131 protein-coding genes, 1 tRNA gene and 1 pseudogene (1 of these 133 running past the window's edge) are annotated in these 115,343 nt (G+C 41.1%); 111 read left to right on the forward strand and 22 right to left on the reverse strand.

Features of this window, described 5'->3' with window-relative positions; all coding sequences use genetic code 11:
* The coding region (locus tag AB685_RS00005) for an IS3 family transposase (RefSeq protein ID WP_047968527.1) at positions 1 to 405 on the reverse strand (405 nt) is incomplete at its 3' end.
* A gap of 249 nt (positions 406 to 654) precedes the next feature.
* Between AB685_RS00005 and AB685_RS00010 the strand changes: the two genes are divergently transcribed.
* From AB685_RS00010 to spoVK, 29 genes are all read left to right on the forward strand, one after another.
* Positions 655 to 1,410, forward strand: a complete 756-nt coding sequence (locus AB685_RS00010) for a ClpP family protease (RefSeq protein ID WP_047968528.1) — start codon at positions 655 to 657, stop codon at positions 1,408 to 1,410.
* The gene (locus tag AB685_RS00015; RefSeq protein WP_047968529.1) at positions 1,407 to 1,619 is read left to right on the forward strand and encodes a YlzJ-like family protein; all 213 of its coding nucleotides are present in this window, start codon (positions 1,407 to 1,409) and stop codon (positions 1,617 to 1,619) included. Before AB685_RS00010 ends, AB685_RS00015 begins: the two co-directional genes overlap by 4 nt.
* 110 nt (positions 1,620 to 1,729) lie before the next feature.
* Entirely contained in the window at positions 1,730 to 4,078 is a 2,349-nt protein-coding gene (locus tag AB685_RS00020) for a DNA translocase FtsK (protein WP_047968530.1), read from the forward strand.
* A gap of 240 nt (positions 4,079 to 4,318) precedes the next feature.
* A complete protein-coding gene (locus tag AB685_RS00025; protein WP_047968531.1) occupies positions 4,319 to 5,044 on the forward strand; it encodes a GntR family transcriptional regulator in 726 nt (241 codons plus the stop codon).
* A gap of 275 nt (positions 5,045 to 5,319) precedes the next feature.
* On the forward strand, positions 5,320 to 6,600 hold the full coding sequence (locus AB685_RS00030; protein WP_047968532.1) for a pitrilysin family protein: 1,281 nt from the start codon (positions 5,320 to 5,322) through the stop codon (positions 6,598 to 6,600).
* Positions 6,601 to 6,603: 3 nt separating this feature from the next.
* Positions 6,604 to 7,887: a pitrilysin family protein gene (locus AB685_RS00035; RefSeq protein ID WP_047968533.1), complete on the forward strand. Its 1,284-nt coding sequence runs from the start codon at positions 6,604 to 6,606 to the stop codon at positions 7,885 to 7,887.
* Positions 7,888 to 7,959: 72 nt separating this feature from the next.
* A complete protein-coding gene (locus tag AB685_RS00040; RefSeq protein ID WP_047968534.1) occupies positions 7,960 to 8,676 on the forward strand; it encodes an SDR family oxidoreductase in 717 nt (238 codons plus the stop codon).
* Positions 8,677 to 8,745: 69 nt separating this feature from the next.
* Complete coding sequence (locus AB685_RS00045; RefSeq protein ID WP_047968535.1) at positions 8,746 to 9,003, forward strand: DUF3243 domain-containing protein; 258 nt, start codon at positions 8,746 to 8,748, stop codon at positions 9,001 to 9,003.
* Positions 9,004 to 9,144: 141 nt separating this feature from the next.
* Positions 9,145 to 9,936, forward strand: a complete 792-nt coding sequence (locus tag AB685_RS00050) for a DUF3388 domain-containing protein (RefSeq protein WP_047968536.1) — start codon at positions 9,145 to 9,147, stop codon at positions 9,934 to 9,936.
* A 22-nt stretch (positions 9,937 to 9,958) separates the two neighbouring features.
* Complete coding sequence (locus tag AB685_RS00055; RefSeq protein ID WP_047968537.1) at positions 9,959 to 10,846, forward strand: RodZ domain-containing protein; 888 nt, start codon at positions 9,959 to 9,961, stop codon at positions 10,844 to 10,846.
* Positions 10,847 to 10,953: 107 nt separating this feature from the next.
* Entirely contained in the window at positions 10,954 to 11,535 is a 582-nt protein-coding gene (gene pgsA / locus AB685_RS00060) for a CDP-diacylglycerol--glycerol-3-phosphate 3-phosphatidyltransferase (RefSeq protein ID WP_082153523.1), read from the forward strand.
* Between the two features lie 265 nt (positions 11,536 to 11,800).
* On the forward strand, positions 11,801 to 13,045 hold the full coding sequence (locus AB685_RS00065; protein WP_047968538.1) for a competence/damage-inducible protein A: 1,245 nt from the start codon (positions 11,801 to 11,803) through the stop codon (positions 13,043 to 13,045).
* Positions 13,046 to 13,290: 245 nt separating this feature from the next.
* On the forward strand, positions 13,291 to 14,331 hold the full coding sequence (gene recA, locus AB685_RS00070) for a recombinase RecA (RefSeq protein ID WP_047968539.1): 1,041 nt from the start codon (positions 13,291 to 13,293) through the stop codon (positions 14,329 to 14,331).
* Positions 14,332 to 14,633: 302 nt separating this feature from the next.
* Positions 14,634 to 16,199, forward strand: coding sequence for a ribonuclease Y (gene rny, locus AB685_RS00075; RefSeq protein ID WP_198530431.1), 1,566 nt, complete (start codon positions 14,634 to 14,636; stop codon positions 16,197 to 16,199).
* Between the two features lie 319 nt (positions 16,200 to 16,518).
* Positions 16,519 to 17,313 (forward strand): TIGR00282 family metallophosphoesterase, encoded by a 795-nt coding sequence (locus AB685_RS00080; protein ID WP_047969647.1) that lies wholly within the window; start codon positions 16,519 to 16,521, stop codon positions 17,311 to 17,313.
* A gap of 147 nt (positions 17,314 to 17,460) precedes the next feature.
* The gene (gene spoVS / locus AB685_RS00085; protein WP_010193268.1) at positions 17,461 to 17,721 is read left to right on the forward strand and encodes a stage V sporulation protein SpoVS; all 261 of its coding nucleotides are present in this window, start codon (positions 17,461 to 17,463) and stop codon (positions 17,719 to 17,721) included.
* Between the two features lie 158 nt (positions 17,722 to 17,879).
* A complete protein-coding gene (locus tag AB685_RS00090) occupies positions 17,880 to 18,803 on the forward strand; it encodes a dipeptidase (protein WP_082153440.1) in 924 nt (307 codons plus the stop codon).
* Positions 18,804 to 19,060: 257 nt separating this feature from the next.
* Positions 19,061 to 20,797, forward strand: coding sequence for a 2-oxoacid:acceptor oxidoreductase subunit alpha (locus AB685_RS00095; protein ID WP_128755772.1), 1,737 nt, complete (start codon positions 19,061 to 19,063; stop codon positions 20,795 to 20,797).
* Positions 20,798 to 21,664 carry a 2-oxoacid:ferredoxin oxidoreductase subunit beta gene (locus AB685_RS00100; RefSeq protein ID WP_047968541.1) on the forward strand — a complete coding sequence of 289 codons (867 nt, stop codon included), beginning with the start codon at positions 20,798 to 20,800 and terminating at the stop codon, positions 21,662 to 21,664.
* Between the two features lie 304 nt (positions 21,665 to 21,968).
* Positions 21,969 to 23,009: an L-threonine 3-dehydrogenase gene (gene tdh / locus AB685_RS00105; protein ID WP_198530432.1), complete on the forward strand. Its 1,041-nt coding sequence runs from the start codon at positions 21,969 to 21,971 to the stop codon at positions 23,007 to 23,009.
* 21 nt (positions 23,010 to 23,030) lie between these two features.
* Positions 23,031 to 24,209 (forward strand): glycine C-acetyltransferase, encoded by a 1,179-nt coding sequence (locus tag AB685_RS00110; protein WP_047968542.1) that lies wholly within the window; start codon positions 23,031 to 23,033, stop codon positions 24,207 to 24,209.
* Between the two features lie 187 nt (positions 24,210 to 24,396).
* Positions 24,397 to 25,941, forward strand: a complete 1,545-nt coding sequence (miaB, locus tag AB685_RS00115) for a tRNA (N6-isopentenyl adenosine(37)-C2)-methylthiotransferase MiaB (protein ID WP_047968543.1) — start codon at positions 24,397 to 24,399, stop codon at positions 25,939 to 25,941.
* Positions 25,942 to 25,944: 3 nt separating this feature from the next.
* Complete coding sequence (locus AB685_RS00120; protein WP_047968544.1) at positions 25,945 to 26,379, forward strand: RicAFT regulatory complex protein RicA family protein; 435 nt, start codon at positions 25,945 to 25,947, stop codon at positions 26,377 to 26,379.
* 694 nt (positions 26,380 to 27,073) lie between these two features.
* Positions 27,074 to 27,613, forward strand: a complete 540-nt coding sequence (gene cotE, locus AB685_RS00130) for an outer spore coat protein CotE (RefSeq protein ID WP_047968546.1) — start codon at positions 27,074 to 27,076, stop codon at positions 27,611 to 27,613.
* 592 nt (positions 27,614 to 28,205) lie between these two features.
* A complete protein-coding gene (mutS, locus tag AB685_RS00135) occupies positions 28,206 to 30,818 on the forward strand; it encodes a DNA mismatch repair protein MutS (protein WP_047968547.1) in 2,613 nt (870 codons plus the stop codon).
* Between the two features lie 18 nt (positions 30,819 to 30,836).
* A complete protein-coding gene (gene mutL, locus AB685_RS00140; RefSeq protein WP_047968548.1) occupies positions 30,837 to 32,741 on the forward strand; it encodes a DNA mismatch repair endonuclease MutL in 1,905 nt (634 codons plus the stop codon).
* Positions 32,742 to 32,835: 94 nt separating this feature from the next.
* Complete coding sequence (miaA, locus tag AB685_RS00145) at positions 32,836 to 33,786, forward strand: tRNA (adenosine(37)-N6)-dimethylallyltransferase MiaA (protein WP_047968549.1); 951 nt, start codon at positions 32,836 to 32,838, stop codon at positions 33,784 to 33,786.
* Positions 33,787 to 33,816: 30 nt separating this feature from the next.
* A complete protein-coding gene (hfq, locus tag AB685_RS00150; protein WP_047968550.1) occupies positions 33,817 to 34,044 on the forward strand; it encodes an RNA chaperone Hfq in 228 nt (75 codons plus the stop codon).
* Between the two features lie 303 nt (positions 34,045 to 34,347).
* Positions 34,348 to 35,283 (forward strand): stage V sporulation protein K, encoded by a 936-nt coding sequence (gene spoVK / locus AB685_RS00155; protein ID WP_047968551.1) that lies wholly within the window; start codon positions 34,348 to 34,350, stop codon positions 35,281 to 35,283.
* A 43-nt stretch (positions 35,284 to 35,326) separates the two neighbouring features.
* Here the strand turns inward: spoVK and crtI are convergent, their stop codons facing one another.
* Positions 35,327 to 36,832: a phytoene desaturase family protein gene (crtI, locus tag AB685_RS00160; protein ID WP_047968552.1), complete on the reverse strand. Its 1,506-nt coding sequence runs from the start codon at positions 36,830 to 36,832 to the stop codon at positions 35,327 to 35,329.
* 140 nt (positions 36,833 to 36,972) lie between these two features.
* Here crtI and AB685_RS00165 point away from each other — a divergent pair, with 140 nt between their 5' ends.
* Positions 36,973 to 38,046: a glycosyltransferase gene (locus AB685_RS00165; RefSeq protein WP_157860680.1), complete on the forward strand. Its 1,074-nt coding sequence runs from the start codon at positions 36,973 to 36,975 to the stop codon at positions 38,044 to 38,046.
* Positions 38,047 to 38,060: 14 nt separating this feature from the next.
* Positions 38,061 to 38,591 carry a hypothetical protein gene (locus tag AB685_RS00170; RefSeq protein WP_047968554.1) on the forward strand — a complete coding sequence of 177 codons (531 nt, stop codon included), beginning with the start codon at positions 38,061 to 38,063 and terminating at the stop codon, positions 38,589 to 38,591.
* On the opposite strand, the gene AB685_RS00175 is transcribed toward AB685_RS00170, so the two are convergent.
* Positions 38,588 to 39,196 (reverse strand): trimeric intracellular cation channel family protein, encoded by a 609-nt coding sequence (locus AB685_RS00175; protein ID WP_047968555.1) that lies wholly within the window; start codon positions 39,194 to 39,196, stop codon positions 38,588 to 38,590. The two genes, AB685_RS00170 and AB685_RS00175, sit on opposite strands and share 4 nt — an antisense overlap.
* 193 nt (positions 39,197 to 39,389) lie before the next feature.
* On the opposite strand from AB685_RS00175, the gene hflX reads away from it, so the two are divergent.
* The 8 genes and pseudogenes from hflX (at position 39,390) to AB685_RS00215 (ending at position 46,630) form a co-directional block, all read left to right on the forward strand.
* Positions 39,390 to 40,658, forward strand: a complete 1,269-nt coding sequence (gene hflX / locus AB685_RS00180) for a GTPase HflX (protein ID WP_047968556.1) — start codon at positions 39,390 to 39,392, stop codon at positions 40,656 to 40,658.
* Positions 40,659 to 40,670: 12 nt separating this feature from the next.
* The gene (locus AB685_RS00185) at positions 40,671 to 41,939 is read left to right on the forward strand and encodes a methionine gamma-lyase family protein (protein ID WP_047968557.1); all 1,269 of its coding nucleotides are present in this window, start codon (positions 40,671 to 40,673) and stop codon (positions 41,937 to 41,939) included.
* A gap of 356 nt (positions 41,940 to 42,295) precedes the next feature.
* On the forward strand, positions 42,296 to 42,697 hold the full coding sequence (locus AB685_RS00190; protein WP_047968558.1) for a MerR family transcriptional regulator: 402 nt from the start codon (positions 42,296 to 42,298) through the stop codon (positions 42,695 to 42,697).
* A gap of 69 nt (positions 42,698 to 42,766) precedes the next feature.
* Positions 42,767 to 44,101, forward strand: a complete 1,335-nt coding sequence (gene glnA / locus AB685_RS00195; RefSeq protein ID WP_047968559.1) for a type I glutamate--ammonia ligase — start codon at positions 42,767 to 42,769, stop codon at positions 44,099 to 44,101.
* 153 nt (positions 44,102 to 44,254) lie between these two features.
* Entirely contained in the window at positions 44,255 to 44,656 is a 402-nt protein-coding gene (locus AB685_RS00200) for a hypothetical protein (RefSeq protein WP_047968560.1), read from the forward strand.
* A 21-nt stretch (positions 44,657 to 44,677) separates the two neighbouring features.
* Positions 44,678 to 44,911: a phage holin gene (locus AB685_RS00205; protein WP_047968561.1), complete on the forward strand. Its 234-nt coding sequence runs from the start codon at positions 44,678 to 44,680 to the stop codon at positions 44,909 to 44,911.
* Positions 44,912 to 44,995: 84 nt separating this feature from the next.
* Positions 44,996 to 45,940, forward strand: coding sequence for a nucleoside hydrolase (locus AB685_RS00210; RefSeq protein WP_047968562.1), 945 nt, complete (start codon positions 44,996 to 44,998; stop codon positions 45,938 to 45,940).
* Positions 45,941 to 46,011: 71 nt separating this feature from the next.
* Positions 46,012 to 46,630, forward strand: a pseudogene (locus tag AB685_RS00215) (DUF421 domain-containing protein).
* Between the two features lie 33 nt (positions 46,631 to 46,663).
* On the opposite strand, the gene lexA reads toward AB685_RS00215, so the two are convergent.
* Positions 46,664 to 47,278 carry a transcriptional repressor LexA gene (gene lexA, locus AB685_RS00220; protein ID WP_047969650.1) on the reverse strand — a complete coding sequence of 205 codons (615 nt, stop codon included), beginning with the start codon at positions 47,276 to 47,278 and terminating at the stop codon, positions 46,664 to 46,666.
* Between the two features lie 132 nt (positions 47,279 to 47,410).
* On the opposite strand from lexA, the gene AB685_RS00225 reads away from it, so the two are divergent.
* From AB685_RS00225 to AB685_RS00255, 7 genes are all read left to right on the forward strand, one after another.
* A complete protein-coding gene (locus tag AB685_RS00225) occupies positions 47,411 to 48,085 on the forward strand; it encodes a recombinase family protein (protein WP_047968563.1) in 675 nt (224 codons plus the stop codon).
* Between the two features lie 44 nt (positions 48,086 to 48,129).
* Complete coding sequence (locus AB685_RS00230) at positions 48,130 to 48,360, forward strand: DUF896 domain-containing protein (RefSeq protein WP_047968564.1); 231 nt, start codon at positions 48,130 to 48,132, stop codon at positions 48,358 to 48,360.
* Between the two features lie 90 nt (positions 48,361 to 48,450).
* Positions 48,451 to 50,457 (forward strand): transketolase, encoded by a 2,007-nt coding sequence (gene tkt, locus AB685_RS00235; RefSeq protein ID WP_047968565.1) that lies wholly within the window; start codon positions 48,451 to 48,453, stop codon positions 50,455 to 50,457.
* Positions 50,458 to 50,623: 166 nt separating this feature from the next.
* Positions 50,624 to 51,055: a sporulation inhibitor of replication protein SirA gene (gene sirA / locus AB685_RS00240; RefSeq protein ID WP_047968566.1), complete on the forward strand. Its 432-nt coding sequence runs from the start codon at positions 50,624 to 50,626 to the stop codon at positions 51,053 to 51,055.
* A gap of 92 nt (positions 51,056 to 51,147) precedes the next feature.
* The gene (locus tag AB685_RS00245) at positions 51,148 to 51,366 is read left to right on the forward strand and encodes a YneF family protein (RefSeq protein ID WP_010193468.1); all 219 of its coding nucleotides are present in this window, start codon (positions 51,148 to 51,150) and stop codon (positions 51,364 to 51,366) included.
* A 942-nt stretch (positions 51,367 to 52,308) separates the two neighbouring features.
* Positions 52,309 to 54,057, forward strand: coding sequence for an ABC transporter transmembrane domain-containing protein (locus tag AB685_RS00250; RefSeq protein WP_047968567.1), 1,749 nt, complete (start codon positions 52,309 to 52,311; stop codon positions 54,055 to 54,057).
* Between the two features lie 3 nt (positions 54,058 to 54,060).
* The gene (locus AB685_RS00255) at positions 54,061 to 55,860 is read left to right on the forward strand and encodes an ABC transporter transmembrane domain-containing protein (RefSeq protein ID WP_047968568.1); all 1,800 of its coding nucleotides are present in this window, start codon (positions 54,061 to 54,063) and stop codon (positions 55,858 to 55,860) included.
* Between the two features lie 110 nt (positions 55,861 to 55,970).
* Here the strand turns inward: AB685_RS00255 and AB685_RS00260 are convergent, their stop codons facing one another.
* A complete protein-coding gene (locus AB685_RS00260) occupies positions 55,971 to 56,132 on the reverse strand; it encodes an aspartyl-phosphate phosphatase Spo0E family protein (RefSeq protein ID WP_047968569.1) in 162 nt (53 codons plus the stop codon).
* A gap of 227 nt (positions 56,133 to 56,359) precedes the next feature.
* On the opposite strand from AB685_RS00260, the gene AB685_RS00265 reads away from it, so the two are divergent.
* From AB685_RS00265 to AB685_RS00280, 4 genes are all read left to right on the forward strand, one after another.
* Positions 56,360 to 57,070: a cytochrome c biogenesis protein CcdA gene (locus tag AB685_RS00265; RefSeq protein WP_047968570.1), complete on the forward strand. Its 711-nt coding sequence runs from the start codon at positions 56,360 to 56,362 to the stop codon at positions 57,068 to 57,070.
* A 105-nt stretch (positions 57,071 to 57,175) separates the two neighbouring features.
* A complete protein-coding gene (locus AB685_RS00270) occupies positions 57,176 to 57,535 on the forward strand; it encodes a response regulator (protein WP_047968571.1) in 360 nt (119 codons plus the stop codon).
* A gap of 63 nt (positions 57,536 to 57,598) precedes the next feature.
* Positions 57,599 to 58,018 carry a hypothetical protein gene (locus AB685_RS00275; RefSeq protein ID WP_047968572.1) on the forward strand — a complete coding sequence of 140 codons (420 nt, stop codon included), beginning with the start codon at positions 57,599 to 57,601 and terminating at the stop codon, positions 58,016 to 58,018.
* A 66-nt stretch (positions 58,019 to 58,084) separates the two neighbouring features.
* Entirely contained in the window at positions 58,085 to 58,579 is a 495-nt protein-coding gene (locus tag AB685_RS00280; RefSeq protein ID WP_047968573.1) for a cytochrome c biogenesis protein CcdC, read from the forward strand.
* A 52-nt stretch (positions 58,580 to 58,631) separates the two neighbouring features.
* Here AB685_RS00280 and AB685_RS00285 read toward each other — a convergent pair whose 3' ends face one another.
* Positions 58,632 to 59,057, reverse strand: a complete 426-nt coding sequence (locus AB685_RS00285; protein WP_047968574.1) for a DUF2621 family protein — start codon at positions 59,055 to 59,057, stop codon at positions 58,632 to 58,634.
* A gap of 131 nt (positions 59,058 to 59,188) precedes the next feature.
* Here AB685_RS00285 and AB685_RS00290 point away from each other — a divergent pair, with 131 nt between their 5' ends.
* From AB685_RS00290 to AB685_RS00330, 9 genes are all read left to right on the forward strand, one after another.
* Positions 59,189 to 59,980, forward strand: a complete 792-nt coding sequence (locus tag AB685_RS00290) for an ATP-binding protein (RefSeq protein WP_047968575.1) — start codon at positions 59,189 to 59,191, stop codon at positions 59,978 to 59,980.
* A 149-nt stretch (positions 59,981 to 60,129) separates the two neighbouring features.
* Complete coding sequence (locus AB685_RS00295; RefSeq protein WP_047969651.1) at positions 60,130 to 61,068, forward strand: MoxR family ATPase; 939 nt, start codon at positions 60,130 to 60,132, stop codon at positions 61,066 to 61,068.
* A 2-nt stretch (positions 61,069 to 61,070) separates the two neighbouring features.
* Positions 61,071 to 62,243 carry a DUF58 domain-containing protein gene (locus AB685_RS00300; protein ID WP_047968576.1) on the forward strand — a complete coding sequence of 391 codons (1,173 nt, stop codon included), beginning with the start codon at positions 61,071 to 61,073 and terminating at the stop codon, positions 62,241 to 62,243.
* On the forward strand, positions 62,236 to 63,444 hold the full coding sequence (locus tag AB685_RS00305) for a hypothetical protein (RefSeq protein ID WP_047968577.1): 1,209 nt from the start codon (positions 62,236 to 62,238) through the stop codon (positions 63,442 to 63,444). Before AB685_RS00300 ends, AB685_RS00305 begins: the two co-directional genes overlap by 8 nt.
* Positions 63,445 to 63,754: 310 nt before the next feature.
* Positions 63,755 to 64,597 (forward strand): pyrroline-5-carboxylate reductase, encoded by an 843-nt coding sequence (gene proC, locus AB685_RS00310; protein ID WP_047968578.1) that lies wholly within the window; start codon positions 63,755 to 63,757, stop codon positions 64,595 to 64,597.
* A 34-nt stretch (positions 64,598 to 64,631) separates the two neighbouring features.
* Positions 64,632 to 65,750, forward strand: a complete 1,119-nt coding sequence (proB, locus tag AB685_RS00315; RefSeq protein ID WP_047968579.1) for a glutamate 5-kinase — start codon at positions 64,632 to 64,634, stop codon at positions 65,748 to 65,750.
* 51 nt (positions 65,751 to 65,801) lie between these two features.
* A complete protein-coding gene (locus tag AB685_RS00320; protein ID WP_047968580.1) occupies positions 65,802 to 67,061 on the forward strand; it encodes a glutamate-5-semialdehyde dehydrogenase in 1,260 nt (419 codons plus the stop codon).
* A 119-nt stretch (positions 67,062 to 67,180) separates the two neighbouring features.
* Positions 67,181 to 67,669 carry a hypothetical protein gene (locus AB685_RS00325; RefSeq protein WP_047968581.1) on the forward strand — a complete coding sequence of 163 codons (489 nt, stop codon included), beginning with the start codon at positions 67,181 to 67,183 and terminating at the stop codon, positions 67,667 to 67,669.
* Positions 67,670 to 67,820: 151 nt separating this feature from the next.
* A complete protein-coding gene (locus AB685_RS00330) occupies positions 67,821 to 68,180 on the forward strand; it encodes a hypothetical protein (protein ID WP_047968582.1) in 360 nt (119 codons plus the stop codon).
* 102 nt (positions 68,181 to 68,282) lie between these two features.
* Here the strand turns inward: AB685_RS00330 and AB685_RS00335 are convergent, their stop codons facing one another.
* Together AB685_RS00335 and AB685_RS32305 are read right to left on the reverse strand one after the other, a co-directional pair.
* A complete protein-coding gene (locus tag AB685_RS00335; RefSeq protein WP_047968583.1) occupies positions 68,283 to 69,083 on the reverse strand; it encodes a M14 family metallopeptidase in 801 nt (266 codons plus the stop codon).
* Positions 69,056 to 69,616: a DUF2817 domain-containing protein gene (locus tag AB685_RS32305; protein ID WP_047968584.1), complete on the reverse strand. Its 561-nt coding sequence runs from the start codon at positions 69,614 to 69,616 to the stop codon at positions 69,056 to 69,058. The genes AB685_RS00335 and AB685_RS32305 overlap by 28 nt, the downstream gene beginning before the upstream one ends.
* 350 nt (positions 69,617 to 69,966) lie before the next feature.
* On the opposite strand from AB685_RS32305, the gene AB685_RS00345 reads away from it, so the two are divergent.
* The 6 genes from AB685_RS00345 (at position 69,967) to AB685_RS00370 (ending at position 74,353) form a co-directional block, all read left to right on the forward strand.
* On the forward strand, positions 69,967 to 70,944 hold the full coding sequence (locus AB685_RS00345; RefSeq protein WP_047968585.1) for a tyrosine-type recombinase/integrase: 978 nt from the start codon (positions 69,967 to 69,969) through the stop codon (positions 70,942 to 70,944).
* Positions 70,945 to 70,961: 17 nt separating this feature from the next.
* Positions 70,962 to 71,300 (forward strand): phBC6A51 family helix-turn-helix protein, encoded by a 339-nt coding sequence (locus AB685_RS00350; protein ID WP_047968586.1) that lies wholly within the window; start codon positions 70,962 to 70,964, stop codon positions 71,298 to 71,300.
* A 484-nt stretch (positions 71,301 to 71,784) separates the two neighbouring features.
* On the forward strand, positions 71,785 to 72,294 hold the full coding sequence (locus AB685_RS00355; RefSeq protein WP_047968587.1) for a hypothetical protein: 510 nt from the start codon (positions 71,785 to 71,787) through the stop codon (positions 72,292 to 72,294).
* Positions 72,295 to 72,446: 152 nt separating this feature from the next.
* Entirely contained in the window at positions 72,447 to 72,998 is a 552-nt protein-coding gene (locus AB685_RS00360) for a recombinase family protein (protein WP_047968588.1), read from the forward strand.
* Positions 72,999 to 73,047: 49 nt separating this feature from the next.
* Positions 73,048 to 73,305: a hypothetical protein gene (locus AB685_RS00365; protein ID WP_047968589.1), complete on the forward strand. Its 258-nt coding sequence runs from the start codon at positions 73,048 to 73,050 to the stop codon at positions 73,303 to 73,305.
* 370 nt (positions 73,306 to 73,675) lie between these two features.
* The gene (locus tag AB685_RS00370) at positions 73,676 to 74,353 is read left to right on the forward strand and encodes a hypothetical protein (RefSeq protein ID WP_047968590.1); all 678 of its coding nucleotides are present in this window, start codon (positions 73,676 to 73,678) and stop codon (positions 74,351 to 74,353) included.
* Between the two features lie 427 nt (positions 74,354 to 74,780).
* Here the strand turns inward: AB685_RS00370 and AB685_RS31140 are convergent, their stop codons facing one another.
* Both AB685_RS31140 and AB685_RS00375 read right to left on the reverse strand, forming a co-directional pair.
* Positions 74,781 to 74,942 carry a hypothetical protein gene (locus tag AB685_RS31140; RefSeq protein ID WP_157860682.1) on the reverse strand — a complete coding sequence of 54 codons (162 nt, stop codon included), beginning with the start codon at positions 74,940 to 74,942 and terminating at the stop codon, positions 74,781 to 74,783.
* On the reverse strand, positions 74,929 to 75,540 hold the full coding sequence (locus AB685_RS00375) for a restriction endonuclease (RefSeq protein ID WP_053073678.1): 612 nt from the start codon (positions 75,538 to 75,540) through the stop codon (positions 74,929 to 74,931). Before AB685_RS00375 ends, AB685_RS31140 begins: the two co-directional genes overlap by 14 nt.
* 55 nt (positions 75,541 to 75,595) lie before the next feature.
* Between AB685_RS00375 and AB685_RS00380 the strand changes: the two genes are divergently transcribed.
* From AB685_RS00380 to AB685_RS00395, 4 genes are all read left to right on the forward strand, one after another.
* Positions 75,596 to 75,808, forward strand: coding sequence for a helix-turn-helix transcriptional regulator (locus AB685_RS00380; protein ID WP_241773218.1), 213 nt, complete (start codon positions 75,596 to 75,598; stop codon positions 75,806 to 75,808).
* 238 nt (positions 75,809 to 76,046) lie between these two features.
* Positions 76,047 to 76,367, forward strand: a complete 321-nt coding sequence (locus AB685_RS00385) for a hypothetical protein (protein ID WP_047968592.1) — start codon at positions 76,047 to 76,049, stop codon at positions 76,365 to 76,367.
* A gap of 2 nt (positions 76,368 to 76,369) precedes the next feature.
* Positions 76,370 to 77,560 (forward strand): FtsK/SpoIIIE domain-containing protein, encoded by a 1,191-nt coding sequence (locus AB685_RS00390; RefSeq protein WP_047968593.1) that lies wholly within the window; start codon positions 76,370 to 76,372, stop codon positions 77,558 to 77,560.
* Positions 77,547 to 78,239, forward strand: a complete 693-nt coding sequence (locus AB685_RS00395) for a hypothetical protein (protein ID WP_047968594.1) — start codon at positions 77,547 to 77,549, stop codon at positions 78,237 to 78,239. The genes AB685_RS00390 and AB685_RS00395 overlap by 14 nt, the downstream gene beginning before the upstream one ends.
* A 19-nt stretch (positions 78,240 to 78,258) precedes the next feature.
* Here AB685_RS00395 and AB685_RS00400 read toward each other — a convergent pair whose 3' ends face one another.
* Positions 78,259 to 78,540: a helix-turn-helix transcriptional regulator gene (locus AB685_RS00400; protein ID WP_047968595.1), complete on the reverse strand. Its 282-nt coding sequence runs from the start codon at positions 78,538 to 78,540 to the stop codon at positions 78,259 to 78,261.
* Between the two features lie 138 nt (positions 78,541 to 78,678).
* Here AB685_RS00400 and AB685_RS00405 point away from each other — a divergent pair, with 138 nt between their 5' ends.
* The 17 genes from AB685_RS00405 to AB685_RS00480 all read left to right on the forward strand — a co-directional run bounded on the left by AB685_RS00405 (position 78,679) and on the right by AB685_RS00480 (position 89,430).
* A complete protein-coding gene (locus AB685_RS00405; protein ID WP_047968596.1) occupies positions 78,679 to 78,945 on the forward strand; it encodes a hypothetical protein in 267 nt (88 codons plus the stop codon).
* Between the two features lie 36 nt (positions 78,946 to 78,981).
* Positions 78,982 to 79,275: a hypothetical protein gene (locus tag AB685_RS00410; protein ID WP_047968597.1), complete on the forward strand. Its 294-nt coding sequence runs from the start codon at positions 78,982 to 78,984 to the stop codon at positions 79,273 to 79,275.
* A 103-nt stretch (positions 79,276 to 79,378) separates the two neighbouring features.
* Positions 79,379 to 79,762, forward strand: a complete 384-nt coding sequence (locus AB685_RS00415) for a hypothetical protein (protein ID WP_047968598.1) — start codon at positions 79,379 to 79,381, stop codon at positions 79,760 to 79,762.
* A 262-nt stretch (positions 79,763 to 80,024) separates the two neighbouring features.
* Positions 80,025 to 80,900: a hypothetical protein gene (locus AB685_RS00420; RefSeq protein WP_128755774.1), complete on the forward strand. Its 876-nt coding sequence runs from the start codon at positions 80,025 to 80,027 to the stop codon at positions 80,898 to 80,900.
* A 417-nt stretch (positions 80,901 to 81,317) separates the two neighbouring features.
* Positions 81,318 to 81,542: a helix-turn-helix transcriptional regulator gene (locus AB685_RS00425; protein ID WP_047968600.1), complete on the forward strand. Its 225-nt coding sequence runs from the start codon at positions 81,318 to 81,320 to the stop codon at positions 81,540 to 81,542.
* Between the two features lie 316 nt (positions 81,543 to 81,858).
* Entirely contained in the window at positions 81,859 to 82,713 is an 855-nt protein-coding gene (locus tag AB685_RS00430) for a hypothetical protein (RefSeq protein ID WP_053073679.1), read from the forward strand.
* Between the two features lie 78 nt (positions 82,714 to 82,791).
* Positions 82,792 to 83,052 (forward strand): hypothetical protein, encoded by a 261-nt coding sequence (locus AB685_RS00435; RefSeq protein WP_128755775.1) that lies wholly within the window; start codon positions 82,792 to 82,794, stop codon positions 83,050 to 83,052.
* Positions 83,036 to 83,176 carry a hypothetical protein gene (locus tag AB685_RS31145; RefSeq protein WP_157860683.1) on the forward strand — a complete coding sequence of 47 codons (141 nt, stop codon included), beginning with the start codon at positions 83,036 to 83,038 and terminating at the stop codon, positions 83,174 to 83,176. Before AB685_RS00435 ends, AB685_RS31145 begins: the two co-directional genes overlap by 17 nt.
* Before the next feature lie 95 nt (positions 83,177 to 83,271).
* Positions 83,272 to 83,574, forward strand: coding sequence for a hypothetical protein (locus AB685_RS31600; protein WP_198530433.1), 303 nt, complete (start codon positions 83,272 to 83,274; stop codon positions 83,572 to 83,574).
* A gap of 105 nt (positions 83,575 to 83,679) precedes the next feature.
* The gene (locus AB685_RS00445) at positions 83,680 to 83,865 is read left to right on the forward strand and encodes a hypothetical protein (protein ID WP_047968603.1); all 186 of its coding nucleotides are present in this window, start codon (positions 83,680 to 83,682) and stop codon (positions 83,863 to 83,865) included.
* 79 nt (positions 83,866 to 83,944) lie between these two features.
* The gene (locus AB685_RS00450; RefSeq protein ID WP_047968604.1) at positions 83,945 to 84,676 is read left to right on the forward strand and encodes a hypothetical protein; all 732 of its coding nucleotides are present in this window, start codon (positions 83,945 to 83,947) and stop codon (positions 84,674 to 84,676) included.
* A 155-nt stretch (positions 84,677 to 84,831) separates the two neighbouring features.
* Positions 84,832 to 85,641 (forward strand): hypothetical protein, encoded by an 810-nt coding sequence (locus AB685_RS00455; RefSeq protein WP_047968605.1) that lies wholly within the window; start codon positions 84,832 to 84,834, stop codon positions 85,639 to 85,641.
* A 15-nt stretch (positions 85,642 to 85,656) separates the two neighbouring features.
* On the forward strand, positions 85,657 to 86,385 hold the full coding sequence (locus AB685_RS00460) for a hypothetical protein (RefSeq protein WP_047968606.1): 729 nt from the start codon (positions 85,657 to 85,659) through the stop codon (positions 86,383 to 86,385).
* A 155-nt stretch (positions 86,386 to 86,540) separates the two neighbouring features.
* Positions 86,541 to 86,909 (forward strand): hypothetical protein, encoded by a 369-nt coding sequence (locus AB685_RS00465; RefSeq protein ID WP_047968607.1) that lies wholly within the window; start codon positions 86,541 to 86,543, stop codon positions 86,907 to 86,909.
* A complete protein-coding gene (locus tag AB685_RS00470) occupies positions 86,909 to 87,259 on the forward strand; it encodes an HK97 gp10 family phage protein (RefSeq protein WP_053073680.1) in 351 nt (116 codons plus the stop codon). Before AB685_RS00465 ends, AB685_RS00470 begins: the two co-directional genes overlap by 1 nt.
* Positions 87,260 to 87,265: 6 nt before the next feature.
* Entirely contained in the window at positions 87,266 to 87,532 is a 267-nt protein-coding gene (locus AB685_RS00475) for a hypothetical protein (protein ID WP_047968608.1), read from the forward strand.
* The gene (locus AB685_RS00480; RefSeq protein ID WP_047968609.1) at positions 87,532 to 89,430 is read left to right on the forward strand and encodes a hypothetical protein; all 1,899 of its coding nucleotides are present in this window, start codon (positions 87,532 to 87,534) and stop codon (positions 89,428 to 89,430) included. Before AB685_RS00475 ends, AB685_RS00480 begins: the two co-directional genes overlap by 1 nt.
* 40 nt (positions 89,431 to 89,470) lie before the next feature.
* Here AB685_RS00480 and AB685_RS00485 read toward each other — a convergent pair whose 3' ends face one another.
* From AB685_RS00485 to AB685_RS31150, 3 genes are all read right to left on the reverse strand, one after another.
* The gene (locus tag AB685_RS00485; RefSeq protein WP_047968610.1) at positions 89,471 to 89,665 is read right to left on the reverse strand and encodes a hypothetical protein; all 195 of its coding nucleotides are present in this window, start codon (positions 89,663 to 89,665) and stop codon (positions 89,471 to 89,473) included.
* A gap of 127 nt (positions 89,666 to 89,792) precedes the next feature.
* Positions 89,793 to 90,761 (reverse strand): tyrosine-type recombinase/integrase, encoded by a 969-nt coding sequence (locus tag AB685_RS00490; RefSeq protein WP_047968611.1) that lies wholly within the window; start codon positions 90,759 to 90,761, stop codon positions 89,793 to 89,795.
* A gap of 189 nt (positions 90,762 to 90,950) precedes the next feature.
* Positions 90,951 to 91,047, reverse strand: a tRNA-Sec gene (locus tag AB685_RS31150).
* A 219-nt stretch (positions 91,048 to 91,266) separates the two neighbouring features.
* Here AB685_RS31150 and AB685_RS00495 point away from each other — a divergent pair.
* The 7 genes from AB685_RS00495 to AB685_RS00525 all read left to right on the forward strand — a co-directional run bounded on the left by AB685_RS00495 (position 91,267) and on the right by AB685_RS00525 (position 96,492).
* On the forward strand, positions 91,267 to 92,247 hold the full coding sequence (locus AB685_RS00495; RefSeq protein ID WP_047968612.1) for a phosphotransferase: 981 nt from the start codon (positions 91,267 to 91,269) through the stop codon (positions 92,245 to 92,247).
* A 22-nt stretch (positions 92,248 to 92,269) separates the two neighbouring features.
* Entirely contained in the window at positions 92,270 to 93,031 is a 762-nt protein-coding gene (locus AB685_RS00500) for an AAA family ATPase (protein WP_047969655.1), read from the forward strand.
* A 119-nt stretch (positions 93,032 to 93,150) separates the two neighbouring features.
* Positions 93,151 to 93,669 (forward strand): GyrI-like domain-containing protein, encoded by a 519-nt coding sequence (locus AB685_RS00505; RefSeq protein WP_047968613.1) that lies wholly within the window; start codon positions 93,151 to 93,153, stop codon positions 93,667 to 93,669.
* Between the two features lie 112 nt (positions 93,670 to 93,781).
* Positions 93,782 to 94,162, forward strand: coding sequence for a GntR family transcriptional regulator (locus AB685_RS00510; protein ID WP_047968614.1), 381 nt, complete (start codon positions 93,782 to 93,784; stop codon positions 94,160 to 94,162).
* A 2-nt stretch (positions 94,163 to 94,164) separates the two neighbouring features.
* Positions 94,165 to 95,061, forward strand: coding sequence for an ABC transporter ATP-binding protein (locus AB685_RS00515; protein ID WP_047968615.1), 897 nt, complete (start codon positions 94,165 to 94,167; stop codon positions 95,059 to 95,061).
* Positions 95,062 to 95,134: 73 nt separating this feature from the next.
* Entirely contained in the window at positions 95,135 to 95,800 is a 666-nt protein-coding gene (locus AB685_RS00520) for a hypothetical protein (RefSeq protein WP_157860684.1), read from the forward strand.
* Positions 95,797 to 96,492, forward strand: a complete 696-nt coding sequence (locus tag AB685_RS00525; protein ID WP_047968617.1) for a hypothetical protein — start codon at positions 95,797 to 95,799, stop codon at positions 96,490 to 96,492. The genes AB685_RS00520 and AB685_RS00525 overlap by 4 nt, the downstream gene beginning before the upstream one ends.
* 40 nt (positions 96,493 to 96,532) lie before the next feature.
* On the opposite strand, the gene AB685_RS31605 is transcribed toward AB685_RS00525, so the two are convergent.
* Positions 96,533 to 96,703, reverse strand: a complete 171-nt coding sequence (locus tag AB685_RS31605; RefSeq protein ID WP_198530434.1) for a hypothetical protein — start codon at positions 96,701 to 96,703, stop codon at positions 96,533 to 96,535.
* 220 nt (positions 96,704 to 96,923) lie between these two features.
* Here AB685_RS31605 and AB685_RS00530 point away from each other — a divergent pair, with 220 nt between their 5' ends.
* The 6 genes from AB685_RS00530 to selB all read left to right on the forward strand — a co-directional run bounded on the left by AB685_RS00530 (position 96,924) and on the right by selB (position 102,071).
* A complete protein-coding gene (locus AB685_RS00530) occupies positions 96,924 to 97,784 on the forward strand; it encodes a hypothetical protein (protein ID WP_047968618.1) in 861 nt (286 codons plus the stop codon).
* A 44-nt stretch (positions 97,785 to 97,828) separates the two neighbouring features.
* Positions 97,829 to 98,539 carry a hypothetical protein gene (locus AB685_RS00535; protein ID WP_053073681.1) on the forward strand — a complete coding sequence of 237 codons (711 nt, stop codon included), beginning with the start codon at positions 97,829 to 97,831 and terminating at the stop codon, positions 98,537 to 98,539.
* Between the two features lie 518 nt (positions 98,540 to 99,057).
* Positions 99,058 to 99,237: a hypothetical protein gene (locus AB685_RS31155; protein WP_198530435.1), complete on the forward strand. Its 180-nt coding sequence runs from the start codon at positions 99,058 to 99,060 to the stop codon at positions 99,235 to 99,237.
* A gap of 169 nt (positions 99,238 to 99,406) precedes the next feature.
* Positions 99,407 to 99,901 carry a hypothetical protein gene (locus AB685_RS00540; RefSeq protein ID WP_047968619.1) on the forward strand — a complete coding sequence of 165 codons (495 nt, stop codon included), beginning with the start codon at positions 99,407 to 99,409 and terminating at the stop codon, positions 99,899 to 99,901.
* 3 nt (positions 99,902 to 99,904) lie between these two features.
* Positions 99,905 to 100,198: a spore germination protein gene (locus AB685_RS00545; protein WP_241773219.1), complete on the forward strand. Its 294-nt coding sequence runs from the start codon at positions 99,905 to 99,907 to the stop codon at positions 100,196 to 100,198.
* Positions 100,182 to 102,071, forward strand: a complete 1,890-nt coding sequence (selB, locus tag AB685_RS00550) for a selenocysteine-specific translation elongation factor (protein WP_347230854.1) — start codon at positions 100,182 to 100,184, stop codon at positions 102,069 to 102,071. Before AB685_RS00545 ends, selB begins: the two co-directional genes overlap by 17 nt.
* A 26-nt stretch (positions 102,072 to 102,097) precedes the next feature.
* On the opposite strand, the gene selD is transcribed toward selB, so the two are convergent.
* Positions 102,098 to 103,171: a selenide, water dikinase SelD gene (selD, locus tag AB685_RS00555; protein WP_241773220.1), complete on the reverse strand. Its 1,074-nt coding sequence runs from the start codon at positions 103,169 to 103,171 to the stop codon at positions 102,098 to 102,100.
* 158 nt (positions 103,172 to 103,329) lie between these two features.
* On the opposite strand from selD, the gene AB685_RS29990 reads away from it, so the two are divergent.
* The gene (locus tag AB685_RS29990; protein WP_082153445.1) at positions 103,330 to 103,569 is read left to right on the forward strand and encodes an Rdx family protein; all 240 of its coding nucleotides are present in this window, start codon (positions 103,330 to 103,332) and stop codon (positions 103,567 to 103,569) included.
* 80 nt (positions 103,570 to 103,649) lie between these two features.
* A complete protein-coding gene (selA, locus tag AB685_RS00560) occupies positions 103,650 to 105,056 on the forward strand; it encodes an L-seryl-tRNA(Sec) selenium transferase (RefSeq protein WP_347230855.1) in 1,407 nt (468 codons plus the stop codon).
* Here selA and AB685_RS00565 read toward each other — a convergent pair.
* Entirely contained in the window at positions 105,040 to 105,183 is a 144-nt protein-coding gene (locus AB685_RS00565) for a small acid-soluble spore protein P (RefSeq protein ID WP_010193529.1), read from the reverse strand. The two genes, selA and AB685_RS00565, sit on opposite strands and share 17 nt — an antisense overlap.
* Positions 105,184 to 105,317: 134 nt before the next feature.
* Between AB685_RS00565 and AB685_RS00570 the strand changes: the two genes are divergently transcribed.
* Entirely contained in the window at positions 105,318 to 105,584 is a 267-nt protein-coding gene (locus tag AB685_RS00570; protein WP_047968621.1) for a hypothetical protein, read from the forward strand.
* 230 nt (positions 105,585 to 105,814) lie between these two features.
* Positions 105,815 to 106,093, forward strand: a complete 279-nt coding sequence (locus AB685_RS31610; protein WP_128755777.1) for a hypothetical protein — start codon at positions 105,815 to 105,817, stop codon at positions 106,091 to 106,093.
* On the opposite strand, the gene sspO is transcribed toward AB685_RS31610, so the two are convergent.
* Positions 106,087 to 106,236 carry a small acid-soluble spore protein O gene (sspO, locus tag AB685_RS00580; protein ID WP_047968623.1) on the reverse strand — a complete coding sequence of 50 codons (150 nt, stop codon included), beginning with the start codon at positions 106,234 to 106,236 and terminating at the stop codon, positions 106,087 to 106,089. The genes AB685_RS31610 and sspO overlap by 7 nt on opposite strands.
* A gap of 293 nt (positions 106,237 to 106,529) precedes the next feature.
* On the opposite strand from sspO, the gene acnA reads away from it, so the two are divergent.
* The 3 genes from acnA (at position 106,530) to AB685_RS00595 (ending at position 110,302) form a co-directional block, all read left to right on the forward strand.
* Positions 106,530 to 109,235 carry an aconitate hydratase AcnA gene (gene acnA, locus AB685_RS00585; protein WP_047968624.1) on the forward strand — a complete coding sequence of 902 codons (2,706 nt, stop codon included), beginning with the start codon at positions 106,530 to 106,532 and terminating at the stop codon, positions 109,233 to 109,235.
* 140 nt (positions 109,236 to 109,375) lie between these two features.
* On the forward strand, positions 109,376 to 109,780 hold the full coding sequence (locus tag AB685_RS00590; protein ID WP_047968625.1) for a hypothetical protein: 405 nt from the start codon (positions 109,376 to 109,378) through the stop codon (positions 109,778 to 109,780).
* Between the two features lie 15 nt (positions 109,781 to 109,795).
* Positions 109,796 to 110,302: a TlpA disulfide reductase family protein gene (locus AB685_RS00595; protein WP_047968626.1), complete on the forward strand. Its 507-nt coding sequence runs from the start codon at positions 109,796 to 109,798 to the stop codon at positions 110,300 to 110,302.
* Between the two features lie 36 nt (positions 110,303 to 110,338).
* On the opposite strand, the gene AB685_RS00600 is transcribed toward AB685_RS00595, so the two are convergent.
* Together AB685_RS00600 and AB685_RS00605 are read right to left on the reverse strand one after the other, a co-directional pair.
* Positions 110,339 to 111,034, reverse strand: coding sequence for a DUF1287 domain-containing protein (locus AB685_RS00600; RefSeq protein ID WP_047968627.1), 696 nt, complete (start codon positions 111,032 to 111,034; stop codon positions 110,339 to 110,341).
* 14 nt (positions 111,035 to 111,048) lie between these two features.
* Complete coding sequence (locus AB685_RS00605) at positions 111,049 to 111,507, reverse strand: DinB family protein (RefSeq protein WP_053073682.1); 459 nt, start codon at positions 111,505 to 111,507, stop codon at positions 111,049 to 111,051.
* A gap of 276 nt (positions 111,508 to 111,783) precedes the next feature.
* Between AB685_RS00605 and AB685_RS29995 the strand changes: the two genes are divergently transcribed.
* The 5 genes from AB685_RS29995 (at position 111,784) to AB685_RS00625 (ending at position 113,594) form a co-directional block, all read left to right on the forward strand.
* Positions 111,784 to 111,918: an FbpB family small basic protein gene (locus tag AB685_RS29995; RefSeq protein WP_082153446.1), complete on the forward strand. Its 135-nt coding sequence runs from the start codon at positions 111,784 to 111,786 to the stop codon at positions 111,916 to 111,918.
* 67 nt (positions 111,919 to 111,985) lie between these two features.
* Positions 111,986 to 112,129, forward strand: coding sequence for an acid-soluble spore protein N (locus AB685_RS00610; RefSeq protein ID WP_010193544.1), 144 nt, complete (start codon positions 111,986 to 111,988; stop codon positions 112,127 to 112,129).
* 92 nt (positions 112,130 to 112,221) lie between these two features.
* The gene (gene tlp, locus AB685_RS00615) at positions 112,222 to 112,464 is read left to right on the forward strand and encodes a small acid-soluble spore protein Tlp (protein ID WP_047968628.1); all 243 of its coding nucleotides are present in this window, start codon (positions 112,222 to 112,224) and stop codon (positions 112,462 to 112,464) included.
* A gap of 395 nt (positions 112,465 to 112,859) precedes the next feature.
* Positions 112,860 to 113,285 (forward strand): thioesterase family protein, encoded by a 426-nt coding sequence (locus AB685_RS00620; protein WP_047968629.1) that lies wholly within the window; start codon positions 112,860 to 112,862, stop codon positions 113,283 to 113,285.
* Between the two features lie 3 nt (positions 113,286 to 113,288).
* Complete coding sequence (locus AB685_RS00625; protein ID WP_047968630.1) at positions 113,289 to 113,594, forward strand: hypothetical protein; 306 nt, start codon at positions 113,289 to 113,291, stop codon at positions 113,592 to 113,594.
* 38 nt (positions 113,595 to 113,632) lie between these two features.
* Here AB685_RS00625 and AB685_RS00630 read toward each other — a convergent pair whose 3' ends face one another.
* Positions 113,633 to 113,920 (reverse strand): HesB/YadR/YfhF family protein, encoded by a 288-nt coding sequence (locus tag AB685_RS00630; RefSeq protein WP_047968631.1) that lies wholly within the window; start codon positions 113,918 to 113,920, stop codon positions 113,633 to 113,635.
* Between the two features lie 275 nt (positions 113,921 to 114,195).
* Positions 114,196 to 115,343, reverse strand: partial view of a CapA family protein gene (locus AB685_RS00635; RefSeq protein WP_047968632.1) — the 3' portion only. It continues 40 nt past the right edge of the window; 1,148 of the gene's 1,188 nt are visible here — the last part of the coding sequence; its start codon lies off the right edge, out of view — the gene reads right to left on this strand; its stop codon occupies positions 114,196 to 114,198.

The raw sequence follows: 115,343 nt of genomic DNA on the forward strand, positions 1-115,343 counted from the left end.
GGAAGGGTTGGTAGCTTTGTCGTTATTGGATGTTTTATTTTGTTTGGAAGTCATAGTAGATGGCCTCTTTTCTTTTGGATTAAAGGCGGCATCTCCACATGTCTCCCACTTACGTTTCCACCTACGAACCATACAAGGATCTGGGATGTGGAAAATCGCCGACGCCTCTCGAACAGAATAATTCGATTCCTTTATAAATTGTATTACCCTCAGTTTAAAGGCTGGCGAATAGTTTGTATAGGGAAACACAAACGCTTGATCACCGTGGTGCTTTACTAACATCACCCAATATCGGAGTACAGAATCATCTACTCCAAGTTGTTGAGCTAATTCGCGGTAACTAAATAATTCATCTATATAACGTTTTGCAGCAATGAGTTTATCCTCCTTAGTGAATTTAGGCATTCCAGACCACACCTCCTATTGTTAATGGTGTGTCCAACAAAAGGGGTGCAGTGGAGCTTTGCCCTGCGGGGTCTCAAGATTGTCGCTACTCCCCCGCAGGAGTCTACGCCTTTTGCTCCATTCAACAGCTAGAAACCAACTCATTATCAACAGTCAACTTTATTGTAGAGATGAGCACGAATGAAATATTGACAGGAGTCAATACTAGAAAAGAATACAACATTTTTAGGGATGGAAGGAGATTGTCAAATGCCTGATTTTACATACCAGTCATCAGAACAACCACCGCAGGAACCGAAAAAGCAAGACGCAGGGAATGATTCCTTGGTGAATAAAATACAACAGCTGGGTCAAACGAATGTCGCTCAAATGCCTCCGGATTCAAAGATACATTGTCTTACGATAGTTGGTCAAATTGAGGGACATATCCAATTGCCTCCTCAAAATAAAACGACCAAATATGAACATGTCATTCCTCAGATTGTTGCCATCGAACAAAACCCTAACATAGAGGGGCTGCTTGTCATCCTGAATACTGTCGGTGGGGATGTGGAGGCCGGACTTGCCATTTCGGAGATGTTGGCTTCCTTATCGAAACCTACCGTTTCACTCGTCCTTGGTGGGGGCCACTCTATCGGTGTGCCGATTGCCGTGTCCTGTGACTTTTCTTTCATAGCAGAAACAGCAACGATGACCATTCATCCTGTGCGTCTGACAGGTTTAGTAATCGGGGTCCCTCAAACATTTGAATACTTAGATAAAATGCAAGATCGAGTGATAAATTTTGTAACTAAGAACTCAGGGATACCAGAAGAAAAGTTTAAGGAACTTATGCTCTCGAAGGGGAACCTGACAAGGGATATCGGTACCAACGTTGTTGGTTCCGACGCAGTGGAGTATGGACTGATAGATCAGGTTGGCGGTGTCGGAGAAGCCATCAGGAAGTTAAATGAACTTGTGGAAGCGAACCAGGCTAAAACAGAGGAAAGGAAGATGCTGCAATGATTCTCTATACAACCATGCCGCAGGAATTAATCTACCCTGTGGAAAATGGAGAATATGAAAAGCAACGTGTGATTGATTTTAACGGAGTTTCACTTATGGTCCAGCAAACAGAAATGAGCAATTATCAGATTGTACGAAATCTAAGCACAGATCCTGCACATTACTTGAACAGTCAGTATTCTCCAGGGCAGACGATTAATTTTCTTTAACACCCTTTCAAGAGATTAGGCTTATGATATAATACAAGCAACAGAGGAAAAAGCAGCCAGTTTTTGTTGGCTGCTTTCTTCTTCTCATTATGGTCAGATAGGTGAGAAAAATGTCAAAGCGAAAAAAGAGACAAAGAAAAACCAAAAACCGGGATGAATGGAAACGGACGGTCACCTTTGAAGTAATGGGACTGTTGCTGTTGGCCATTACATGTATATCTATTGCCAAGCTTGGTATGGTAGGGCATGCCTTTGTATTATTGTTTCGCTTTTTTAGTGGAGAATGGTACATGCTGATGCTGCTCGGGCTGTTGATCTTATCTGGATATGTCATCTGGAAACGAGAATTGCCCACATTCTTTTCCAGGCAATTGGTAGGAGTATATGTTATCATGATGTCAGTTTTGCTACTTAGTCATGTTACATTATTCAGGATGCTTTCACGGGGAGGCTCCTTTGCCGATCCTTCTGTGATCGGGAATACGTGGGAACTGTTCTGGCTGGAAGTGAACGGCGAAACAAGTACGACTGACTTGGGCGGTGGAATGATGGGAGCTATATTGTTTGCTCTGTTCCATCTTCTTTTTGATGCAAGGGGTGCGCAGTGGATTGCCATGATCTTCATTGTAATCGGCATCATCTTAGTAACAGGGAAATCCCTGAATGACACTGTAATTAAAGTGGCCGTAGGGTTGTTTACTTTTGCAAAAAAACAGTGGCTTGCCTTCACGGACGACATGAAGGGCTGGAAAGAGGACACTAATAAACGCAAAAAAGAAAAACAGGCGGAAGATAAGAAGCAAAAAGAAGAAAAAAAGAAGAAAGCGGAAGAAGAAGTCATTGTTATGGAAGATACATCCGCAGAAGAGAGCATTTCTCCTCCTATCATTTCCTCTTTTAATGATAGGGAAGATGCTATAGTTCAAGAAGAAAAGAAACCAACAACAGTAAATGCACAGAATGGGGAACCACAGGAAGAAACTAGGGACCTTGTAGCAAGTCCAATGGCATTTACAGAGGTGGAAAATAAGGAATATATTCTTCCTTCTCTTGACCTATTAAACAAGCCTGTCGCCAATCATCAGACGACAGAACATGAAAATATTTACCAGAATGCAAGAAAGCTGGAAAAGACTTTTGCAAGCTTCGGTGTAAAAGCAAAAGTGACAAAAGTGCATCTTGGACCGGCAGTAACAAAATACGAGGTTTATCCTGATGTTGGGGTGAAGGTGAGTAAAATAGTGAATCTCAGTGATGATCTTGCACTTGCACTTGCAGCAAAGGATATCCGTATAGAAGCTCCGATACCCGGCAAGTCCGCAATAGGTATCGAAGTGCCAAATAATGAAGTCGCGATGGTATCTCTTCGTGAAGTGTTGGATACAAAACAAGCTGAAAAACCGGACGCAAAGCTATTGATTGGGCTAGGGCGTGATATTTCAGGGGATTCAGTTGTAGCGGAGCTTAATAAAATGCCGCATCTGCTCGTTGCAGGAGCAACAGGTAGCGGAAAGAGTGTGTGTATCAATGGAATCATTACTAGTATATTGGTACGTGCGAAACCGCATGAAGTCAAAATGATGATGATTGATCCCAAGATGGTGGAATTGAATATGTACAACGGGGTTCCACATCTTTTGGCACCTGTTGTAACCGATCCAAAAAAAGCTTCGCAAGCGTTGAAAAAAGTCGTCAATGAAATGGAACGTCGCTATGAACTGTTTTCTCATACTGGTACTAGAAATATTGAAGGCTATAATGACTACATAAAGAGGCATAACCAGGAAGATGAAGCAAAACAGCCTTCTCTTCCATATATTGTCGTTATTGTCGATGAGCTTGCCGATCTAATGATGGTGGCATCTTCCGACGTGGAGGATTGCATTACAAGACTAGCGCAAATGGCTCGTGCAGCAGGAATCCACTTGATTATTGCAACGCAACGACCATCCGTGGATGTCATTACCGGAGTCATTAAAGCGAATATCCCTTCAAGAATAGCGTTCAGTGTTTCCTCGCAGACGGATTCCAGAACCATCTTGGATATGGGGGGAGCGGAGAAGCTTCTTGGAAGAGGGGACATGCTGTTCCTGCCAGTAGGAGCTTCAAAGCCGGTTCGAGTACAAGGGGCATTCCTTTCCGATGAAGAAGTCGAACGGATTGTCGATTTTGTTATCGATCAGCAAAAGGCACAGTACCAGGAAGAAATGATACCTCAAGATATAAATGAAGAAGTGGAAGAAGTGGACGATGTTCTTTATGATGATGCCGTGCAACTTGTACTTGAAATGCAGACTGCTTCCGTATCCATGCTGCAGCGCCGTTTCAGGATCGGGTACACAAGGGCTGCAAGGTTGATTGATGCTATGGAATTAAGAGGAGTGGTTGGCCCTTATGAAGGAAGCAAACCACGAACAGTATTGGTATCTAGTAGTCATAGTGAAGATGTAGGGTCTTAAATTTCAAAAAAGGGTTTCTGCCGAGAGAAGCGAGTTGTAAGACTCTCGGCAGCGGCCTATTTGTATTTGAGATGCAGATGAATCTGGGATGCATAAGTACAGAGAATTACACCTGTTTTTTTGACAAAAATTCAAAAAACTTTATTTTCTATTTATTTTACCCCCGAAAAGTGTTATATTATTTTGGATTAATAGGAAAACATGAAAAGTGTTTTGTAAACGGTTAATGGGGGATCAGTTATGACGATTCGGTCAGACAGCAGACATTTATATTTACTGGTTGTAGACAAGTTGAAGCAAGACATCGAGAACAAGGTGTATAAAGAAAAAGAGAAACTACCTTCCGAGTTCGAATTGTCTCGACGTTTAGGGGTAAGCAGAGCAACTTTAAGAGAAGCTTTACGTGTTTTAGAAGAAGAAAATATCGTTGTAAGAAGGCACGGAGTAGGAACATTTGTTAATTCAAAGCCGGTTTTCTCCTCGGGAATCGAACAATTGAATTCTGTAACGGAAATGATTTCACAAGCAGGAATGAAACCCGGAACAGTTTTTTTGACCTCGACTATTGAAACGCCTACTGAGGAAGAACTTTTTAAATTCAATAATGACGAAATTAAAGAAGTACTCCATTTCGAGAGGGTACGTACCGCCAACGATTTGCCTGTGGTGTATTGTATCGATAAGATACCGACAACCATTGTAGAGGACTATCAATCCTATAAGAATGAATCATTGTTGAAGCTTCTTGAAAAGGAAGCGGGCAGATATATATCTTATGCTGTCACACATATCGAACCAATCGGATATCACGATAAGATTTCACCGATTCTCGAATGTGAGCCGGAAACTGCACTACTTGTTTTGAAACAGATGCATTACGATCAGAATGATGAGCCGATTCTGTATTCGCTTAATTATTTCAGGGCGGATAAATTCAGCTTCCATGTGTTAAGAAAGCGCCCATAGATTACTTGAACACCACAGCCTCGTTGCTTGTGGTGTTTTTTACATCAGGTTTAAGTTTGCTTTAACAATTAGTATATTACCTATAATTTTATTATGTAAATTAATACCACCTTCCGCAAACCCTCCAACTTGAAAAACTTACTAATTTAACGTTATATTGGGTTTAGGACTATTTTTTGAGCGATAAAGAAAGAATAGTACTGTCAATATTGTTATACGCTTAAATAATATGATGAAATATCGAAGACCTTATGTGAAGTGAAGGAGGAGATATCGTGAAGCTAGTTGATGAAAGAACGTATATCCTGAATGGAATAACGGTTCACACAATACCAACTGAAAAATTCAAGACGAATACATTAGTTCTGAAAGTAAAAGCGCCATTGTCGGAAGAGGATGTTACGGTGAGGGCGTTATTGCCGTATGTGCTCCAAAACTGTACTAAATCACACCCGCAACCATCTCACTTCAGGGCTTACCTGGACGAATTGTATGGAGCAAGCCTTGCAGTCGACCTTAGTAAAAAAGGAGAAGACCATATCATCACATTCCGTCTGGAAATTGCAAACGAAAAATTTCTGAGGGATTCCACCCCACTACTTGAAAAAGGGATAGAGTTGCTTAGTGAAGTGCTCCTGAATCCTGTCATAGAAGAAAATGGCTTTAAGGCATCCACGGTAGATAAGGAAAAACGCGCACTAAAGCAGCGGATACAATCCGTATATGACGATAAAATGCGCTATGCTAGCCAGCGTCTAGTTGAAGAGATGTGTGCTGAGGAGCCTTACCGCCTGCCTGCAAACGGTGAAAAGGATAAAGTGGACAGTATTACAGCACAAACTTTGTTTGAATACTATAAGAATATGTTGAAAACAAATGATATCCATCTCTACCTTGTAGGGGATATAAAGGAAGAAGAAGTAGACGGTTATGTTAAAAAGTATTTTGATATGCCTGAACAAGAAAATAAGGTCACATCCAATATTTCTGAACCAGCTAAGAATCAAAAAAAACCGAACGAAGTGATAGAGAAGCAGGATGTGAAACAAGGTAAGTTAAATATGGGATACAGGACGAATGTGACTTTCAAGGATGATCTCTATTATGCCTTACAGGTCTTTAATGGTATCTTCGGTGGCTTCTCCCATTCTAAATTGTTTATCAATGTGAGGGAAAAGGAAAGCTTGGCCTATTATGCGGCTTCCCGAGTGGAAAGCCATAAAGGTATGCTTCTCGTTATGTCCGGCATCGATTTTTCCAACTTTGAAAAAGCGGTCACCATCATCAACCAACAGATTGAAGCGATGAAGCAAGGGGAATATAGCGAAGCCGAAATCTCTCAGACGAAGGCCGTCATTAAAAACCAGATTCTAGAAACGATTGATACTGCAAGAGGATTAATCGAAGTACTTTATAATAATGAAGTTTCAGAAGTAGATAAACCGGTTGATGCATTTTTGGAAGGTGTCGAGAATGTTAAAAAAGAACAGATTCAGGAAGTGGCAAAACTGGTTGAACTGGATACCATCTATTTTTTGACCGGAAAGGAGGCGTAACAGATGGAAAAGATTGAATTTAACCAACTAGCGGAAACGCTATATCATGAGACATTGGATAATGGTCTAGAGGTGTACTTACTGCCCAAAAATGACTTTCATAAAACGTATGCTACTTTTACAACCAAATACGGTTCTATTGATAATAAGTTTGTGCCTATTGGAGAAGACGATTTCATAACGGTTCCTGATGGTATCGCCCACTTTTTGGAGCATAAACTGTTTGAAAAGGAACATGGCGATGTTTTTCAGGATTTCAGTAAGCAAGGAGCTTCCGCCAATGCCTTCACTTCCTTTACAAGAACCGCCTATCTTTTTTCGAGTACATCCACTGTGGAAAAGAACCTAGAAACATTGATGGACTTTGTGCAGGCTCCATATTTTACGGAAAAAACGGTAGAGAAGGAAAAAGGTATTATCGGACAAGAGATAACCATGTATGAGGATAATGCAGATTGGCGTGCTTATTTTGGATTGATTCAAAGCATGTTCCATCATCATCCGGTGAAAATAGACATTGCCGGTACCATCGAATCAATATCTAATGTAACAAAAGACCTTCTATATACTTGCTATGAGACGTTCTATCACCCTAGCAACATGTTGTTGTTTGTGGTTGGCCCTATGAATACAGAAGAAATGATGGGATTCATTAAGGAAAACCAAGCAAAGAAGACATTCAAAGAGCAGGAAGAGATTCAGCGCCAATTCGATGAAGAACCTGTTAGTGTCAGTGAGAAGAAGAAAGTGCTTAAGATGAACGTCCATACTTCAAAGTGCATGATCGGCATTAAAGAATCCAATCCGACTAGACAGGGCGGGGAGCTTCTGAAGCATGAGCTTACGGTCAATATACTCTTGGATCTGCTATTTGGAAAAAGTTCCGATCATTATCAAAAATTATATGAAGACGGTTTGATAGATGAGACTTTCGCTTATGATTACACAGGTGAGAATGGGTTTGGGTTTGCGATGCTCGGCGGGGATACATCCGAACCGGATAAATTGGCGGAAAGAGTGCAAGATATCTTGCTGCAGTTTGATCCATCTTCTATTAAAGAGGATGAGCTGGAACGGATTAAGAAGAAAAAAATCGGTTCTTTCTTACGTGCCCTCAACTCACCTGAGTTCATTGCTAACCAATTTACCCGGTATGCTTTTAATAACATGGACCTGTTTGAAGTAACGCCTCAGCTTGAAAAAATCACGCTCGAGGACCTTGAAAATGTAGCAACTGAATTTATAAATGAAGATGCTTTTACAATTTGTCAAGTTGTGCCAAAATAAGTACTATACTTAGGAAGTTCGGTTCTTGATTGAACCGGCTTCTTTATTTGAGTGGAAAAAAGGATGAGGTCATTGAGTAAAACAGCGTTAATTATAGGGGCTAGTGGGGATATCGGGAAGGAAATTTCCAGAAAGTTACTAACGGAAGGTTATACTACCTATCTTCATTATAACAGGGATAAACAAACCATATATGAATTGATGGAAGAGTATGGAGCCGAAAAAATAACACCAATTCAAGCCGATCTAACGGGGGAAAATGGTGTCCATTCATTAAAAGAAAGTGTATTTACATCCATCGATACGATTGTTTATAATGCAGGGGTCACTTATTATGGCCTAATGACAGATATAGACGACCAAACAAAGAAAGAAATGGTGCAACTTAACATAACATCATTATATTCAACTGTTCAAACCTTTTTGCCGGAGATGCTGAGAAGGCGGGATGGAAATGTTGTGGTAATATCTTCCATATGGGGAGAAATTGGTGCCTCATGCGAAGTGCTTTATTCCATGACAAAAGGTGCACAGATCTCTTTTGTAAAAGCATTGGCAAAAGAAGTAGCTCTAAATGGCGTGCGGGTAAATGCCATTGCACCTGGCGCAGTCTCTACCAAAATGCTCGAAAATTTCACTCCAGAAGAAATAAAGGAAATGAGTGCGGAAATTCCGATGGGAAGACTTGCTTTACCACATGAGATCGCTGATTCCGTAAGTTTTCTTATATCTGAAAAAGCATCCTACATAACCGGTCAGGTGTTAGCCGTAAATGGGGGCTGGAATTAGCAGACGATGTATAAATAGAAAAGGACCTTCGCATACTAACTCTTGAACATATTGGAAGGAGGAGTTATTATGTCAGTACTTGAAAATTGGGATCAATGGAAAGGCTTCTTGGGGGATCGACTAAATCATGCAGAGCATGAAGGGATGGACAATGGTGCTATCTCTAAGCTTGCTTATGAGATCGGTGACTATCTTGCTAAGGAAGTGGAAGCTAAAAATCCGCAGGAGAGAGTGTTAGCGGATCTTTGGAGAGTGGCTAGTCCTGAAGAGCAACATGCCATTGCCAATATGATGGTTAAATTGGTGCAAAACGACTCATCACATTAAGAGAGGCCTATACCTCTCTTTTTTGTTTGCCTTTTTTTCGTGAGATATCGCAAGGAATTACTTTCTTATTAAAGCAATATTGGATATTATAGAAGTAACATACGTTAGGACGAAGTGTTTCTGAAAGGGTGAAGGGGTTTGATGGAGAAAAAAGAGTGGTATTTAGAATATGAAATACATATCAATAGGCCAGGCCTTTTGGGTGATATTGCATCCCTTTTGGGTATGTTATCCATTAATATTGTCACAATCAACGGTGTGGACGATGCACGAAGGGGAATGTTGCTTCTTAGTGATTCAAATGAGCAAATAGTCCGTCTTGAATCCATCTTAAATACAATGGATAATATAACTGTTACAAAGCTTAGAGAGCCAAAGGTGAGAGATCGTTTGGCAGTAAGGCATGGAAGATATATACAGCGTGATGCGGATGATAAGAAAACCTTCAGATTTGTACGTGACGAATTGGGACTCCTTGTAGATTTTTTAGCAGAGCTTTTCAAACAGGAAGGGCATAAGCTGATTGGTATCAGAGGAATGCCGCGTGTCGGTAAAACTGAGTCCATTGTGGCATCAAGTGTTTGTGCCAATAAAAGATGGCTATTTGTTTCAAGTACGTTACTTAAACAGACCATCCGAAGCCAATTGATTAAAGATGAATACAATGTGGACAACTTATTTATTATAGATGGAATAGTATCAACCAAAAGGGCAAATGAAAAGCATTGGCAGCTCATCCGCGAAATAATGCGTTTATCTGCAGTAAAAGTGGTTGAACATCCTGATATTTTCGTGCAAAATACAGAATATAAGCTTGATGATTTCGATTATATTATTGAAATTAGAAATAATGAAGATGAAGAGATCACATATGATGTCGTTCAACCAAATAATATGTTTGAAGAGAATCCTTTTGGTGGCTTTGATTTCTAAATAATGTTGGAAGGTGTAAGTATTGACAGAATTAGGAAATAGATTAAAACAAGCAAGAGAAGAGAAAGGCTTGTCATTGGAAGATTTACAGGCCGCAACCAAAATACAGAAAAGATACTTGATTGGTATTGAAGAGGGCAATTATGCCATAATGCCTGGCCAATTTTATGCACGTGCTTTTATCAGGCAGTACTCTGAAGCGGTAGGGTTGGAACCAGAACTTATTTTTGAAGAGTATCAAAATGATATACCGGCTAATGACAAAGATGAGATTCCACAATTATCGAGGGTGAAAACTAGAAAGCAGGTTCCTACGAAAAATAACAAGGTATTCAATTTCATACCAAAAGTATTAATGTTCTTGGCTTTGGTAGCTGTTGTTGCTATCCTCTATATCCTTTTCCAGAACTGGGGAGTAGGGAATACCACTGATACTCAAGAAGATAATAAACAAGTAGTGTATGATCCTGCCAATACAGACAGTGATGAAGAAGAGCAAAAGACCGATGAAGAAACGGATAATAAGGAAGATCAGTCCGAAGAAGCAGAAGAGGAGCCGGTAGAAAAATCATCAGCTGGCACAATTACAGAGGTATCTTCAAGCAGTCCTAATGCTACGTTGGAATTGAAGGATACAGATAAGTTTGAGGTGGAACTTTCCGCAAAAGGCGGGAACACCTGGGTTGGAATCAGCAATCCGGAAGGTGTGAATTTCCATAGCAAGCAGCTTGCAGATGGAGAAACAGAGACATTCGATCTTTCCGAAGAAAGCGAAATCCTTTTCAATGTAGGATGGGTACCCGCCACTGAAATTAAAATCAACGGTGAAACATTTGAATACCCTTTTCCGGTAGATGATGTGACAACGCAGAAAATCACTATTAAATTTGTATCAAATGGACAACAATAAAGTCATCAGGATGATGGCTTTTTTTGTACAGACATTTCAGCCTATCATTAGACAAACCTGTATATTTTATGTATAGTGGAAAAGCAATATTGAATGCTGGAGGAATGATTGTGAATTTACCTAACAAAATAACTGTTTCAAGAATCCTGATGATACCTATATTTATGGTACTTATGCTCGTGCCTTTCAATTGGGGGGAGCTTTACCTTGGAGATAAGTCGATTCCTTACGCACATCTTCTGGCAGCACTGATTTTTATCATTGCTTCCATTACTGATTGGGTAGATGGATATTATGCAAGAAAACTAAATCTTGTAACCAACCTTGGAAAGTTTCTAGACCCTCTTGCAGATAAACTGCTTGTTTCGGCAGCACTTATTGCGCTTGTTGAGCTTCAACTGGCTCCCGCGTGGATCGTAATCATCATTATAAGCAGGGAGTTCGCAGTTACCGGATTGCGTTTAGTACTTGCTGGTGAAGGGGAAGTCGTTGCTGCAAATATGCTTGGGAAAATTAAAACATGGGCACAGATTATTGCTGTTTCCGCCTTATTATTACATAACCTACCATTTGCGCTGATTGGTTTTCCGTTTGACATGCTTGCACTTTGGGTAGCAATGATTTTCACTGTTGTTTCCGGGTGGGATTATTTTTATAAAAACAGACAGGCTTTAATGAATTCCAAATAATATCGGTCCTTTTATTAAAGGCTGTTTTCGGAAACTTTGTTGCTTTTTCGTATTTTTATATCAACCGTTATACTCCTTGCTGTCGTGCTCTTTTCCTGGCTGTACAGGAAAAACGTCATGCCTATTTTAGAGTAGATAAGCAGTGAAAAATCCAAAGGCCGATTTTTCTTAGTAAAAAGTCCAATTGCCGACTTTTTACTAGAGAATAACAACAATCTTTGAGAAAAGAGCCTTATTAAAAGAGCTTTGAAAAGGGGAGAGTTCCATGATCAGAAATGCAGAAATTATCGCAGTAGGCTCAGAATTGCTGCTGGGACAAATCTGTAATACGAATGCCCAATTCCTTTCAAAACAGCTTGCTGAGCTTGGGGTGGACGTCTATTACCACACAGTTGTAGGAGATAACCCTTCTAGATTGATGGATGCCATCCATACTGCCAAGCAGAGATCCAATCTTTTAATCTTCACGGGAGGACTTGGACCAACTAAAGATGACCTTACAAAGGAAACCATCGCTAATGTGTTGAATAAGCAGTTGGTTATGGATGATGAAGCGATGTTTAATATTAAGTCTTATTTTCAAAAATCACAGAGAGTGATGAGCGAAAACAACAAAAAGCAGGCGCTCGTTTTGGAGGGATCTTCCATTCTAGCCAACGACCATGGAATGGCACCGGGAATGGCACTTAGCGACGGGACTCATACATACATGCTTTTACCTGGCCCGCCTAAAGAGCTGCAACCGATGTTCTCAGTCTACGGCAGAGAATACCTATTGAAATCACTAGGTGTTAAAGAACAGATTGTTTCCAAGGTCCTCCGCTTTTTCGGAATAGGAGAGTCCCAGCTTGAAACTGATATTGAAGACCTGATAGACAAGCAGACGAATCCGACTATCGCTCCTCTTGCGGGCGATCACGAGGTGACGTTAAGGCTTACGGCTAAGCATCACTCTTTCGAAGAGGCAACCCGCCTGATTGAACAAACGGAAAAGGTAATTCTAGATAGAGTAGGTGACTTTTTCTTCGGATACGATGAAGATACCATCTATTCGGTATTATTTAAGAAAATCCAAGAATCCAAATATACCCTAAGTAGTGCTGAGAGCCTGACAGGAGGATTATTCTCTGAGAAAATGACAAGTTTCACTGGTGCCTCTGAAGTAATAGAAGGTGCAATTGTCAGCTATACGAATCATGTTAAGGAAACGGTACTTGGGGTCCAAAAGGCAACCCTTGAAAACGATGGTGCAGTAAGCGTAAACTCTGCAGAGGAAATGGCAAAAGGTGTGAAAGAACTTCTCAATACTGATATTGGAATCAGTTTTACAGGTGTTGCAGGACCCGGGACGATGGATAATCAACCTGTAGGAACAGTCTTTATCGGGATAGCACTTCCTGACGGGACTACAACCGTACATAAGCTTCATCTCGCAGGTACAAGAGACGGTATTAAGCAACGTTCAGCCAAATACGGCTGCCATTTATTATTGAAAGAACTTTTCAAGTAGTTGAAGGAAACTTCAACTACTGTTTTTTTGAAATCTTAAAAGTAAATTTGTGTTTTCTTTCATTTAAAAACTCAGAAACCAAATTTTGTACTTAAGGAATTATAGGATTTTCACTTCGATTTCACGCATAAAAAACCGAATGGATGTTCGTTTTTTAGTTGCCAAACGAAATGAAAAAGGGTATAGTTAGATTAGTTAATAAGATACTAAACATTTAGTTTGATAGATAAGAAGGAGGAAATTGTGTGAGTGATCGTAAAGCTGCATTAGATATGGCGTTAAAACAGATAGAAAAGCAATTTGGTAAAGGTTCCATCATGAAGTTGGGGGAACAGACAGACCGTAAAATCTCTACTATTCCGAGTGGGTCTTTGGCGTTGGATGTGGCATTAGGCGCAGGTGGATATCCACGAGGAAGAGTTGTAGAAATATATGGACCAGAATCTTCCGGTAAGACAACTGTTGCACTACATGCAATTGCAGAAGTACAACAACAAGGGGGACAGGCTGCATTTATTGATGCAGAGCACGCTTTGGACCCTGTATATGCCCAAAAGCTTGGCGTAAACATTGATGAACTTCTTCTATCTCAACCAGATACTGGAGAGCAAGCGTTGGAAATTGCAGAAGCACTTGTAAGAAGTGGTGCAGTTGATATTATCGTTGTCGACTCTGTAGCGGCGCTAGTACCGAAAGCGGAAATTGAAGGAGAAATGGGTGATTCCCATGTCGGGCTTCAAGCGCGTCTTATGTCCCAAGCTCTTCGTAAACTTTCAGGCGCCATTAATAAATCGAAAACGATTGCCATTTTCATCAACCAGATTCGTGAAAAAGTCGGGGTAATGTTTGGAAACCCTGAAACGACTCCTGGTGGTCGCGCACTGAAGTTCTACTCTTCAGTCCGTTTGGAAGTGCGTCGTGCTGAGCAATTGAAACAAGGACACGACATTGTCGGGAATAAAACAAAAATCAAAGTCGTTAAAAATAAAATCGCTCCTCCTTTCAAAGTAGCTGAAGTTGATATCATGTACGGTGAAGGAATCTCTAGAGAAGGAGAAGTAATTGATATGGGGTCCGATCTGGATATTGTTCAAAAGAGCGGTTCATGGTACTCATATAATGAAGAAAGATTAGGACAAGGTCGCGAAAATGCGAAACAGTTCTTAAAAGAAAACAAGGAGATCCTGAAAGAAATCCATCAGCAAATCCGTGATCATCACGGATTGGATAAAGATATAAACGCTCCTGCGGAAGAAGAAATTGATCAGGAAGAACTTAATTTTTAATATTTCCCACATAGACCCTGTATATCAATACAGGGTCTATGTATGTATAAAGAGCAATTTTTTTATAAAAACATACAAAAAAAAACAGGATTAGTTTACCAAAAAGTATTATCCTTACCAGGACAGGCTTGACAATAATTTTTCGCAGATTTACAATTAGTATGTATAATTTACATTTTGTTAGAATTTTAGAGCTATAAAAAAGCAAAAGCCCTTGAGCTGTATGTTGACACACATTGTTACAATGTACATGCCGACAATGAAATCTAGCAAGAAAAAAGTTCATAGCAAGAGGAGGTGTAATGATGGATTATATGCCAATTATTATCTCCGCTTTGCTTGCCCTAATCGTCGGTGTAGTTGTTGGCTTTTATGTTCGTAAATCCATTGCAGAACAAAAGATTGCTGGCGCAAGAAGTGCCGCGGATCAAATCGTGGAAGATTCCAGACGCGAAGCTGAGTCACTTAAGAAAGAAGCCCTTTTGGAAGCAAAGGACGATATTCACAAACTTCGAACAGAAGCTGAACGTGATATTCGAGATCGTAGAAGCGAACTGCAAAAACAAGAAAATCGTTTAATGCAAAAAGAAGAGAATCTTGATCGAAAAGATGAATCGCTTGATAAACGTGAAGCAGCATTAGAAAGGCGTGAAGATTCTTTAAACGATAGACAACAGCATATTGAAGAATTAGAAAGCAAAGTGGATGATTTAGTGCGCAAACAGCAAGAAGAGTTGGAACGCATTTCTGCATTGACACGAGAAGAAGCGAAAAATATCATTTTGGACCGTGTTGAGAACGAATTGTCCCACGACATTGCTATTATGGTCAAAGAAAGTGAAAACAGGGCTAAAGAAGATGCGGATAAAAAGGCTAAAGAGATTCTCTCATTAGCTGTTCAGCGTTGTGCAGCCGACCATGTGGCTGAGACTACAGTATCCGTCGTTAACTTACCTAATGATGAAATGAAAGGTCGAATCATTGGTCGTGAAGGACGAAATATTCGTACCCTTGAAACACTTACTGGTATTGATTTGATTATTGATGATACACCAGAGGCAGTTATTTTATCAGGATTTGATCCGATCAGACGTGAAACTGCACGCATCGCTTTGGATAAGCTGGTTCAGGATGGTCGTATTCACCCTGCGCGAATTGAGGAAATGGTTGAAAAATCAAGACGTGAAGTGGATGAGTACATTCGTGAAATGGGCGAGCAGACTACATTTGAAGTAGGCGTGCATGGTTTACACCCGGATCTTATCAAGATATTGGGACGTTTGAAATTCCGTACCAGTTACGGACAAAATGTTCTTAAGCACTCCATGGAAGTAGCATTCCTAGCAGGTCTTATGGCTGCTGAGCTTGGTGAAGATGAAACACTTGCTCGCCGTGCGGGTCTTTTACATGATATCGGTAAGGCTGTCGATCATGAGGTAGAGGGAAGTCACGTAGAGATTGGTGTAGAGCTTGCTACTAAATACAAAGAGCATCCTGTTGTAATTAATAGTATCGCATCTCACCATGGTGATACGGAACCGACTTCCATTATCGCGGTCTTGGTTGCTGCAGCTGATGCACTTTCTGCCGCAAGACCGGGAGCTCGTAGTGAAACATTGGAGAACTACATCCGCAGACTCGAAAAACTGGAAGAGATTTCAGAAAGCTATGAAGGTGTAGAAAAATCCTTTGCGATTCAAGCGGGACGTGAAGTGCGTATCATGGTGAAACCTGATTCCATTGACGACTTGGAAGCTCATCGATTGGCACGGGATATCAGAAAACGTATTGAAGAGGAACTGGATTATCCAGGACATATTAAAGTAACGGTGATTCGCGAAACAAGAGCCGTAGAGTATGCAAAATAAAGTGGTGCTTGCACCGCTTTATTTTTTTTGCTATATACCATTTGTATAAAACGAAGCGCGCATAATGAGGTGAAGTTTTCCTTGTAGTTTGGAGTGCAAGGTGTGAGACTCCTGAGGGAGATAGCGGTAGCTTGAGACCCCGCAGCGGAGCGAGGAGGCTCAAGCATCGCCCCTAGGAAAGCGAACACCTGGAACGGAAATCTACAGGAGTTAAATGAAATATCCCCAATTATTTGGATAGTACGTCGTTTATTTGCATCCTCCGCTTACATATGTAAAACTTAAAAAAGAAATTGATTGTTAGAAGGGATTAGTGAACGTGAGAATTTTATTCATTGGAGATGTAGTAGGATCACCAGGAAGAAAAATGGTGAGTGAATATTTACCTAAATTGAAAAGTAAGTATAAACCGGCTGTAACCATCGTAAATGGAGAAAATGCAGCAGGAGGAAAAGGGATAACAGAGAAAATTTATCAGGGCTTCTTAAAAGCTGGTGCCAATCTCGTAACTCTTGGCAACCATACGTGGGATAACAGGGAGATATTCGATTTCATTGAAGGTGCTAAGAATATGATTCGCCCCGCTAATTTTCCTAGTTCAAACCCGGGTAAAGGAATTGCATACCTACCTTTTGAAGGGAAGGAATTGGCGGTCATCAATCTACAAGGCCGTACATTTCTGCCCCCGATTGATTGCCCATTTAATAAAGTGGATGAACTGGTGGAGGAAGCAAAAAAACGAACACCGTTTATCTTTGTTGATTTCCATGCAGAAGCTACTAGTGAGAAACAAGCAATCGGTTGGTACCTAGATGGAAGAGTGACAGGGGTGGTTGGAACTCATACCCATGTCCAAACGAATGATTATCGTATTCTTACTGAGGGTACCGCCTATATTACTGACGTAGGGATGACCGGCCCTTACGATGGTATATTAGGAGTGGAGAAAGAGGCGGTGCTTAAGCGTTTCACAACTGCCCTGCCTGTAAGGTTTGAAGTAACAGAAGGAAGAGCGCAACTGAACGGTGTATTAATTGATGTAGATATGAAGACCGGAAAGGCAAAAAAAATAATACCACTAATGATTAATGATGATCATCCATTTTTTGATTAGAGAAAAGTAGTTAGAATATTAGATAGTCTTTAACAGCATGAGGAATACATTGAGCTTCTCCTGAATATAGTAGGAATGAAATTATTAACAATTCATTCATCTATGGATCTTTCACCATATACTGTAAATGTTAAGGAGGAGCTAGAAATGGAAATATTAAAGGTTTCAGCTAAGTCTAATCCAAATTCGGTAGCAGGGGCTTTAGCAGGGGTTTTAAGAGAGCGTGGAGGTGCAGAGATCCAAGCGATAGGTGCTGGTGCCCTTAATCAGGCTGTAAAGGCGGTGGCCATTGCACGAGGCTTCGTAGCACCAAGTGGAGTGGATCTGATCTGCATTCCGGCTTTTACGGATATCTTGATTGACGGGGAAGAGAGAACGGCAATCAAGCTCATTGTCGAGCCAAGGTAAAAGTGATAATAGTTTCTTACAAACCTGTTTGCTTGTTTTTGCAAACAGGTTTGTTTATGTTTAAATTAGTGCGAACTAGTTTTTTAACGGACTAAATATGCAAAAATAAGCGTATAGGAACTAGCTCGTAAGGTAAGAAAGTAGTGGAGGGACTTTTTTTGAGAATTTTTGATGCGCATTGTGATGTGTTATGGAAAATGTGGGAGAACAGGGGATTATCCTTTAAAGATAGTGAAGAGTTGCATGTAACTTGGGATGGGTTAAAGCAGGCTGATGCGAAAGTACAATGTTTTGCTGTTTATGTGCCGGAGAAAGTAAGAAAAGAATCTGCTTTTAATGTGGCATTGGAAATGATAGATCTTTTTTATGAAAAGATATTGCGCAGGTTTCCTAATATGAAACTGGTAACAACCAAAAAGGAAATTGCTAACTTGAAGCAAGGTCAGATCGGTGCCCTCTTGACATTGGAAGGGTGTGATGCCATCGGGGCTGACATTGAAAAATTACGGACCTTGTATCGGCTTGGTGTCACTTCTGTCGGTTTGACCTGGAATCATGCAAATGCAGTGGCAGATGGAATTTTGGAAGACAGAGGAGCTGGTTTATCTTCTTTCGGTCGGCAAGTAGTCATGATGAACAATGACCATTTTATCTGGACAGATGTTTCCCACCTATCTGTTAAAGGATTTTGGGATGTGATGGAAATAGGTAATTATGTTATTGCTTCCCATTCCAACTGTAAACAGGTGTGTTCAAACCGCCGCAATCTATCAAATGATCAGGTTCAAGCGCTCATCCAAAAGAATGCAGCAATTGGAGTCACTTTTGTACCACAGTTTCTATCAGAAGGCAAAGAGACAAAGATAAGCGATGTTATTAGGCATGTGGAACATTACTGTTCCCTTGGAGCTGTGAAAAATATAGGCTTTGGCTCGGACTTTGACGGAATTGATCATACGGTTCTTGGGTTAGGACGGGTTGAAGACTATTCTAATTTAGTAAATAGTTTATTAAAATATTATTCTGAAACAGAGGTCAAAGGGTTTTTGTTCAATAATTTCTATTCCAGATTTCCCCGATGACAGTGTTAAATCGGGGTTTATCGTAGTCTCTTACTTTACTGCTAAAATATTCAAATTTTTCGAAAGAAATTTATTCAAAGACTTGTATTTTTAAAAAAATAGGTCTACAATGAAAGCGTTTAGTACATATCCTGCGGTTTTTCCGTTTCATTATTTTATATTTAATAGGTAATTTCTAGTTATATGATGGGAATAGTGCTACAATGAAAATCGTACAATATTCTGACAACGAACGTAATTAAAGGGGTGTAAGGCACATGATCAATCAACTTTCATGGAAAGTTGGAGGGCAACAAGGGGAAGGTATCGAAAGTACTGGTGAGATTTTCTCCATCGCATTAAATCGTTTAGGCTATTATTTATATGGCTATCGCCATTTTTCTTCTCGTATTAAAGGTGGACATACGAACAACAAAATTCGTGTGAGCACAACTCAAGTCCGCTCAATTTCTGACGACCTTGATATATTAGTAGCATTCGATCAAGAGACAATTGATGTAAACTATCATGAACTGCGTCAAGGTGGCGTTGTAATTGCGGATGCTAAATTCAAACCTAGTATTCCGGAGGATGGAAAAGCTACTTTATATGCGGTTCCATTTACCGAAATTGCTTCGGAACTAGGCACTTCATTAATGAAAAACATGGTGGCGGTTGGTGCATCAAGTGCCATTCTTGATTTGGACACGGAATCCTTCCGTGAAGTCGTTCAGGAAATATTCGGACGAAAAGGTGAATCCATCGTTGAAAAAAACATGGAGGCAATCCGAGCAGGTGTTCAGTTTGTAAAAGAGCAAGCGGAAAACGTAGAAACGATGCAACTTGAAAAAGCGGATGGCAATAAACGCCTATTTATGATCGGTAATGACGCAATCGCTTTAGGTGCAGTTGCTGCAGGATCTCGCTTTATGCCAGCATACCCTATTACTCCTGCATCCGAAATCATGGAGTACCTAATTAAAAAGCTACCAAAATTCGGTGGTACTGTCATCCAGACGGAAGATGAAATTGCTGCATGTACAATGGCAATCGGTGCCAATTATGCTGGTGTTCGTACATTGACTGCATCTGCAGGACCAGGTCTTTCTCTTATGATGGAAGCAATCGGTCTTTCCGGTATGACGGAAACGCCACTTGTAGTGGTAGATACGCAACGTGGTGGTCCAAGTACAGGCTTGCCGACAAAGATTGAGCAATCTGACCTTATGGCCATGATCTATGGTACACATGGAGAAATTCCGAAAGTAGTTATTGCGCCAAGTACTGTCCAAGAGGCTTTCTACGATACAATAGAAGCTTTTAACATTGCAGAGGAGTATCAATTACCGGTAATTCTCTTGACTGACCTTCAATTGTCTTTAGGAAAGCAATCTGTGGAAACATTGGATTACAATAACATTGAAATTAGACGTGGCAAATTGGATATCAACAAAGAGCTTCCGTCTTCAGATGATAAAGCATATTTCAAACGTTATGAAGTTACGGAAGACGGCGTTTCCCCTCGTGTGATTCCAGGTATGAAGAATGGTATCCACCATGTAACTGGGGTGGAACACGAAGAAACAGGTAAACCTTCCGAGGTTGCAGCAAACCGTCAGGCGCAGATGGACAAGCGTTTAAGAAAATTGAACAACCTAAAATTCAATACTCCTGTACATGTAAATGCAAAGCATGATGAGGCAGACGTATTACTAGTTGGATTTAACTCGACACGTGGAACCATCGAAGAAGCGATGGAAAGATTGGAACTGGATGGCATTAAAGCCAACCATGCACAAATCCGTCTAATCCATCCGTTCCCGACAGACGAAATAGCTCCTCTTGTAAAAGCGGCGAAAAAAGTTATTGTTGTGGAATATAACGCTACAGGACAGCTTGCCAGCATCCTGAAGATGAATGTAGGCGAGCATGAGAAAATCCGTAGCCTCTTGAAGTATGATGGAGATCCATTCCTACCGAAAGAAATCCACACAAAATGCAAGGAGTTGTTATAAATGGCAACGTTCAAAGATTTTCGTAACAATGTAAAACCAAACTGGTGTCCTGGTTGCGGAGACTTCTCCGTACAAGCTGCCATCCAACGTGCTGCCGCAAATGTTGGATTAGAGCCTGAAAACCTTGCAGTTGTCTCCGGTATCGGCTGTTCCGGCCGTATTTCCGGTTATATCAATTCATATGGCTTCCATGGTATTCATGGTCGTTCTCTACCAATTGCACAAGGTGTGAAAATGGCGAATAAGGACCTTACGGTTATCGCTTCAGGTGGGGACGGAGATGGTTTTGCCATCGGCTTGGGACATACCATCCATGCAATTCGTCGTAACATTGATGTTACCTATATTGTAATGGACAATCAGATTTACGGACTGACTAAAGGACAAACGTCACCGCGTAGTGAAGTGGGCTTCAAGACGAAGTCGACACCACAAGGTTCTATCGAGTCCTCTCTTTCCGTAATGGAGATGGCTTTGACAGCAGGTGCTACGTTTGTTGCACAAAGCTTCTCTACAGACCTGAAGGATCTTGTTTCCTTAATTGAACAAGGGATCAAACATAAAGGATTCTCTTTGATCAACGTGTTCAGTCCGTGTGTTACATACAACAAAGTGAACACATACGACTGGTTCAAAGAAAACCTGACTAAATTGGCTGATATCGAAGGATATGACGCTCATAATAAAGTGTCTGCCATGCAGACATTAATGGAACACAATGGACTTGTAACAGGATTGATCTACCAGAACAAAAATCAGCAATCCTATCAGGACCTGGTGCATAACTACAGTAAAGAGCCACTTGCAAAAGCTGACCTTCACTTAGATGAAGCACAGTTTAACGAACTGATAAAAGAATTCATGTAATAATCTTGAAGCCCTGGCAACATTGCCGGGGCTTTCTTTTTTAGTCTCTATAAAAGAGGAGGTTGATTGGGAATAAAGACTTTTCAGCTATTGAATGGAGCACAGGGCGGAAATCAACAAGAGTATCTTTTATCCATAAATGTAAACGCTTACGAAGAAACGTAAAAAAATCTCTACTTTTTCATCTGACATAATCAGTTGTCCGTCACCAGTGGACAATACAGTTTACACAAATCCTTATAGATGATACACTCTTACTAGTATTTATGATTATCAGTTTTATATATTTAAGGGAGTGTTCTCTGTGAATGGAAAAATGAAGGCGATTGTGAAGCATCATCGCGGGTATGGTGCAGAGCTTCAGATGATAGATATTCCAAAAATTAAAGAAGATGAAGTATTGATAAAAGTGAAAGCTACATCCATCTGTGGTACAGATGTGCATATTTATACTTGGGATGAATGGTCCCAGAGCCGTGTGAACCCTCCATATGCATTCGGTCATGAATTTGCCGGTGAAATTGTGGAAGTGGGAAATAAAGTAACCAATGTACAGATGGGAGACCAAGTTTCTGCTGAAACACATATAGTCTGTTACAAATGCCCACAATGTTTGAAGGGTGACTACCACATTTGTAAAGATACTAAAATTATTGGGGTAGATACACAAGGTTGTTTTGCAGAATATGTCGCTCTTCCTGCGGTCAATGTATGGAAAAATCCTAAAGAGATGCCATATGATGTCGCTTCTGTCCAGGAACCGATGGGAAATGCGGTTCACACCGTTCTTGCCGGTGATGTTACAGGAAAATCGGTTGCAGTTATCGGTTGTGGACCAATCGGAATTATGGCAGTCGGAGTTGCCAAAGCAGCAGGTGCTTCTCAAGTTATTGCCATTGATCTGAACGAATATCGCTTAGACCTTGCAACTAAAATGGGTGCGACTACAGTAATCAATGCAAAAGAGGCAAACCCAGTAGATGAAGTTATGAGGTTGACGGAAGGTCATGGTGTGGAGGTAGTATGTGAAATGTCCGGTCATCCGGTTGCGATGAACCAAGGCTTTAAAATGATTACAAATGGTGGCAGAGTCTCCATCCTAAGCTTGCCTGTCCGTCCGGTGGAATTGGATATCACTAATGATATCGTGTTCAAAGGAGTAACTGTGCAAGGAATTACCGGTAGAAAGATGTATTCTACATGGCAGCAGGTATCAAGCCTTCTTAAATCTGGCCAAGTGGATGTAAAACCGATGATTACACATCACTTCCCGCTTGAAGATTTCGAAAAAGGCTTTGATTTAATGATTTCTGGTCAATGTGGTAAAGTTGTTTTACAACCATAAAAATAAACAGGAGGGGTTATAATGAAAGGTTTTGAATACCTACAAGAAGAATTAGATCAAATGAAAGAACAAGGTACGTTCCGTAAGCTGATACCTCTTGAGTCCGATCAGGGTTCCAAAGTTGTCATCAATGGAAAAGAAGTGATTCAGCTATCTTCCAACAACTATCTGGGATTAACAACCCATCCACGCCTGGTTAAAGCGGCATTGGAAGCTGTTGAAAAATACGGAGCTGGAACCGGTTCGGTTCGTACAATTGCCGGAACCTTCACTATGCATGAACAGCTGGAAGAAAAATTGGCGAAATTCAAGCATACTGAAGCTTCCCTTGTTTTCCAATCCGGTTTTACAACGAACCAAGGTGTGCTTTCTGCCATTCTTTCTCCAGAAGATGTTGTGATTTCTGATGCATTGAACCACGCATCCATTATTGATGGGATTCGTCTTACTAAGTCTGCCCGTAAAGTGTACAAGCATGTTGACATGGAAGACTTGGAACGTGCATTGAAGGAATCCGGTGAATACCGCAAACGTCTTATCGTGACTGACGGTGTATTCTCTATGGATGGAAACATCGCACCTCTTGATAAAATTGTAGAGCTTGCCGAAAAGTACGATGCACTGGTAATGGTGGATGATGCGCATGCTTCAGGCGTACTTGGTGAAAATGGACGCGGAACGGTGAATCATTTCGGTTTGGATGGACGTGTACACATACAGGTTGGAACTTTAAGTAAAGCAATAGGAGTGCTTGGCGGATATGTGGCAAGCACACGGTCTTTAATTGATTATTTGATTCATAAAGGTCGTCCGTTCTTATTCAGTACATCACATCCACCAGCAGTTACAGCTGCGTGTGATGAAGCGATACAAGTATTGTTGGAAGAACCGGAACTGATTGAAAAGCTATGGGACAATGCAAAGTTCTTTAAGGATGGATTAGTGAAACTTGGCTTTGACACTGGTGAAAGCCAAACACCTGTCACTCCGGTTATCGTTGGAGACGAAGCGCTATCTCATCAATTCTCCGATAAGCTATTGGAATATGGAGTGTTTGCACAAGGTATTGCATTCCCGACAGTTGCCAAAGGACTGGCTCGTGTCCGGACAATTGTTACAGCCCAACACTCAAAAGAAGAGCTTCAAGAAGCATTGGATATTTTCGAAAAAGCTGGTAAAGAGCTAGGGATTATCTCCTAATAGAGCGAACAAACAAGAGAGACACATAAGTGAGTGTCTCTCTTGTTGTGTAAAAGGCATTAAATATTCAATTATGTAGATTTATGTAAACTTCTCCATATTTATTGTTTAAGAAGCTATAAAATTATATACTATGTTAATGTGTAGAGTTTTATGCGCTCTACTTTTCTGGAAAGGAGTCAACACAATGAATGAGAAACAAAAAGTGGAAGCAGAACAAGTAGTGGCAGGAAATTCATCGGACAAAAAATCCGAGAAGGATTTCAGCAAATACTTTGAGTCTGTTTATGTCCCACCTTCCTTGAAGGACGCAAAGAAACGCGGAAAAGAAGAAGTTGCCTATCAGGACTTTTCCATTTCTGATGAGTTTCAAGGTCTTGGGGACGGCAAGAAATTTTATATTCGTACGTATGGCTGTCAGATGAATGAACATGACACGGAAGTAATGGCTGGGATATTCCTTGCTCTAGGCTATGAACCGACATATACAGTGGACGACGCCGATGTTATCCTATTAAATACCTGTGCAATCCGTGAAAATGCGGAGAATAAAGTGTTTGGTGAACTCGGCCATTTGAAAACGTTGAAAAAATCAAGACCTGGCCTACTGATAGGCGTATGTGGCTGTATGTCACAAGAAGAATCAGTGGTAAATAAGATTCTAAAAACTTATCAACAAGTTGACATGATTTTCGGTACCCATAACATTCATCGTCTTCCTAACATTTTGAAGGACGCATATATGTCCAAAGAAATGGTAATCGAAGTTTGGTCCAAAGAGGGGGATGTCATTGAGAATCTTCCAAAAAACCGTAAAGGTGAAATCAAGGCTTGGGTGAACATCATGTACGGCTGTGATAAGTTCTGTACGTATTGCATCGTCCCTTACACTCGTGGTAAAGAGCGGAGCAGACGTCCGGAGGATATTATTCAGGAAGTACGTCACTTGGCAGCCCAAGGGTATAAAGAGGTTACATTGCTTGGACAGAACGTAAACGCATATGGAAAAGATTTTGAAGATATGAAGTATGGTCTTGGGGATCTGATGGATGAAATCAGCAAAATCGATATACCACGTATCCGCTTTACGACAAGTCACCCCAGAGACTTTGACGATCGTTTGGTTGAAGTATTGGCAAAAGGCGGCAACCTTCTTGATCATATCCATCTTCCAGTCCAATCGGGGAGTTCCGAAGTGCTGAAATTGATGGCACGCAAATATGACAGAGAGCGTTATCTTGAGCTTGTCGGAAAAATAAAAACGGCAATGCCGAACGCTTCCCTTACAACCGATATCATTGTCGGTTTCCCTAACGAAACGGAGGAACAGTTTGAAGAAACAATGTCCCTCTACCGTGAAGTGGAATTTGATACGGCTTATACTTTCATCTATTCACCCCGTGAGGGAACACCTGCTGCCAAAATGGTGGATAATGTCCCGATGGAAGTGAAGAAAGATCGTCTCCAACGCCTTAATGCCCTGGTAAATGAAATTTCCGCAAAGAAATTAAAAGAATATGAGGGTCAGGTAGTAGAAGTGTTGGTAGAAGGTGAGAGCAAGAAAAACCCGGATGTTCTAGCCGGATATACAGAAAAAAGTAAACTAGTCAATTTCAGAGCCCCTAAATCTGTTATCGGGAAAATTGTTAAAGTAAAAGTTGTTAAGACAAAAACCTGGACATTGGATGGAGAACTGGCGGAAGAAGTTGCAGAAGAAGCACTGGAGGTATAAAAAATGGCGAAATATACAAGAGCGGACATAGTTGAAAGAGCAAAAGAATTGGCGCAAATGATTGCAGACACAGAAGAAGTGGAGTATTTCCAGCGTGCAGAAGAACAAATTAATGAAAACCAAAAAATCAAAGAAATGATTGCGAGTGTTAAAAGTTTACAGAAACAAGCTGTAAACTTCCAGCACTATGGGAAGACAGAAGCATTAAAGAAAACAGAAGCTAAGTTGGATGCACTTTTGGCTGAATTGGATGAAATTCCAATTGTACAGGAGTTCAAAACTTCCCAAACAAATGTGAATGACCTTCTTCAATTGGTTTCTTCCTACATCTCTAAAACAGTAACAGATGAAATCATCGTTGCAACAGGCGGGGACGTTCTTCGTGGAGAAACAGGATCCTATGTAAAAAACACCACCTATGGTGGAAGTTGCTCATAATATTTGATAGAAACAGCATGGATGATAAATCCATGCTGTTTTTTTAAAAGATAAGAAAGCATATAATTCTGTTGATTTCCGTTTCAGGCGCTTCGCTTTCCAGTGGGCGGTCCGGGAGCCTCCTCAGGCCTCTCCTGCGGGGTCTCCCCTGTCCCTTCCTCCCACAGGGAGTCTGCGCGCCTTCCACTGCAATCAACAAGGTGGTTTCATTCATCGAAAGGATAACTAAAAACTATCTTAGTTTCTAGCTGTGAATTGGAGCAAATAGCGTAGACTCCTTGAAAATGCGAGCATTTTCTGCGTGCGATGTATCGCTGCCGTAGCCTTCCTTGTCCTACGGGGGAGTAGCGACAATCTTGAGACCCCGCAACGGAGTGAGGAGGCTCAAGGTCGCCCTTAGGATAAGCGGAGCTATTTGCGGAAAGGAACAGCGGCGGTTAACCAAACAACTAATGATTTTTAGCTTAAAAAAGGACCAGGCGGTTTTTGCCTGGTTTTTTTGCAATAGCCCGTTACAGCTCGAACTTGATTTTTTCAAAAAATAGGCACATATCTAGAAAAGCTTGCATACAATGAACTATACGTTAATGTGTAAGAAATCATCTTGTACTGTTTTAGATTCAAGGAAATCACAATTGTCATTTAAACCGCATAGGATGAAATGAAGATTGTAATGAGGAGGGTGTATGCTCGCATGTCTGAATACAGAGAAATTATTACAAGAGCAGTAACCGGCAAGGGTAGAAAATTCACGCAGTCCAAACATACGATAAGTCCCTCGCATCGTCCTACGAGCATTTTAGGATGCTGGGTCATTAACCATACGTATGATGCGAACAAAGTGGATGGAACGGTAGAAGTAAAAGGCCGCTATGATCTAAACGTTTGGTTCTCTTACAGCGAAAATACGAAAACCGAAGTGGTAACAGAAACGGTTTCCTACAAAGATGTTGTTAAACTTAAGTATAAAGATGACAACAGCATCGGGGATGATCACGAAGTAATTGCTCGCGTCCTGCAACAGCCTAATTGCTTGGAAGCCAGTATAGATGATACTGGGGCAAAAATTAATGTCCAGGTAGAAAGAGAGTTCCTGACTGAAGTTATCGGTGAAACTAAAATTACGGTCGAAGTTCATCCAGACACATTAGCGGACGATGCTGATTGGGATGTAGATGAGGATGAATTTGAAGATCTCAACCCTGACTTTATCGTCGACGGATACGAGGAATAAGAAAAAACTGGGAAGCATAGTGCTTCCTGGTTTTTTTGTGAGATTAGAATAAAAAGCGGTTGATTTCCGTTACCTGGTGCTTCGCTTTCCAGTGGGCGGTCCGGTAGCCTCCTCGGCAAGCCTGCGGGGCACTGAACACTGAAAAAATGAAAACGAATTGTTTTTAATGGTTTCTAGCTTTGGATTGGAGCAAATAGCGTAGATTCCTTGAAAATGCGAGCATTTTCTGCGTGCGATGTATCGCTGCCGTAGCCTTCCTTGTCCTGCAGGGGCGTAGCGATAATCTTGAGACCCCGCAGGGCACAGCCCGAGGAGGCTCAGGGTCGCCCTCTGGATAAGCGAAGCTATTTGCGGAAATCAACAGCGGTGTATATCCAAGAACTAAAATTCAGTACTTTTTCAGTGGCCTCGGAAGCCTGCTGGGTCTCCCTTGTCCCTTCGGCCAACAGGAGTCTGCACGCCTTCCACTTCAATCAACTGATATCTACATTCAGCAAGGGTATGACTTCTATTTCCTAATAACCACCACTCACCCCAATACGGTAAAATATGATATAATAAAGCAGCAAAAAACAATAGTTGGGGGATTATGATGGCTTCTTATACGCCGATGATACAGCAATATTTACGAGTGAAGGCAGACTATCAAGATGCCTTTTTATTTTTTCGCCTTGGCGACTTTTACGAAATGTTTTTTGAGGATGCAACAAATGCATCCCAAGTACTTGAAATTACCTTAACAAGCCGGGACGGTGGTGGAAAAGAAAGAATCCCAATGTGTGGTGTTCCCTACCATTCGGCTCCTAATTATATAGATCAACTGATTGAAAAAGGATATAAAGTAGCTATTTGTGAACAAGTGGAGGACCCTAAACATACAAAAGGGGTCGTAAAAAGAGAAGTGGTTCAGTTAGTTACACCAGGAACAGTGATGGAAACAAAAGGCCTTTCTGATAAACAGAATAACTTCTTGACTTCTGTTACCCATTTTGAAGACGATACCTTTGGTCTTGCGTACGCAGACCTTTCCACAGGTGAATTACATACGACCATCCTAACCGGACCTATCCAGCAGCTTGTAAATGAAGTGTATTCCATTGGAGCGAAGGAAATGGTTGTTTCAGAGCAGTTTCCACTAGACCTTGTCCAAATGATTAATGAAAGAATGGTTGTTACATGTTCCCATGAGGAAGCAATTGATATCCCGGCTGAATTCTCGGAAATCGTAGATAAATTGGAACAAGAAAAGCTGCTGATTACAGTAGGCAGACTGCTCCATTATCTAAAGAGAACACAGAAACGCAGTCTGGACCATCTCCAACCAGCAAGATTTTTCGAATTGGATCAATCTATGAAAATAGATCTCTTTTCCAAACGAAACTTGGAGTTGACGGAAACCATCCGTTCCAAAGGCAAGAAAGGTTCTTTGCTGTGGCTGTTGGATCAGACTGTAACGGCAATGGGAGGTCGTTTGTTAAAGCAATGGGTAGACAGGCCGCTAATCAATACAGCAAAAATCGAGCAACGCCATACTATGGTAGAAATCCTGATGCAGGAGTATTTTACAAGACAAGAAATACGAGATTTGTTGAAAGAAGTCTATGACTTGGAAAGACTTGCCGGGAGAGTAGCATTTGGTAATGTAAATGCACGAGATCTTGTGCAATTACGCAAATCCCTCTCACAGATCCCTCATCTGAAAACGCTGGTGGAGAAGTTGCCGATAGAAAATAGATCCATCTTGGATAACATGGATGAATGTGAGGAGCTGACAACGCTTCTCCACGACAGTCTAATCGAACAGCCTTCCTTATCGGTCAAAGAGGGGAATATGATGAAGGACGGCTTCCATGAAGAACTTGATAAATACAGGGATGCAAGAAGGAACGGGAAGACCTGGATAGCTGAATTGGAGAAAAGAGAACGGGACCTGACAGGGATACGTTCATTGAAAATTGGCTATAATCGTATATTTGGTTATTATATTGAAATAACAAAAGCGAACATAGCTTCACTTCCGGAGGGCAGGTATGAGAGAAAGCAGACACTTGCCAATGCGGAACGTTATATTACGGAAGAACTCAAGGAAAAAGAAACGTTAATCCTAGAAGCGGAAGAAAAGATCATTACACTCGAATATGAGCTCTTCCTCAAGCTGCGAGAAGAAGTGAAAGCCTTTATTCCTAGACTACAGAAACTGGCAAAAGCGGTCAGTGAAATCGATGTCCTGCAATGTTTTGCCACCATAAGTGAGGAACGGTACTACACAAGACCTGTCTTTAATGATGAAAGAAAAGTCTATATTACGGAAGGTCGTCATCCTGTAGTAGAGAAAGTGATGGATGCCAATGAATACGTTCCGAATGACACTTGGATGGATAAGGAGAATGAAATGCTGCTTATCACAGGTCCGAACATGTCTGGTAAAAGCACCTACATGCGCCAGGTGGCCTTGACGGCAATACTTGCGCAGATTGGCTGTTTTGTTCCTGCGAAAGAAGCGTCCTTACCAATTTTTGATCAGATTTTTACGAGAATCGGGGCGGCAGATGACCTGATTTCCGGACAAAGTACTTTCATGGTTGAAATGCTAGAAGCCAGAAACGCTATTGTCTATGCCACACAGAACAGTCTGATTCTTTTTGATGAAATAGGCAGGGGTACATCGACTTATGATGGAATGGCTCTCGCTCAAGCACTAATCGAGTATATTCATGAGAAAATCGGTGCGAAGACATTGTTTTCCACCCACTACCATGAGTTGACCTCCTTGGACCAGGATCTCGATAAGCTGAAAAATATCCATGTAAGTGTCGTGGAGCAAAACGGGAAAGTGGTATTTCTTCACAAAATGAAGGAAGGGCCTGCAGATAAAAGTTATGGAATTCATGTAGCAGAGTTGGCAGAACTACCGAAAGAGTTAATTCAAAGAGCCCAAACCATTCTAGAAAAGCTGGAAAGTCAGCCTAAAAATGAACGCACGGAAGTTGCTGCAACAAAAGAGACCAGTTCTGTGAAGGAAGATCCACTAACACAGCTTTCTTTCTTTGAAGTAAAGGAAGACAAAAAGCAGCTGGAAAAGCTGTCAAAGAGTGAAAAGATTGCAATGGACAAGCTCAGAAAGATGGAGTTGCTTGATACGACTCCGTTAGAAGCGTTAAATAAGCTTTATGAAATTCAAAAGCTCTTAAAAGGAAAATTATAAAAGGAAGGAGGAAATAGAATGGGAAAGATTGTCCAGCTCGATGAGAGTTTAGCGAATAAAATTGCGGCAGGGGAAGTGGTGGAACGACCGGCGTCCGTTGTGAAAGAGCTTGTGGAAAATGCCATTGATGCGAATTCCACCATCATTGAGATTGAGCTTGAGGAAGCGGGTCTTTCAAAAATCCGGGTGCTGGACAATGGAGACGGAATAGAACATGACGATTGCCTGAAGGCGTTCCAACGTCATGCTACAAGTAAAATAAAAAATGAAAATGACTTGTTTCGTATCAGAACTCTTGGATTCAGAGGAGAGGCGCTACCGAGTATCGCTTCTGTCTCCCTTTTTGACATCAGGACGGGAACAGGGGAAGGTCCAGGTACACATCTGAGTTTCAAAGGCGGAGTGCTGGAAACGCAGGAGCTGGCAAGCAGCCGAAAAGGAACGGATATCGTTGTTCAGCACTTATTTTTTAACACTCCTGCACGATTAAAATATATGAAAACAATCCACACGGAACTTGGAAACATATCTGATATGGTTAATCGCCTTGCTTTGGCGAATCCTTCTATTTCCTTCCGCCTTAGCCATAATGGAAAAAGAATGCTCGCTACAAATGGAAGCGGTGATAGCTTGCATGTGCTCGCGGCGATATATGGAATGAATATCGCCAAGAAAATGGTTCCCATCCACTTTACATCTTTGGATTTTGAAGTAAAAGGATATATTACATTGCCGGAAGTGACGCGTGCTTCCAAAAGCTATATTTCCACAATTATTAACGGGCGGTATGTTAAGAACTATACAATAGTGAGAGCGATTCAAGAGGGATATCACACACTTTTGCCGATTGGTAGATATCCGATTGTCTACGTGGAAGTGATCATGGACCCTCTTCTTGTAGATGTCAATGTACATCCTGCCAAATTAGAAGTAAGGCTTAGTAAGGAAGATGAACTTTATAAGCTGATTGCTGATGGTGTTAAAGGAGAATTTCAGCATAAACAGCTGATTCCGTCGAATGTACCAAGAAAGCAGACAAGCTATACAGTGGAATCAAAGCCCACTCAACAAACCTTTACATTAGAACATGGCTTTCCAGACGAACGACAAATTTTAGAAAAAAATGATGTGTCTAATCTATTCGACCAGAAAGATTCAGATGAGAGTTCTTCGATATTGCATGAACCTTCAAAAGAGTTGAATCAATATCCAAAAGAAGAGACAGTCGGTCACCCACATCAAAAAGATAAGTTCGAAGAAACGGTCCCTATAAATGCTCCAATTGAGGAAGATGAACACTTCCTAGATACAGAAGTGCCAAGTGAAAAGGATAAGAAATTCCGTATCCCTACCCTTTATCCGATTGGTCAGATGCATGGCACCTATATTATTGCACAGAACGAGAATGGTTTGTATCTTATTGACCAGCACGCCGCCCAAGAGCGCATTAATTACGAGTATTTCTATCAAAAGCTTGGTAGAGAGGAAAGAAATCTCCAGGAACTCCTTGTTCCTTTGACCATCGAATGTTCGTTGGAGGAATATCTGTTTCTCGAAGAAAACGCTGAAATTTTTGAGGAAGTAGGCATCATGCTGGAGCCTTTTGGTCATCAAACATTCATCGTGAAAGCCCATCCGGTCTGGTTTCCAAAAGGGGAAGAGAGAGAAACGATAGATGAAGTGATAAATTTTGTAATAGAAAAAAGAAGAATTAACCTCTCTGACTTAAGAGAAGAGGCGGCTATCATGATGAGTTGTAAGGCAGCCATTAAGGCTAATCATCATCTTAGACAAGATGAGATTTCCGCTCTATTAAACACGCTGAGAGAGGCTGAAAATCCATTTACATGCCCGCATGGAAGACCGATTCTGATACATTTTTCTTCCTATGAGCTGGAAAAAATGTTTAAACGAGTCATGTAGAAATAAGAAATTTTTTATTAAAAAGATTGAGCTCGAATGGAAATGGGTATAATGATATCTTGTGATAAAGATTAATTGAGAGAGTGAGTGAGCGGTGGGAGAGAAGCAGAAAGTTATCGTGATCATCGGACCGACAGCAGTCGGTAAGACCAAAACGAGTGTGGAATTGGCTAAGGCATTAAACGGAGAAATTATCAGTGGTGATTCCATGCAGATATACAAGGGAATGGACATTGGTACTGCTAAGGTGAAACAGGGGGAAATGCAAGGGATTCCTCACTACTTGATAGATATCAAGGAACCAACCGATGCCTATTCAGTAGTTGAATTCCAACAAGATGTCCGAAGGCGGATCGATAAGATTGCCTCAAGGGGTTACATTCCCATTATTGTTGGAGGAACGGGCCTTTACGTCCAATCCGTTTTGTTTGACTATCAATTTTCTGATAGTGGAAAAGACGAAAAAGTACGCAGAGGTCTGGAGAAGAGAAGTGGAGAGATAGGTTTTGAAAAGCTTCATGCCGAGCTCTCAGAAATCGACCCGAAAAGTGCAGCGAACATCCACCCCAATAATGTGAGAAGGGTCATTCGCGCGTTGGAAATCTTCCATACCACAGGGAAGACCATGTCGGAGTATCAAGAAACACAGCAGCCTGAGCCTTTATATGATGTTGCACTTATTGGACTTACGATGGAACGGGAAGTGTTGTATGATCGGATTAATCTCAGAGTAGACATGATGGTGGAGGAAGGTTTGTTCGAAGAAGTGCAAAGCCTTTATGATAAGGGCGTACGTGATTGTCAGTCCATCCAAGCTATCGGTTATAAGGAATTGTATGCATTCATTGATGGGAAAGTATCGAAAGAACAGGCAATTGATGACTTGAAGCAGAATTCCAGAAGATATGCTAAACGGCAACTCACTTGGTTTCGCAACAAAATGGATGTTAAGTGGTTTGATATGACGGATGGTGATTATGAGCAAAAGTTATCACAAATTTTTACGTTTATTGCAGGAAAGCTTCAACTTGAAGCGAATAAGTAAGGAAGATAGAGATAAGAGGAGGACGAAAAGATGAAGCAAACGATTAATATCCAAGATCAGGTTCTTAACCAATTAAGAAAAGATGGAACAAGTGTAACGGTTTTCTTGTTGAATGGGTTTCAACTTCGCGGATTGATTAAAGGGTTTGATAATTTCACTGTGCTCCTGGAAACAGAAGGGAAACAGCAGTTGATTTATAAACACGCCATTTCTACCTTTTCTCCATCAAAGAATGTACAAATTGAGACGGAAGCATAAAACCAGCGAAATGCTGGTTTTTTATTTTTGTATAAAAATAAACATATAGCTATCTATTCATCATATATTTAATAAATAAATGGAGAAATTCTCTCCATTTGTTTTTATTGGAGAAATAATAGCAAGCAACTGATTTATGAATTATTTCTCGGGAAAGCGCATAATATGACAAGTTTGTCAATAGTTTGTTGAAAATATATGAAGTTTGTAGAAGGATATCGAATCAAAGGTTTAATATTGATTAGTTCTGTCTGAACAACATGGGATATGTCGGATTTTGGTACGGAAATGAGGTGGACGCTCTTGGATCAACCCATGACAAATCATAATGGGAAAATAAACATTGTTTTAAATGGGCAAAAAAAGCCGTTAAGAGTCACCCACGTTCATACGCTGGAGGAACCCCTTCCCCCCACCAACCATGCGATTTTACAAGAAATAGAGCGGGAATTAGGGGAGTTGGTCGGACTTCAGGAAATGAAAAAAGTGGTCAAGGAAATCTATGCATGGATTTATGTGAATAAGAAACGGGAAGAAGCGGGTTTAAAGACAGAAAGGCAAGTGCTTCATATGATGTTTAAAGGAAATCCAGGGACCGGGAAGACGACTGTTGCAAGGTTGATTGGAAAGTTGTTTTGCGATATGAATGTACTTACCAAAGGTCATCTTATCGAGGCGGAAAGAGCAGATCTTGTCGGAGAGTATATCGGTCATACAGCCCAGAAAACCAGAGATCTTGTGAAAAAGGCCTTGGGAGGCATCCTGTTTGTGGATGAAGCCTATTCTTTGGCTAGGGGAGGAGAAAAGGATTTCGGCAAAGAGGCCATTGATACGCTTGTGAAACATATGGAAGACAAACAACATGATTTTATTTTAATTCTTGCTGGCTATCAGCGTGAGATGGAAGATTTTTTACGAACGAACCCTGGTCTTATTTCCCGATTTCCGATTATTGTTGATTTTCCCGACTATACGGTAGAAGAATTGATGGAGATATGTCAGCGAATGCTTAGAGACCGCGAATACCTATTAAGTAAAGAAGCGGAGTGGAAAATGCGTGAACATCTTAATCAGATGAAAAATGTATTACTGCCTTCCGCTTTCAGCAATGGTAGGTATATCAGAAATGTTCTGGAAAAATCCATCAGGACTCAAGCGATGCGTCTCTTAATGCATGACAATTTTGATAAAAATGAATTGATGAAAATCGAAGCAAGGGATCTCCTCCTCAAATGGTAGCAAAAGCAAAAAACAGCAGCCGTCCGGCTGCTGTTTCAGTGTGTTATCCAATACTCTTATTAATCTGTTCCAAATCTTCGTTAATGACATCTGCCGTAAGCTGGCCGGACAGGGTGACCATCGGAACCCCTCCTCCAGGATGAGTGGAACCTCCGGTAAAATATAAATTGTCCAGAAGTTTACTTCTGCAGGGTATTTTAAAACCGCCATTCTTTTTGCGGTCTGTCACCACTCCATAAATCGACCCGCCGTTTGCCCCGTATAGATCTTTCAAGTCGTTAGGTGTAAAGCAATATTCAAACTCTATGGATGAGGATAACCCTTCAAGTCCCATTCTTTCCAACTTGGATAGGACGCTTTCTCGATATATGTCCTTATACTCATCCCATGTCTCCCCTTCCTTCAGTGGAGGAACGTGAGTTAGAACAAATAAGTTCTCTTTTCCTTGTGGGGCTTGGGTTGTATCAGTTTTTGATGATACTCCAATATAAATAGTAGGATCATGTGCTGGTTTTCCTTCGTTGAAAATAGTATGAAACTCCACTTCAGGTTCTTTTGAGAAAAAGAAGTTATGATGAGTCAATTCATTATATTTCCTGTTCACGCCAAGTAGGAGAACAAGGCCGGAAACTGTCGGTGTGAACTTCATAAGATCTTCCGCAGCTCGTTCCGCCATCGCTATATCTTTCAACAATGTTTTATAGGTAGGTATTGCTTCAAGGTTGGACACGATTAGATCAGCACGGAATTCGTCTCCATTCTCCAGAAGGACACCTGTCGCTTTTCTTCCGTCAGTTAGGATTTTTCGCACAGATGCATTAAGGCTATACTCCACCCCCATCTCATCCAAAAGGGCACGCATCGCTTCCGCAATTTTATACATTCCGCCCTTCACATAATAAATTCCGAGTCCAAGCTGAACATGCGTTAATTGTGATAATACCGCAGGCGCGTGGTAGGGAGAAGAGCCAATATACATAATTATGAAATTGAATAACTGCTGAAGGTGTTTATCTTCAAAGTATTTTTTTGTTATCTGATCCATGGATTTCATAGGGTCCATCCCGATAAGCTCCTTCAGATTATGTAAGGCACGAAGTTCTGCTAATCCAGAAAGGCTTTTCTTGTAAAAGCTTTTTAAACTGTATTCATACATTTTGCTGCAGTAGTTCAAGTACTCGAAAAAGCCGTTTGCATCTCTGTTGGAATGTTCCCTGATCTGTTCCAACATTCTAGGAAGGTCACTGGTAACGTCAATTTTTGTGCCGTCCTCAAAGAAAGTTCTCCATTGCGGTTCTACTCTTTCAATTGTAATGTAATCATGCAAATTTCGGTTTGCGCTCGTAAAAAGTTGCTCTAGCACCCAAGGCATGGTCAAGATGGATGGGCCGGTATCAAAAGTGAATCCTTTGCCTGAACGGATGTTCAATTTTCCACCAAGGCGTTCGCCTTTTTCAATCACTTTTACCTCATACCCGTCAGCAGAGAGTCGGATAGCGGCGGATAAGCCGCCGAGTCCGCCACCGATTACTATTACTTTCTTTTTCATTCTTTTTTCCTCCTTATGAAAACAAGCAAGTTTGACTAGAATGTCTAATATGTATGCTGTGTAATTTGTCTTTTCAACTTTCCATTTTGCCCTTATTTCCTATTTTCATAACCAGACTGATATAAATGGAGGAGTTTGTGATGATAGTATTGGTTGTTTTAATGACATTAGTGCTTGGGAGGTTGTTATTTTTTCATATCCCAACCTTCCCAATACATAAAGGGCGGATGGAATTGCTTAAGAAGGTTTCCGTTATCATACCTGCTAGAAATGAAGAAGGAAATCTCCCTGCGTTGTTAAAATCACTACAGGCATATCGAGGAAAGGTGAAAGAGATAATAGTGGTGGATGACCATTCAACGGATGATACTGTGCGGGTGGCGAGGTCCCTTGGTGCTAGTGTGATTAAATTGGAAGCGCTTCCAGTGGGGTGGTTCGGTAAGTCGTTTGGTTGCTGGAATGGTGCTCTGAAGGCGACTGGAAATATTCTGTTGTTTTTGGATGCGGACACGATTGTAATGGAAAATGGTCTTGAAAACATGCTGGCTGCATACAGGGGAAAAGGGGAGGTGATTTCAGTTCAGCCCTATCACAGGATGAAGGAAAAATACGAAAGTTTATCTTCCTTCTTTCATCTAGTCATTATGGGATCACTTGGATCTTTTCATATTTTGCAAAAGTGGACGTCGGTAAAAGGTGCATTCGGCCAGTGCCTTCTTATTCATCGGCAGGATTATTTTAAGTACGGTGGACATGAGGCAATCCAAGGGGAGTTAATGGAAAATATGGCGTTTGGTTTTATCGTTCAGAACCATGGTGGGAAGGTTCGCTGTTTCACCGGATTTGGAGCGATTCAGATGAGAATGTATCCGGAGGGTTTCCCATCTTTATGGAGAGGCTGGAGTAAAAGTTTTGCTACAGGGGCCGCGAAAACCAGTAGAGTGTATATTATTCTGGTTTCCTTTTGGATAGGCGGATTAATTACATTTCTTACAAATTTTCAACATGTACAGATAGAGGTTTGGGTTGCTGTCTATCTTTTGATTGCCTTGCATATTAAAAGAACGCTGGGGATAGCTGGATCTTTCAGTTGGGGTTCAGCATTCTTATTTCCTGTACACCTACTCTTTTTCATTGTGCTTTTTGGATACTCCTGCTTTCAGACATTTTTTAAAAGAAACATTTCATGGAAAGGAAGGAAAATCGATTTATAGGAGAGTGCAAGTGAATGTGGATAGAACTACAACCCATTCCAGGAACAATAGTGAATATCTTAGCATGGGGAATCATTCAGCTGGGGGCAGCCTATCTAGCACTCAAAATCCCCAGAGGATGGCTTTCTAAAGAAAGTCGTTGGTTTTCTGAGAAAAGAGGGGAAAAAAGTTTTTACATCTTTCTAGGGATAAAAAAATGGAAGGACCGTCTACCGGAGGCCGGAGCGTTATTTAGAGGGGGTTTTTCAAAAAAAAGAATAGAGAGTAAGAGCAAAGAATATCTCAAGCTTTTTGTAGTCGAGACGAGAAGAGGGGAACTGACACACGTTCTGGCAATGCTTCCTGGAGTTTTTTTCTTTATTTGGAACCCTCCACATGTAGGTTTGATTATGGTGTTCTATGGAATTGCGGCAAATCTCCCATTCGCTTTGCTGCAAAGGTATAACAGGCATCGACTTTTAAAAGTATTAAGCAAACAAAAACAGGAGGCTGTGTCACCTCCTGCAGACAAAACGATCTCTTCTGTAAAAATAAATGGTATTTAAGCTTGACCTTGCAAATTTCTGTTTGGCAATTTCCATTTATAGGTGTAGGATAAAACGCGTAATGAAACAATACCGACAAACAAAATGTAGAGCTGGATTGGAGAACTGGCAATCCCGAATCCAATGATAAGACCTGCGAGGATCGCCCATGCAGCATATATTTCCGCTCTCAGTACAAGTGGTTTTCTACCTGCAAGTAAGTCGCGTATAATACCTCCACCGCTTCCGGTGAGGACTGCCGCAACGACTACCGCGCTGATCGGATGGCTCATGCTGGTAGCATAAAGTGCTCCTTGGATAGCAAATGCTGCAAGACCGATTGCGTCAAAAAAGTTCCCCCATTTTCTCCAGTGTTTCAAAAGATTATTTGGGAAAAGAAAAACCGCAGTCATGGCCACAAGGGCTACTTGGAAGAGCATGCCTTGTTCCCATAGTGCGGAAATTGGAACTCCTATTAACAGATTGCGCACAGCACCTCCGCCGAAGGCTGTTACAATTCCTAATATATATACACCTAGTATGTCGTATTCTTCTTCCATGGCAACGATTGCTCCGCTTATGGCAAAAGCGATAGTGCCGATGATGCTGAAAACTTCCCAAGTCATGCTATCACTCCGTTATATAGTAAAGATTCAATAGTTGTAAGATCAAACGGTAAAGCCTTTCTGATTTTATATAGAAAACAGTAGGAATGCAATAGTTTTAAAGGAATTAATAGAGAAAAAGCGTATATTTTGATATGATTATAGAAACTTGTACAACTGAATTTAATTTTATATAGAAAAAGGGGTAACGCATTTGAATGAAACGCAAAAGAAAGAGAAAGAACGTGTTATTCTTGTAGGCTGTCAGCTGCCTAAAGTTGATGACGAAACATTCTACTATTCCATGGATGAACTGGCGTCACTGACGAAAACAGCCAATGGGGAAGTGCTTGTCACGCTTACGCAAAAGAGAGAAAGAGTTCATCCTGCTACATATATAGGAAAAGGAAAAATAGAAGAACTGGTGCAATTGGAAGAAGAGTTGGAGCCGGAAATTATCATATTTAATGGAGAATTGGCCCCAAGTCAGAATAGGAATCTATCCAAAGTGCTGAATGCCAGAATTATTGATCGCACTCAGCTTATTTTGGATATTTTTGCCCAGCGTGCGAAATCGAAGGAAGGTAAACTTCAGGTGGAGTTGGCGCAGCTTCAATACCTTCTGCCTCGACTTGGCGGGAAAGGTGTGGAACTTTCGCGACTCGGAGGAGGGATTGGAACAAGAGGCCCCGGGGAAACGAAATTGGAGTCGGACCGTAGACATATCAATAGAAGAATTGTGGATATTAAAACACAACTATCCTCCATTGTCAGTCACCGAGAACGATATCGTGAGCGAAGAAAGCGGAACCAGGCATTTCAGCTCTCGTTGGTCGGATATACAAATGCAGGAAAATCAACTATTTTCAACCGCTTGACAGAAGCTGAGGCTTTTGAGGAAAACCTCTTGTTCGCAACGCTCGACCCGACAACAAGAAAAGTCATGCTCCCGTCTGGCTTTCACGCACTTCTGACAGATACGGTTGGATTTATTCAAGACTTGCCGACCTCACTAGTTGCGGCATTCCGTTCGACGCTGGAGGAAGTGACAGAAGCTGATTTGATTTTACATGTAGTGGACAGCTCAAGTCCTGACCACGTCAATCATGAAAAGACAGTTGATAAACTATTGAAAGAGCTCGGGGTAGAGGGAGTTCCGGTATTGACCATCTATAATAAAAAGGATCAGACGACCGAAGGATTTACACCGGCTTATAATGAAGAGATGCTGCATATCAGTGCTTTAAATAAGGCAGACATTAACCAATTGACAGGAAAAATAGAGTCTCTGATCAAGAAACAGATGGAACCGTACCATATAGTCATTCCATCTTCTGAAGGAAAAATGATCGCACAGTTAAAGCAGGAAACAGTTTTGACTAAGATAGATTTCACAGAAAGAGAAGAAAACTATGTGGTAAAAGGATATTATTTTGATAACTCAAAATTGGCATCCGTTATCCAGCAAAGAATGCAGAAATAGAGGAGATTATAAATGTTTCAATTATTACAGCATGGGGAAGCTATTGAACCGATTGTGCGTAAAATAGAAGACAAGCTACAAGAAAGCTTTCACCAAGTGGATGCAAATGTGGAAACGAATCAATTCCGCGTATTAAAAAGCTTTCAAGAGAATCGTGTCAGTGATTCACACTTTATTCCGTCAACCGGGTACGGTTACGATGACAATGGCCGGGACACTTTAGAGAAGATATATGCCGAAGTTTTCGGAGGTGAAGCAGGGCTAGTGCGCCCCCAGATCATTTCTGGGACGCACGCCATTTCCATTGCTTTGTTCGGGGTGTTAAGACCTGGAGACGAACTGCTTTATATCACAGGCAAGCCTTATGATACTCTTGAAGAGATTGTTGGGATCCGGGGTAGTGGAGTAGGCTCTTTAAAAGAGTATAATATCGGCTATCAGACAATCGATTTGAAGAATAACCGCGGAATAGATTGGGAGGCTGTCAGTAACGCCATTACCTCTTCCACAAAAATGATCGGGATACAGCGTTCGAAGGGCTATGCCAACCGTCCTTCCTTTACAATTGAAGAAATTAAGGAAATGATTCGCTTTGTGAAAGAAATAAAGCCTGATGTTGTTGTATTTGTAGATAACTGTTACGGGGAATTTGTAGAACTGAACGAACCATGTCATGTAGGCGCGGACTTGATAGCGGGGTCTCTAATCAAAAACCCTGGTGGAGGGCTAGCGAAGACCGGAGGATATATTGTTGGGAAGAAAGAGTTAGTGGAAGCCTGTTCCTATCGGATGACCTCACCTGGAATCGGTGCGGAAGCCGGTGCTTCCCTGTACAGCCTGCAGGAGATGTATCAAGGATACTTTCTTGCTCCCCATGTGGTTGGCCAGGCGTTGAAAGGTGCTATGTTCACTGCTGCACTACTGGAGGAGCTTGGCATGAATACTACTCCAAGCTGGGATTCATACAGGACAGATCTAATCCAGTCCGTACAATTCGATGATCAAGACAAGATGATCGCCTTCTGCCAGGCGATTCAATATGCTTCCCCTGTCAATTCCCACGTCACCCCATACGCCAACTATATGCCGGGATATGAAGATGATGTAATCATGGCTGCGGGAACCTTTATCCAAGGTGCAAGCATTGAATTGACTGCTGATGGTCCGATAAGAGCGCCTTACGTAGCATATGTACAAGGTGGATTAACATATTCCCACGTCAAGATAGCAGTATGTAGTGCAATTGATCATCTTTTAAGTAAAGGTTTGCTTGAGATTTAAAATCTAAAGAGTAGGTTTCTTCTGCTCTCACATGTAAAAAGATAAGAGTCTGCAAATAGGCAGGCTCTTTTTTGTAGGCTCTTTTCTCAAAGATTGTTGCTACAGCCTTTTTGTATTCCGATAGAAAAACTAGTAGAAAATATGTTTTCTATGTTGGAATAAGGGTTATAGATAAAAGGGGACAGGTTCAATCAATATACATATTCTGTTTTATAGGGCTATTCCTTTCACTTTCCGAACTTATTCGTTAATTTTTAAAATTTGATGTTAGAAAACCTAACATATTCTTGACAGATTATCTAACATCGCATAAAATAAGGTTAACTTCATAGGAAATGATGAAAGGAGGATTTGTAGTGAGTGACAATATCAGACGTTCGATGCCATTATTTCCAATAGGGATTGTCATGCAACTAACGGAATTGTCAGCTCGACAAATCCGGTATTATGAAGAAAATGAGCTTGTGTTTCCGGCACGATCAGAAGGCAATCGCCGACTATTTTCATTCAATGATGTAGATACCTTATTGGAGATAAAAAACCTCATTGAACAGAAAGTCAATATAGCTGGTATTAAAAAGCTGATGGCAGTTAAACATCAACAGGACGCCCCTTTACAGGAAGTGGCAAAAGAGGCTGCCAAACCAGAACTGTCAGATGATCAGCTACGCAAACTGTTGCGTGCGGAAATGATACAGGCGGGAAGATATAATCGAACTAGTCTTCGTCAAGGAGACATGTCCCGATTCTTCCATTAATTATTTTGAGTTTTTTTGTAAGTTTTTATTAAAACTAATATAGTGAAAATTTAGAGGAGGAACTGATTTATGGCTAAGTACACACATGAGGATATTAAACGTATCGTGCAAGAGGAAAATGTGAAATACATCCGTCTTCAATTTACGGATATTTTGGGAACAATCAAAAATGTGGAGATTCCTGTAAGTCAATTGGAAAAAGCGCTTGATAACAAAATGATGTTTGACGGATCTTCCATTGAAGGTTTTGTACGTATTGAAGAATCAGATATGAACTTATATCCGGACCTGGATACATTTGTAGTTTTCCCTTGGACGTCTGAAAAAGGCAAAGTTGCCCGCTTCATTTGCGACATTTACAATCCGGATGGAACTCCATTTGATGGAGATCCGCGCGCTAATTTAAAACGTATGTTAAAAGAGATGGAAGACCTAGGATTCTCTGATTTCAATGTTGGACCTGAGCCAGAGTTCTTCCTTTTCAAATTAGATGCAAAAGGCGAGCCTACATTAGAACTTAACGATAAAGGTGGATATTTCGACCTTGCTCCAACGGATCTTGGTGAAAACTGCCGTCGTGATATCGTTCTTGAGCTGGAAGAAATGGGCTTTGAAATTGAAGCTTCCCACCATGAAGTAGCTCCAGGACAACATGAAATTGATTTCAAATATGCGAATGCAATCACAGCTTGTGATGACATTCAAACATTCAAACTTGTTGTAAAAACAATCGCTCGTAAGCACGGATTACACGCAACATTCATGCCAAAACCATTGTTCGGAGTTAATGGGTCCGGTATGCACTGTAACCTTTCCTTATTCCAAAATGGCGAAAACGCGTTCTACGATGCAAATGGCGACTTGGAATTGAGTGACAATGCAAGACACTTCATCGCAGGTATCATCAAGCACGCTACAGCGTTCACAGCAGTAACAAACCCTACTGTAAACTCTTATAAGCGCCTTGTACCTGGATACGAAGCACCTTGTTATGTTGCTTGGTCCGCTCGTAACCGTAGCCCATTGATCCGTATCCCTGCTTCTCGTGGAATCTCCACTCGTGTAGAGGTCCGTAGTGTAGACCCTGCAGCTAACCCATACCTTGCAATGGCTGTATTACTGCAAGCTGGACTTGACGGAATCAAGAACAAATTGGAAGCACCAAAGCCAATTGACCGCAACATCTATGTGATGAACAAAGAAGAACGCGTAGCTGCTGGTATCGCAGATCTTCCAGCTACACTTTATGCTGCACTTGAAGAATTAAAATCCAATGAAGTAATCCAAGCTGCTCTAGGTGAGCATTTACTTGAGCACTTCATCGAAGCAAAAGAAATCGAGTGGGATATGTTCCGCACCCAGGTTCACCCATGGGAGAGAGATCAGTATTTGACTCAATACTAATTAATAATTCAAAAACCCTTTGGTACATTCAGTGCCAAGGGGTTTTTTGCTGTTAAAAATTATGAACCTTTCCTCCTTAATGGTTCCTGTACTGTCATAATATCCTCTTTAAACAAATAAGCTTTAGTAGTAAGTGTACAAGGGAGTGGCTATATGGCAAGAGTTAATCATCCTACTGTAACGGCTGAAATGATTGAACGGTATTATGAATGCAATAAACAGAAAAGAGAATTGGAAAAGCAAATGGAGGAACTGAAGGAGCGGTTTCATCTTTATTTTGATAAAAGTTTTGGTGAAGATGAAAAAGCGGAGGTGGTCATGGGAGGATACAAGCTTCAAAGGCAGGTCAGGAAATCGGAAAAATACTCCGATGAGACAGTCCAAAAGCTTGAAGCACTAAGTATGAACGATCTGATAAAGACAGTCAAGAAGCCTGATGATTCAAAAATCAAAGCTGCCATTCAACTGAATCTTATTAAAGAAGAGGACCTGGAGGGTTGTTTGGTTACCAATTCATCATTGGCGATATCGGTGAAGCCGCTAACGCCAAAATAAATGAAGAAGGGGGACTTTGAGATGGCAGAACCAAAACAGATCAGGCCTGTTTCAAAAGGTGCTTGGTTTCGTATTGTGTTTCTTGGATTTGCTCTTGTAAACCAGCTGCTTGTTGTCTATGGGAAATCCCCGCTACCTTTTACGGAAGCGCAGTTGGAGCAATTATTCAGTATAGCTTGGACTACCTTTGCAGCAATAATTGCATGGTGGAAGGACAATGACTGGACAGAGAAAGCTAGAAGTAGAGTGAAATAGAGTTTATGCGGGACCGAGGTGGCAAGCCTTGGTTTTTTCTCATTTGTTCTGATACCCTATATCCTTATCAGGAGTGGTGAAAAAATGAAAATATTGCTTTTTGCAGATCCTGGAATAGATGATTCCTTAGCAATAATATACTCTTTGCTAAATGAAGAAATCGAGTTGATGGGAATTGTAACAGGGTATGGGAATGTTTCCGTATTTGATGCTACCAGAAATGCCGCTTTCTTACTTGCTCTTGCAGGGAGGACGGATATCCCTGTTATGAGAGGGGCATCTCAACCATTGAGTGGCATTCATACAATTTTTTATCCTGAAATACATGGACCTCAAGGGTTGGGACCAATTATTCCACCGGAAGATTTTCAAGCCGATGTTAGTCCGTTTGAAGTGTTGTTCGAGATTATTGAAAAAAATATAGAAGACATTGTGATTGTGGATGTTGGAAGGCAAACCACTCTTGCATTCGCGTATAATCTCCGACCTGAACTTATGGAACAGGTTAATGAGGTTTATCTTATGGGAGGGGCGTTTATGGTTCCCGGAAACGTAACAGATGTTGCAGAAGCTAACTTTTGGGGAGATCCAATAGCTACAAACGTTATATTGAACAAAGCAAAGAAAGTGTATATAACTCCACTTAATGTAACGAACAGAGCGGTAGTGACAAGGGATATTGCCACATTCATATTTAATCGTACGAACAGTCCCTACAAAAATTTAATTCCCGCTGTAACCAATTATTATGCTACATTCTACGACCAGGTGATGCCTGGAATAGATGGTTCACCAGTGCATGATGTATTCACGCTTTATTATCTTTTAAATAAGGATAAAACCTATACAATCAAGAGAGATGTTAGGGTTGCAATTGTTGACGGAAACAGAGGGCAAAGTATAGCAGATTTTAGGATAGTCTATAAAGAGCCAGAATTTGAGCATTATATAGCGATGGATTTTGATTACAACGACTTCATTAAAGACTTTATAAGGGTTAATTTGAGAGACGCAGGTCAAGAATCTTAATTTGTTTACTGAATATATTGCAATAAAATGACAAATATAAGGATATAGCAAGTTGATGGGGTGAAACTGCAATGGATTTAAATTGGATTTGGAAAGCTATTTTAATTACTATCATTGGTACGCTCTTATTAAGAATTGCAGGAAGAAAGTCTATTTCTCAGATGACTTTAGCCCAAGTGGTAATTATGATCGGTATCGGTTCCTTGTTAATTCAACCTTTAGCAGGGCAGAGCATTTGGGTAACATTTGGAGTGGGAATCACACTTGTAGTAACACTTGTATTAATGGAGTTCTTACAACTAAAATCAGACTGAGAAGCTTATTACAGGTAAGGCGAAAATTTTAATAGAAAATGGAAAATTAAATGTAAAAACATTAAAAAAGTTAAGGTTTACGATTGATCAATTAGAGATGAAACTTAGACAAAATAGTATTTCAAGTATAAGTGATGTGAAATGGGCTACGCTTGAACCGAACGGACAGTTAGGTTTTGAATTACTAGAACAAGCAAAGCCTGTTACAAAGAAGGAATGGAATCTCCTCTATCAGGAAATTCAGCTCTTAAAGATAATGATTGATCCTTCAAGTAAACCAAGCCGCATAAACAAGGAGGAAGAGGGGAATTTATTTACGGAAGTGAAAAATGGGAAACATAAATTAAAAGAACCTCCTGGTGAATTACTGGATTAAATTAAAAATAAAAAAGCCGATGGTCGGCTTTTTTTAATGGATATTACGATAAACACCAATAACTTTTCCGAGAATGCTCACATTACGAACAATGATTGGTTCTAATGTGGAGTTTTCCGGCTGTAATCGGATATAATCCTTTTCTTTAAAGAAACGTTTAACGGTAGCTTCATCCTCTTCTGTCATAGCAACGACAATATCGCCGTTGTTTGCGGACTGCTGCTGCCGTACGATAACATAGTCACCATCAAGGATGCCGGCTTCAATCATACTGTCTCCCATAACCTCAAGCATGAAAACCTGTTCGTCCGGGGCAACATAGCGATCAGGAAGAGGAAAGTAGTCCTCTACGTTTTCGATCGCTGTAATCGGCTGACCTGCAGTTACTTTACCAATGATCGGTACATTGACTGCGGAGATCTTAGGTACAAGTTCATCTTCCATAATTTCAATCGCTCTCGGCTTAGTCGGATCTCGTCGGATAAGCCCTTTGCTTTCCAATCGAGCAAGATGACCGTGTACAGTAGAACTGGAAGCAAGTCCGACAGCTTCGCCGATTTCACGGACGGAAGGTGGATATCCTTTTGCTTGGACTTCTTTTTTTATGTAATCCAATATGTCTTGCTGTCTTTTTGATAGTTTCATAATCCGCACCTCTATCATTTATATTGGTACAAGTATAGCATGTTACAGTCAAAAATACAAACATAAGTTCGAATAATTGACAGGAATATATGTTCGTCCGATAATGATAGTTCAATAGAAGCGGGGGGATCAAAAGTGAAGGGAATTATTTATTGCCGTGTAAGCACAAAGAAAGATACACAGGAAACATCTTTATCTCGTCAAAGGGAAGAACTTGTTTCGTTAGCATTAAACCAAGGTATTGAAGTGATAGAGGTAGTAGAGGAACAGGCAAGTGGGTATGACTTGGATCGTGAAGGTGTTTTTCAAATAATCGAGCTGATTTCTACTCAAAAAATCGATGTCGTTCTGATCCAAGACGAAACAAGACTTGGTAGAGGAAATGCAAAAATAGCCTTTTTGCATTGGTTAAGAAAGCATGATATCAAAATTTACTGTATTACTGATAACGGCGAACTGACTTTATCCGATTCTGATTCCATGGTTATGGATATTGTGGCAATTGTAGAGGAATACCAAAGAAAATTACATAATTTGAAAATAAAAAGAGGCATGCAGCGAGCGGTAAAAAGAGGATATGATCCAACAAAGAACCTCTCGAACATCCATATGAGCCCTGGTCGAGAGAAAATCGAAATTCCAATAGAAGAAATTGTAAGGCTTCGAAAGAACAAGCTTACTTTCCATGAAATCGCTGCCACATTGAGAGGGCTTGGTTATGATGTGTCCAAGGCAACCGTAAATCGGCGGTATCGGGAGTATATTGAAGAGACTGACACCGGTTTGCTTGTAAAAAAAGAACCGCTCTAGTAAGATAAAGGCATATCTTCACAAGGATGAAAGAAGGGTTTACTATGCTATCAAAAGAAAAAATCGCAAGAATTAATGTACTCTCCAAGAAGGCGAAAAGTGAAGGGCTTACCAAGGATGAGGCTGCTGAACAACAGATGCTTCGTCAGGAGTATATCAAGACTTTCCGTGCTTCCATGGATAATACTCTACAAGGGGTAACGGTAATGGATCCTGAAGGAAATGATGTTACTCCGGAAAAATTAAAGCAAACAAAAAAGAATTTAAAGCATTAAACGCTTTTTTTCAGAACATTGGAACATACTATCTATGATAAAATAGAATTTTTCCAAGAAAAAATAAGTTAAAGAGAAAGGATGGAAAAGATGACACAACAAATAGATCAACTTTCCATTAACACAATACGTACACTAGCAATCGATGCAATTGAAAAAGCAAATTCCGGACATCCTGGAATGCCTATGGGAGCCGCTCCAATGGGGTATTCATTATGGACAAGATTTATGAACCACAATCCGAAGAACCCGAACTGGTTCAATAGAGACCGTTTCGTACTCTCTGCAGGTCACGGTTCCATGTTGCTTTATAGTCTTTTACATCTAGGTGGATACGATGTATCTATGGATGACTTGAAGGAATTCCGTCAGTGGGGAAGCAAAACTCCTGGACATCCTGAATTCGGACATACACCAGGTGTAGACGCAACAACAGGCCCACTTGGACAAGGTATTGCCATGGGTGTTGGTATGGCGATGGCAGAGCGTCACTTGGCTGCTACATATAACAAAGAAGGTATGGAATTGGTAAATCACTTTACATACAGCATTTGCGGAGATGGAGATTTGATGGAGGGTGTATCTGGAGAGTCAGCTTCCCTAGCATCCCACTTGAAATTGGGCCGTTTCATCGTCCTTTACGATTCCAATGACATTTCACTTGATGGCGATTTGGATCGTTCATTCTCTGAAAGCATTGAATTGCGTTTTAAAGGTTACGGCTGGCAATATATCCGTGTTGAAGATGGAAACAACCTTGAGGAGATTGAATCAGCAGTGCAAGAAGCGAAAAGTGATCTTTCTCGCCCAACTATGATTGAAGTGAAAACCACAATCGGTTACGGCTCACCTAACCGTTCAGGTAAATCAGATGTTCATGGTGCCCCACTTGGATCCGATGAATTGAAACTGACGAAAGAAGCATATAAATGGACATTTGAGAACGACTTCCATGTTCCGGAAGAAGTGTACACGCATTTCCGTGAAACCGTTGCGGAAAAAGGTGCCAAGGCTGAATCCGAATGGAATGAGCTTTTCGATGCATACAAATCGAAATATCCTGAGCTTGGGAAACAATTGGAAGCAGCGATCAAAGGTGAACTTCCAGAAGGATGGGATTCCGAGATTCCTGTATATGAAGAAGGTAAAAGCTTGGCATCCCGTGCATCCTCCGGAGAAGTTCTTAATGCCATTGCGAAACAGGTTCCATACCTCTTTGGTGGATCTGCTGACTTGGCTGGTTCCAATAAAACAAATATTAAAAACGAAGCGGACTTCACTGCAGAAGATTACAGTGGACGCAATATCTGGTTCGGTGTTCGTGAATTTGCAATGGGTGCAGCATTAAATGGAATGGCACTTCATGGTGGACTTAAAGTGTACGGTGGTACATTCTTCGTATTCTCCGATTACTTGCGTCCGGCAATCCGCTTAGCTGCACTTCAACAGCTACCGGTAACATTCGTGTTTACACATGATTCCATTGCTGTAGGAGAAGATGGACCTACGCATGAACCAATTGAACAGCTACCTTCATTACGTGCAATGCCTAACCTATCTGTCATTCGTCCAGCTGATGGAAACGAAACAGCTGCTGCATGGAAAGTTGCGCTGGAATCAGAGAAAACTCCGACTGCTCTAGTGTTAACCCGTCAAAACTTGCCTACTATTAAAGGTACAGATGAGACTGCACTTGATGGCGTTCGTAAGGGAGCATATGTCATTTCCAAAGCTGGAAAAGATACTCCGGATGCACTTATCCTTGCAACTGGATCTGAGGTTGGTCTGGCTGTAGATGCACAACAAGCATTACAGCAAGACGGCATTCACGTATCAGTTGTCAGCATGCCAGCATGGGATCGTTTTGAACAGCAATCCCAAGAGTACAAAAACTCTGTTTTACCTAAAGACGTGAAAAAACGTTTAGGTATTGAAATGGCTACTCCACTTGGTTGGGAGCGCTATACTGGGGATGAAGGAGATATCCTAGCCATCAACGGTTTCGGAGCTTCTGCACCTGGAGAGCGTATTATGAAAGAATACGGTTTTACAACAGAAAACGTAGTGGCACGAGTTAAGGCGCTACTTGATAAATAATTGTTAAATACGAAATGGAGCAATGTCGAATTTACGGCATTGCTCATTTTTTTATGGTTTCGACAACATTCGCTAAAAATAGTCCCTTGCCAACTACACTATCAGACAAAACTTTCCTCAAACATTCTCTATAATACTAGTAAAGAGGATGATAGGAGGGTTTCGTATGCGTCAATATATGATTTATTTGATAGAGGAAGAAGTGGCAAAGCATTATTCAGGTAATGAGTTAAAGCTATTCCAACTTTTTCAGCAATACGAGCAAGAGGAACCACTTCATGCAATAATTAAGCAGCAAGTGGACTATGTCACAATTCCCATCCCAACCTTCCCACTCCAACAATCACTAGAATCTATATTGAAAAATAAACAAGGCTACAAACGTGTTGCCTATCAGCATAGAATAGAGAGGGAAGATTCAACTGCCAAACTATCTATTTTTGAAAAATATCTAAAACTTACTTCTACAGGCTCCTTTGAAGCAGAAGCAATATTCTTTGAAATCATCCGAAAGCAGGCACCATATTTTCTGGCAATTGATGCCGATAGTAAAAGGTATGGCTGGCTCCAGCCGATCAAACAAAGAAAATTTGTTTAATGGATAGAGAAAAATAGCGGAAAATGTTGTATAATAGGTTCTAGTTTAGTACACTACATTGGTAGACCTAGTTTTGAGGAGGAAATTTTTTAATGGAAACATGGATTTGGATTCTTATTGTAGTTCTAGCATTGATTGCTGGGGTTGCACTAGGATTTTTCATCGCTCGTAAGTACATGATGACTTACCTAAAGAAAAATCCACCAATTAATGAGCAAATGCTTCGCGTGATGATGATGCAAATGGGAATGAAACCATCCCAAAAGAAAATTAATCAGATGATGTCTGCGATGAATAAGCAAATGAAATAAATGAGAAAGCACTCCAGTGTATGGGTGCTTTTTCTTTTTGTTTGGGGAGATTTATTATGAGTGTGAATACTAATGAAACTCGTATAGACAGCTAGATTTGGAATCTGTGTGTCCATTGGGGGTGTATGAAGCGCAGAATGAGCAATAGAGTAGAAAAACGCGTGTCATCTGTAGCGTATGAAGCCCGAAACCGAAGGCGGTAAGAGAATCCGGTAGTCATAGGGGACGTATGAAGCCCGAAACTGAAGGCGGTAAGTGAATCTGGTAGTCATAGGGGACGTATGAAGCCCGAAACTGAAGGCGGTAAGTGAATCCGGTAGTCATAGGGGACGTATGAAGCCCGAAACCGAAGGTGGTAAGTGAATCTGGTAGTCATAGACGTCGTATGAAGCCCGAAACTGAAGTCAGAAAGAGAATCCGGTAGTCATAGGGGACGTATGAAGCCCGAAACCGAAGTCAGAAAGAGAATCCGGTAGTCATAGAAGTCGTATGAAGCCCGAAACTGAAGGCGGTAAGAGAATCTGGTAGTCATAGGGGACGTATGAAGCCCGAAACCGAAGTCAGAAAGAGAATCCGGTAGTCATAGAAGTCGTATGAAGCCCGAAACCGAAGTCAGTAAGAGAATCCGGTAGTCATAGACGTCGTATGAAGCCCGAAACAGAAGTCAGAAAGAGAATCCGGTAGTCATAGAAGTCGTATGAAGCCCGAAACAGAAGTCAGTAAGAGAATCCGGTAGTCATAGACGTCGTATGACCTCCGAAATTGAAGTCGTCAAGAAAATCCGGCGTTCATAAAACCAGCTTAACCAACAAAAAGAAGTCCACAATAAACCTTGGCATCATAACAAAAAATAATTCTCCATAAAAAACTATCTTCCTAAAAATTTGAATATTTGCTAAACTGTTATAGTTGATCATAGTTATATAAATCGGGGGAAAGACCATGAGTATTTTTAAGGATCTGTGGTGGTTTTTTAAACAGGAGCGCAAGTCATACATTCCGGGAGTGCTCCTACTTGCAATAGTTGCATTTCTTGAACTTATTCCACCAAGAATAGTGGGAATGACAGTCGATTATATTGTGGACGGCACACTCACAAGAGAGACCATCCTGAAACTGATGCTAGTATTACTGGGTACTGCCATTATCGTCTACATTCTTCGGTATCTCTGGAGAATCATGATTTTTGGCCCGGCAGTTAGACTGGCCAGATTACTGCGCAATAATTTATTTGAACACTTTACTAAGATGTCGGCAAGTTTCTATCAGCGCAGACGAGTCGGGGACTTGATGGCTCATTCCACAAATGACCTTCAAGCGATCCAGCAGACTGCCGGTGCCGGGGTACTCACACTTGTCGATTCCTTAATGACCGGTGGATTCGTATTGATTGCCATGGCAGCCACCATCAGTTGGAAGCTGACGCTGATATGTCTGCTCCCACTACCTTTTATGGCATTGGCGACGAACTACTACGGAACTCTTTTACACAAAACATTTCATAAAGCACAAGCTGCATTTTCATCGTTGAATGATAAGGTGCAAGAGAGCGTGAATGGGATTAAAGTGGTTAAAACATTCGGGCAAGAAAAAGAGGAAATTGAAGAGTTTGAAAAACAGGCAGAAGATGTAGTGAAAAAGAATGTTATCGTAGCAAAAATAGATTCCCTTTTCGATCCTACTATTGGGTTGATCATCGGGATTTCCTTTTTCCTTGCCATCGCTTTTGGTTCCAGATATGTCATGATGGGTGAAATGACAATTGGGGAATTGATTGCATTTACTACCTATTTGGGTCTGTTAATCTGGCCTATGCTTGCATTTGGCTGGCTATTCAACATCGTGGAACGTGGAAGGGCCTCCTATGATCGTGTCTCGACACTTATGAGAGAAGAAGTCGACATTAAGAATGCTACTGACTCCATTGAAGTAGTACCTACAGGAGACATTCAATACAATGTGCAAACCTTTACATATCCTAACGAAAAAGAAGCCCTATTACGAGACATTCAATTCCAGTTGAAACAAGGTCAAACTCTTGGGATTGTGGGAAAGACTGGTAGCGGAAAAACAACGTTGTTGAAAATGCTGATCAGGGAATATGATGGCATCCAAGGTGATATTTTTATCGGTTCCTATCCAATTACAAAGTATTCATTGGAATCGCTGAGAAAAGCTATTGGCTATGTACCTCAGGACCACTTCCTGTTCTCGGCAACCATTGCCGATAATATTGCTTTTGCATTACCGGAAGCGTCGTATGAGGAAATAATTCACGCAGCGAAATTGGCAAACATCCATGATGATATCATCGAGTTCACAGAGGGCTACCAGACGATGGTGGGGGAACGCGGTGTTTCCTTATCAGGTGGACAAAAGCAGCGTCTATCCATAGCCAGAGCGTTGCTTATGAATCCCGAAGTATTAATACTCGATGATTCCCTATCTGCAGTTGATGCCAAAACGGAGGAGAGCATCCTTCATGCCCTTAAAGAAAATCGCCAGGGCAAGACAACGATTATTACCTCCCACCGTTTAAGTGCCATCCAGCATGCACAGGCAATCCTTGTATTGGAAAATGGGAAAATTGTTCAGAAAGGTACACATGGGCAGTTGATGGAAGAAGAGGGATGGTACAGGGAAATGTATCATCGTCAAGCATTAGAGTCCCTAGTGGAGCATGGGGGTTAGAAAATGAACAATAAGACAATAACGGCAAAAGAGCAAAGGAAGGTTCTAAAGCGGCTATTAGGATATGCCAAACCACATACAAAACAATTCATCTTTGCATTCAGTTTACTAGTACTTGCAACCATAGGTGAAATAGTAGGTCCCTTGATTATAAAGGTGTTTATCGATGATTATTTAACACCTCAAGTAATGGAAACAGGCCCGATAGTAACACTAGCTTCTTTATATATCGGGATACTGATTGTAAAAGTGGTCATTACTTATTTTCAGCTATTGAAATTCCAGAAAATCTCGTTAAAGATAATTCAAGAGCTCCGGATCGATATTTTTGCAAAGGTACAGCGACTCGGATTGAAGTTTTTTGATAAAACACCTGGGGGGAGTATTGTTTCTAGGGTAACCAACGATACTGAAGCAATCAAAGATATGTTTGTGAGTGTCATATCGACGTTTGTTCAAAATGGTGTATTTTTGATAGGAATATTCATTGCAATGTTTTTCTTGAATGTACAACTGGCCATCTTCTGTTTGCTGATTATACCAATCATATTTGCAATCATGGCTACGTACCGTCATTTCAGTTCGAGGTTTTATGCGGATATGAGAGAAAGGCTCAGCCAGCTGAATGCCAAGCTGAATGAATCATTGCAAGGAATGTCCATCATTCAGGTATTTCGGCAAGAGAAGCGGCTGCGGAAGGAATTCGCAGAGATCAATGAGGCGCATTATCAGGCTGGTGTGAAAAATATCAAGCTTGACGGGCTTCTGCTACGTCCGGCAATCGATTTTGTTTATGTTTTGTCCTTGATTTTAGTGTTGAGTTATTTTGGTATATCGTCCATAGGGAATGTGATTGAAATTGGAGTTCTCTACGCATTTGTCAACTACCTTGGGAGATTCTTTGAACCGGTGAATCAAATGATGATGAGACTTTCTATGTACCAGCAAGCAATAGTTTCCGCGTCCAGAGTATTCCATCTACTGGATGAAAAAGAGCTTGCACCCACAGCAGTAAAGTCGCTAAGTCAACCAGCCATTACTTCAGGAGAAATTGAATTTAAGAATGTGACTTTTTCTTATGACGGGAAGCGTGATGTATTAAAGGATATTTCTTTTACAGCGAAACCTGGGGAAACGGTAGCGTTAGTCGGTCACACCGGCAGTGGAAAGAGCTCCATCATCAATTTATTAATGAGGTTCTATCAGATAGAAAAAGGAGAAGTCCTTATTGATGGTTTTCCACTGAAGTATTTTGAAGATCAGGAGCTTCGTAAAAAGATGGGGCTCGTTCTTCAAGATCCGTTCCTTTTCTATGGAACAATCAGTCATAACATCCGGTTGCATAATCCTTCGATTTCAGATGCGGAGATTAAAGCAGCGGCAGAATTCGTCCAGGCGGATTCGTTTATTAAAAAGCTTCCAGAACAATATGAACAGCTCGTAGTGGAAAGAGGAGCAACCTTCTCAAGTGGTCAAAGACAACTTGTCGCATTTGCAAGGACCATCGCAACCAAGCCCAAGATTCTTGTATTGGATGAGGCGACTGCAAACATAGATACAGAAACGGAAGAAGCAATCCAGACTGCCCTTGAGAAAATGAGGAAGGGTCGAACAACTATTGCAATTGCTCATCGACTTTCCACCATACAGGATGCAGATCAGATCCTCGTTCTGCATCAAGGAGAAATTGTAGAGAGGGGAACACATCAGGAGTTACTGAATCAAGAGGGGTTATATTATAAGATGTATCTTCTTCAAAACGGAAATCCGGATAAGGTGGAGGATGCGCTCATTCATCCCTGATGGATTGTACACGGCCTATTTAGAGGCTGTGTATTTTTTTTGCACAAAAAACAAACCCCTCCTCACTTTGAGAAGGGGTGCAGTAAAAAAGTTCACTTAATTACTATGTATTATTTAGGGACGATGATATGGTTATACTTGTTTAGAAGAGTGTCCAGTTCCTGACTAAGCTTTAATGTTTTAGAAGAGGACATTCCGTATTTTGCGACGATGTCGATCAGTTCAGATCGTTTTTTCTCAATTAAATTCAGTAGTTCTTGTTTAGTAGCCAAAGTTGAGTATCCTTCCTTCTTCCAATTCGTAACATCATTATACTAGAATTTAGGAGGCAATACAAAGAAAAAGTGCAAGTTAATAGGACTTTAATAATTGTTAAACTAGTGAAAAATTACTAGGCAATAATGTCACGGTTTCGTCATACAATATTAAAAAGCTTGTATATGTTTTCAAGTTTTTTCTGTTACTATATAAATTATAATTGTATAGGAGTAGTGATACTATGTCTGCAGATGTTACTCTGTTTTTGGCGTTTGGAGCGGGATTCTTATCTTTCATCTCCCCATGTACGCTACCAATCTATCCTGCCTTTCTTTCCTATATTACCGGTGTATCGGTAGGGGAACTGAAAGAAGAGAAGGGTATGTTTCGTAGTAGAAGTATTTTACATACAGTATTTTTCTTAGTGGGCTTTTCCATCATCTTTATATGGCTGGGATACAGTGCATCATTTTTAGGTCAATTCTTTGTCCAATATAACGATTTGATACGCCAGATCGGTGCTATTCTGATTATCTTTTTCGGACTTGTCATTCTGGGAGTTTTTAAACCTAAATTCCTGATGACAGATAAAAAGCTTACGTTCAAGAATAGACCAACTGGGTACATCGGTACCGTGTTGATCGGAATGGCTTTTGCGGCAGGGTGGACACCTTGTACCGGTCCGATTCTTGTGTCTGTAATGGCCCTGGCTGCGGCAAATCCTGGATCAGGTGTGCTTTACATGACAGCTTATGTACTTGGATTTGCGATACCATTCTTTATCCTTTCCTTCTTCATTGGAAAATTGTCCTGGATTAAGCGCAATCACATACTAATCATGAAAATCGGAGGATATACCATGATTTTCATGGGAGTTTTATTATTCTTTGATTGGTTGACGAAAATAATTGTGTGGTTGACTGCAATCACTGGAGGATTTAAAGGATTTTAAATTGTTTGATATTTTAGTTGATTCTTATGTCTGAAAAGAGTAAAGTTAAAATTGGGAATAAAGGTAAAATAAAACTTTTTTATGGGACATAAGGAGGACTTTGCGGTGGCTAAAGTTTTAGTAGTGGATGATGCAAAGTTTATGAGACTTACAATTGGGAACATTTTAACTAAATCTAACCACACTGTTATAGGTGAAGCAGAGAATGGAAAAGATGCAGTTTCACTTTATCGGGATCATCAACCTGATCTCGTTACCATGGATATCACGATGCCAGAAATGAACGGTATTGAAGCTGTTCGTGAAATAGTGAAAGATTTTCCGAAGGCCAAAATAATCATGTGCTCTGCCATGGGGCAGCAACGCTTGATTGTGGAAGCCATAGAAGCAGGTGCAAAAGATTTCATCGTAAAGCCTTTTGATGAAAGCAGGGTTTTGGAAGCAGTTAAAAGAGTAATAGGATAACTAACAGATGAACTATCTTCTACTTTAAGGTAGAGGGTAGTTTATTTTTATAGGGGGAGCTAAATGCAATTTATAGCGAGAGTCATTGAAGGATTTCTAATAACCTATTTTATTTTTGTCAGTTTTGCATTGCAGGTAGATAATTTTGTAAGTATCTTTTATAGTGAGGACTTTGAAAAGGTGGTGAAAATGGACCAGTTATGGGGTGCCGCCCAATCGGTTCTTATAATCACGATCCTACTATATTTCTTCATTAAAAGTGGCAAGGAATTTTCTTCTTACAAGAAGGGGATGCTTCTTTTATATATACTCAGTTTTGCTCTAACAGCACTTTTTTCCTTCCTATTTCTCATTGGGAACCTTATTATACAAAGAGTGGATTTTGTGGATGGAGTTTGGATGTTTGATACATTGTATTTCGTAGCAGTCCTCTTTTTGCTGTTTGTGTCTATCAGACGTTATAGAGAATTTCAAAAAGCGTAGATATGACTTTTAATATTTCTCTTTTTCGGTATAATAGTAAGAGGTTAAAAGTTGTGAAAACAGAGGATGATTAACTTGAGTACAGCACTATCTACGATTTTTGCAGTATGTATGGCATTACTGGTCTTGTTTATCAGAATGAAAGCTGCGAAAAAACCTTCATCAGTAAAAAAAATTGTATTGCCTCCCATCTTCATGAGTACAGGTGCACTAATGTTTCTATTTCCTGAATTCCGTGTATCTTCGTTGCAAGTATTGGAAGCTTTGACAGTTGGAGCTATATTTTCTATTTTCTTGATTAAAACCTCCAAATTTGAAATGAAGGATAATGACATATACTTAAAACGTTCGAAGGCGTTTGTCTTTATTTTACTTGGGTTATTAGCTATAAGGATTGTTTTAAAACTTGTGCTTAGTACACAGATTGATATCGGTGAGCTGACGGGAATGTTCTGGTTGCTTGCTTTCGGCATGATTGTTCCATGGCGAATCGCGATGTATATTAAATACAAGAAGATAGAGAGTGGTTCCATTCCACCAACGATAAAAACCTCGGTTTAATTACAAACCGAGGTTTTATGCTTTAGTTATTTCTGATGCTGTTGTTTTCCGTTTAAAATAGGTGTTGATATGGGGTGCGATCGATATTTAGGTGTTCCAGTTTTTTTATAAGAAACTTATGATCTCGTTTCGGCGTGGCAAGGATATAGCCGCGAATGACATGTTCTCTCGTAATTTCGTTCGCTTTTTCCTTGTATGCTATTTCGCCGATCTTGCCTGCTATCTTCTGTCTAGCAATGTCACGGAACAGTTCCGGTACAGGTGAAACAAGCTCCTCTAACAGAAGTTTCAAATCATCCGGCCAAAGATGATGGGTTTCTTTCAAGTAGAAATCCTGCCAGTCCAATTCCGATTTTCCATCTTCTTTTGGAAGTCTTTTTAGAAATTTACGAAACATAAAGAATCCACCGATGGCCAGTAAACCGACCATTGTGACAACCCAAAATAAAATTAACCATAAAAACCATCCGGTTAACATGTTCTTTTCCCTCCGAACTCGTTAACATTCTTGTATTATTATAACCGAAACTATTATAATTGCACTAGTAAATGAAAAATTCAACCGAATTCATATAGAAAAATGACAAAGTTTTGACGGAGGTGGCGACGATGAAAAAGATTGGTGCCGTAATTGGCAGCATGGGGAAAACCGAGGTGCTGTCCCAGAAAGTATGCCCTAAATGTAATAGAGAAGTAAAACGGGTACGTATGCAGATAATTGGCGGTGAAAACAAAGGGCAGTGGCAGGAGTATGAAAACGAATGTGACTGCCGACTGGCTGCTGAAACCATGCAGGCGGAAAAACGTAGAAAGCACAAATATTTTGAACAGTTCTGCATTATTCCAAGGGAACTGGAAGATGCCACACTGGAAAATTTCAAGGTGGAATATTCAAGCCAAGGAGAGGCGTTGGCAAGCACCATCGATTTTTTCGACCAGTTTACAGGAAGAGAAAACCTTTATTACTTTGGACGCACCGGTAGAGGGAAGACACATTTGGCGGTCGGGTTGTATAGGTACTTCAAAGACAATAACATTACCGCCATGTTCTTTGATGTCCCAAAACTGATGGATACGATTGTTGCGTCTTGGGACAACGACTCAAGGTATTCTGAAAGCAAGTTCATGAAAGCTATTGCCGAGGTGGATGTGCTTATCCTAGATGATCTTGGAGTGGAGAGGGTGAGTGAATGGGTGGATCAGACAATCTATACCATATTGAATCAGAGACAGGGGAAGAGCATTGTTTTCACCTCCAATATTCATCCTGGAGACCTAACGAAGCGTTACGGGGAACGGATTGCAGATAGAATAAAAAATAAGATGAGTCAGAATCAGTTGATTTCAATAGTAACACCTGAAAGCTTTCGTACAAAAGATTTGACAATGTATAAAGACTAGAAAAACACCCCTAAAATGAAATTTCATTTTAGGGGTGTTTTTTTATGTAGAGGACTTAAAACGACAAAAAATTTAAGAATTGTCTATTTTTGCTAGTGATATAATGGTAAAATAATTCTAAATAGAAAGAAAATAATAGGGGGTTCTTGATATTGAAACAAGTACAACAATTAAAAAATGTAATGTCTAATGTAATTATAGGGAAAGACGAGGTAGTGGAGTTGTTATTCATCTCCTTACTGAATAAAGGGCACGTACTATTGGAGAGTGTTCCGGGTACAGGTAAAACTATGCTGGCAAAAAGTTTTGCAAAGACGATGGATGCTGGTTTCAAACGGATCCAGTTCACTCCAGATGTACTTCCAAGTGATGTTACGGGTATCCAGTTTTTTAACCCGAAGGAACAAAACTTTGAATTGAGACCAGGGCCGATCATGACAAATATCCTTTTAGCTGATGAGATCAACCGAGCGACGCCTAGAACGCAATCGAGTTTGCTTGAAGTGATGGAGGAACGCCAGGTTACGATAGACGGGGAAACATTACCGATTCCTGGTCCATTCATGGTATTGGCTACCCAGAACCCAATTGAATCCCAGCAAGGAACTTTCCCGTTGCCGGAAGCACAGATGGATCGATTCTTCATTCAGATTGACCTAGGCTATCCAACAATGGAAGAAGAGAAAGAAATCATGAACAAATACCGATTGGACGAGCCGATCAAACAGATGAATTCCTTCTTTTCAAAAGAGGAAATTCTGGAACTGCAGGAGCAGGTCAAGCAAGTGAAGGTGTCGTCCGTTGTCGAGGACTACATAATTGAAATTGTACATATGACCAGAAATCATGAAGAAATAGAGCTTGGGGTCAGCCCGCGTGGGACATTGGCATTGATGCGGGCGGCACAAGGGGCAGCTTTCGTTAATGGAAGAGAGTATGTAACACCCGAGGACGTTAAGAAGATGGCACCTTATGTACTCAGTCACCGATTAGTACTTACAATGGAAGGGTCTCTTAAGAAGACCAACAAACAAATTGTCAAAGATGTGCTGGCACGGGTTGTTGTGCCTGTGGAGGCGACAATTTAGGAATGACTAGGTGGAACCAACAAGTAGATAATCTGACCCATCATATTTACTTTCGTGCATGTGCATTTGTGATTATTGCTATCGGTTTTTTCACAGGGCACCCTATTCTATTTTTTATGGGGAGTTTGTATCTAATATATTTTGTCGTTTCCTATTATTATTTGGATAAAGTCGGTAAGGAGCTTCGGATTACAATAGTGGACGGGCAAGTGAAATTGTTCCCTGGCGAAACAGGTGTCATAAAATTGAAGGTAGAACAACCTTCATGGTTACCGATTTTTTCAGGGCGAATCCAGCTTGTTGCCGATAACAATATCGAGTTTCAGAATGGAGACAGAAGAACAAGGATCAGTCAGCTTCATTTACCTTTTTCTTTAATGAGCAGGAGCGAAACAGTATTGGAAATACCTTTTACTGCAAAAGAAAGAGGAGTAGCAAAATTGCATCATATTGAAGTCCAAATCTCCCATTTCATTGATTTTGGCAAGGTGTATCTACAGAAAAACGATTTAACGAAGTTTGAAGCACTTGTTTACTCTGAGCAATTGCCTGTGACAGGACTGAAGAGAATCAAGCCAAAGAATCAAGGCTCTTATCCAACTCGTTCTTCCCTTTTTGAGGATGCAAGTACCATTATTGGGACTAGGGATTATGCAGATGGAGATGCCTTCAATAGAATACATTGGAAAGCGTCAGCAAGGGTAACCAATCTGCAGACAAAGGTCCACGAGAAGACCTCCCAATTCTCATGGCTGATTGTTTTTGATATTCGATCTGGAAATATGGAAGAGAGAATAAAAGGGATTACTTATCTATTGCATCATGCTACAAAATTCAATATTCCTTTTTCATTATTGGTGAATATCAAGAGGGTTGGAACACCAAGTTATTTCGAACTTCCTTATGGGGAAGGGAAACGGCATCTTCAATCCGCGTTGACCATATTTGCAAGGCTACAGGGGAATAGTGTGTCAATTGGCATGCCGACATTTGAAAGAATAGCCTATCAACATGCTTTAAATTCCCCTTATGTTATTCTTTGTGGGGAAGAAGAACGTTTGAAAGGTTGGAAAATGCCTCCTTCCGCCAATGTCCACCTGCTTGATGTAATTGATTCTCTGTGTACATTAAGGGTATGGCGAACTGTAGCAAGAAAGGAGGCAGTAAATGGGTAACCTGTGGAGAAACAGTATTCATCTATTGCTTGAGTTGAATATTCTATATTTCTTTATCTTGCTTATGTACTTGGATTCAGGAAATCTTCCTTCAATTGTAGGGATACTACTACCCTATGGATTCGCAATTGCCATTTTTGGTTATTTATACGATAAACTGCCTAATAGTTATGTTGCAATAATGCTTGTTGCACCTGTACTCGCAGTTTTTCCCTATTTATCATCATATAGTCTAGGGCTTTCCATCATCATCGGATTTTTTATCAGCTTCCGGGCATTTATGTACTTTATAGAGGAAAGAGCTTTTTCCTCTTTCGCTTTGTTAATCATATCGTTCATATGGATGCCTTTTGTTTATGGTGCAGGCATATTGGTCGACTATCCTCACGGAATGATACTGATGACCTTCTTTGGCGGACAACTGGCCCTGGTTATTCTATTATATAGCGGGACGGCTATATTGAATTTAAACGGCAACAGATACATGCAGAAAAGGGTAGTAGGGGCAACTGCTATTACTTTTGTTTCGATAATTGCTGCTTCTGCAATTTTTGCAACTTTGGGGAAATTCATTGTTACAACAGGACTATCATTATTCGGGCAAGGTATAAGTGTCATTTTCGATTTATTGGCAAGACCATTATTTTTCCTGATGGGATTACATGATTGGTCAATAAATAGTCAAGGTTCCCTAGATGAAGGAACGGTTGAAATGGGAGAGGAAAATGAAGAGGAAACGGCAGAGTTATTAGCACCTTCGGAAAGCCTGCTGGATAATCCTATTGCAATAGCATTAGGCGTGATCCTCTTCTTAACCATTCTCTACTTCCTATTAAAAAGGAAGAAAGTTACCAAAAAACAGCGTGAACTTCCATCTGAACAGCAGTTTACTTCCACTATGACCAAAATGGGTGGAGGGTTCTTCAGTGGCAGTAGAAAACAAAAACCACCGGAAGATGAAGTCAGAAGGCTGATGTTTGATCTGGAGCAGCTAGCTATCAAGAAAAAAAGGGGACGGCTCCCTAATGAAACACTAGAAGAGTGGCTCCAACGGGAAACCACGTTTAATGAGAGCTTCATGGAACTGTATGCAAAAGTGAGGTATGGGGAAATGAAGCTAACAGACAAAGAAGTGGAGAACTGCAGAGTAATGGCGGAAGAAATCCGCAAAGTGATGAAGCAGTGGAAAAAAGCGAGCTAATAGCGAGAGATTAATCAGTGTATCGATTTTTTGTCGGTGCACTGATTTTTTTTGCCCTTTATTCCTCTCTGCGGTAAGGTTTATGACCGTTTCCCATAATTATCCACCATCAAATTCCGCCGTATTCCTCCATATTCAGCGATTATTCCTCTTCTACCGGAATTAAACGGAGGTCGATATTATTGGTAGCGTTTACACTCACTATCTGGCCGTCATGCGGACTAATTGCCCGAACACCCTTGATATACATTCCCTACATGTTACGATTATAAACGTTGTTAAAAACGAACGGACAGACGGGAGCGATTAGATGCTTAGAGAAAAAGTGATTGGATTTATCGGAGCAGGATCGATGGCAGAAGCAATGATTTCAGGTATTGTAGCAAGTGAAATCATACCTGCCTATAATGTAGTAGTAAGCAACAGATCAAATATCGACAGATTAATTGAACTTGAAAACAAATACGGTGTTCGTGGCGTCATGAAGCAGGATCTGATGATGGAAGAATTGGATATCATCGTTTTGGCCATGAAACCGAAAGATATAGAAATTGCATTAGCTTCATTAAAAGATCAACTGAACCCATCACAATTATTGCTATCCGTATTAGCAGGCGTATCCACAAGCTATATGGAAGAAGGATTGAATCCGGGTCAACCTGTTATTCGCGTGATGCCTAACACGTCAAGCATGATCGGCGAGTCCGCTACAGCCATTTCTGCTGGCAAGCATGTTTCAATGGATGACATTGTAGATACTAAAGTGATTTTAGAGACAATCGGTAAAGTGTATTCCATTGAAGAAGAGCAAATGGACGTTTTCACTGGAGTAGCAGGAAGCGGTCCCGCATATTTCTACTATTTGATGGAGCATATGGAGAAAACTGCGAAGGATGCAGGGTTGGATGAAGATGTTACCCGGGATGTAGTCGCCCAGACGATCCTTGGAGCAGCAAAAATGATGCAGACAAATAATGAAGAACCCGCCTCTCTTCGTAAAAAAGTGACATCACCAAACGGCACCACTGCAGCAGGATTGGAAGCATTAAGTGACAATGGTGGCGGAAAAGCCATTTCAGCTGCCATAAAAGGTGCAGCAGAACGTTCAAAAGAGATTAGTGCAGAAAAAGAAAGAGAATTGGTTTTACAGTAAGTACTATAACTATGTTTATAACAGGAGTGATTGAATGACACCCGAAAATAATACAAAACGGGTAGTAATAAAAATTGGAAGCAGCTCATTGACTAGTTCACATGGTGAAATCAGCAGACGAAAGCTGGAGAGACTTGTGGATGAAGTGGCAAAGCTAAAAGATCAGGGCTATGAAGTTTTATTAGTTTCATCTGGTGCAGTAGCAGCCGGCTACCGTAAGCTCGGTTGCTTGAACAGACCGACAAGTTTACCAGAAAAACAAGCGGCCGCGTCCATCGGGCAGGGGTTGTTGATGGAGGCTTATAACGAACTGTTTTTATCTAACGGTTACGTTGCCTCTCAGATTCTTATCACAAGAGAAGACTTTTCGGATGAAAATCGCTACAATAACGCGCGCAACACCGCGAATGTTCTTTTAGAGCGTGGTATTGTACCGATCGTCAATGAAAATGACACCGTCACGGTCAACCGATTGAAATTCGGAGACAATGATACCCTTTCTGCCAAGGTTGCAGGACTTGTGGATGCAGATATGCTAATGATTTTATCAGATATTGAAGGATTATATGATGCAGACCCGCGTAAGAATCCAGATGCCACACTATTACGCAAGGTGGAAGAGATTACCCCTGAAATCGAAGCAGCAGCGGGAGACCCAGGAAGCTCTGTCGGTACAGGCGGAATGAAATCGAAAATTGATGCTGTGAAGATTGCTATGGCATCAGGAATCCCTGCCTTTTTAGGAAAAGCTGGTGTACCGGATATTCTTCTTCAAGCAGTGGAGAAAGAAGCGACAGGTACGTATTTTGAATCGAAAGACAATGCCATAAACTTGAATCATAAGAAACAGTGGATTGCCTTCAACTCAGGTCCTGAAGGGGAAGTAATCCTTGCTGAAGGTGCAGATGTCACGATGCTTGGGAAAAAGAGATTGTTACCATCAAGTATCAGCAAAGTGAAAGGATACTTCCAGGAAGGCTCAGTAGTAAGAATCCTTGATTTTGAAGGTAACAGACTCGGACTTGGGGTTGTAAACTATTCCTCAGAACAATTGAGAGAATACGACCAAACTCAAGATAAATATACAGAAGAAGTCGTGAAAAATGACGATATGGTCTGTCATTTAGAATCGTCCATCCCTGTTGGAATATAAAATATCCACTAACAAAAACAACGTTTCCAAATAAAAACTAGGAGGAATTTGATGTCTTTATTAGTAGAGACAAATGTAGAAACACAAGCAAAGGAAGCAAAAAAAGCTTCAAAGGTAGTCAGCCTACTGTCAACAGAAGAGAAGAACAGTATTCTTAAGCATATCGCCAACACACTTGAAAGCAACGTGTCACACATTCTCGAAGCGAACAACAAGGACTTGGAGCAAGGCCGCGAAAAAGGCTATTCAGAAGCGTATATGGACCGTTTAGCCTTATCCGAAGACCGCATTGCTGATTTTGCAAATGGGTTGAGAGAGGTTGCACAGCTCGAGGATCCAATTGGTGATATCCTTTCTGATTGGACATTGGATAACGGCTTACAGGTAGAAAAGGTACGAGTGTCACTTGGAGTTATCGGTATGATCTACGAAGCACGCCCGAACGTGACAGTCGATGCGACTGGACTTGCGTTGAAATCAGGTAACGCGATTGTGTTAAAAGGCGGTTCATCTGCCATCAATTCGAATCAGGCAATAGTGGATGTAATTCATAAAGCGTTGAAAACCACATCCATCCCGGCAGAAGCGGTGCAATTCATTGCTAGCACTGACCGTAAAGCAACACAAGAGCTGTTTACGATGAAGGAACATATTGATGTATTGATTCCTCGTGGAGGGGCATCTCTGATCAACGCAGTTGTAGAAAATGCTACAGTACCTGTATTAGAGACTGGTGTAGGAAATTGCCACCTATACGTTGATAAAGATGCAGATGTTCAAAAAGCGCTGTCCATCGTCGTCAATGCAAAAACTGATCGTCCGGCTGTATGTAATGCAGCAGAAACGTTAATCGTGCATGAAACTTGGTTCCATGCCAACAAAGAAGCTTTAATTAACATGTTCAACGAAAATGACATTACTGTTCATGGAGATGATACGGTCGTTAAAGCCATCCCTGGAGCTGTAAAAGCAGGTCATGAAGATTGGACAAACGAATATTTGAGCCTCGATATTGCAGTGAAAGTGGTTGCCGACATCGACGAGGCAATCGACCATATTGATGAGTTTGGAACGAAACATTCCGAAGCGATCATAACAGAAAACAAAGAAGCTGCCAGCAAGTTCATGAAACTTGTTGATGCAGCAGCCGTCTATCATAATGCTTCTACCCGCTTTACAGATGGTGGAGCACTAGGATTCGGTGCAGAAATCGGAATCTCCACTCAAAAACTTCATGCTCGTGGTCCAATGGGATTACCAGCATTAACAACCGTTAAATTCCAGATGACTGGTGACGGTCAGATTAGATAATTATGTTATGAACCTTGCCTAATTTGGCAGGGCTCTTTTTTATAAACATATTTAGTAAAAAGAGGATTTTTTTGTCGAAAGTGGAATACATATTGTAGAGAGAAAAAAGGGGAGATATTATGCAAAATCAAATAGGTGCAGTACTGAAAGTAGTAGGTGGAATAGTAATAGTCCTAGGATTCTTTTTAGGCATTATCGGTGGAACACAAACACAAAGTTTTTTATTTTTTGTTACTACTTTTCTTGGTTCACTTGTTACAGGGATGGTATTAATTGGGCTGTCTGAGATCATTCGAATCTTAGAAGGGATTAACGAAAACATACCAAAACGTCGAAGAAAAGTTGCAAGGAGTTCAAACGAGACACTCTTGGATGCACCTCCACAGCCGATGAGCAAGAAGGAAGAAGATGATATTAAGGATTTCCTTCAAAAGCATGATGTTGAAATAGAAAAGATTATACCAACACCAAAAGAAGATTTCTTTATTGTAAAAACCTCTGCAAGGCACATTCTACTTGAAATGGGCGGCTTTACACCAAAGATAATAAATGAGGGAGAATGGCCAGAGGATTTGGTAGGTTGGTTTGAGCACTATAATCATAATTAAGTGAAGAAACACCGTAGTATTCTCAGGTTAGAATACTACGGTGTTCTTTTATTTTTTATGAAATTTGATAGATTTGACTATTATACTTACCCTATCAATTTGGAATTACTAGAATAATATATAGTAATTGCATGGAAAAGGGGGTGAAAGAATGGCAGAAAAAACATTTAACAACCGAAGTGCAGCTAGCTTGCAAATAGTTCTCCTGGTCCGTCGAGGAAGCAATCCTGCTAATTTTGCAGGAGAAGTAGTATTCACACTACCTCCAGGACAGTCAAGAACCATTTTCTACGGAAGTGAAGAAAATCCGTTCTTGAATGGTATTGTGATGTCGACTAATTTCAATGGAGATATTTACAGTAAAACTCAAATCGTAACAGTAAGAGGAACTCAGTTTGATAATCTATTGAACTTTAATAGCATTATCGACATTATTCCGATTTCCACGGATTATGTAATGTTTGGTCGTAATCCTGAGATGGTAATGCAGGATACAAAGCTTACCTCCTAAAAGTAGGATGCTAAATACCCAACAAAAGAAGCAGCCATTTATAACGGCTGCTTCTTTCCAGTTATTATATAGTTATAAAAAATATCAATTGGGTGGAATTTTCTAATCGATCATTTTTTGGTATTCTAATACTCCCTTTAAAGCCTGAAGGAAATCTTCTTCAGCTTTATCCCGCCATTTTTGCTCGGGATGGTAGAACATTTCACGATAGCGGGATTCCAGGATATTATTTGCTGTATTGTTATTACTACCATGCTGTACCAGCTGATTTTCCATGACAGTCCGCTTGACCGAATCAATGGATGCTAATAATCCATCCCCCATTGTCCCGAACTCGAAAGTGGTGGAATACAGATTTTTTGAAGGAGCTACTTCATCCTTAAGCTGCACAAAGTATTCAGGAACATCTCCATTGGTTACATAGAACTCATCAGAATCGGGAGTAAAGACAAGGGGATAATTAAAGGCTTCTTCAGCTTGAGCTTTCGTCATCGTTTCCTTTCCTGAACTGAAAATACTCATTTGATAACGTGGACCATATCCGGTATGCAGGTCAACATGAAGAATGTTTGAGTAGTCTGTTAACAGTATATCCTCAAATAAGCCCTTTAAAAATTTTGTGGATGGCTCATCTTCCATTCCGCCGAAATAGACGCCTTTAGGCTGCGTATATTGACCGCTTAATAATGCCTTCTCAATTTTTGTACTCCCATCAGTCAATACCGTTGTTGCAATTTCCCCGTAGAAACCAAGATCTCTCCAAGTTATCGTGCCGATCTCCTTATCTGGTTGAAGAAATCCTTTCAAGTCCTCATAGTCCGTGTTCATTTCCTTATCAAAAGTTTCCCAATCATAGATGAAATTGCGGTTTAGATCTACATTGTTTTCATTGTATCTACGCATTCCTTCATGCCTACAGGGTTTACAGCGTGGACGAGTATTATCCCGGTGTTTTCTTTATTAATTTCAGGGATAAACTTTTCAAGAAAAATATCGAGCATTGCGGACCCGACGTATCCTTCAACGCCATGCACGCCTGTTGTCAGGATTAACAGATTTTTCTGTTCGGTGTTTGCATCCGCCCACCAAAGGTCAATAGTTGCATCACCATCCACTGAAAATGTATCACTTCCTACTGTGTTCCAGTTCTTAGTCAGTTTCTCTTCATAGTTCAAAAAGCGTGCTTTTGATTCTTCATATGTATTGATAAAATGACCGGAGCTTGCAGGTGGTTTTTCCAAGTTTGCTAGAATAAGAAGGGGAACAATAAATTGAAGAAAAAGAAAGATGATTAAAATAGCAATGCCAAACTTAATCCATTTACTTTTCAGCATATACAAGGCAGCAGCCTCCGAAATTTCAGATTGGATGAATAAATAAGTATTTTCGTAGGTGTTTGTTTTGTAAGTGAGGAATTGTTTGATGGAAGAATACATATGGCGGGACTACGTGGGAATCGAACCCACCTGAGACGGCACGCGCCTCACAAACGGTTTTGAAGTTAGTACCCGTCAAATCAAGCGCCAAATCAGCGTCAAATCAACGGTCAGTACATATTTCGCCTCGGTCCCGTAACGGTCTTAAACCGGTCGCTACGGTTATATTATAGTCGAAGGTGTTCGTTAATACAACTCGTTTTTTCTTGCTTGGCGGAGTTGTTAACGCAACTTACAACGAATTAACTTGCGAAATTTTAATAGATAATTATTGCGAAATAATAGACGAGTATATTACGAGAATCACGATGGTTATACTACCAAGTAATAATAAACCAGGAGTGAAAACAATGGATCAAAAGAGAAGACGGGTAGTAAAGCGGAGATTCTTAAATAATAAAGCTGATGATAATTCGAGGATTACGGTTCCAGCTGCGTTGCAAAAGATTAAGCTTATCTATTATTCGGAAGGCTATCGCGACAGGACTGTAGATGATTATGAGATGTATTGGACTGAGTTTTTTTCTATAATTGATAAGCCTTTTATTGATGATGTTACTTCTGACGATGTTCGTAATTATATTTCTTATTTAAAGAGAGAAAAGCATCTTTCCCACGTAACAATAAATATTCGTTTGACGGCGATGAAGGCTATGTTTAATCGGTTATTTCTTGAAGGGGTTATAAAAGGTGAAAACCCCGTTCTATATATAAAGCGTCTTAAAACGGACGAAAAAGTAATAATGGGCCTTAAAGATAATCAAATACGTAGATTGTTTGGTGCGATAAACAAAGAATCTTTCTCCGGTCGAAGAGATTATATAGCGATGTTGCTAATGCTAAAATGTGGCCTTAGGGTAAATGAAATAGATTCTTTAGAAGTTGAGGATATTGATTTTGAAAGTGAAGTAATTAGACTGCCTGGAATTAAGAATAAAAACCGCAAGACAAGAATAGTTCCGCTTTCAATGAAAGTATTAAGTGAATTAAAGATGTTAACTGAAAAGAATAGACAAGACTTTGGGGATGATTGCAAATACGTTTTTGTTACTAATATAGGGAATCCGTTATTACCTGACTATCTTCGTAAAAACATGTATAAATACGCAAGCAAAGCCGGCCTAGTGGGTGAGTGCAAAGTATCTCCTCACAAATTACGCCATACTTTTGCGATCAACTTCTTAAAGAACGGCGGTGATATTCGCGCCTTGCAATTAATCATGGGACACGCTGATTTATCTACAACGCAAGTCTACTTAAAGTACGATGAAGAAGAGATAAAAGAGCGTTTTAATCAAGTAGAAGAGAACGACGATTTGGACGTATAATGGGGAGGAGATAGCACATGGCTAAACCGAAAAAGAAGCGAAGCAAGCAACCGTCACAAGTACCGCAACTGGATGAACGCCATCACCTTGCGATTAAATTACTTGTAGGATTACGCGACAATAGAGGTCGTCGAATCCGAATGACTCGCGGTCAAATAGCAGATAAGTGTGGAATCAGTCGAATGCAGTTATATCGGTGGGAGCAACGGAAGGACTTTCAGCGCGAAAAGGAAAAATACCGTGAGCAATTGTTTCGCCGTATCTTTCCGCGAAGAGATTCCCTCGCACTCCAGGCGCTTAGTGGTGACGTAGATGCCGCGCTTACAATATTCAGAGCTGCGGATATGATCGTGTAAAGAACGTACAACGTCGTTTATTTGCGGAGATGCTTACGCAGGCATGCAATAGAGGTGCGCAAAGGGTAGTTACAAAACCTTACATTTGGCGACATTTTACCAGCCGCGCCCCTCTGATGCGCGCCATCCGGAAACTTTTTAGCCCCGCCGTTTTATAAGCGATTTAATTGCGGTGTTGAATCAGAATCGTAACCGGCATAACTGGCGCATTATATAGTAGGAACGCGGGTAAAGTGGCACGAATAGTTACGATTTAGGGACAACGCGGTACAACGTAGAAGGCGATTTTATCAGCCGGCGCGCTCAGGACGGAAGGCCCTCCGGAAACTCGACCCGTCGCTAAACGTAAACAATTGAGGTAGTAAAGTCGCAGTAATGACCGCCATACCTTTTTCGCAGAACATGGGAAAATGTTGTAATTATTACAAAGTAGTTGAAAAATATGGTATATATAAATAGTAATAATGGAGAGGAGGAGTTATGAATGGAGAGAGAACAATTAATAGAAAAAATAAAAAATTTAGGAATGAATCCTGATAACCTAACAAGTGAAAACATTAATAAATTAATTGAAATGCAGATCAAAGGTGAATTTGGTAAAGATGTTTTAAAAGAATTTATAAAAGAAAACAACACAACGTATAAAACTTTTGTTGATGGAATAGTTAACTTAACTAAAATACATGAGTCTGCAAGTGATACATACTCACAAACGCTAAAATGGCTTGTCGAAGATTTAAGGAAAGAATCGGAAAAAGCAATTACTTCTGAGGAAAAGGATAGAGTTGATAAAAGAATAGATGAAATTCTTAATCGATTACAAAAAGAATCCGCGGATAATAAAGAACACGGACTTAAGTTTGGAAAAATTGTGGCTGGAGTTGCCGTTGTAGGTTTGGGTACTGGCATTTTTGTTTTTACAAAGAATCCAGAATTACTAAAAAAAGGTACACAGTTAATTGCCCAGGAGGCTGTTAAACAAGTATTAAAATAATTAGATTAATCTTCCTCGAAACGCCGATTAAATTCGGCTTTTTATATTCTTTTAGTGCCATAACTTAAAAGTTTTGACACCGCTTTACCCTTCCGCTATAATCAAGGCATCAAAACGTGTCATAACTTAGTGTCATAAAAGGGGCGGTAATTATGAAGTACGGTTACGCAAGGGTGTCAACGTTAGGTCAGGATTTGCAGGCGCAACAAGGAACGTTATTGCGAGAGGGTTGTGAGGAAATATTCGCGGAAAAGTTCACCGGTACGAAAGCCGACAGACCGCAATTCCAGGCGTTGCTTAATACGCTAAAAGCTGGCGACACATTAGTCGTTACTAAGCTAGATCGCTTTGCCCGCTCAACTGCGGAAGCCCTCGCAATAGTAAAGGAACTGTTCGAGCGTGGCGTCAAGGTGCACGTATTGAATATGGGACTAATCGAGAACACACCAACTGGCCGACTTATATTTACGGTTATGAGTGGATTTGCGGAGTTTGAGCGGGACCTGATCGTGGAACGAACGCAAGAAGGCAAGGCAATCGCAAGGCAGCGCGATGACTACCGCGAAGGCAGACCTAAGAAGTTCTCTAAGAAGCAAGTAGAACATGCGTTGGGACTACTCGATGAGCATTCGTATAAGCAGGTCGAAGAGATGACCGGCATTAGTAAGTCAACATTAATTAGAGCAAAGCGCAAAAGGAGATAACATCTCCGTGTAGAATATATATATATAAATATAAGAGAGGAGTGGAAACATGCTTTATACATATACACCCGAAAGTGTTGGAGGTGCCATAATTTATGATTTACCGTCTGGTCAATACGATACAGCGGATATTAAGTTTGAAGAAGGAAAGCTAGTTGCTATATATGAACGAGTGAAAGATGGCGCCATAACTATAAAAGTTTATGAAAATGCCAAAACAACACAGGTTATTAGTAGTGTAGAATTGGATTTTAAGAAGCATAAAACTGATAATTATTTTTTCCCAATCGAAAAAGAAAAAGAATAACTATTAATAATTGAGTCGGCGCAGTAGTGGCCGGCTCTTTTATATGGGCGGGGGTTAGGTCCGCCAATTAGCCGTCACCTGGCATCCGAATCTTTCTTACAAAATTTTAAAACTCGGGGTCTACGTTTAGGGGGGGCGGTAGTCTGGCAGAATTCCCCTCGCCTAGCGCACCTAAAATTCGCGCATCATTTTTTATCTTTGACTTTACGCATTGTAAATCGGATGTCAGAGCGTCTACTGACATTGCTGTCCTCAGTTCTTATTGCATTACCGAATACGTTCACCTAATCAATCGAAATCTATTTACACATCTAGGAATATACGCTAAGGTAGTATGGGAATTAAAGTACATATTTGAGGGGAATCAATTATGAAGAGATTACTAGTATTACTTTTAACGATGGCTCTTTTAACTGCCTGCGGAAACGACTCAGCAACGAATGAACTAAACAAGAACACCGACAAGGCGGAAGCTAAGACAGAAGATAACTCGACGCCAGTGAGTAACGATGAAGAGGAAGAAGCACCGGAAGTACCGAATTATTATGTAGCGTATAGTGGCGACTTAAACATTGCTAATGCGAAGCGTTACGAGTATTGGGCGGTAGTAGAGGACGTCATGATTAGCGAAGAAGAAGTTAAGGCGATTGCTCATGACGTAGTGGAAAACGCAAAAGAAGAACAGAAGTTTAATGCGATTGTTGTGTGGCTCGTTGACGATGAACGCCAAGTAAACAACGGTTATACAATCGGAAAAATAGAATACGCGCCGGAAGGTGATTGGGCTAAGGCAATGGACGTAAAAACAGGCGATTATAAAACTTTTGAATATGCGTATAACATAGGTTCGCCTATAAGCGGTAAATTGCCGAAAGACATGGGCGAAGATTACCCAACCGCGGAGGAGTTCGATATTTATTACGCGTGGAATGATAACGTATTTCAAGAAGGCCTTGAGGGTGACTCGGCTGTGCAAGCAACTGCGGATCAGTTCGGAATCAGTTTCGAGGATGCAGATTCGATAATACAGAAGGTTGCGTTTAGATAAATTTTATAGTAAATTAAAATAAAAAAGGAGCTGTTTACGCTCCTAGTTTGCGAGAGTAATTCCATTTGGTTGGTCGCCGGGGGAATTACTTTTTTGTTTGATGAAAATTAAATAAACTAATTGTTAGTCCGAAAAATCCGATGAAAATAGTTGTAAGTAAAACGCCAAAATCAATTAATAAAGAAAAAATTTCTATCGTCATGAGCGTTCCTCCTTTCAAAAAAAATAGTAATACTTGGGATAAATAAAATATACCACAACATCTAGTAAAACCGCAACCGAAACTACTATATATAGTATATAATTATTTTTCGACAATCAATATATAGTAGTTTCAGAGTTGTATTTCTTCTATGTTCTATTGTATAGAGATTGTCTAAATTAGCCAACAACATGAAAAAACCTCAAAAAATTTTTTGAGGTTTTTCTATAAGTATATATTTTGTTCCATGTCGTCCAGCTGCCGCACTACCCACGCAATATCCTTTACTGCATCCTCGCGAGTATATACTTCATCCTCCGCAAGCATAGTGGCGGTACTCAGTAGGCGCCGCTTTAATTCTACTATCCGTAGCTTATCCGTTAACATCTACGGTCACCCCTCGCCTTGCATTACAAGCATATAACATGCTCGCTAGCTCACTTCGATCAACTAGTTTAACGCCATTAGCCTTCGCCAAGTTTTCCGCTTGTTTAGTAAAATACTGATTAGTCACCACCATTGCGTATGTAGCCCCGTAATAACCTTTTGCGCCGACAACTTCTTGAACCGCTTTAACGCCAATCTTTTTTCCTTCGCCATAACACTTCGCTTGTACTACCGTTTTCTTTCCTTTTTTGCGCAGTATTAAATCAGCACCATATTCGCCACTAGCTTGCGTTACTTCGGCCCGATAACCGTACCGCTCAAATACTGGCGCAAGGTAATGCTCGAATTCGTGGCCGGAGAGCGAGTCGGTTTCCTCTACGCCGGAAAATATATATTGGCGTGCCTTCCAATAACGAAAAGCAGGTTTCGCGAAAAGTTTAATAACGAGAAGCATGATGCCGAGGTTTAATAACGCCAGGAAAACATACTTAATCGAGTCGGCTTTCGCAAGCGCGTTCAGGACAACTATTATTATAAAGAAATACATAATACGTTCTGGCGCGTACTTTTTGCTGCGCCTCTTTTTACGTCGGGACATACGATCACCTTTTCCTTAAAGGATTTTATAAGAAAATATCGAATTATTCTATGAGGTGGTTCCGTTGCCAATAGAAAATAATTTGCGAGATATAAGATACGATCTTAAGAAAAGCCAGGTAGATTTCGCCCAACATCTAGGGATAGGCATATATCAGTATAACCGTTATGAAAAACAAAAAGTCCAGCCTTCACTCGAAATAGCACTAAAAATCAGTGAAAAAGTGGGGTTGTCGGTCAATGAGATATTTAAGTTGACTCCGGAATAATGCGGAGTCTTTTTTTTATTGCCTGTCTGCGCAATTATTTTATGCGGACACGCAATAATTATGCCGAGTTTACATAGGCTTTTAACATGAAATCAAAACAGTTGCAGTTGTATTTTAACCACGATAATTTTTGTGCAGTAAATAAGTAGTAAAACAGATTGCGAGTTGCACTTTTCCAAGCTTCAAGTAGTCATCTTATGCGTTTATCAAAACTTGTTAAAGAGGAGTGTGGGAGAGAATGTGGAGGAATGAAAAAGTTGAGGTGCTGGATTTCCGTAATTTTATGAAATGTCAGAATAAAAAGAAGGGCCAGCCACTGCGCATCGGATCCGTCAAGCTACTATCTATCAGCCCCGTCGCAATGCTCGACCCTATCGCGCTATGTGCGGCTATCGGCATCCTGTCGTTTGTTATGCTCGAAAAGTATTTATCCGGAAGCAACCTCGACCACCTGGCGGAAGTAATAAACGACATTCTACGTTTTGCCTGCCCGACAGCATTCTTTATCGCGCTAGTTTACTTCCTCGTTTCTAATCCGTTTATGGCGTGGGGGTGGTAGGTATGCGGAAATGGTTCGCAAGGCAACGGGCCAAAGGCGAGCTGCTGAACGTATTTAAAATTGCCGACATCGGCAACTATTACAAGTCAGGCGATAGGGAACGCTTTCGAGCGCCGAAAATACATGACATTGCATTCAATTACGACGATAAAACTTTGCGCTATATCTTTACGTTGCCGAACGGAGTCGACCCGAAGTTAGTCCGCAAAAAAGAGTACGTATTCCGGCAAGTTTTCGGCAAGAACATTCGGCTGACCGGCGACTTAAAGAAATACACGCTTACCATTTTCGCGGGAGAACTGCCGGATAAAATTACGTACAACTACTCGGACATATTGTCGGTTGTTGAACGCGATAAAATAATCGTGCCAATCGTAGCCGGGCGCAGTCGTGAAGGAGAACTTGTCGTATATGATGCCACCAACGCGCCGAATTTGCTTATATTTGGCGAACCTGGATCTGGTAAGAGTTCAACCCTTCACTCGATTACAACGACGCTCATACAGCGCTATTCAGCCGAGGAGATGCACTTCTATATGGCGGACTTTAAAATGTCGGAGCTGAACGTTTACGAGCAAGTACCGCACGTTAAAAGCATCAGCTATCTTGCTCGCGACTTGGCGCCAGCACTCGAGCACCTTAAACGCGAGCTAGAACGCCGTGGGGAGTTATTAAAGGCGCATAAAGTCCGCCATGTAAACAAACTGCTGGCTGCGGTTAAGCGCGATTGTCCGTATGTGATGTTGATAATCGACGAGTTCGTTATGATTCGCGATAAGGAGATCATGGCGCAATTGCTGCAGATAGCCTCGCTAGGACGCGCGTATGGGATTTATGCCATTTTGTCGATGCAGAGGCCGAGTCATTCGATACTAAGCACGGATGTACGTGGCATGCTATCCGTCCGCATGGGATTTCGCACGGTCGACCTACGCAATGCCTTAATGGGAGAAACGCCAGGCGCCGAGAAAATAGGCAAGGATCAGCCGGGCAAGTTTATTTTGAATCGCGATGAACTGACGGAGCTGCGAGCGCCCTACCTGGACGAAGAGGCGGTCGAGAGAATCCTCGCAAAGTATAAGACAGACGACTGGCGGAATCATTCATATACGCAGATGTCTACGCTTTTGGAAAGTGGGGACACCGATGTTCCGACAATCGAACAGGAGGTGTTTGACGATGTCCTTGACTAAGCGTGATAAGGCGATTTTAAGCGATCTCAACCGTTTTCGCGTAATGGACCGCGATAGCATAGCCGAGCTACACTTTGCCGGCTTGAAAAACCCACGCTTTGCTGCCAACAACGTTCTGCTGCGCCTAGTACGCGAGGGCCACATTAAGCGCTCGACCGCGTTCGTGCCCTACGTTTATTTCGGCGGCGACGTAAACATGAAGCAGAACAGCGCCAAGATCGGGCATTTCCTTGCGATACTGGACGTCTATAAAGAAATGATGCGGAGTGGCGGTTGCGCAATGTTCCTAACTGAACCAAAGTACGGGCGTAAGGGAACGGTCGAGCCAGATATTTTCTGTATCTTCCGCAAAAAGCCAATGTTTATCGAAGTACAGCGCACCATCTACTCGGAGAAGAAAATGGCGGAGAAGTTGGCACGTTATGAGGCGTTGTACAATTCCGGCATTATCGCGCAAGAACCGTGGCAGCCCGCCAATAAGACCGTAACGCCACACGTTCTCATAATAACGGAGCAGAGATACGCGATAGAGCCGAGGTATCCGTTTAAAGTATTTCAAACGCCATCATTTGCGGAGTTCGTGCGGTCGCTTGCCGTGAGTGATCCTGCGCCAGTAAAGCCGGCTAGTGCGCCAAAGATGCGGTCTAGCAACGGCACGTTAACATTAAACGTGAAATAAAAAAAAGCGCTCGAGTGCGTTACTCGGCGCTTTTCTTCGTTCTTGCATCGTATATAAAAATATCTTCGACCGTAAATCTTCTACTCAGACCTTTTTCGAATCCTGCGCGATTAAGAGTATCTATAATAGCCGCGAGCGTTTGGAAATTAACTTGCTTCGCCTCGCCCGCATAAATCTCATTTACCGTGCCAGGGCGGACTTTAGATTCCACAGATAGCGCGTTTCTAGTCATCTCCAACTCCGCGAGAGTTTCTTCTAATGTAGGACTAAAGCCCATACTTTTCATATTTTCCCATGCCATAAACAAGCACCTCCATATAGGTAATTATAAATCATAAAAATATTTACGTAAATAGCTTGACGCAATTAGTTAAAAGGTTTATATTTAAGACAAGCAAGATATTACGCAATTAGTAAAACGTAATAAGGAGGTGACGAGTTGCTATTTAAGAAAGTACAAGCGACTTACGTCGGCGATGAAGAATTTGGTTATTTTTCCGTCGAACAACCCGGCTTATTAATCGCAAAGGACGTATTTATGTACGCCGACGGAAACGATTTAAAAGTCGAACGCTTTAAGCCGTTAGGTAGTCTTATCTTGATTGGCGAAGGAATGTCTGAGTTACTGGACGCGCAACAAATATTCGAATGTTTTTCTGCATTAAAAAAGGACGACTACTGCTGCAACAGTCGGCGCCCTAAGTAAGCATTATACTACTAACACTTTGGAGGTAATTATAACATGTTAAACGTAAATAAGAAAGTTGTAGCTGTCGTATTAGAAGTCGAACCTAACGCCCCGGAATATTTCAAGGCGACGAAAATCGCTAACTCGGATTTTTATGCGGTTGAAATGGACGGGCTTATCATCGTATCAACGCTAATGCCATCAAATAAGTATCGCGGTTACTTTCAACAGTTGAGTGAATTGTTCGCTCTAAAAGATAACGTAGAGGTGCGTGAGCAACTAGCAAGACCGGACCTTACTGCGTCTGAACTAATGTCTCTATTAGACCGTTACCAAGAGGCGCTTTGATGTACTACGATCATACATGGGCGGTATTACTTGTCATGGCATGCGCGGTGCTTTTGTACTGCGCCGTCCTATGGCGGTCATTGGATGCGGATGGTGAGGCGGAATGAATAGAGAATTCTTGACAGACGGATATTATCGTACGCTAGTCGAGACATACCGCGAGGTAATTAATACTTACGAAAAGCTTAACGCCATTCTTTCCGCACTTGATAAGGAGATATCTCGGCTCTATCACCAACTAGAGCTATGCCCTGTTGAAGAATTAGACTCTATTCTATTTACGAGCCAACTAAAAGACGTACTGGCAAAACGTCGCGCAATCAAAGATGAAAAGGCTCGGATAAGTCCGTTTTATCAGCTCGCGCAAGAAGCTGTCGACGAAATAGAAAAACGTCACCGAAGAACGATTAGTCGGACGTTAAAGAATCAAATAAAATCACCTTATACTGCGTGGGATGTAGCGGAAGAACTCGGCGTTTTAATTTAAGCATTAGGCAGTCGGTGCGTCGGAGGCAAGGGCGCATTGGCTCGTCGATTAACAGTGGCGCGGAATTGCGTGGAGCATTGCGAGGCGGCAACCTCGACATGTTGCATGCAGTGACGTAACAAGATCGCTGGCATAAATATTTTTCTTGAAGGGGAGTGGGAAAAGAAGGATAATGAATTTAACCATACCTACGTTAATTTCGGATTCATTGTCTATGCCTAGGGCCGTGACGCCCGAAAAAATAGCGGAAGGGATTGGTTACATGAAAGCAGAGGAAAGTATAAAGAAGCAACACACCCAGCGCACGAATGTTCTTGAACGCGGTGAAAGGTGGCGACTGCGGTTGGAGAAAAACAAACCAACATCTTCAGTTATGAGTCGCTACCATTACGACAGATTGACGGAGATTCTATTCGTGCTTTTCGATGATGATTTCTGTTACAGGGTCGAGGAATTCCACGAAAAGGTCAAGGAGTATCGGACTCGGTACTGGAAGGACTTCCACATGCTAGTCGAAAATGTATTCAACGAGGAATTCGAATATACTCGGTTACCGGGTGCTGACCTGTATCTGAAACACCGCGATATTCCGTTTAGAGTCAGTCGATTCCGTGAATGCCAAGTGTGTGGAAGCGTGTTCTATTGCAATAGCAACGGCAAGACTAACGTTTGCTCGAGCAAATGCGAAAGCGTTAGAGATAACGCAGCCACAAGGAACCGTAGAAAAGGCACGGACGCATACGTCTACGACGGACAGTTTGTGAGTTTAAAGCCGTCTACCCGCGCAAAGTACGAAGAGGAAATGTTTTTGTACTATAATCCGGTGGCGAACGACGATAACCCGCAAGAACAAGGGTTTTTCGAGTTCGTGATGTCACAACAATCTGCGAAACAGATGGAAGGTTACGGAGATCCGCAAGATATTGTTTGCGGTACGTCACCCACTCACAAACCACATAACGGAAGTCACAAGAGCCGAATGCCGATGCTAAGAATGAAAGATACTGGTGGGCGCAATGTCTATACCGTCAACATCAAGTCGGGTAATCGTGAAAATGAAACGGTGATTCCAGCATTTGAAGGAAATTTACTCGAAATTAAAAAAGAATTGCCAAAAACTCCACGAAACTACCTCTAGTAAACACGACATCTATTCATATTAGTAAGGATGAAAATCGAACGTACCTGCAGAACGTTTGATTATTGGACGCAGCTCAACCGGAAGCTGGGTCTTTTTTTTATTGGAACGAACTTCATTGCGCGGAAATTGTCGAAAAGTATTTCGCAGTAAATACCCACTTTTTGCGTGTTTGTACGGCCTATATAGTGACAAGCGAACATTGATTGCATTTTGTATCAGGGATACTGAGGGATTATTGGGAATTAACGATAAATAGCCATCTTTTGTTCCTTTAGCTACCTATATAAGTGAGGAATACGATATTTTACCGCGTTGACTGGACATACGTATTAGGAGGCATTTAATCACTCGCAATCATGCGGGTATTTTTTATTTTGCAGTATGTAACAAATTGAACACGGAGGAGGAAACGGGATGAAACCGGAGCTATTCGCAGTAATTAGGAAATTAAACGGACTATCGCAACAAGCTATGGCGGACCGTCTGGACGTTAGTCGTTCGCTTATTGCAAAGATCGAGTTAGGAGAGCGTGGCGTATCTGCGGACTTATACGGAAAGATTACGCAACAATTTCAGTTATCGCTGGAGTTAAGGCGCCAGGTAGAGCGGTTAGTAGAAACGTTTAAGACCACAGGCTAACGCCTGGCATATCGGGGAAGTCCGCCCCTCATGCTATCTATTATGTTTTTTGCGCTAATCCTTTAAAAAGAAAAGAAGGGTAGCGGCCGCCGGAACGGTTTTTGTGTAGGCGGGCGCAAGGGTTTGTCTTTATTACTTATATAAAGATAAAGAAGAAATTTCTTTAAAAACGGCAAAAAAACGGTTGGAAGCGTTGGGGAGCAAAGGATACAGCGTTTTTGATGAATGGAAAAAAAGGTTACCTATCTAGCCGAAAAGTGGAAAAAAAGGTTACCTATTTTGGTAATTAAATGGAAAATGAGTGGAGGAGCTAGTTATGAAAGACTTAAGGCAACAAATGAGAGTAGTAAGGACGTCCGCACCAATCGGAAGTTTAACGCCAATCGGAAACAACGGATATGCACAGGACGAAGCTGGCCGAACATTCCGGTATAAGTCACAGGAGCAACTCGAGGCCATCGAATTTGAGCGCATAAAAAAGAGGGATCGCCGTCATTTTACATTTACGCATATGCGTAATATCCGTGAGATAACGGACAATCTGCCGAATAAAATTTGCGGTTATGTGCTTTCGCTGCAACCGTATATCAAATGGGAGTCGAACGTATTAGTAAATGCGGACGGTAATCCGTTAGACGAAAAGCAATTCGCCAAAGCGCTAAAGGTCACGCCGAAAACGGTAAAGACGGTTATCGCGCAATTAATCCAAGAAGATATTGTCGAGCAGGACGACCGCGGTAATTACGTAATGAACAACCGTTACCATTTTCGAAAAAAATTAAAAGGGGATGAAGAGTCGATGGTGGTAAAAACATTTTTCTCAACGCTTAAAGCCGTTAAATTGAAACCGGCTGAACTTGGGGCTTTATACAAACTTCTTCCTTACGTTCATTACGAAACGAATATGATATGCGCAAATCCGTTTGAGGAATATCCGCAAGACATTCGTTTCTTGTCAGGTAAGCACATCGCCGAAATGCTCGGAATGCATGAAAAGAAAGCAATAGAAGTGTTGCGCGAATTAAAGAAAGCTGGTGCCATTGCTGAGACTACTAAATTTGTAAAGGATGCGCGCGTTAAATACATTACGTTAAATCCTTTCATCTTTTATCGCAAAGCCGGTCAGCCGGACGCTTCACTTATTGCGATGTTTGCTTCTAAAGAATACTAACAAACCCTTACGGACATTGCCGGAGGGTTTTTATTATGCCCTGATGATGCCAAGAGCGGAGGGGCGAGTGAATAAGAGGTGTTAATAATGAACGAAGAGATTGAGGCTCTAATCGGTTACATTGACGAATATGTAAACGAAACAACGAACTGGATAACGTATCGAGCGATGGACGACGCAACTAAAGAGAGATACCGCAAAAAACTAGTCCTAAACGTAGTATTCGCGTTCGCACCTCGGAGGAATTACGACATATCTATGGCAACAATCAGCGAGTGGGTTGACGTGATGTTAAAGGTCGGCGCGGAGGTAGATAAAGGAGATGAAAACGGTCTATGAAACTACTGCATATCAGATTCATCGGCTTGAGCACAAGTCAGGCTATGAGTTGATTGCGGAAATATTCGAGGAAGAGGGACGCAGGGTTGCGGCCTTATTTGTCGTCGAGGAGGAAATGTCATGAACCAAAGGAAGCGGAAATCATTACGCGGTAGACTGGCACGCTTGGCAAGGAATAACTGCGCCAACTACAAAGCAAATCCCCACATTGAATGCGAAATGACGATGTGCAAGTTATGCGTCGTGCAAATTGAAACGGATTCGATGATCGGTAATGTCTGCCCGTACTTTATGCGGAGTGTGTTGCCGGCTGATCCGGAACTTGAGAGCGATTATCTTGAACACTTTCCGAAAGGTTATCGCAGTAAAGCGGTTAGGTGTGAGAAATGTAAAACGGCAATCTCGCCGACAAATAACCGTCAAAAATACTGCACAGGATGCGCGGAGGTAGCCGAGGCGGAAAACCGCAAGATTAGAAACAGGAAATACCTTGAAAGGACGAGGAGCAGAAAGACGATTTAGACGTCTGGAAACCGCGTCATATAAGGCTTTTAAAATGCAAAAACCGAGGGGGTGCAGTGTTTATACACAAATCCCAATATTACACTTTTTAGAGGAGGAATTTACATGTCAGGAACGCCGGCTTTTAGCTACGAAATTATTCGCAATGGAAAACAACCGCAAAAGGTGGAGGTACTTCACAAAGGGGAACTTAAAACATTCTTATTTGGCACGGACGTAAGCAAGCGCCGAATAGTCGAAATGCTGCCCCGCCTGATATTGGACTTCCGAATTAAAGGGAGGGCGGTTTAATTGGGACGCAAGAGAAATTGCGGTCTAAGAAGCGATTGCAAGAATACGATAACAGAAAATTTGAAGGAGTGTATTTGATATGAAACAAGTTGAAGTTTATATGATACAAAATGGAAATCACGGAGGAGCAAACCATACGGCGGGCTATATCTACCCGGTCGACGAGCACGTTGCAGCGGAATTTGAGAAAGAAGGCATCGCGAAAAAGGTAAATTACAAGTCACTGAGCGCGCATGAAAGTAAGGTCGAGGCGCTTACGGATGAATACTCGGAAAAAGCTTCGGCAATTGACGCAGATTACCGTCTGACTCCGGAAGCCAAAGCCGAGGACAAACGCGCGCTTAAAGAAGAATATGCGCAGAAGATTGCCGACGTAAACGAAAAGTACCGCCAAGACATCGCCGCGCTAAAGAACGGCGCACTGGCAAGGGCAACGGAAGTCGGAAGCAGCGCGGAAAAGGTAGATTACGAAGCAATTAAGCGGAAGGTTGGCGTGATGAAAAGCGAGGTCGACATGGCGTACTCGTTTACTGGCGCGGTTGAATACTTGCAAATGCACGCAAAAGCTATGGATCAGGCGACGGCTACCGAGTTGCTGGCTTCATTTACGGAAATTAAAGCGATGCTACATGCGAAAGCTAACGGAATTAGTGAGTCGATCGCAAAGACATCTATTAGAAATACGTACGACGACATTAAGAAGGCGGCAACGTACGAGGCGCAAGCAGGCGCAAACGTTGAATACCGCATGCTTGATGCGATTGAAAAGTATAAGGGGACGTTAGGCTATCGTTTTAATAGATTGAAATAATCTGCGAGCCTTTTCGCTGTTGGAAAGCAGCAATAAATAAGAAACACGAGTAATATTTTAGTAAATACTTTTATGTATAGTCAATCGTCTTGTTTATTTGTTTTATAAATGGTTAAATATTGAATAAGGAAACTACTTTTAAGGTGGTGGTTGAAATGGATTTTAAGAAGTGGATGACCAATAATAAATGGATAGTATTGTTACTCCTTTATGGAGCTGCGTTAATAATACAGGTGATAAATAATGGTGCAAGTGTATTCGGAAGTGTGGTTGGTATCGGATTAATTATTGCGATCATTTCAACCTTTTTAGATAACTCTAGAAAAGCTAAACAGACATTGAGAGCATGTAAGCACTTTTTCGGATATGGAATGTTTAAGTGGGAAGCAATTGGAGTATTTACTGTTAGGAAAGAACAAGTACCCACTCTATTCTCGAAAGAGAGAGTATTTAAAGAAATTGCCGAAAAGTCGCTTAAAAACTCTAACATCACTTTAACTCATGATTCAGTTCAAACATCATTTGATAGGTTATCTAATTTAAAGGTATTTATTGAAAAATATGTAATGTATTTGGATATTTCTTTAACAGATGCTGAAATTTATGATGATGATGGTAAAGATTTGGTTTATATTACAATTAGGACCGTTGCAAGCCTTCGATATAGAGATAATAATAAAGCAATAAATGGCATATTACTTGATTTTTATTATTTCTTCGAAAAAGAGTTCATTCCTTCCGAGGAAAAATATACAGTGATTGTTGAACCAGAGAATATGCCAAAGGACTACTTGGTAAAGCAGTTTTTAATTGAACACAAACCAAATGAAGTAGAATCATTTAATATCTTATCAAAATCAACTTCAACAGTTGAAAAAATAAGTCATAGAAATATAACATTAACCACAGATAGAAGAGAAATACTTAGTGGTGCACTGAAGAAGTTGGTTTTGAAAATTGCTTAAGGGGGAAGTTGAAATTTGGCTCAGTCAGTAAAAATGTACAAAATTGAGAGGTATCCTGAAACCTTTCCTATATCAAGCGCGGAAGTAAATACAGGTGAGGGGACCTCAACTTTTGTAACTACAGTGAACATATTGGGTAAGGGAGAGTACACTGATGTAGATTTAGACAAGGTACAAATTAAACACCAACTCGGTGATAAGTTTGACGGAAAAGGGATGCTTGAGGACGGAAGCATTTATGATATTGTCGCTATCTCAACAGAAGAGAAATTTCCGTGTTTTGTGAAAGACAAGGAGTTTATTTATACCTCTGGTACCAGAAGAATTATTTCTGAACAAGCTCTAAGAAGGTTAAGAAGCCATCCGGATATGGATGTTTCTAAAAGACTTGAAGCAAAATCAGTTAAGATTGATTTAGTTAAATTTAAAGAACACTTACAAACTTCTAGAGAGGGTGCAATTAAGGGAGGGTGGTTTCGTGGTATGAAAATAGAAAATGTTGAGGTCGCGTATTTAGGGGGCGGTAGTGTCACTGAAAGCGAGGACTGGGAAAAATATGAAACAAGCGGTGGAAGCATTTCTGCCCTTAGGATTGACATACCAGGATTAACTGAAGATTCGGAAGCAATCAAAACCCTTCTAACTAGAGATGGTAACTTAGTAATATACAGGCATTTCGATGAGTACGAAATGCTCGGTATCGCAGTCCCAATATTTGAAGCAGTCGAGAACTTCCTTTTATAACGGCTTGCCAATCAATAATGTACACTTTTAATTTAAACATCGCTTCTAGCGGTGTTTTTTTTTTTTTGATTGGCCTTTTCCAGATGGTCACACATAAGAGTCATCCGATTAATTTCGGGTGGCTCTTTCTTTTTAAAGAAAAGGAGGAGTTAGTCATGCTAACGCAAAGTGACATCGAATTCATGAAGGCTAATCGCGCCGAAATGCTCTTTAAACGGACAGTAAAAGTAGCTTTAGTGCGTGTGCAAGGAGGAGGCACCGATCCATATACCGGCGAGCCCTTACCGGGACAATCGGCCGAAACGGTGGTCGACGCAGTTTGGAAGGAAGTCGACGTAAAGGAAATCGAGCAGGGCATCTTGCTGGAAAAAGGCGACGTGAAAGTGTCGTTTACAAGCGAAATCGACTTGGTGGGCGTTGACCACGTTCTATATCAAGGAGTGTCTTACGAAATCATTTCTACTACCGCAAAAGGAATCGGCGAAGTCAATCGTCGCGAGTGCATTGCGAGGCGAACGACCTAATGAACGTCAAAGTGACCGGCCTTGACCAAGTAATAAAGAAACTCGGCACCCAAGCTGCGGCCGACCTCGCAAAAGACCTGGACGGCATAACGGAAAAGAGCACGTTGAAAATGGCGAACGAGGCGGCTATCAACGCACCAAGACGCGACGGACATCTTAAAAACTCGATTGTGTCGTCGGTCAAACAGCGCGGGCTTGCAACGTGGAGTTACGGGTCTGATCGCGAGTATGCCATGCGACAAGAGTACGAGCATCCGACGCAAAAAGGATTCTTCCGAAAGTCCATATGGAACGGGCGAGCGATATTCCGTAAAGACATCGTCGAACGCATTCGGAAGTTAGGGAGGTGATAGGAAATGAAAGCAAGCGGAATACTGCGGAATCTCCACGCCGAGCTGGGCGTACAGGACAACCGCAAGGAAGTGACCGGCATTATTAATCGTTACATGCGATTGCTGGACAAAGAACAGCGGAAAGCGGTCGGACAAGACAGACAAATGATTGCGGATATACTGCGATTTATCGACCACTCAAAGGCGGCTATTATGCGCCAAGAGGACGCGGATAACGAGTATCTGCGAGGTATGCACGACAAGATTACGAGAACAGGAGGTGAGGAATAATGGAAACGGTAAAAATAGATATTAGCGCCATAGACAATTTTTCGAACATCTTCAAAGACTTGGAGAGTAAAACAAGCGGAATCGGCGGTAAATTAGAGAGTCTAAGTGGCGGCATGAAAGACGTCGGAGGCAAAATGAGTAAATGGGTTACCGGACCGATGGCCGCAGCTGGCGCCGGTCTATTCGGACTGGCTACCGCGACAGGTAATCACGCAGATAGACTATTAGACTTGCGCGACATAACCGGAATGAGTACGGACACGTTGCAAGAGTGGGGTCATGTTGCGAATATCGCCGGAGTTGACGCAGAAAGTGTTGCTCACGCAACCGAAGGACTTATACGCCGTTTACCGCAGTTAGAGGCGGAGGGCGGAAAAGCGACGGAAGGGCTAAGTAAGCTCGGCCTAAGTTTTAGCGACCTGGAAAAGATGACTCCGGACGACATGATTGACACGCTAGTTTCGAGTCTTGCCGGCATGGATGATCCGCTAGAACGAAACGCGATTGGCTCGCAGTTATTCGGAGGCGCGTGGAAAGATATGGCGCCGATACTCGGGATGGGTGTTGACCAAATAGATGCGTTGAAAGCCGAAGCCCACGATCTCGGCGGAGTTTTAGACGAGGATGCACTTAACGCTGCCAATGAGTTCCGGCAAAGTATGGTACGACTGCAAACGCAAGCAATGGCGCTGGCGAGGGACATCGGGGCAAAGGTTGCGCCAATATTTACGGACGTCCTAGTGCCCGCATTCCAGGAGCACGTCGCGCCGGCGCTTGCTAAAGTGGGCGAGTTCATCCTTAACCTTATCGAGTGGTTTAAAGGCTTATCGCCGGAAGGTCAGAAAACGACGTTGATGATTCTCGGAATAGTTGCGGCTATCGGTCCGATGCTTGTCATTGGGGGGCACTTAATCACGGTTGTTATGAATATCGCAAAAGTGGTCGGTGTACTCGGTAAGGCGCTATTGTTCTTGACGACGAATCCTATCGGGCTGACTATATTAGCAATCGCGGCACTTGTAGCTGCGGGCATATGGCTTTATAACAACTGGGATACGGTAAAAGCTAAAGCCGAGGAAATTTGGGGCGCGCTAAAGGCCTTTATGGCCGTAATTTTCGCGAAAATAGAGGAAGTCGTAAAGAAAGCCGCGACCTTTGTGTCCAAGATAATCGACGAAAAGTTCGGCGCAGCAGGCGAGTTTATCAAGAAATACCTTAATCTCGCGTGGGAAAACGTGAAGGTGATTTTCGAGTATATCAAAAGCACGATAGGGAATGCGACGGACTTTCTAAAGGCGCTAGTAAAGGGCGACTTTGAGGGGATGAAGGACGCTATCTCGAATCAGCTTGAGGACGCGAAAAAGGCAATTGAGAAGATATGGGGCAACATCCAGAAATTCTTCGAGGACATCGACCTTAAACAAGTCGGTAAAGACATCATCCAGGGCCTCATTAACGGTATCGGCGCAATGGCGACAAAGGCGGCCGAGAAGGCGCTCGAGGTTGCAAGCGCGGTAAAGAAAACAATTACCGGATTCTTCGGCGTTAAATCTCCGGCGCGAGTCATGATCGACATTGGGGGCGACATCGGCGAGGGGTTAAACATCGGTATTGGTAACGCGACTAAATCGCTAGTCAAGACCACAAAGTCCTTTTCCGACGCAACAATGGGCGGATTCCAGTTCAATGAGCCGGCAATAGCGGGCAGCATGTCGTCTGCTAGAGGCGGCGCAAATAGCGGTGTCGTAAATAATAACAACAGTACGCAGAATATTACGGTGAACCTTGAGTACCGCGGTGATGCGGATGAAGGAAATCTGTATAAAATGGTAGACTTCATTGAACGCGAACTTGCCACTCGTATTCAATTCAAAGATCGAGTGCATGGAGTTAGGTAGTAATTAAATATAGGCGGCTTGCTTCGTCGGGCTGCCTATTTTATTTTACCGCGATGTAATAACGCCCGCCTTTTGCGATAACGTCCTTTTGAAAAATCAACGTACTCAAATCGTAGTCGATTGTTGTTTTACCCGTAGAAAGATTTTGCTCTAAAATCTCTTCTTTAGAGACTCCTTTTCTACCGCCACTTGCGATAAAATGAAGTAACGCTACATTAAATATCATTGGCCCCATGCTCAACAACTCCTTCTAAATGAAAAAATTTGTTTATAATATTCATTCTACATATTTCGACTATTACCTTTTTATTCCTTGCAAAAAAAACCGCCATCGTTTTGAAGGCGGCAAAAATCTATTGAATTTATTTGAAAACGTGGTTCAACGGTGAGAAAGCATTATGTTGCGTTTGCACATTAATATTTGTCATTTGTATATAACGCCTCACCATGTTCATATGTGTATGACCTAGTATCTTCTGTAGACTGAATGGATCTCCGCCATTTAGAATATAGAACAGAGCGCCAGTGTGGCGGAAAGTATGCGGACTAACGCGCTTATTCGTAATTCCCGCAACTACACCAACTATAGCGATGTTCTCTCGTATTCTATTGGCGCTAATCCTCTCACCTTCATAAGTAAGGAATAAGTAGTCGCTTTCAAATATATCCGTTTCGAGCATATACTCGCTTAATAGCTTAATTGTAGGGTGTGACATAGGTACGTGACGGCCTTTACGCGTTTTCGTGTCAGCGCCTTCCAGGTAAATCGTGCCGCCAGTAAGGTCAACATTCTCACGTTTAATCTCGCATAATTCAGCACAACGCACCATCGTGTCTAACAAAATGTAAACAATGACTTTCGTTCTGAATCCGGTATAGGAAGAGTCATCAATCGCACCGATCATGCGCTTTACTTCCTCCGCGGTAAATGCCTCAACGTTATCAATTGGCGCCTTGACCGTCTTAAATCGCTTGTGTATAGGCTCGCTAATCCAGCCTTTATCCTCGTAGCAATATCGCACAAATGCCCGCATTGTTCTAACGCGGATATTAACAGTATGCGGCGAGTAGTCGAGTTCGGTAAGCATATACTCAATCCAGCCGACAAATAACTCCGTTGTCATTTCATGGGGCGTTAAGTCGCCGCCAGTATATCGCATAAAATAATCGAGGTTCGTGTCGTATTCCGCGAGGGTTCTTGGCGCCAAACCCTCCGCCTTCTTGATAAACATAAATTGCTCGAACATTGCCGTCATTGTCCGCATTTCCGTGCTGCCATGCGTTGTCTTTAAATCGCGGGCATACTTGCGGACTTTCATCATCCGTTGCATAAAAAAACCACCTTCCGTAAATTTACGTAGGCGGACCGGTTTTATCGTCAGACTATAACGGTTTTGCGAGTCAGTCCGTGACAGTCTACCGTTTGACCGACACGAAAACTGTACCGGAAAAGGGCGAACAAATCACCGAGCAAATCAGCGTCAAATCACCGTAAAGCCTTGCGCGAGTAAGAATACATATGGCGGGACTGCGTGGGAATCGAACCCACCTGAGACGGCACGCGCCTCACAAACGGTTTTGAAGACCGAGACAAGCACCAGCATTGCAATCAGCCCCATACGTTGGATAGTACCATTTTACTTATTGAAAGGAAAGAATGCAATAGCAAATGTAACTTAAAAAGGGTGGAAACGTCTGTTCGCTCGTGATACGATAGTAAATAGAAAAATAGAAAAATATGCTAAAAAATCGAAGCCCACAGATGAAATTTCTTGGCTATCGTTATGTCGCGAGTAAGTGATTTAAGCAAATAAATAAGTCGGGTGATTAAAAAATATGATAAAGTCACAAGAAGCTATATTGGAAGATATTCTGCAATCACTTTCTTCACGTTTACCTGGTGAAATAAAAAATATCTCACCTATAACTCGAGGGTACCTAAATTTAAAATGGAAAGTATCAACAACAGCTGGTACTTTTCTGATCAAGCAATTCAACAAAGATAGGTTAAGAAAGTATGACCGTCAAGATCTGTTATTTGCTCTAAGACAACAGAAAAGATTGTATAAGAAAGGTTTCCCTTGCCCAAACATTTATTTAGATAAAGATAATCGTTTATTGGAATCTTCCAATGGAGAGATTTTTATGGTCATGGAGTTTTGTCCTGGAAAAATAAAACTACCTGGTTGTTTAACTCGCGGAGAAATGAACCACTTGGGGAAATGCACCGGGAGAATGCATGCCATCCTAAATGACAGAATAGTAGGAACGAAAGAAAGAGCCGAATTTATTCCTCCCCCAGTAAAACACCGGATGAGTCATTGGATGAGGGTCAAGGAGGAAACAGAAGCCAAAGGTAAGATGGGGCATATCCCATTAATTGATAAACAACTTTCTTTAACGGAGAGGATCGACCTGGATACCCTTGGAATGAAAGATACCGGTTGGGCCCACAGAGATCTGTTTCTGGATAATATCCTGTTCCATAAAGGTGGAATTTCAGCCATTTTGGACTTCGATCGACTTAGATATGACTATCCTAAGCTAGATGTAGCGAGGGCGGTACTGTCTGGATCTTTATACAATAATATCCTTGATGTAGAGTTGGTATCTAGTTTTATGGAAGGTTACAGGGAACACAGAATATGTAGTGATACTGTGTTGATAGAAGGACTTAGACTACTATGGTATATGGAGAGTACTTGGTGGATTGATGCAGATATGGATCAGCACGTCGGACCACCTATTAGATTTTTAGAAGAAATGAAATGGTTGCAAGAGCATTATTTTGACCTAGAAGACATCTTAAATGGATGAGGATAAAAAGGGGGGAGCTGACTTGAAATTAGTCAGAGATACGCAATTTATTAGAGGAGTCCAATTAAAACGAGACCACATACCTTCCTTTGAATATTTCCCTTTCCACCTGCCGGTTATAAAAAATTTAGAAACCCTTACATTGCACCCAAACGTTACCTACATCATCGGTGAAAATGGGATGGGAAAATCTACACTGCTTGAAGGGATTGCGATTGCACTTGGATTTAACCCTGAAGGTGGGACGTTAAATTTCAATTTCACAAGCTATGACTCCCATTCGGAGTTGGATAACTATCTACGTGTCATCAAAGGGGCGGAGAGACCAACAGACAGTTTCTTCTTCAGGGCAGAAACCTTCTATAATGTTGCTACAAACATTGAGGAGATGGACCGGGAAGCAGGCGGTGGGAGAAGAATTATCGATTCTTTTGGAGGAAAGTCACTTCATCAACAGTCTCACGGAGAATCTTTTTTTGCGGCCTTTGTGGAGCGCTTTCAAGGTAAGGGATTATACATACTGGACGAACCGGAAGCAGCTTTGTCACCACTCAGGCAAATGTCCATGCTTGCCAGGATAAACGAACTGGTACAGGATGGATCGCAATTCATCATTTCCACTCACTCACCAATAGTCATGGCTTATCCCGATGCAAAAATCCTTGAATTGACCGAAGAAGGAATGTGCGAAACCTCCTTCGAAGAGACGCCTCACTACACCATTATGAAACAATTCTTTGATGATAGGGATAGGATGTTGCATCATTTGTTTCGTTCTAATTGAATGTCCGAAGGGGGAAGCCCAATGATTGAGATAGGAATTGACTTGGCAGGTCCAAGCAATCATAACGCAGCTTTTCCATTGCATCCGTATTGTTCTTTAAAAAAGGGGGCTTATTCAAAATGAAAACAGTAGTGGGAGAATTAGTTAACCTTCCTGCCTATCGGGCTGTAGGTTTAAAGTGGGAAGGTCCATATTCGGAAGTACCTACATTAAAAGAAGTGATCCAACATATGAGTACCAGAGTAATAGAATTGCCACATACAAAGGATCTTGACATGCAACTTGGGTTATCCTATCACCTCAGACCTGATGGATTTGTCCATTTCTCGGTTTATGAGGTAGAGGAAGAGCAGGAAGTGCCTGAGGGAATGCTGGAGATAATTGTTCCGGCAATGCTCTATTTAAAAGTGGACCACCCCAAAGGCAAAGATATTGGCGCCACCTATACGGAAATCTACAAGTGGTTTAAAAATAATGAGTATCAACCGCTAAGAGAAACTGGCGTTGAATATTATGACGACCTTCCGATAAAACATGAAAGGTATCCAAGGGGGCGGGACTTGAATGACCCACATTTTGAAATTCTTATTCCGGTTGTAAAAGCAACTCCAAAAGTCAATGAAAAACGATGCCAATAAATGGTGTCGTTTTTTTGTGTATAAAATTTCCTGATACGCCGTTGCATTATTTTGGTAAATATAATATACTGCATTACAACACTAATGCACTAGTTTGGATGGAGGTGGAACATTGATTTTAAACACGGATGGTACAAAACCGATTTATGTGCAAATTGCCGAATGGCTGGAAACTGAGATTCTTAACGGGAATTTTCTCCAGGATCAGAAAGTGTATTCACAATACCAGCTTGCAGAAATTTTCAATATCAATCCTGCAACAGCAGCAAAAGGACTTACCTTGTTGGTGGAGGACCACGTTTTATATAAAAAGAGGGGGCTCGGCATGTTTGTAACAGAAGATGCAAAAGATATCATCCTGACGAAGAGACGGGAACATACATTAAAAAGGTTGGTTTCAGAGTTGGTTTCAGAGGCCGAGCAATTAAATGTTGGAATGGATGAATTACTGGAGATGGTCCGACAAGAAAGTAGACAAAGCAAGGGGGAATAACGATGAAAGTAGTGGAATGTCGGGATTTGGTTAAGGTTTATGGTCGCTCAAAGGCTCTTAATGACCTGAGTTTCAATATTAATGAAAATAAAATAACGGGCTTGATTGGTCGGAATGGTGCGGGTAAAACGACCCTGCTGAAAATAATGGCTGGTTTTCAGAAGCAGACATCTGGAGAGTTGAAAGTCTTTAATGAACAACCATATAATAGCTTGCTCGCTTCAGCCAACAGCATTCTCGTAGATGATCAGATGGCATTTCCGATCGCGTTAAATCTGGGAGAGGTATTAGATGCATCAGCAGCATTTTATCCGGATTGGGATGCAGAGCTTGCTAGAAGACTATTCGATTATTTTTCGTTTCGTAATAATCACCGTCATAGCGAATTATCGAAAGGGATGAAGAGCACGTTTAATATGATTGTCGGTTTGGCATCGCGTTGTGCACTGACTATGTTTGATGAACCCACTACTGGAATGGACGCTTCGGTACGCAAGGATTTCTACCGTGTCCTCCTGAAGGATTACATCGCGAAACCGAGAACCATCATTATCTCTAGCCATCACCTTGAAGAGATGGAAGACCTTTTGGAAGATATCCTTTTGCTTAAGGATGGGGAAAAACTGCTGCACATGCCTGTTTCTGATATTAAGGAATATGCGATTGGGGTACAAGGGAAGACAAGTGTTCTTACTGAATGGCTGGAGGATAAAGAGGTATTCTACCGAAAACCGATTGGTACGGAAGTGACCTATGCCGTTATTGAAAATAGATTCACAGAAAAAATCAAACAAGATGCAAGAAAGTTAGGGTTCAATCTTTCTTCCGTTTCCTCCAACGATGTATGCATCTATCTAACTAGTAAAGGAAGTGGTGGGATTGATGCAGTCTTTGAATAAGGTCACATTAGAACAAGTCGTCAAAAAGCAATTCCTTTATAAGTTGAGTGCTTATTCGGGAGTATATATATCATTGATAATTTTACAGATGATTGCCGTCCTGTTTTCCATGAATGGAGTAGGTATGTCAGGCGGAGGGTCCAATCAAGTAAGCTACAATCTTCATTATTATTCTGCTAATCTAGTTTTCGTTTTTACAATGTTGTGGGTTTTTATTGTATCAATCATCATTACATCTAAATCATACAGAGATGAGGATTTTTCGTTTATATCCAATCGGTTGAGTAGTGATTTATCGAATATACTCTTTGTTGTTGTAGCAAGTGTGCTTGGGACTGTTACTGCTTTTTTATCCACGTACACGATAAAAGTTATTGTGTTTTACTTGCCTAAGTTCGATACCTTCTACTATTCACCCGTTTCCATAAATATGGGCAGTTTCTTATTTATGGGCATCCTGACTGCCTTTTTCTACATTTTCATGTGCGGAGCGGCAGGGTATTTTGTAGGCACTTTGGTCAGGGTTTCAAGCCTTTTTAAAGTGCTGGTTCCAGTAATAATAATTGGGTATCTGTTTTTCGGAGGCTTCATCAGTGAGGTTAGTGGCCTTTTAACCATCGTCGAATTCTTCTATATTGAGTCTTCTTTCATGACGTTTGTTACTAAAGTGATTTTGACGACAACCGTACTCTTCGGTAGTGCCATTGCCATTTTCAGTAGAATGGAGGTTCGTCAATGAGCAGCTTTGGATTGATTATTAATTTGTTAGTCTTTTTCATCATTCTTATAGGCATCCTATTTGTTCTCACCAAGGGAGTAAAAGGGGTGAAATTTTCAACATCGATTAAAAAAAACCTCTGGATACTAGGGGGGTACATCATACTTTTACTATGTTTTGCAATTATGTACTTTCTGAGTTCACAAAACAGATTGTTGGAGATTCAGGACTACCCGCATGATGAAAGCGGATATATCTTGTATGAGCGTCTCTTGAACAAAGAATATATTGAAGAACAATATCTCGCAAGCAAGGAATCCATTTCTATAAATGAAAAGGAGCTAATGCTTAGCGGCGAAGGTAATATTGATCATACGATTATGTTGGAGAAAACGGATGAATTGAAGGATGAAATAGAGATATTCATCTATAAGGGGTTGTTTGAAATCAATCAGTTTGACTTTTCCGATGACCTGCCACTTCCGTCCACTTCGTTTTCTGAAAATACATTGGAAATAGATGCTGCTCCTTTTTTTGAAAAACACATGGCCTATCTGACCCCTGAATTCCCTTTCGCGCAATTCAGTGGAGAAAAATGGTCCATGCAAGGTTCCAGCAGCTCCTCCAGAGATTCCATCATCTATATTAAGGTTCCTGAAAATGTGGAAGTTTCTTGGAATGAGGACGTCATGTATGTAACAGAAGTAAAATAGGATGATATCAAAAACAAGCATGAAGAATATTCATGCTTGTTTACCTGTTTTTATCATCTGTTTTCTTTTTTGCGATATAAAATGCCAGTATGACCAGTGGTATTGCGAAAAAGATAGGAATATTAATATGGCTTTGTGTGACAATGGCGAGCAATAGAAGTACCCCAATACCAACAATGATGTATAAACATCCTCTTCCGAAAGTCTCCATTTGTGGTTTGACCCCCTTATTTCATTTTTTTGGGAATTGTTTATATTTAATCTAACATATGAAAGTAAAAAGCAGAGACAACACCTAAAATTTTTTTTGTAAATTACTATTCGAAAATTTAAACATTTTAATACTATACTCTACATCAACCGACAAAAAAAGTTGGGTTTAGAGGAATGTTTTAGTAGGTATGCGTTACAACTGGAAAGGAGGTGAAGCGATGAATGTGCGTAACAGTTTGATTTTTTCACTTACCTTTCTGTTTTTGCTGCTTTTTCCTACAATAGGATTAGCTGAAAAAGGGGCAACTCAAGGTGGGGGGAACGAGAAAGCTGCTGAAAAAAATGTGGTGGTTCCAAAAATGGATCTGAACAAAGATGTTCATACCGGTAGCCGTAAAGCAGAGAATACTCGCAACGAGAATGCGAGTCCAACTTACAACAGGAATGAATCTCAACAGCCAGAGAAGGGAAAGAAACCGGAGATACATGTACCACAAAAAGAAAGGCAGCATGACACACGGCCTGAATCCTCAAAGAAGTTACCTGCCCAGGCAAATGAGAAAGCGAAGGAAGCTCGGTTAGCGAAAGCTGAGAAAAGACAGGTGTCAAATCCAACCCAGCCTATACATAAAATGTCAGAATCTAAGAAGCCTTCTGAAGTTGTTGAAAAAAATGTAGGTCTTGAGCCTGAAAATAAGGTTCAAATGGAGCAACTAAAGGACAGCTCGGCAAATAGATTAGATGATAGTTCAGAAAAGTCGTTGAAGTCTAGTGGAGTCGATACTGCTACCGTAGAGGATAATGGCTATATACCGTTAGAGGATCTCCCTGAGCATTTTCCTGAATCAGAGTCTCCGGACTTATTTATATCCCAGACCAAGCCTTCAGGAAGTAACGCGAAAGGACATTCTTATGATCAGAAAGTGTCATCGAAATCTATTTTTGACCTTATAGCATGCTCCTTAGAGGAAATACGAGTGAATTTCCTGCAACCTTATGTGATGAGGCAACATATTTATCGGGACCAATGGGTTAACGCACCACCAGCACCACCACCGGAAAATGCTCTTTTTTTCTAATAATATATTAAACTATATGATATGAAAAAGGGAGCGAATTTAATATGAAAATCAACTTTATTAACGGTAAAACAGTCGTGAAAACTTTAGTTTTAGCAGGTGTACTTTCTTTAGGATTCGGAGTTGGAATGGGTGAAGCTGCAGGAAAAGAGAACAAGCCAAATGCAGCACAGAAGGTTGAAGTTCAAGCGAAATCTGAAAAAGCAGAGAAAGTGAATCCTTCTGTTGAAAACAAAGCAAAGTCAAAAGCGAGTGAAAACGCTAGCGATCAGGCGAAAGCTAATGCATCTGCTAACTCTGCTGTACATTTTTCCAATGTAGAAAAAGTAGAAGAGCCTAAAGAAGCAGAGCCGGTTATCGAAGAAGTTCAGGAAGAACCTGTAACGGAAGAAGCGGTTGAAGAGGAGAAAATGGAGCAAAAGGCAAGCAAGGGTCGTTCCATGGCAAGTGAAAAAGCCAATGAACAAGCGAAACTGAATGCTGCCCCTAATGCTTCTGTACATGGTAATGCCGAAGAAGTAGAGGAAGAGGAAACTACGGAAGAAGCGACAGAAGAAATAACTGAAGAAACTACAGAAGAAGCTACCGAGGAAACAACAGAAACTGAAAAAGTAAATCCATCTTTTGAGAATAAACAAAATTCTAACGGCAGCAAGAAGGCAAATGAAAAAGCGAAAGAGCATGCTGCGCTTCAATCTGCAGTACGAATCGTTGTAGAAGACGAAGCAATTGAAGAAGATGATGAATTAGAATAATTAATTAGACTCCTGTGGGTTTTTGAGAACCCTAGGAGTCTTTTTTTAAGAATAAGTATATAATTCTGTTGAATTCTGTTTCAGGCGCTTCGCTTTCCTGCGGGCGGTCCGCAAGCTCCTGACTCCGTTGCGGGGTCTTCCCTGTCCCTTCCTCCCGCGGGAGTCTGCGCGCCTTCCACTCCAATCAACAAGGTGGTTTCATTCACCGAAAGGATAACTAAAAACTATCTTAGTTTCTAGCTGTGGATTGGAGCAAATAGCGTAGACTCCTACGGGGGAGTAGCGACAATCTTGAGACCCCGCAACGGAGTGAGGAGGCTCAAGGTCGCCCTTAGGATAAGCGGAGCTATTTGCGGAAAGGAACAGCGGGGTTAACCAAACAACTAATGATTTTTAGCTTGAAAAGGACCAGGCGGTTTTTCCTGGTTTTTTTATAATAGTTTAGTTTGTTATAATAAACAGCATATTTATTAAATTTCTGTCACATTCCTCAAAAATGTGCATATACTTTCCATTGTGTGATAAAAGTTTGGAAAGGAAGTGTACTAATGAAGGAATTTATTTTAAAAGAGAGAATTGAATTTGCTGAATACAAATCTGAAAGCCTTGTATCAGATTTCAAAGTAATCGAAGTAAATGTTTCTGATGCAACAGAATCTTTACCAGCACTTGTGAACCCAGTGAAACTTAATTTCTAATGTTTCACAAAAGCCGACAATCTTGCAGCCCTACATAATGTAGTAGCAAGAAGGGAGAAGCGTTCCTCTATGGGGACGCTTCTTTTGTTTTTATGGCAATGAAACATTTCATGTTTTTCGAAATGCTTGGTATAATTATGAGTAAAGACAGGATTATTGGAGGAACAATTTGGATTTATATTGTACAAAACATAAAAAGGTGCTAGTTGAGCGCTATCACAGGACATCCCAAAAAATCGAATCGTATTGTGTGCATTGTGAAATAGAGGAAAAGTATCACACCCAAATCCAAAATAGTAGCCAGGTACGGAGAAAAATTGTAAAGAAGCTGAGTGGTAAGCTATGGATGTTACTGATGATTGGTATGCTGATTATATTATTTTTACCCTTACATACATTTTTAAAGTTTCTGCTTTGCTTTATCCTACTATTAATAACGTTAAAGCTGATTTTTGATCCGTTTCTTTCTCAGCCCCCAGCCGATCGTAAACCTGACTGGGATGATATTCGTGCTAAGGCGTTGAATCAAAGTAGTATCCAGGCCAATGAAGTGGCAAATGTCAAAAGGCAATGGAAAAAAGGTTTTTTGCAAGAACATAGACATAAAGGCTGGACTGAAGAAGACTGGCAGCAATACTTGGATCAGTACTATAAAAAGGAGTAATCTATGGGGCGACCACCTATACAAGCACAAACATGCTATCATACGCTATCAGAAAAAGGAGTGGCGGAAATGGCTTGTTATATTAATAAAGTGGTAATCGAGAATGTAAATGGTGGAGTGGTAAACTTCGGAAACATCTTTAGAGCTAGTCCGATAGCAGAAGAAACAGGTATTACAGGGTCCGGTTCAGGTAACATTGGACAATGCATCAAAACTTTTACAAAAATAAGTGTAGTCAATGTATGTGGGAAAAAGAAAGTTCAAATAAATGACGAAATAGGTGAGGGGTTTGACTAAGCACTTTACAATTGGAATGGCAGGACATATCGATCACGGAAAGACCACTCTGACAAAAGCGCTGACCGGAGTGGATACGGATAGGTTAAAAGAAGAGAAAGAGAGACAGATATCCATTGAACTTGGGTATGCCCCTTTAAAGATGGATGATGCCTCCCTTGTGTCCATTATTGATGTTCCGGGACATGAGCGGTTTATTCGCCAAATGATCGCCGGCGTATCTGGAATCGATCTGGTGATTTTGGTTGTAGCTGCTGATGAAGGAGTAATGCCTCAGACGAAAGAGCATCTAGAGATATTGAAGTTTTTGCAGATCCAAAAGGGAATCATCGCTATTACCAAAACAGATAGGGTGGAAGAGGAACTATTGGAGCTGGTGGAAGAAGAAATAATGGACGAGCTCGAGGGAACCATTTTCAAGAATGCACCAGTCTTTTTCATTGACAGTATAAAAAAAGACGGAATAGCTAAGTTGAAGCAAGGCATTTCAAATGAGTTGAAGAACCTGCAAATAAAGCACGAAACCAGTAGTTTCCGTCTGCCTATCGACCAAGTTTTCACCCTTAAAGGTCAAGGGACCGTGGTCAGAGGGACAATAATGGAAGGCGTTATTCAAAACGATGAAGAGCTTGAAATTCTTCCCTCCGGAGTATTGGTAAAAGCAAGGCAGCTACAGGTCCATAATGCAAAAGTCCAAAAGGCAAAAGCTGGTCAGCGGGTGGCAGTGAATCTTCCCAATGTCAGTACAACAGATATTAAACGTGGTGATGTACTGGTTCATTCACATACATACGAAACAACCGATACGATTGATGTAACCCTGCAGTTCATACAAAAACTACAACATCCCATCAAGCAAAGAAGCTTATTGAAGGTTCATATAGGTACAGCAGAAGTATTAGGAAGAATTGTATTCTTTGACCGTAATGAATATGAAGGGAATTCCTCCGAGGAAGTGCTATGCCAGGTCCGGTTGGAAGAGGAGGTTACCGCAAAACGAGGGGACAAGTTTATCATCAGAAGGCCAACCCCAGTGGAAACGGTTGGTGGAGGATGGGTTATCCAGGCGAAAGGCTCCAAATATAAATTCGGAAACGAAACAATACATAGGCTTAAAAAAGTAAAAGAAGGAAGTCCGGAAGAAAGGGTCAAACAGACTTTGTCCAAGCATGGTCTGTTAGAAATCAAAAACATACAGGCAGAAACAGGATTAACGAGTAAAGAAACGGAATTACTAATTGAAAATAGAGAAATTATTAAAGTTACTGATAAGCTATATGCTGCTTCTGACATAGTATTTGATCTTGTTGAACAATTAACTACTTACATAAAGAAATTCCATCAGACACACCCTTTGAAAGCTGGTGTATCAAAGGCAGAAATACTATCGAGCCAGACAAAATCTGTTTACAATGAACTTGTGGTATATGCCCTTCAACACCTTCAAGAAAAAGAGAAAATCAAGCGTAAAGAAAGCTTATTGTATAGCGTGGAGTTTACGCCTCATTTTCCCCAAGCTTGGAAAAAAAGAATGGAACAGGTTGTGTCAGGATTAGAGGGTGATGGTCTTACACCAAAGTCTTTTATGGAGTATGGACGGGAGGCAGGGCTTCCTGAAAAAAAACTTCTAGAACTGCGCTATTATTTGATCAATGAGAATAAAGCGTATGAATTGGATGAAAAGCACCTGATCAGTGTCAAGAATGTGGAGGATTCCCTAGGGAAACTAAAAAAGAAATTTCCACAGGAATTGGAGCTGGGTCAGGTAAAGGACGAGCTTGGAATGTCACGCAAATATTTAATACCGTTTATGGAACTATTAGATTCTTTAGGCATCACTCAAAGGTTGAATACGAAACGCTATTGGATTTGAACAAAAACGGAGCCGCTACCATTAATTCAGCTGGCTCCGTTTTTATTTACATAAATCCATTTCCCCTTTTTTTCTGTCACAGATCCGATGATAGCAGCTTGCACATTCTTCTCTTGCAGCTTGGAAATGTAGTGATGGGCTTCTGAATGAGACATGCTAATCAGTAAACCACCTGATGTGATGGCATCACACAATACCATCTGCTCTTGCATCGACACGGAATCATTGTATTCGATATCATTTTCCAACCATTGATGATTGGATTTTGAACCACCCGGTATGATTCCCTCTTCCGCCAGCTCGTATGTTCCAGGTAGAACGGGAACATCCTTCAGGTCTATATATAAGCTGACATCACTTCCACGAGCGATTTCACTAGCATGGCCAAGTAGTCCAAAGCCGGTAACATCGGTCACGGCGCTTGGGGAGAAAGGCTGCAAGGCTTCTGCTGCATCTCTGTTCAGGGCAGACATGGTCTCAGTCACGAGTGATATCTGTTCGACTGTAGCTTTTTCCCGTTTGATAGCAGTAGTGAGAATTCCCACTCCAATTGGTTTTGTTAAAACCAGTGCATCTCCCGGACGTGCACCGATATTTCTCCACACCTTATCCGGATGGACAAAGCCGGTTACGGATAAACCGAATTTCGGTTCTTGGTCATCGATGGAGTGTCCTCCAACAATGACAGCATCTGCTTCTTTTACTTTATCTATAGCTCCTGAAAGAATGGATTGGAGAATGTGCGGTCCCAATTTTTTAATTGGATACCCGACAATATTCAGGGCTGTTTTCGGCGTCCCTCCCATGGCGTAAACATCGCTTAGTGCATTTGCGGCGGCGATCTGGCCAAACATATATGGATCGTCAACAACCGGTGTAAAGTAATCGAGCGTTTGAATCATGGCTATGTCATCTGTTATTTTATACACTCCAGCATCATCTGAAGTGCTGTAGCCGACTAAAAGATTGGAATCTGGTTTATTTGGTGGTAGATCACGCAAAACTTGCGCGAGGTCACTTGGACCAAGTTTGCATCCTCAGCCAGCTTTTGTCGATAATGATGTTAGACGAATCTTTTCATGTTCACTCATTTGGTCCACCCCCTGTTTTCTTATAAGTATATTCCTCCTGATCAGCGTTTTCCAGTGTGAAAGATTCGGATTTTTGCGAAAAGATAAAAGTTGTACTATTATAGAAGTAATGACCGGGAGGAAAATCTTGGTCACCGTAGTGAACAACTTGCATAGGAGGAATAATCATGAGCAATTTCAAGGTATCTATCGAATTTTGCATGCAGTGAAACTACGCGCCAAAAGCCGCGAGTTTCGCGGAATCACTTTTCAGCCATTTCCGAACTGATATCTCGTCCATGGAGCTGATTCCAAGCTCTGGAGGAAAATTTGAAGTGACGGTAAATGGAGAAACGATCTATTCAAAAAAAGAAACAGGTGTTTTTCCGAAAGCGGAAGACATCATTGCACAATTGGAAGGCAAGTGAGAGAGGAGGGGAAACCCTTCTCTTTTGCTTTTTAAATAAGCTATAATAGAGCCATGATCGCAAGGGAAAAGGTGAAAAAAATGAATGATATTAATGAACTACTACGTGGTATTCCCCCTATCCATGAATTGCAAAAACAACATAAATTTCTTCAATTAAGCAAGAGATATGACATGGAACATTCCATGCTGACTGGATTAATAAGGGAAGCTTTAAACACCGTAAGAAAAGAAATTTTAATGGGTAAAATGGATGGTACTGGTATTCATTCTAGAATCTGGTTTGAAACGGAAGAGGTTTTGAAGAGTAAAAGTAAACCCAGCCTTCTATCTGTTATCAATGCCACAGGTACTATATTACATACAAATCTTGGGCGGTCGAGGCTCAGTAGGGAGGCGATTGACCGAGTAGTGGAAGTCGCCTCCAACTATTCCAATCTGGAATTTGATATTGTTTCAGGCAAGCGTGGCTCCAGGCACGATATAGTAGAGGGCTTAATTAAAGAGGTGACAGGTGCCGAAGCCGCGATGGTGGTGAACAACAACGCAGCTGCAGTATTTCTTATCCTGAATACGTTTGGAAAAGGGAAAGAAGTCATTGTTTCAAGAGGCCAGCTAGTGGAGATCGGAGGCTCTTTTCGTATAAGTTCGATCATGGAAGAGAGCGGTGCTAAGCTTGTGGAGGTCGGTACCACCAATAAAACACATATGAGAGATTACCACGAAGCTTTGTCGGATGAGACGTCCATGGTGCTCAAGGTACATACAAGCAATTTTAAAACAATAGGCTTTACCCAATCTGTTTCAACGCAACAGCTTGTCGGCTTAAAAGAAGGAAGAGAAGACCTAATCGTCTATGAGGATTTGGGAAGCGGTGTTCTTTACGATTTCACGGAAGTGGGGATTGGCGATGAGCCGGTTGTACAGAAAGTGTTAAAGACGGGTGTGGATATCGTGTCGTTTAGCGGTGATAAACTGTTGGGTGGTCCACAGGCCGGTATCATTGCAGGGAAAAAGGAATTTATCGATAAATTGAAAAAGCACCAGCTTGCCAGGGTGCTGAGAGTCGATAAAATGAGCTTTGCTGCGCTTGAGGCGACGCTACAAGCCTATGCGGTGAACAAAGCAAAAGATATCCCGACTGTAAGGGACATGCTACTATCTGTAGAAGAAATAAAAGAAAAAGCACTCAAATTCCTCGATTCGATTAGGGATCTGGAGATATTTGAGTGGGAGATCATGGAAGTGGATTCCATGGTAGGTGGTGGGACTATGCCGGATGTTACACTACCATCTAATGCGATCAAGGTACACTCGGGTAATCTGTCCGCACAGACACTTGCAGATGAGTTAAGAAAAGGAACCCCCAGTGTGGTAGTCCGTCTCCAGGATCAGCATGCTATTCTGGATTTCAGGACGATTACACAAGGGGAGATCCCAAAGGTTATCGAAGCATTTCGTAATGTAGAGCTTACATATCGTGACTAGAATTATGCTTTTGACGAGTATGCTGACGGTTTTTCACTTTATGTGATCCGCTTAAAGGGGCTGGTTGCCCTGACTGATTATCTTTAGGTTGGTTTCTGACCATATCCTTGTGGCTGTTTTTGTTCATTGTGTATCTCCTCCTTTACCTTTAGTTTTTGAAAAAAGAACAGGTTTATGCTTGGCAGTCTTAGGTATATTTTTCTTTAAATCGGGCAGTATAGGTAGAGCTATTATTTACTTTGATTTGAAGGAGCGAACTATATGCCATATCATAAAGACAAACAGCAGGCTTTTCAGGCGGCACAACAAGGAACAGAACAGGCAAGAGATGTGTACGAAGCGATTGTGAGAAATGACCCGAATTACGGTCACGATTTCAAACGATTGGAAAACGAAGTGAACGAAGCGATGGAGCAAATTAATAATGCCCTTGAAGTTGCATCTGAAACACAGCGTCCACAGTTGATGCAGTTCCAACAGGACTTGCAACGGCTAATGCAGCAAGGCGAAGGAAATACGCTGGAATAAGGATTGTCGTAGTTTGGCCAGTCTTGAACCGGTAATTTAGGTTTGGGAGTGGCTATGTATTTTTGTGGGATTGTATGATGAGGGATGATGTTGTTCGGAATCGGCTTTACTGGTTTATGGAAGGAACCGAGGGGGAAATGCTGTTTTTTAAGAAAAATCCCCTCATTTTTTTGAAGGGAAAAGTGTTTCGGACACTTTTGTTCTTTCTTCGGTCAAGAAACATTGGAATTTTGAGACTTTCGGACAAAGTATTGGATGGTTCGGACAACTTTTACTGGGTGTTCGGACATTTAAATTTAGGGTTCGGACAACTTTGCAAAAACTTCGGACAAGTTAACGAAATCTTCGGTCAAGAATCCAAAAACTTCGGACATTTGCCGAAACAAGCAATCCCAGCAACCATCCAGCATCAATTCCACCTGGTCAACCTCTGCCAGATAGCAAAACAGCTAGTATATAAAAATCAACCCCTACAAACTGGAGTTGATTTATCGTTAAGTAACTATTGATTTTTCTTGCGCTTCTTATTATTCTGCTTCTGTGCTTCTGTCAAAGGCTCATTGGCGAACTCTTCATTGTACCCCGCGCCGCTTCCTTGTGCTTTTGCAATGTTCATGCCCTCGATGACATGATTCGATTTTCTTTTTGTCATTATGTTCCCCTCCATTTTTAGCTTATCCGGAGGTTTCAACAACATGTATTTGTGGAATATTATGAAAGATAAGTGTAACTTATGTGATATGATAACTTTATTGATATTTACTTATGAGAAATGTTGTATTAAGATAATATTGTAAGGACTATTCGGTGAGAGAAACAACTCGAAATTGTCTCAAAGAAAAACAATCGCAAACGCTTTCCTTTTCAAGAAAGCTTGTTTTTCAATGCCTATTAATTGTTCATAGCGAGGTCCTATTAAACTATGAGTAGCAGGGGGTAATACATATGACGAAGCAAGATGTTTTTAATGCCCGCACGTCTTTTGATGTGAATGGCAAAACGTATCATTACTATTCTTTGCAAGCGCTTGAAAAAGCGAACATTGGTAACGTATCACGATTACCATACTCCATTAAAGTATTATTGGAATCAGTACTACGTCAAGTAGACGGGCGTGTTATCACAAAAGAGCACGTTGAAAACTTAGTAAAATGGGGAACAGACGAGCAGAAGGACGTGGATGTTCCTTTCAAGCCTTCCCGTGTTATTCTTCAAGACTTCACAGGAGTTCCGGCGGTAGTTGACCTTGCTTCTTTACGTAAAGCAATGGCTGACGTTGGTGGAGATCCTCAGAAAATTAATCCTGAGATTCCAGTTGACCTTGTTATCGACCACTCTGTACAGGTTGATAAAGCTGGTACTGCTGACTCCTTAGACTACAATATGAAGCTTGAGTTCGAACGTAATGCAGAGCGTTACAAATTCCTAAGCTGGGCGAAGAAATCCTTTGACAATTATCGTGCGGTTCCGCCGGCAACGGGTATCGTTCACCAAGTAAACTTGGAGTATTTAGCGAACGTAGTTCACGCTGTGGAAGAGAATGGCGAGTACCTTGCATTCCCTGATACACTTGTTGGAACAGACTCCCACACAACGATGATTAATGGTATCGGTGTTCTTGGATGGGGTGTAGGTGGTATCGAAGCGGAAGCAGGAATGCTTGGTCAACCTTCATACTTCCCGGTTCCTGAGGTAGTTGGAGTTAAATTGACAGGCGCTTTACCAAACGGAACAACGGCTACGGACTTGGCGTTAAAAGTAACACAAGTATTACGTAAGCATGGTGTTGTTGGTAAATTTGTCGAGTTCTTCGGACCGGGTGTATCTGAGTTGCCACTTGCTGACCGTGCAACCATTGCCAACATGGCACCTGAGTATGGAGCAACCTGTGGATTCTTCCCGGTTGATGAAGAGTCTCTTGATTACATGCGTCTAACTGGACGTAGTGAAGAGCAAATCAAATTGGTAGAAGCATACTCCAAAGCAAACGGATTGTTCTTCAGCCCTGATGCTGATCCAATCTACACGGATGAAGTGGAAATCGACCTAGGTGAAATCGAACCAAACCTTTCCGGACCTAAACGTCCACAGGACCTTGTGCCACTTTCCATGATGCAGGAAACATTCCGCAATGCGTTAGTTGCACCACAAGGAAACCAAGGCTATGGCCTGACTCCTACTGATATCAGTAAAGAAGTGGAAGTGAAATTGGCTTCCGGTGAAAAAACAACAATGAAAACAGGATCTATTGCGATTGCATCCATTACTTCCTGTACGAACACATCCAACCCATACGTATTGATTGCTGCTGGGTTAGTTGCGAAAAAAGCGGTGGATCTTGGCTTGGAAGTACCAAGCTTCGTGAAAACATCTTTAGCTCCTGGTTCCAAGGTTGTTACAGGATACCTTCACGACTCCGGACTTCAACCATACCTTGATCAATTAGGCTTTAACATCGTAGGTTACGGTTGTGCGACTTGTATCGGTAACTCTGGTCCATTAACAGACGAAATCGAAGAAGCGGTAGCGGAAAACGATTTGCTTGTTACTTCAGTACTTTCTGGTAACCGTAACTTTGAAGGACGTATCCACCCACTTGTAAAAGGTAACTACCTTGCATCTCCACCACTTGTTGTGGCATATGCACTTGCTGGTAATGTGGACGTTGATCTTCAAAACGACGTAATCGGAAAAGACAAAGACGGCAATGATGTATTCTTTAAAGATATCTGGCCTTCCATGACAGAAGTAAAAGAAGTAGTTAAATCAACTGTAACTCCAGAGCTATTCCGCAGAGAATATGAGCATGTATTCGATGACAACAAGCGCTGGAATGAAATTCAGACTTCTGATGAAGCATTGTATTCATGGGATAATGATTCCACATACATTCAAAACCCACCATTCTTTGAAGGGTTGACTGCTGAAGCTGGAACGGTAGAGCCACTTTCTGCTCTACGTGTAGTCGGTAAGTTTGCAGACTCTGTAACAACTGACCACATCTCCCCAGCTGGTTCAATCGGAAAAGATACGCCTGCAGGTAAATACCTACAAGCGAACGGTGTAACACCTCGTGAGTTTAACTCTTATGGTTCACGTCGTGGTAACCATGAAGTGATGATGCGCGGTACTTTTGCAAACATCCGTATCCGTAACCAGATCGCTCCAGGTACAGAAGGCGGATGGACGACTTACTGGCCAACTGGCGATGTAATGTCTATCTATGATGCTTGCATGAAGTACAAAGAAGAAGGCACTGGACTTATGGTTATTGCCGGTAAAGACTACGGGATGGGAAGTTCCCGTGACTGGGCTGCAAAAGGAACAAACCTACTAGGAATCAAAACTGTTATTGCGGAAAGCTTCGAAAGAATTCACCGTAGTAACCTGGTTCTGATGGGAGTACTACCTTTACAGTTCAAAGAAGGAGATAGTGCGGAAGTACTTGGCTTGACTGGTAAAGAAACTTTCCAAGTTGATGTTGACGAAACCGTAAAACCACGTGACTTTGTAAAAGTTACTGCTACAGACGAAGAAGGCAACAAGAAAGAATTTGAAGCACTTGTTCGTTTTGATAGCGAAGTGGAAATCGACTACTACCGTCATGGTGGAATCCTGCGTATGGTATTACGCAACAAGCTAAAAGCATAATTGAATGCATGAAAAGCTGGTCTCAATATGAGGCCAGCTTTTTCAATAGTTAAAAAATGTTATAAAATAGACAAAGGAAATAAACCAATCTACATACATATATGATTAAATGGAGTTATTACTAAGTTGAGGAGAATGAAATGGATGCCATCCAGTTAGGTCCACTGCTTATAAAGAAGTCATATCTTGTTCTTCTTTTTTCGTGTTTGCTTGCATATCTTTATATTGCCATGTACCTTAGGAACAAGCCTGATATTTTAAAAACGGTGGAGAATCATCTGACATCCGGTATGTTATGGTGGATAGTCGTATTTAAATTTAGTATTATTATTTTCAGACCGTCCATTATTTGGACAAATCCGTACGGACTACTTTTTTTTACGGGTGGAACAAAGGGAGTTTATCTTGCAACCATAGTTACTATTCTTTTTTTATATTGGAAACTAAATCAATCGAATATACATATTAAAACTTCAACAATTATCATTGTTCCAAGTGTTCTTATTGTCATTACTTGCTATTATGGGATATTAGCGATTTTATAAAGGTGGGAAAAGAAGATGAAAAAAATAATTGCCATAGTATTTCTTGTAGCTTTAAGCGGCTACGCTATATTCCAGGTGTTCGGGGGAAAAGATCCAGATGTTGGTACGCAACCTGGAGATAAGGCAAGGGACTTTGAACTGAACACCTTAGATGGAAGCACCGCACAGCTGTCTGACTTCGAAGGTAAGAAAGTAATTGTGAATTTCTGGGCCACTTGGTGTGGCCCTTGCCGTGCAGAAATGCCAGAGATGCAGAAATATCACACGGAGAATGAGGATGTCGTCATGCTGGCTGTAAACTTGACTGACCGGGAGCCAGATCTTGAAACGGTTCGAGAGTATGTAGAAGAAGGTGGGTACACTTTTCCTATTCTTTTGGATGAAGAGGGTGTTTTCAGACATTACCAGGTAATGACGATGCCTTCTACTTTCTTCATCGATTCTGAAGGTGTGATTTCCTATATGCACCTTGGGCCGATGACATACGAGTTGATGGAAGAACAGATTGGAAAAATGAATTAATACAATGTAAAGGATTCCTATAGATTTGGAATCCTTTTAATATTTCCATCGATAATGGCCTGTGATGGGGGAGGTGAAGGAAGTGAGCTTTATTTCGGACGCAAATGGATATGTATTGTGAATGAGGTAAGGGATGCCATCTTTTGTACGTTTGTCCGATACTATTCCAACATGATCGAAATCACCACCAAGAAACACTACAATATCACCAGGCTGCCATTGTTGTAAATTATCGATATCACCTTTGATGATCTCTGTTGTCAGGTGTTCTGCAAATCGCTTGAAAAAAACCGATTGATTAGGTACACGTCTAAAATCAATGTTTGAGTCAGGTGTACCGGCAACTCTTGGATACAGTTCAGTGTTTTCACCAATGTCCTCATCCATAAGGTCCTTTAGATTTATTCCTGCTCCCATCAGTCCACGCCAGACGACATCCGTACAGACCCCTTCTGTATCAGGAGGATAGCCACCATCATAATACACACTTTTGTAGGTCGTACGCTGGTCCACTTCTTTTCTCGCAGTGAAAACAATATCGAGATGATCTGGGATCCCATTATTGTTTTGATCAATCTCAGATACAATAGAAGGAACCTCCAATGTTTTAGTGAAAGGCAGAGGCACATTAATCCCTAAATAGTCTAGGATTATTCCATCCCTAAATATTAAAGAAAAGCAAATAAGGAAAGTTAAGACTCCGATAATAAACAGCCAGGTTTTCTTTTTCATTTTTCACCTCCAGATTATATAGCTCGGTTTTTTATCTGTTCCATATGGTGTTTATCGTGATCAACAAACATTTTCAGAAAAGATTCTGGTGTGAATTTGCGCTTTCCGTGTCCAATGGTGAAGCTTACTCCTTGGTTCAGATTCTCCATCTTGTTTATTAATTTCTTCCTTGTGATGACAAATTCCTCTATAAGTCCATGGGTGTTCGTAAATCTCTCTATAGTACGGATGGCTTTTTCGTTATATTCATCATGGTTAGGGAAATCCGGTAAAACACCGTTATCTTTCATTTCAGGTATCATATTCTCCAATAGATAGATATCCCAGTAATAAATATGTCCGATGATTTCTTTAACAGACCATTTACCATTTGTAATCGGAATGATTAATTCTGCTTCATCTTTAGCTGTAAATGAACGAAAGAAATGCATATTGTTTTCATAATTTTTATAAGCTGATGTTGACAATGACATAATGTAACCCTCACTTTTTGGAATATTCTCACCTTTTATTATACCTTAATTATTTCGAATGGACAAGAACATACATTCTCGTTACAAGGTTATATATTCCAGTTTTGAATATTCAAAAATCGGTAATACAGATAATGTACAATCTTCTACAACGTTCTTTGATTCCCTCATTTTTTAATTTTCATGAAATTCTAATTAAATCGTCAGAAACTTATCATAATTTTAGAGTATTTTGGACATTAATACTATTACAATAATATATAAGTAGGTGAGACAATGAGAAGAATCCGTAAACGTTCTTTTGAAGAGCTTGTATTGGAAAATAAGCAGCTTTTGTTAAAAGACGAAGAAGCGCTACGTAAAATTGAAGATCGCTTGGAAGAAAAGATGTTAAATAAAGCGGCAGAATAACTTTCAAATATTTCTTGTTATGAATATCCCTCCACCTTGAGATAGTAAAGGTAGGAGGGATGTTTTAATGAGTAATCCAAAAGGAAGCAGAAAGCATTTTATGCCAAACCATATTGGTACACAGCCACAAGAAGCTGGAGGAAACAAAGGCAAGCAGATGCAGGATACATCCGGCAAACACGCTCAAGTAATTCAAACTAAGGGTGAATGATTCATCCAACTATTTCAAGTGTTAAGGAAGCAAACGTAGTAAAGAATAAAGTTTGTAGTAACTTTTCATTCGATAAAGGGAGGCGTTTTGTTATGGACCAAAACAACCAACATCGTGCAAACCCGGATGATCGCAGTGACAATGTAGAGAAGCTACAAAGCATGGTGCAGAATACAATTGAAAATATTGAGGAAGCACATGATTCCATGCAATTTGCCAATGATGAGGAAAGAGCTCGCATTGAAGCAAAAAACCACCGTCGTGAGGAAAGCATTGCCGCTTTCAGGGCTGAAATCAAAGACGAAGCCAGCCATCGCGAAAACGGTAATAAGTAAATGGCAAAAAAGGCGGGCATATAAACTGTGCCCGCTTTTTTGGATGCCACTGAAAAACCGATAACGTATAGTTTTTGTGGTATCTAGCTGTGGATTGGAGCAAATGGCGTAGACTCCTTGAAAATGCGAGCATTTTCTGCGTGCGATGTATCGCTGTCGTAGACTTTCTTGTCCTGCGGAAGAGTAGCGACAATCTTGAGACCCCACAGCCGAGGAGGCTCAAGGTCGCCCCGCGGAAAGCGAAGCCATTTGCGGAAATCACCAGCGGTGTTTACCCAAAACTTAAAATTAAGTACCTTTTCAGAGGTATCCCTTTTTGACAGGCTTTTTTATGTGGGAAAATATTCTTTTGTGTTATCATAATTAGATATATCCAAGATAATGGGGGAGAAGAGATGCTAGTATCTAAAAAAGAAATAGAAGTTCGATACGCAGAGACAGATCAGATGGGAGTCGTCTACCATGCAAACTATCTCGTGTGGATGGAACTTGGGCGAACACAGCTGATTAAGGATTTAGGGTTTTCCTATGCGCAGATGGAGCAGGATGGAATCATATCACCTGTCATTGATATAAATGTTACATATAAAAAGCCTCTTCGCTACGGGGAAGTGGCAACCATCCATACATGGATTGAAACATATGATGGCTTTCGGGTCGTCTACGGCTATAAAATTCTAACACCTGATGAGGAAGTGGCTTTATTGGGAAGCTCCTCACATGTTTGCGTCAAGAAGGAAAATTTCAAACCGATCATTATTCGAAAAAAATATCCGGAGTGGCATACTGCTTACGAAAATGCGAAAAAGCAAGGGGAATAAAACATGGCGTTTGGAATCAAGCGTGGAGAACTTCAGGAATGGAAAGATAAAGTAAAAAACGGTGAAATTGCATTCATTACCCACTATTGGATCCATCCTCGTTTTGAAGGCATTACAACTGTTACAAAGGCAGGTTGCTGTGATGTAGGGAAGCTTATGGACTGGGGCAGGCAGTATGGGTTGAAGGAACAATGGATACATAAGAGGGATCAGTTTCCACATTTCGATCTTATCGGGAATACTCAGCTGGAAATCTTGAAAAGAGAAGGGCAATGGGAACAGATAAAACGTTTTTTCGAACAAAAATAAAGAATTAGGACTTTATATGCCCTAATTCTTATTTATGTTTATTCGTAATCAAATTTCGGTTCGTTTAGTTCTTCGTCGAATTTGATATGGAGATCATGTCCGTCAAAGTACCATGCTTCCTTTTCTTCCACAAAGAAGATGATGCCATCTTTCTCTATTGTTGCAGCAGGTTGGTCGGGATCTTCTTTTACAATTCCTAATGAAAAGCCTTTCTGAACCGTACTGCAACCACCATAGCGTACGTGGAACCTAATGTTGTCGTCCTTTTCTAAATGCAGTTCTTTTTTATACCATTCAAATGCTTGATCTGACATGGAAATATTCATTTTATCAACTCCTTTTTATCTCATCGATTGTATTACGTTACCTTTGAAAAAAGGAATGATGCTTCCGCTTGAACGCAATATGTATATACAACCCTATTATAACTGAATTCCACAAATGCAACCAAACGAAACCACTTGTAGAAAAGGTGTTGAATATACCATATGTTTCATCAAAAGGGACGATTCCATTCTTTTGTTGTTAAGAAAAAAGAGTCCATGGACTACATAAACAAAAGCATCGATCCAGTTGCTAGGATTGATGCTTTCTTGATTAGTTAATTCATTTCATCTTCCTCTAACCATTGATACATATGATTCATCATTTCATCGTTTTTAGCTACTGCCTGCGGGTACCCAAAAGATGCCGCGTCTTTTAACGGGACTACATGGTATCTGTTCGGATCAACCTGTGAAACATATGTGGGTATGAAATTATCCACTTTAATGTCGATTTTCTTTTCCTTACCATCCACGAATTTCTCTATATGAAGTTGCAGGATACCACCAATATCTTTATAGTCATCCTTTTGTCCAGAAAGAAAATTCCCCAGAGAGTAGACGACAAACATTTTCCCACCATCCGGTCTATCCATGAACTTCATCGGCTGGAGTACATGAGGGTGGTGGCCGATAACGATGTCTACCCCAATTTCGGCCAGGAAGTCTGCAAGTTCTTCCTGTTCCGCGTTAGGGTAAAGAATATACTCTACACCCCAGTGCATGGCAACCACAACGACATCAGAATTTTGTTTGGCCTCCTCCACATCTTTTTTTATTGCCTCACGATCAATCAGGTTTACAAAGAACTCCTTCCCTTCCGGAATAGGAATCCCATTAGTCCCATATGTATAGGACAAGAAAGAGAATTCAATGCCATTCTTGGAAATAGTACGTAGCCTTGCTTTATCCTCCATACTCTTATAACCGCCGACATATTCCATTCCGATGGTCTCATAATGATTGATGGCGTTCATAATCGCCTTTTCGCCACGGTCCAATGTATGGTTGTTGGCAATACTGACGATATCCACACCAGCTTCCTGAAGTGCATCAGCCACTTCAAAGGGACTGTTAAAGCTTGGATAGTTGGATAAACCGATTTCTGTTCCTCCGATGATGGTTTCTTGATTTGCGATGGAAATGTCGGTTTCTTGAAGATAGGACTTTACACGCTCAAGCATGGGGTTGAAATTATACGTGCTTTCCCCAGTTTTGGCTGCATTATAGACAGTACTATGGATAAGCAAATCTCCAACAGCTGAGATGGTTGCTTCCGTTCGAAAAGCTTTTTCTGTCTTTACAAGCCCTTTTGACTTATGGTTTTTGATGTCGGTTGCTGTAAACTCCTCATGTTTCTCACTCGCCATAAACCCTTCGAAATGATTGAAGGTCAGTAGTGAAAAAATCGTAGCTAAAGCTAGTA

The organism is Bacillus sp. LL01 (assembly GCF_001037965.1).

Bases quoted from the DNA above. Each gene is read 5' to 3' on its own strand.
- AB685_RS00010 (WP_047968528.1), top strand. From the start codon at position 655: ATGCCTGATTTTACATACCAGTCATCAGAACAACCACCGCAGGAACCG.
- AB685_RS00015 (WP_047968529.1), top strand. From the start codon at position 1,407: ATGATTCTCTATACAACCATGCCGCAGGAATTAATCTACCCTGTGGAA.
- AB685_RS00020 (WP_047968530.1), top strand. From the start codon at position 1,730: ATGTCAAAGCGAAAAAAGAGACAAAGAAAAACCAAAAACCGGGATGAA.
- AB685_RS00025 (WP_047968531.1), top strand. From the start codon at position 4,319: ATGACGATTCGGTCAGACAGCAGACATTTATATTTACTGGTTGTAGAC.
- AB685_RS00035 (WP_047968533.1), top strand. From the start codon at position 6,604: ATGGAAAAGATTGAATTTAACCAACTAGCGGAAACGCTATATCATGAG.
- AB685_RS00045 (WP_047968535.1), top strand. From the start codon at position 8,746: ATGTCAGTACTTGAAAATTGGGATCAATGGAAAGGCTTCTTGGGGGAT.
- AB685_RS00050 (WP_047968536.1), top strand. From the start codon at position 9,145: ATGGAGAAAAAAGAGTGGTATTTAGAATATGAAATACATATCAATAGG.
- AB685_RS00065 (WP_047968538.1), top strand. From the start codon at position 11,801: ATGATCAGAAATGCAGAAATTATCGCAGTAGGCTCAGAATTGCTGCTG.
- rny (WP_198530431.1), top strand. From the start codon at position 14,634: ATGATGGATTATATGCCAATTATTATCTCCGCTTTGCTTGCCCTAATC.
- spoVS (WP_010193268.1), top strand. From the start codon at position 17,461: ATGGAAATATTAAAGGTTTCAGCTAAGTCTAATCCAAATTCGGTAGCA.
- AB685_RS00095 (WP_128755772.1), top strand. From the start codon at position 19,061: ATGATCAATCAACTTTCATGGAAAGTTGGAGGGCAACAAGGGGAAGGT.
- AB685_RS00100 (WP_047968541.1), top strand. From the start codon at position 20,798: ATGGCAACGTTCAAAGATTTTCGTAACAATGTAAAACCAAACTGGTGT.
- AB685_RS00110 (WP_047968542.1), top strand. From the start codon at position 23,031: ATGAAAGGTTTTGAATACCTACAAGAAGAATTAGATCAAATGAAAGAA.
- miaB (WP_047968543.1), top strand. From the start codon at position 24,397: ATGAATGAGAAACAAAAAGTGGAAGCAGAACAAGTAGTGGCAGGAAAT.
- AB685_RS00120 (WP_047968544.1), top strand. From the start codon at position 25,945: ATGGCGAAATATACAAGAGCGGACATAGTTGAAAGAGCAAAAGAATTG.
- cotE (WP_047968546.1), top strand. From the start codon at position 27,074: ATGTCTGAATACAGAGAAATTATTACAAGAGCAGTAACCGGCAAGGGT.
- mutS (WP_047968547.1), top strand. From the start codon at position 28,206: ATGGCTTCTTATACGCCGATGATACAGCAATATTTACGAGTGAAGGCA.
- mutL (WP_047968548.1), top strand. From the start codon at position 30,837: ATGGGAAAGATTGTCCAGCTCGATGAGAGTTTAGCGAATAAAATTGCG.
- hfq (WP_047968550.1), top strand. From the start codon at position 33,817: ATGAAGCAAACGATTAATATCCAAGATCAGGTTCTTAACCAATTAAGA.
- crtI (WP_047968552.1), bottom strand. From the start codon at position 36,832: ATGAAAAAGAAAGTAATAGTAATCGGTGGCGGACTCGGCGGCTTATCC.
- AB685_RS00165 (WP_157860680.1), top strand. From the start codon at position 36,973: ATGATAGTATTGGTTGTTTTAATGACATTAGTGCTTGGGAGGTTGTTA.
- AB685_RS00170 (WP_047968554.1), top strand. From the start codon at position 38,061: ATGTGGATAGAACTACAACCCATTCCAGGAACAATAGTGAATATCTTA.
- AB685_RS00175 (WP_047968555.1), bottom strand. From the start codon at position 39,196: ATGACTTGGGAAGTTTTCAGCATCATCGGCACTATCGCTTTTGCCATA.
- AB685_RS00185 (WP_047968557.1), top strand. From the start codon at position 40,671: ATGTTTCAATTATTACAGCATGGGGAAGCTATTGAACCGATTGTGCGT.
- glnA (WP_047968559.1), top strand. From the start codon at position 42,767: ATGGCTAAGTACACACATGAGGATATTAAACGTATCGTGCAAGAGGAA.
- AB685_RS00200 (WP_047968560.1), top strand. From the start codon at position 44,255: ATGGCAAGAGTTAATCATCCTACTGTAACGGCTGAAATGATTGAACGG.
- AB685_RS00205 (WP_047968561.1), top strand. From the start codon at position 44,678: ATGGCAGAACCAAAACAGATCAGGCCTGTTTCAAAAGGTGCTTGGTTT.
- AB685_RS00210 (WP_047968562.1), top strand. From the start codon at position 44,996: ATGAAAATATTGCTTTTTGCAGATCCTGGAATAGATGATTCCTTAGCA.
- AB685_RS00230 (WP_047968564.1), top strand. From the start codon at position 48,130: ATGCTATCAAAAGAAAAAATCGCAAGAATTAATGTACTCTCCAAGAAG.
- tkt (WP_047968565.1), top strand. From the start codon at position 48,451: ATGACACAACAAATAGATCAACTTTCCATTAACACAATACGTACACTA.
- sirA (WP_047968566.1), top strand. From the start codon at position 50,624: ATGCGTCAATATATGATTTATTTGATAGAGGAAGAAGTGGCAAAGCAT.
- AB685_RS00245 (WP_010193468.1), top strand. From the start codon at position 51,148: ATGGAAACATGGATTTGGATTCTTATTGTAGTTCTAGCATTGATTGCT.
- AB685_RS00250 (WP_047968567.1), top strand. From the start codon at position 52,309: ATGAGTATTTTTAAGGATCTGTGGTGGTTTTTTAAACAGGAGCGCAAG.
- AB685_RS00255 (WP_047968568.1), top strand. From the start codon at position 54,061: ATGAACAATAAGACAATAACGGCAAAAGAGCAAAGGAAGGTTCTAAAG.
- AB685_RS00265 (WP_047968570.1), top strand. From the start codon at position 56,360: ATGTCTGCAGATGTTACTCTGTTTTTGGCGTTTGGAGCGGGATTCTTA.
- AB685_RS00275 (WP_047968572.1), top strand. From the start codon at position 57,599: ATGCAATTTATAGCGAGAGTCATTGAAGGATTTCTAATAACCTATTTT.
- AB685_RS00280 (WP_047968573.1), top strand. From the start codon at position 58,085: ATGATTAACTTGAGTACAGCACTATCTACGATTTTTGCAGTATGTATG.
- AB685_RS00285 (WP_047968574.1), bottom strand. From the start codon at position 59,057: ATGTTAACCGGATGGTTTTTATGGTTAATTTTATTTTGGGTTGTCACA.
- AB685_RS00290 (WP_047968575.1), top strand. From the start codon at position 59,189: ATGAAAAAGATTGGTGCCGTAATTGGCAGCATGGGGAAAACCGAGGTG.
- AB685_RS00300 (WP_047968576.1), top strand. From the start codon at position 61,071: ATGACTAGGTGGAACCAACAAGTAGATAATCTGACCCATCATATTTAC.
- AB685_RS00305 (WP_047968577.1), top strand. From the start codon at position 62,236: ATGGGTAACCTGTGGAGAAACAGTATTCATCTATTGCTTGAGTTGAAT.
- proC (WP_047968578.1), top strand. From the start codon at position 63,755: ATGCTTAGAGAAAAAGTGATTGGATTTATCGGAGCAGGATCGATGGCA.
- proB (WP_047968579.1), top strand. From the start codon at position 64,632: ATGACACCCGAAAATAATACAAAACGGGTAGTAATAAAAATTGGAAGC.
- AB685_RS00320 (WP_047968580.1), top strand. From the start codon at position 65,802: ATGTCTTTATTAGTAGAGACAAATGTAGAAACACAAGCAAAGGAAGCA.
- AB685_RS00325 (WP_047968581.1), top strand. From the start codon at position 67,181: ATGCAAAATCAAATAGGTGCAGTACTGAAAGTAGTAGGTGGAATAGTA.
- AB685_RS00330 (WP_047968582.1), top strand. From the start codon at position 67,821: ATGGCAGAAAAAACATTTAACAACCGAAGTGCAGCTAGCTTGCAAATA.
- AB685_RS00335 (WP_047968583.1), bottom strand. From the start codon at position 69,083: ATGCGTAGATACAATGAAAACAATGTAGATCTAAACCGCAATTTCATC.
- AB685_RS32305 (WP_047968584.1), bottom strand. From the start codon at position 69,616: ATGTATTCTTCCATCAAACAATTCCTCACTTACAAAACAAACACCTAC.
- AB685_RS00345 (WP_047968585.1), top strand. From the start codon at position 69,967: ATGGATCAAAAGAGAAGACGGGTAGTAAAGCGGAGATTCTTAAATAAT.
- AB685_RS00350 (WP_047968586.1), top strand. From the start codon at position 70,962: ATGGCTAAACCGAAAAAGAAGCGAAGCAAGCAACCGTCACAAGTACCG.
- AB685_RS00355 (WP_047968587.1), top strand. From the start codon at position 71,785: ATGGAGAGAGAACAATTAATAGAAAAAATAAAAAATTTAGGAATGAAT.
- AB685_RS00360 (WP_047968588.1), top strand. From the start codon at position 72,447: ATGAAGTACGGTTACGCAAGGGTGTCAACGTTAGGTCAGGATTTGCAG.
- AB685_RS00365 (WP_047968589.1), top strand. From the start codon at position 73,048: ATGCTTTATACATATACACCCGAAAGTGTTGGAGGTGCCATAATTTAT.
- AB685_RS00370 (WP_047968590.1), top strand. From the start codon at position 73,676: ATGAAGAGATTACTAGTATTACTTTTAACGATGGCTCTTTTAACTGCC.
- AB685_RS31140 (WP_157860682.1), bottom strand. From the start codon at position 74,942: ATGTTAACGGATAAGCTACGGATAGTAGAATTAAAGCGGCGCCTACTG.
- AB685_RS00375 (WP_053073678.1), bottom strand. From the start codon at position 75,540: ATGTCCCGACGTAAAAAGAGGCGCAGCAAAAAGTACGCGCCAGAACGT.
- AB685_RS00385 (WP_047968592.1), top strand. From the start codon at position 76,047: ATGTGGAGGAATGAAAAAGTTGAGGTGCTGGATTTCCGTAATTTTATG.
- AB685_RS00390 (WP_047968593.1), top strand. From the start codon at position 76,370: ATGCGGAAATGGTTCGCAAGGCAACGGGCCAAAGGCGAGCTGCTGAAC.
- AB685_RS00395 (WP_047968594.1), top strand. From the start codon at position 77,547: ATGTCCTTGACTAAGCGTGATAAGGCGATTTTAAGCGATCTCAACCGT.
- AB685_RS00400 (WP_047968595.1), bottom strand. From the start codon at position 78,540: ATGGCATGGGAAAATATGAAAAGTATGGGCTTTAGTCCTACATTAGAA.
- AB685_RS00410 (WP_047968597.1), top strand. From the start codon at position 78,982: ATGTTAAACGTAAATAAGAAAGTTGTAGCTGTCGTATTAGAAGTCGAA.
- AB685_RS00415 (WP_047968598.1), top strand. From the start codon at position 79,379: ATGAATAGAGAATTCTTGACAGACGGATATTATCGTACGCTAGTCGAG.
- AB685_RS00420 (WP_128755774.1), top strand. From the start codon at position 80,025: ATGAAAGCAGAGGAAAGTATAAAGAAGCAACACACCCAGCGCACGAAT.
- AB685_RS00425 (WP_047968600.1), top strand. From the start codon at position 81,318: ATGAAACCGGAGCTATTCGCAGTAATTAGGAAATTAAACGGACTATCG.
- AB685_RS00430 (WP_053073679.1), top strand. From the start codon at position 81,859: ATGAAAGACTTAAGGCAACAAATGAGAGTAGTAAGGACGTCCGCACCA.
- AB685_RS31145 (WP_157860683.1), top strand. From the start codon at position 83,036: ATGAAAACGGTCTATGAAACTACTGCATATCAGATTCATCGGCTTGAG.
- AB685_RS31600 (WP_198530433.1), top strand. From the start codon at position 83,272: ATGACGATGTGCAAGTTATGCGTCGTGCAAATTGAAACGGATTCGATG.
- AB685_RS00445 (WP_047968603.1), top strand. From the start codon at position 83,680: ATGTCAGGAACGCCGGCTTTTAGCTACGAAATTATTCGCAATGGAAAA.
- AB685_RS00450 (WP_047968604.1), top strand. From the start codon at position 83,945: ATGAAACAAGTTGAAGTTTATATGATACAAAATGGAAATCACGGAGGA.
- AB685_RS00455 (WP_047968605.1), top strand. From the start codon at position 84,832: ATGGATTTTAAGAAGTGGATGACCAATAATAAATGGATAGTATTGTTA.
- AB685_RS00465 (WP_047968607.1), top strand. From the start codon at position 86,541: ATGCTAACGCAAAGTGACATCGAATTCATGAAGGCTAATCGCGCCGAA.
- AB685_RS00470 (WP_053073680.1), top strand. From the start codon at position 86,909: ATGAACGTCAAAGTGACCGGCCTTGACCAAGTAATAAAGAAACTCGGC.
- AB685_RS00475 (WP_047968608.1), top strand. From the start codon at position 87,266: ATGAAAGCAAGCGGAATACTGCGGAATCTCCACGCCGAGCTGGGCGTA.
- AB685_RS00480 (WP_047968609.1), top strand. From the start codon at position 87,532: ATGGAAACGGTAAAAATAGATATTAGCGCCATAGACAATTTTTCGAAC.
- AB685_RS00485 (WP_047968610.1), bottom strand. From the start codon at position 89,665: ATGGGGCCAATGATATTTAATGTAGCGTTACTTCATTTTATCGCAAGT.
- AB685_RS00490 (WP_047968611.1), bottom strand. From the start codon at position 90,761: ATGCAACGGATGATGAAAGTCCGCAAGTATGCCCGCGATTTAAAGACA.
- AB685_RS00495 (WP_047968612.1), top strand. From the start codon at position 91,267: ATGATAAAGTCACAAGAAGCTATATTGGAAGATATTCTGCAATCACTT.
- AB685_RS00505 (WP_047968613.1), top strand. From the start codon at position 93,151: ATGAAAACAGTAGTGGGAGAATTAGTTAACCTTCCTGCCTATCGGGCT.
- AB685_RS00515 (WP_047968615.1), top strand. From the start codon at position 94,165: ATGAAAGTAGTGGAATGTCGGGATTTGGTTAAGGTTTATGGTCGCTCA.
- AB685_RS00525 (WP_047968617.1), top strand. From the start codon at position 95,797: ATGAGCAGCTTTGGATTGATTATTAATTTGTTAGTCTTTTTCATCATT.
- AB685_RS31605 (WP_198530434.1), bottom strand. From the start codon at position 96,703: ATGGAGACTTTCGGAAGAGGATGTTTATACATCATTGTTGGTATTGGG.
- AB685_RS00530 (WP_047968618.1), top strand. From the start codon at position 96,924: ATGAATGTGCGTAACAGTTTGATTTTTTCACTTACCTTTCTGTTTTTG.
- AB685_RS00535 (WP_053073681.1), top strand. From the start codon at position 97,829: ATGAAAATCAACTTTATTAACGGTAAAACAGTCGTGAAAACTTTAGTT.
- AB685_RS00545 (WP_241773219.1), top strand. From the start codon at position 99,905: ATGGGGCGACCACCTATACAAGCACAAACATGCTATCATACGCTATCA.
- selA (WP_347230855.1), top strand. From the start codon at position 103,650: ATGAATGATATTAATGAACTACTACGTGGTATTCCCCCTATCCATGAA.
- AB685_RS00565 (WP_010193529.1), bottom strand. From the start codon at position 105,183: ATGAACAAAAACAGCCACAAGGATATGGTCAGAAACCAACCTAAAGAT.
- AB685_RS00570 (WP_047968621.1), top strand. From the start codon at position 105,318: ATGCCATATCATAAAGACAAACAGCAGGCTTTTCAGGCGGCACAACAA.
- sspO (WP_047968623.1), bottom strand. From the start codon at position 106,236: ATGACAAAAAGAAAATCGAATCATGTCATCGAGGGCATGAACATTGCA.
- acnA (WP_047968624.1), top strand. From the start codon at position 106,530: ATGACGAAGCAAGATGTTTTTAATGCCCGCACGTCTTTTGATGTGAAT.
- AB685_RS00590 (WP_047968625.1), top strand. From the start codon at position 109,376: ATGGATGCCATCCAGTTAGGTCCACTGCTTATAAAGAAGTCATATCTT.
- AB685_RS00595 (WP_047968626.1), top strand. From the start codon at position 109,796: ATGAAAAAAATAATTGCCATAGTATTTCTTGTAGCTTTAAGCGGCTAC.
- AB685_RS00600 (WP_047968627.1), bottom strand. From the start codon at position 111,034: ATGAAAAAGAAAACCTGGCTGTTTATTATCGGAGTCTTAACTTTCCTT.
- AB685_RS00605 (WP_053073682.1), bottom strand. From the start codon at position 111,507: ATGTCATTGTCAACATCAGCTTATAAAAATTATGAAAACAATATGCAT.
- AB685_RS29995 (WP_082153446.1), top strand. From the start codon at position 111,784: ATGAGAAGAATCCGTAAACGTTCTTTTGAAGAGCTTGTATTGGAAAAT.
- AB685_RS00610 (WP_010193544.1), top strand. From the start codon at position 111,986: ATGAGTAATCCAAAAGGAAGCAGAAAGCATTTTATGCCAAACCATATT.
- tlp (WP_047968628.1), top strand. From the start codon at position 112,222: ATGGACCAAAACAACCAACATCGTGCAAACCCGGATGATCGCAGTGAC.
- AB685_RS00620 (WP_047968629.1), top strand. From the start codon at position 112,860: ATGCTAGTATCTAAAAAAGAAATAGAAGTTCGATACGCAGAGACAGAT.
- AB685_RS00625 (WP_047968630.1), top strand. From the start codon at position 113,289: ATGGCGTTTGGAATCAAGCGTGGAGAACTTCAGGAATGGAAAGATAAA.
- AB685_RS00630 (WP_047968631.1), bottom strand. From the start codon at position 113,920: ATGAATATTTCCATGTCAGATCAAGCATTTGAATGGTATAAAAAAGAA.